At 70.9% G+C, this 97531-nt stretch carries 90 protein-coding genes and 1 pseudogene (1 of these 91 only partly in view); 42 read left to right on the top strand and 49 right to left on the bottom strand.

The features are described 5' to 3' along the window. Positions 1-36: 36 nt before the first annotated feature. The 8 genes and pseudogenes from ABH920_RS03600 to ABH920_RS03565 all read right to left on the bottom strand — a co-directional run bounded on the left by ABH920_RS03600 (position 37) and on the right by ABH920_RS03565 (position 8977). Entirely contained in the window at positions 37-747 is a 711-nt protein-coding gene (locus ABH920_RS03600) for an MBL fold metallo-hydrolase (RefSeq protein ID WP_370346687.1), read from the bottom strand. A gap of 42 nt (positions 748-789) precedes the next feature. Next, positions 790-1563, bottom strand: coding sequence for an SDR family NAD(P)-dependent oxidoreductase (locus ABH920_RS03595; protein WP_370346685.1), 774 nt, complete (start codon positions 1561-1563; stop codon positions 790-792). Further along, the gene (locus ABH920_RS03590) at positions 1560-2108 is read right to left on the bottom strand and encodes a cupin domain-containing protein (protein ID WP_370346739.1); all 549 of its coding nucleotides are present in this window, start codon (positions 2106-2108) and stop codon (positions 1560-1562) included. Before ABH920_RS03590 ends, ABH920_RS03595 begins: the two co-directional genes overlap by 4 nt. A 39-nt stretch (positions 2109-2147) precedes the next feature. Continuing rightward, positions 2148-4685, bottom strand: a pseudogene (gene rph, locus ABH920_RS03585) (rifamycin-inactivating phosphotransferase); the annotation flags it as partial. Then, positions 4686-5246 carry a carboxymuconolactone decarboxylase family protein gene (locus ABH920_RS03580; RefSeq protein ID WP_370346683.1) on the bottom strand — a complete coding sequence of 187 codons (561 nt, stop codon included), beginning with the start codon at positions 5244-5246 and terminating at the stop codon, positions 4686-4688. It lies immediately after the preceding pseudogene. 69 nt (positions 5247-5315) lie between these two features. Beyond that, on the bottom strand, positions 5316-5924 hold the full coding sequence (locus ABH920_RS03575; RefSeq protein ID WP_370346681.1) for a TetR/AcrR family transcriptional regulator: 609 nt from the start codon (positions 5922-5924) through the stop codon (positions 5316-5318). Beyond that, positions 5924-6772, bottom strand: a complete 849-nt coding sequence (locus ABH920_RS03570) for an oxidoreductase (protein ID WP_370346679.1) — start codon at positions 6770-6772, stop codon at positions 5924-5926. Before ABH920_RS03570 ends, ABH920_RS03575 begins: the two co-directional genes overlap by 1 nt. Positions 6773-6883: 111 nt before the next feature. Continuing rightward, on the bottom strand, positions 6884-8977 hold the full coding sequence (locus ABH920_RS03565; RefSeq protein WP_370346737.1) for a DEAD/DEAH box helicase: 2094 nt from the start codon (positions 8975-8977) through the stop codon (positions 6884-6886). Between the two features lie 340 nt (positions 8978-9317). Between ABH920_RS03565 and ABH920_RS03560 the strand changes: the two genes are divergently transcribed. Both ABH920_RS03560 and ABH920_RS03555 read left to right on the top strand, forming a co-directional pair. Continuing rightward, a complete protein-coding gene (locus ABH920_RS03560) occupies positions 9318-9815 on the top strand; it encodes a pyridoxamine 5'-phosphate oxidase family protein (protein ID WP_370346677.1) in 498 nt (165 codons plus the stop codon). A 161-nt stretch (positions 9816-9976) separates the two neighbouring features. Next, the gene (locus tag ABH920_RS03555; RefSeq protein WP_370346675.1) at positions 9977-11767 is read left to right on the top strand and encodes a putative Ig domain-containing protein; all 1791 of its coding nucleotides are present in this window, start codon (positions 9977-9979) and stop codon (positions 11765-11767) included. A gap of 65 nt (positions 11768-11832) precedes the next feature. On the opposite strand, the gene ABH920_RS03550 is transcribed toward ABH920_RS03555, so the two are convergent. Beyond that, positions 11833-12780, bottom strand: a complete 948-nt coding sequence (locus ABH920_RS03550; RefSeq protein ID WP_370346672.1) for a hypothetical protein — start codon at positions 12778-12780, stop codon at positions 11833-11835. Positions 12781-12941: 161 nt separating this feature from the next. Further along, entirely contained in the window at positions 12942-13874 is a 933-nt protein-coding gene (locus ABH920_RS03545; protein ID WP_370346670.1) for a helix-turn-helix domain-containing protein, read from the bottom strand. Between the two features lie 168 nt (positions 13875-14042). On the opposite strand from ABH920_RS03545, the gene ABH920_RS03540 reads away from it, so the two are divergent. After that, positions 14043-15497, top strand: coding sequence for an MFS transporter (locus ABH920_RS03540; RefSeq protein WP_370346668.1), 1455 nt, complete (start codon positions 14043-14045; stop codon positions 15495-15497). 96 nt (positions 15498-15593) lie between these two features. Here ABH920_RS03540 and ABH920_RS03535 read toward each other — a convergent pair whose 3' ends face one another. Further along, on the bottom strand, positions 15594-16379 hold the full coding sequence (locus ABH920_RS03535) for an adenylate cyclase (protein WP_370346666.1): 786 nt from the start codon (positions 16377-16379) through the stop codon (positions 15594-15596). 126 nt (positions 16380-16505) lie between these two features. Between ABH920_RS03535 and ABH920_RS03530 the strand changes: the two genes are divergently transcribed. Next, positions 16506-17282, top strand: coding sequence for an MgtC/SapB family protein (locus tag ABH920_RS03530; RefSeq protein ID WP_370346664.1), 777 nt, complete (start codon positions 16506-16508; stop codon positions 17280-17282). A 9-nt stretch (positions 17283-17291) separates the two neighbouring features. Then, the gene (locus ABH920_RS03525) at positions 17292-17720 is read left to right on the top strand and encodes a protein phosphatase (protein WP_370346661.1); all 429 of its coding nucleotides are present in this window, start codon (positions 17292-17294) and stop codon (positions 17718-17720) included. A 93-nt stretch (positions 17721-17813) separates the two neighbouring features. Here ABH920_RS03525 and ABH920_RS03520 read toward each other — a convergent pair whose 3' ends face one another. Beyond that, the gene (locus ABH920_RS03520) at positions 17814-18626 is read right to left on the bottom strand and encodes a G1 family glutamic endopeptidase (protein ID WP_370346659.1); all 813 of its coding nucleotides are present in this window, start codon (positions 18624-18626) and stop codon (positions 17814-17816) included. A 470-nt stretch (positions 18627-19096) separates the two neighbouring features. Here ABH920_RS03520 and ABH920_RS03515 point away from each other — a divergent pair, with 470 nt between their 5' ends. After that, entirely contained in the window at positions 19097-19897 is an 801-nt protein-coding gene (locus ABH920_RS03515; protein WP_370346657.1) for a glycoside hydrolase family 75 protein, read from the top strand. 138 nt (positions 19898-20035) lie between these two features. Here ABH920_RS03515 and ABH920_RS03510 read toward each other — a convergent pair whose 3' ends face one another. Beyond that, positions 20036-21556 carry an MFS transporter gene (locus tag ABH920_RS03510; protein WP_370346655.1) on the bottom strand — a complete coding sequence of 507 codons (1521 nt, stop codon included), beginning with the start codon at positions 21554-21556 and terminating at the stop codon, positions 20036-20038. Positions 21557-21720: 164 nt separating this feature from the next. On the opposite strand from ABH920_RS03510, the gene ABH920_RS03505 reads away from it, so the two are divergent. The 5 genes from ABH920_RS03505 (at position 21721) to ABH920_RS03485 (ending at position 25744) form a co-directional block, all read left to right on the top strand. Further along, the gene (locus ABH920_RS03505; RefSeq protein ID WP_370346653.1) at positions 21721-22461 is read left to right on the top strand and encodes a TetR/AcrR family transcriptional regulator; all 741 of its coding nucleotides are present in this window, start codon (positions 21721-21723) and stop codon (positions 22459-22461) included. A 135-nt stretch (positions 22462-22596) separates the two neighbouring features. Further along, positions 22597-23034, top strand: a complete 438-nt coding sequence (locus ABH920_RS03500; RefSeq protein ID WP_370346651.1) for a heme-binding protein — start codon at positions 22597-22599, stop codon at positions 23032-23034. A 121-nt stretch (positions 23035-23155) separates the two neighbouring features. Then, positions 23156-23824, top strand: coding sequence for a DUF4097 family beta strand repeat-containing protein (locus ABH920_RS03495; protein WP_370346649.1), 669 nt, complete (start codon positions 23156-23158; stop codon positions 23822-23824). 49 nt (positions 23825-23873) lie between these two features. Then, positions 23874-25202, top strand: coding sequence for a sigma-70 family RNA polymerase sigma factor (locus tag ABH920_RS03490; RefSeq protein WP_370346647.1), 1329 nt, complete (start codon positions 23874-23876; stop codon positions 25200-25202). A gap of 68 nt (positions 25203-25270) precedes the next feature. Beyond that, on the top strand, positions 25271-25744 hold the full coding sequence (locus ABH920_RS03485; protein ID WP_370346645.1) for an SRPBCC domain-containing protein: 474 nt from the start codon (positions 25271-25273) through the stop codon (positions 25742-25744). A gap of 28 nt (positions 25745-25772) precedes the next feature. On the opposite strand, the gene ABH920_RS03480 is transcribed toward ABH920_RS03485, so the two are convergent. Both ABH920_RS03480 and ABH920_RS03475 read right to left on the bottom strand, forming a co-directional pair. Then, positions 25773-27047 carry a hypothetical protein gene (locus tag ABH920_RS03480; protein ID WP_370346643.1) on the bottom strand — a complete coding sequence of 425 codons (1275 nt, stop codon included), beginning with the start codon at positions 27045-27047 and terminating at the stop codon, positions 25773-25775. After that, positions 27044-28165, bottom strand: a complete 1122-nt coding sequence (locus ABH920_RS03475; RefSeq protein WP_370346641.1) for a ThiF family adenylyltransferase — start codon at positions 28163-28165, stop codon at positions 27044-27046. The genes ABH920_RS03480 and ABH920_RS03475 overlap by 4 nt, the downstream gene beginning before the upstream one ends. Before the next feature lie 238 nt (positions 28166-28403). Between ABH920_RS03475 and ABH920_RS03470 the strand changes: the two genes are divergently transcribed. The 3 genes from ABH920_RS03470 to ABH920_RS03460 all read left to right on the top strand — a co-directional run bounded on the left by ABH920_RS03470 (position 28404) and on the right by ABH920_RS03460 (position 33320). Next, the gene (locus ABH920_RS03470; protein ID WP_370346639.1) at positions 28404-31256 is read left to right on the top strand and encodes a BTAD domain-containing putative transcriptional regulator; all 2853 of its coding nucleotides are present in this window, start codon (positions 28404-28406) and stop codon (positions 31254-31256) included. A 166-nt stretch (positions 31257-31422) separates the two neighbouring features. Continuing rightward, positions 31423-32829, top strand: a complete 1407-nt coding sequence (locus ABH920_RS03465) for a ferric reductase-like transmembrane domain-containing protein (protein WP_370346637.1) — start codon at positions 31423-31425, stop codon at positions 32827-32829. A gap of 65 nt (positions 32830-32894) precedes the next feature. Further along, a complete protein-coding gene (locus tag ABH920_RS03460; RefSeq protein WP_370346635.1) occupies positions 32895-33320 on the top strand; it encodes an FMN-binding protein in 426 nt (141 codons plus the stop codon). 80 nt (positions 33321-33400) lie between these two features. Here ABH920_RS03460 and ABH920_RS03455 read toward each other — a convergent pair whose 3' ends face one another. Continuing rightward, positions 33401-33847, bottom strand: coding sequence for an anthrone oxygenase family protein (locus ABH920_RS03455; RefSeq protein ID WP_370346633.1), 447 nt, complete (start codon positions 33845-33847; stop codon positions 33401-33403). Between the two features lie 92 nt (positions 33848-33939). On the opposite strand from ABH920_RS03455, the gene ABH920_RS03450 reads away from it, so the two are divergent. The 3 genes from ABH920_RS03450 (at position 33940) to ABH920_RS03440 (ending at position 35148) form a co-directional block, all read left to right on the top strand. Further along, the gene (locus ABH920_RS03450; RefSeq protein WP_370346629.1) at positions 33940-34533 is read left to right on the top strand and encodes a TetR/AcrR family transcriptional regulator; all 594 of its coding nucleotides are present in this window, start codon (positions 33940-33942) and stop codon (positions 34531-34533) included. Between the two features lie 15 nt (positions 34534-34548). Further along, on the top strand, positions 34549-34674 hold the full coding sequence (locus tag ABH920_RS03445; protein WP_370346627.1) for a hypothetical protein: 126 nt from the start codon (positions 34549-34551) through the stop codon (positions 34672-34674). A 210-nt stretch (positions 34675-34884) separates the two neighbouring features. Beyond that, the gene (locus ABH920_RS03440) at positions 34885-35148 is read left to right on the top strand and encodes a helix-turn-helix domain-containing protein (protein ID WP_370346625.1); all 264 of its coding nucleotides are present in this window, start codon (positions 34885-34887) and stop codon (positions 35146-35148) included. On the opposite strand, the gene ABH920_RS03435 is transcribed toward ABH920_RS03440, so the two are convergent. The 7 genes from ABH920_RS03435 to ABH920_RS03405 all read right to left on the bottom strand — a co-directional run bounded on the left by ABH920_RS03435 (position 35126) and on the right by ABH920_RS03405 (position 45559). After that, positions 35126-38551 carry a DUF4132 domain-containing protein gene (locus ABH920_RS03435; RefSeq protein WP_370346623.1) on the bottom strand — a complete coding sequence of 1142 codons (3426 nt, stop codon included), beginning with the start codon at positions 38549-38551 and terminating at the stop codon, positions 35126-35128. The genes ABH920_RS03440 and ABH920_RS03435 overlap by 23 nt on opposite strands. Before the next feature lie 98 nt (positions 38552-38649). Then, a complete protein-coding gene (locus ABH920_RS03430; protein ID WP_370346621.1) occupies positions 38650-39342 on the bottom strand; it encodes a response regulator in 693 nt (230 codons plus the stop codon). Positions 39343-39404: 62 nt separating this feature from the next. Then, entirely contained in the window at positions 39405-40709 is a 1305-nt protein-coding gene (locus ABH920_RS03425; protein WP_370346619.1) for a sensor histidine kinase, read from the bottom strand. A gap of 189 nt (positions 40710-40898) precedes the next feature. Next, positions 40899-41855 carry a chitinase gene (locus ABH920_RS03420; RefSeq protein WP_370346617.1) on the bottom strand — a complete coding sequence of 319 codons (957 nt, stop codon included), beginning with the start codon at positions 41853-41855 and terminating at the stop codon, positions 40899-40901. A 247-nt stretch (positions 41856-42102) separates the two neighbouring features. After that, entirely contained in the window at positions 42103-42852 is a 750-nt protein-coding gene (locus tag ABH920_RS03415; RefSeq protein ID WP_370346615.1) for a succinate dehydrogenase/fumarate reductase iron-sulfur subunit, read from the bottom strand. Further along, positions 42849-44762 carry a fumarate reductase/succinate dehydrogenase flavoprotein subunit gene (locus tag ABH920_RS03410; RefSeq protein WP_370346735.1) on the bottom strand — a complete coding sequence of 638 codons (1914 nt, stop codon included), beginning with the start codon at positions 44760-44762 and terminating at the stop codon, positions 42849-42851. The genes ABH920_RS03415 and ABH920_RS03410 overlap by 4 nt, the downstream gene beginning before the upstream one ends. Positions 44763-44854: 92 nt before the next feature. After that, positions 44855-45559: a succinate dehydrogenase gene (locus ABH920_RS03405; RefSeq protein WP_370346613.1), complete on the bottom strand. Its 705-nt coding sequence runs from the start codon at positions 45557-45559 to the stop codon at positions 44855-44857. 108 nt (positions 45560-45667) lie between these two features. Between ABH920_RS03405 and ABH920_RS03400 the strand changes: the two genes are divergently transcribed. Continuing rightward, positions 45668-46576: a LysR family transcriptional regulator gene (locus ABH920_RS03400; RefSeq protein ID WP_370346611.1), complete on the top strand. Its 909-nt coding sequence runs from the start codon at positions 45668-45670 to the stop codon at positions 46574-46576. Between the two features lie 119 nt (positions 46577-46695). On the opposite strand, the gene ABH920_RS03395 is transcribed toward ABH920_RS03400, so the two are convergent. Both ABH920_RS03395 and ABH920_RS03390 read right to left on the bottom strand, forming a co-directional pair. Then, the gene (locus tag ABH920_RS03395; protein ID WP_370346609.1) at positions 46696-47187 is read right to left on the bottom strand and encodes a nuclear transport factor 2 family protein; all 492 of its coding nucleotides are present in this window, start codon (positions 47185-47187) and stop codon (positions 46696-46698) included. 43 nt (positions 47188-47230) lie between these two features. Continuing rightward, positions 47231-48259, bottom strand: a complete 1029-nt coding sequence (locus ABH920_RS03390; RefSeq protein WP_370346607.1) for a medium chain dehydrogenase/reductase family protein — start codon at positions 48257-48259, stop codon at positions 47231-47233. A gap of 140 nt (positions 48260-48399) precedes the next feature. Here ABH920_RS03390 and ABH920_RS03385 point away from each other — a divergent pair, with 140 nt between their 5' ends. Beyond that, positions 48400-49056, top strand: coding sequence for a TetR/AcrR family transcriptional regulator (locus ABH920_RS03385; protein WP_370346605.1), 657 nt, complete (start codon positions 48400-48402; stop codon positions 49054-49056). Between the two features lie 98 nt (positions 49057-49154). Here ABH920_RS03385 and ABH920_RS03380 read toward each other — a convergent pair whose 3' ends face one another. After that, on the bottom strand, positions 49155-49799 hold the full coding sequence (locus ABH920_RS03380; protein ID WP_370346603.1) for an MBL fold metallo-hydrolase: 645 nt from the start codon (positions 49797-49799) through the stop codon (positions 49155-49157). 148 nt (positions 49800-49947) lie between these two features. Here ABH920_RS03380 and ABH920_RS03375 point away from each other — a divergent pair, with 148 nt between their 5' ends. From ABH920_RS03375 to ABH920_RS03355, 5 genes are all read left to right on the top strand, one after another. Next, positions 49948-50481, top strand: coding sequence for a GNAT family N-acetyltransferase (locus ABH920_RS03375; RefSeq protein ID WP_370346733.1), 534 nt, complete (start codon positions 49948-49950; stop codon positions 50479-50481). Between the two features lie 67 nt (positions 50482-50548). Then, positions 50549-51505, top strand: a complete 957-nt coding sequence (locus ABH920_RS03370) for a serine/threonine-protein kinase (RefSeq protein WP_370346601.1) — start codon at positions 50549-50551, stop codon at positions 51503-51505. A gap of 29 nt (positions 51506-51534) precedes the next feature. After that, on the top strand, positions 51535-51861 hold the full coding sequence (locus tag ABH920_RS03365; protein WP_370346599.1) for a hypothetical protein: 327 nt from the start codon (positions 51535-51537) through the stop codon (positions 51859-51861). A gap of 73 nt (positions 51862-51934) precedes the next feature. Beyond that, the gene (locus ABH920_RS03360) at positions 51935-52891 is read left to right on the top strand and encodes a helix-turn-helix domain-containing protein (RefSeq protein ID WP_370346597.1); all 957 of its coding nucleotides are present in this window, start codon (positions 51935-51937) and stop codon (positions 52889-52891) included. A 59-nt stretch (positions 52892-52950) separates the two neighbouring features. Further along, positions 52951-53430 carry a VOC family protein gene (locus ABH920_RS03355; RefSeq protein ID WP_370346595.1) on the top strand — a complete coding sequence of 160 codons (480 nt, stop codon included), beginning with the start codon at positions 52951-52953 and terminating at the stop codon, positions 53428-53430. Positions 53431-53458: 28 nt separating this feature from the next. On the opposite strand, the gene ABH920_RS03350 is transcribed toward ABH920_RS03355, so the two are convergent. Further along, entirely contained in the window at positions 53459-53872 is a 414-nt protein-coding gene (locus ABH920_RS03350) for a nuclear transport factor 2 family protein (protein WP_370346593.1), read from the bottom strand. 32 nt (positions 53873-53904) lie between these two features. After that, positions 53905-54834, bottom strand: coding sequence for a zinc-binding dehydrogenase (locus ABH920_RS03345; protein WP_370346591.1), 930 nt, complete (start codon positions 54832-54834; stop codon positions 53905-53907). Between the two features lie 132 nt (positions 54835-54966). Between ABH920_RS03345 and ABH920_RS03340 the strand changes: the two genes are divergently transcribed. Continuing rightward, complete coding sequence (locus tag ABH920_RS03340; protein WP_370346589.1) at positions 54967-55929, top strand: LysR family transcriptional regulator; 963 nt, start codon at positions 54967-54969, stop codon at positions 55927-55929. Between the two features lie 164 nt (positions 55930-56093). Beyond that, positions 56094-56594, top strand: a complete 501-nt coding sequence (locus tag ABH920_RS03335; protein ID WP_370346587.1) for a hypothetical protein — start codon at positions 56094-56096, stop codon at positions 56592-56594. 118 nt (positions 56595-56712) lie between these two features. On the opposite strand, the gene ABH920_RS03330 is transcribed toward ABH920_RS03335, so the two are convergent. Beyond that, positions 56713-57126, bottom strand: a complete 414-nt coding sequence (locus ABH920_RS03330) for a GNAT family N-acetyltransferase (protein WP_370346585.1) — start codon at positions 57124-57126, stop codon at positions 56713-56715. A gap of 72 nt (positions 57127-57198) precedes the next feature. Between ABH920_RS03330 and ABH920_RS03325 the strand changes: the two genes are divergently transcribed. Together ABH920_RS03325 and ABH920_RS03320 are read left to right on the top strand one after the other, a co-directional pair. Continuing rightward, entirely contained in the window at positions 57199-57915 is a 717-nt protein-coding gene (locus ABH920_RS03325) for an ArsR/SmtB family transcription factor (protein ID WP_370346583.1), read from the top strand. Between the two features lie 99 nt (positions 57916-58014). Continuing rightward, complete coding sequence (locus ABH920_RS03320) at positions 58015-58869, top strand: nuclear transport factor 2 family protein (RefSeq protein WP_370346581.1); 855 nt, start codon at positions 58015-58017, stop codon at positions 58867-58869. A 74-nt stretch (positions 58870-58943) separates the two neighbouring features. Here ABH920_RS03320 and ABH920_RS03315 read toward each other — a convergent pair whose 3' ends face one another. Next, a complete protein-coding gene (locus tag ABH920_RS03315) occupies positions 58944-61325 on the bottom strand; it encodes a discoidin domain-containing protein (RefSeq protein WP_370346578.1) in 2382 nt (793 codons plus the stop codon). Between the two features lie 151 nt (positions 61326-61476). On the opposite strand from ABH920_RS03315, the gene ABH920_RS03310 reads away from it, so the two are divergent. Beyond that, entirely contained in the window at positions 61477-62064 is a 588-nt protein-coding gene (locus ABH920_RS03310; protein WP_370346576.1) for a suppressor of fused domain protein, read from the top strand. Positions 62065-62152: 88 nt separating this feature from the next. Here ABH920_RS03310 and ABH920_RS03305 read toward each other — a convergent pair whose 3' ends face one another. After that, the gene (locus ABH920_RS03305; protein ID WP_370346574.1) at positions 62153-62752 is read right to left on the bottom strand and encodes a DUF4352 domain-containing protein; all 600 of its coding nucleotides are present in this window, start codon (positions 62750-62752) and stop codon (positions 62153-62155) included. A 134-nt stretch (positions 62753-62886) separates the two neighbouring features. On the opposite strand from ABH920_RS03305, the gene ABH920_RS03300 reads away from it, so the two are divergent. Genes ABH920_RS03300 through ABH920_RS03290 form a run of 3 tightly spaced genes read left to right on the top strand, consistent with a single transcriptional unit; the run spans position 62887 to position 67012 of the window. Beyond that, positions 62887-64812 carry an N-6 DNA methylase gene (locus tag ABH920_RS03300; protein WP_370346572.1) on the top strand — a complete coding sequence of 642 codons (1926 nt, stop codon included), beginning with the start codon at positions 62887-62889 and terminating at the stop codon, positions 64810-64812. A 59-nt stretch (positions 64813-64871) separates the two neighbouring features. Next, positions 64872-65477, top strand: coding sequence for a hypothetical protein (locus ABH920_RS03295; RefSeq protein ID WP_370346570.1), 606 nt, complete (start codon positions 64872-64874; stop codon positions 65475-65477). Next, positions 65474-67012, top strand: coding sequence for a protein kinase (locus ABH920_RS03290; RefSeq protein ID WP_370346568.1), 1539 nt, complete (start codon positions 65474-65476; stop codon positions 67010-67012). Before ABH920_RS03295 ends, ABH920_RS03290 begins: the two co-directional genes overlap by 4 nt. A 60-nt stretch (positions 67013-67072) precedes the next feature. Here the strand turns inward: ABH920_RS03290 and ABH920_RS03285 are convergent, their stop codons facing one another. Beyond that, positions 67073-68038 carry a LysR family transcriptional regulator gene (locus ABH920_RS03285; protein WP_370346565.1) on the bottom strand — a complete coding sequence of 322 codons (966 nt, stop codon included), beginning with the start codon at positions 68036-68038 and terminating at the stop codon, positions 67073-67075. Positions 68039-68252: 214 nt separating this feature from the next. Between ABH920_RS03285 and ABH920_RS03280 the strand changes: the two genes are divergently transcribed. After that, on the top strand, positions 68253-68885 hold the full coding sequence (locus tag ABH920_RS03280; protein ID WP_370346562.1) for a hypothetical protein: 633 nt from the start codon (positions 68253-68255) through the stop codon (positions 68883-68885). 11 nt (positions 68886-68896) lie between these two features. On the opposite strand, the gene ABH920_RS03275 is transcribed toward ABH920_RS03280, so the two are convergent. From ABH920_RS03275 to ABH920_RS03235, 9 genes are all read right to left on the bottom strand, one after another. Continuing rightward, a complete protein-coding gene (locus tag ABH920_RS03275; RefSeq protein ID WP_370346731.1) occupies positions 68897-70099 on the bottom strand; it encodes an acyl-CoA dehydrogenase family protein in 1203 nt (400 codons plus the stop codon). A 171-nt stretch (positions 70100-70270) separates the two neighbouring features. Then, positions 70271-71239, bottom strand: a complete 969-nt coding sequence (locus tag ABH920_RS03270) for a GAF domain-containing protein (protein ID WP_370346560.1) — start codon at positions 71237-71239, stop codon at positions 70271-70273. Next, the gene (locus ABH920_RS03265) at positions 71236-71856 is read right to left on the bottom strand and encodes an ATP/GTP-binding protein (protein WP_370346558.1); all 621 of its coding nucleotides are present in this window, start codon (positions 71854-71856) and stop codon (positions 71236-71238) included. Before ABH920_RS03265 ends, ABH920_RS03270 begins: the two co-directional genes overlap by 4 nt. After that, the gene (locus ABH920_RS03260; protein ID WP_370346556.1) at positions 71837-72208 is read right to left on the bottom strand and encodes a DUF742 domain-containing protein; all 372 of its coding nucleotides are present in this window, start codon (positions 72206-72208) and stop codon (positions 71837-71839) included. The genes ABH920_RS03265 and ABH920_RS03260 overlap by 20 nt, the downstream gene beginning before the upstream one ends. Beyond that, positions 72205-72639, bottom strand: a complete 435-nt coding sequence (locus ABH920_RS03255; RefSeq protein WP_370346554.1) for a roadblock/LC7 domain-containing protein — start codon at positions 72637-72639, stop codon at positions 72205-72207. Before ABH920_RS03255 ends, ABH920_RS03260 begins: the two co-directional genes overlap by 4 nt. Then, a complete protein-coding gene (locus tag ABH920_RS03250; protein ID WP_370346552.1) occupies positions 72636-75047 on the bottom strand; it encodes an ATP-binding protein in 2412 nt (803 codons plus the stop codon). Before ABH920_RS03250 ends, ABH920_RS03255 begins: the two co-directional genes overlap by 4 nt. Before the next feature lie 619 nt (positions 75048-75666). Next, positions 75667-76410 (bottom strand): dienelactone hydrolase family protein, encoded by a 744-nt coding sequence (locus ABH920_RS03245; protein WP_370346550.1) that lies wholly within the window; start codon positions 76408-76410, stop codon positions 75667-75669. Between the two features lie 4 nt (positions 76411-76414). Beyond that, complete coding sequence (locus tag ABH920_RS03240; RefSeq protein ID WP_370346729.1) at positions 76415-76495, bottom strand: hypothetical protein; 81 nt, start codon at positions 76493-76495, stop codon at positions 76415-76417. After that, positions 76492-77055 (bottom strand): TetR family transcriptional regulator, encoded by a 564-nt coding sequence (locus ABH920_RS03235; protein WP_370346548.1) that lies wholly within the window; start codon positions 77053-77055, stop codon positions 76492-76494. The genes ABH920_RS03240 and ABH920_RS03235 overlap by 4 nt, the downstream gene beginning before the upstream one ends. 41 nt (positions 77056-77096) lie before the next feature. Here ABH920_RS03235 and ABH920_RS03230 point away from each other — a divergent pair, with 41 nt between their 5' ends. The 4 genes from ABH920_RS03230 (at position 77097) to ABH920_RS03215 (ending at position 79682) form a co-directional block, all read left to right on the top strand. Beyond that, positions 77097-78023, top strand: coding sequence for an alpha/beta fold hydrolase (locus ABH920_RS03230; protein ID WP_370346546.1), 927 nt, complete (start codon positions 77097-77099; stop codon positions 78021-78023). A 3-nt stretch (positions 78024-78026) separates the two neighbouring features. Beyond that, positions 78027-78641, top strand: a complete 615-nt coding sequence (locus tag ABH920_RS03225) for a transglutaminase-like domain-containing protein (protein ID WP_370346543.1) — start codon at positions 78027-78029, stop codon at positions 78639-78641. Between the two features lie 109 nt (positions 78642-78750). Then, positions 78751-79023 carry a hypothetical protein gene (locus ABH920_RS03220; RefSeq protein ID WP_370346541.1) on the top strand — a complete coding sequence of 91 codons (273 nt, stop codon included), beginning with the start codon at positions 78751-78753 and terminating at the stop codon, positions 79021-79023. Between the two features lie 122 nt (positions 79024-79145). Continuing rightward, the gene (locus ABH920_RS03215; protein ID WP_370346539.1) at positions 79146-79682 is read left to right on the top strand and encodes a hypothetical protein; all 537 of its coding nucleotides are present in this window, start codon (positions 79146-79148) and stop codon (positions 79680-79682) included. A 109-nt stretch (positions 79683-79791) separates the two neighbouring features. On the opposite strand, the gene ABH920_RS03210 is transcribed toward ABH920_RS03215, so the two are convergent. Further along, positions 79792-80460: a hypothetical protein gene (locus ABH920_RS03210; protein WP_370346536.1), complete on the bottom strand. Its 669-nt coding sequence runs from the start codon at positions 80458-80460 to the stop codon at positions 79792-79794. Positions 80461-80809: 349 nt separating this feature from the next. Here ABH920_RS03210 and ABH920_RS03205 point away from each other — a divergent pair, with 349 nt between their 5' ends. Then, on the top strand, positions 80810-81475 hold the full coding sequence (locus ABH920_RS03205) for a hypothetical protein (protein ID WP_370346534.1): 666 nt from the start codon (positions 80810-80812) through the stop codon (positions 81473-81475). Positions 81476-81565: 90 nt separating this feature from the next. On the opposite strand, the gene ABH920_RS03200 is transcribed toward ABH920_RS03205, so the two are convergent. Next, positions 81566-82609, bottom strand: coding sequence for an Lrp/AsnC family transcriptional regulator (locus tag ABH920_RS03200; RefSeq protein ID WP_370346532.1), 1044 nt, complete (start codon positions 82607-82609; stop codon positions 81566-81568). A 130-nt stretch (positions 82610-82739) separates the two neighbouring features. On the opposite strand from ABH920_RS03200, the gene ABH920_RS03195 reads away from it, so the two are divergent. From ABH920_RS03195 to ABH920_RS03185, 3 genes are all read left to right on the top strand, one after another. Further along, positions 82740-84302, top strand: a complete 1563-nt coding sequence (locus tag ABH920_RS03195) for an MFS transporter (protein WP_370346530.1) — start codon at positions 82740-82742, stop codon at positions 84300-84302. 101 nt (positions 84303-84403) lie between these two features. Further along, positions 84404-87004, top strand: coding sequence for a protease pro-enzyme activation domain-containing protein (locus ABH920_RS03190; protein WP_370346528.1), 2601 nt, complete (start codon positions 84404-84406; stop codon positions 87002-87004). 128 nt (positions 87005-87132) lie between these two features. Further along, a complete protein-coding gene (locus tag ABH920_RS03185) occupies positions 87133-87381 on the top strand; it encodes a hypothetical protein (RefSeq protein WP_370346526.1) in 249 nt (82 codons plus the stop codon). A 486-nt stretch (positions 87382-87867) separates the two neighbouring features. Here ABH920_RS03185 and ABH920_RS03180 read toward each other — a convergent pair whose 3' ends face one another. The 6 genes from ABH920_RS03180 to ABH920_RS03155 form a co-directional block, all read right to left on the bottom strand. After that, a complete protein-coding gene (locus ABH920_RS03180; RefSeq protein WP_370346524.1) occupies positions 87868-88323 on the bottom strand; it encodes an Rrf2 family transcriptional regulator in 456 nt (151 codons plus the stop codon). 117 nt (positions 88324-88440) lie between these two features. Next, positions 88441-89259, bottom strand: a complete 819-nt coding sequence (locus tag ABH920_RS03175; protein WP_370346522.1) for a DUF1684 domain-containing protein — start codon at positions 89257-89259, stop codon at positions 88441-88443. Positions 89260-89441: 182 nt separating this feature from the next. Next, positions 89442-90365 carry a hypothetical protein gene (locus ABH920_RS03170; RefSeq protein WP_370346520.1) on the bottom strand — a complete coding sequence of 308 codons (924 nt, stop codon included), beginning with the start codon at positions 90363-90365 and terminating at the stop codon, positions 89442-89444. Between the two features lie 186 nt (positions 90366-90551). Continuing rightward, positions 90552-93080 carry a cell wall-binding repeat-containing protein gene (locus ABH920_RS03165; RefSeq protein ID WP_370346517.1) on the bottom strand — a complete coding sequence of 843 codons (2529 nt, stop codon included), beginning with the start codon at positions 93078-93080 and terminating at the stop codon, positions 90552-90554. 172 nt (positions 93081-93252) lie between these two features. Continuing rightward, positions 93253-94332 carry an inositol-3-phosphate synthase gene (locus ABH920_RS03160; protein WP_370346515.1) on the bottom strand — a complete coding sequence of 360 codons (1080 nt, stop codon included), beginning with the start codon at positions 94330-94332 and terminating at the stop codon, positions 93253-93255. 128 nt (positions 94333-94460) lie between these two features. Further along, positions 94461-95066, bottom strand: coding sequence for a PadR family transcriptional regulator (locus ABH920_RS03155; RefSeq protein WP_370346513.1), 606 nt, complete (start codon positions 95064-95066; stop codon positions 94461-94463). A 410-nt stretch (positions 95067-95476) separates the two neighbouring features. Between ABH920_RS03155 and ABH920_RS03150 the strand changes: the two genes are divergently transcribed. Then, positions 95477-97531: the 5' portion of a transglycosylase domain-containing protein gene (locus ABH920_RS03150; protein WP_370346511.1), read on the top strand. The gene runs 990 nt beyond the window's last position; the window shows 2055 of its 3045 coding nt (coding positions 1-2055); it begins with the start codon at positions 95477-95479; the stop codon falls past the right edge of the window.

The raw sequence follows: 97531 nt of genomic DNA, 5'->3' as shown, positions 1-97531 counted from the left end.
CAACCCGTCGCTGTCTCGAAGAACAGGAACACGCGCTCAACCTGGTTCCGAAACAGCATCAGAGCCTTGATAGCCTTCTGGGGTTAAACGGCAAGCTAAGCGCATGTCGCGAAAGTGAGCGGCGACAAGCAGGTCGTCTGTGTCGGCAGCCTCGTCGGCGATGCGGTTGCGGACCGCGGAGGCCGCGGCCGGATCCACGTCCCAGATCACCTGCCAGTCGCGCTCGCTGAACTGGACCAGCGAGTGCGCCACGTCCCCCAGCAGCACGCGACGGCCGGCGACGGAAACGACGTAGACCGTTGTGCCGGGAGTGTGCCCGGGAAGGTGCAGGGCATCGATGCCCGGAGCGAGGGTGAAGTCCCCGTCGAAGAGCTCCAGCCGGTCACCGTCAGCGAGCGGAGTGAGCTCGGCGACCGCGGCGGGGTCGGCGTGCTCGCCGCTGACGAAGTGCTCCCAGTCCGCGCGGTGCGCACGGCAGGTCGCGCGCGGGAACATCGGCTTGTCGTCGACGCTGGCCCAGCCGATGTGGTCGAAGTGCAGATGCGTGAACACCACATCGGTCACGTCGCCCGGACTGACACCGGCCTCAACAAGCGAGTCGAGCAGCCGTCCGCCGCGGTACTTGCCGTCGTCGAACGGCCCGACACTGAGGATGTCGACGGCGACCTCCGTGCCGACCCCGTCCCGAACAGCAAGAACCTCGATGTCACCGATCTTCACGGCAGCACGAACCGCCGACGGCGCCACGGAATTCCGCTCCACCGCGCCACGGCGCCGGCCCACCCGCGCTCACCACGTCGGACGCGCGCTCACCCCGCCGTCGACGACCAGGTCCTGCCCGGTGATCCAGGACGCCATCGGCGAGGCCAGGAACACGCAGGCGTCGCCGACGTCCCCGGGCCGGCCGAGGCGGTGCAACGGCGCGGCGGCGTGCCAGCGGGCCACGCCGGACGGCCAGGCCTGCTCGATGCCGGCGTTGTGGATCAGACCCGGGGAGACGGTGTTGACGCGGATCCCGCGCGGTCCGTATTCGAGGGCTGCGGAGCGCGCGAACATGATCAGCGCTGCCTTGGAGGCGCTGTAGTGCGCATGACCGGCGGCCGGCTGGCGGCCTTCGATCGAGGCGATGTGGGTGATCGAGGCGCCGGCCGCCATGCTGCGCGCGGCGGCCTGCGTGCAGCTCAGGGCGCTGGTGACGTTGGCGTCCATCACCTGACGCCAGTCGGCGGCCGTCATCTGCTCCAGCGGCAGGACCGGTTGGACACCGGCGTTGTTGACCAGGACGTCAAGCTGTCCGCGCCAGGCGGCGGCCCGCTCGACGAGGTCGTGACACGCGGTCTCTACGGTCAGGTCGGCGCCCAGGACCAGCACCTGCGCGCCGTCGGCGCGCAGGTGGTCGGCCAGGGCTTCGGCGGCGTCACGGTTGCGGCCGTGGTGCAGCACGACCGCGGCCCCGGCGGCGGCGAACCGGCTCGCGATGCCGGCGCCGATGCCGCCGCTGGCGCCGGTGACGAGCGCGGTGGTGCCGGTCAGATCCGGCAGGCCGGGGTCGGTGCGGGTCATCGGGTGGCCGCCGCGCTCTCGCCGGGCGACTCGCGCTCGTCGAGCGAATCAGGCATCGAATCAGGCACCGAATCAGGCATGCGACTCGGAGCATCGACCCGACACAGAGCCCTGATCATGCCCTCACGCTCGGGATAGCGCCGACACAACTCCTCGACATCGCCGCCCTCATAGTCGGCCGGGACGAAGCCGGGCGCCATCGTCGTCCCGATCAGCGACCACGCCCCGTCCCCCGCGACGCGAGCGCCCATCCAGCATCCCGCCGGCACGACCGTCTGCACCAGCTCACCGCCACCGAGCAGCCGCACCTCAGCCTGGCCATCGGGATGCAGCAGCAACAACTCCATCGGGTCGCCGCGGTAGAAGTGCCAGACCTCGTCGATAGGCAGCCGGTGCATCGCCGAGAACCCATCGGGGTCGTTGGACAGCAGCATCAGAATCGCCGTGCCGGCCGGACGTCCGCTCGCATCCACCGGACCCGACCACGTACTCCGGAACCGGCCGCCCTCGGCCGGCAACGGCACCAGGCCGAGCCGAGCGGCGATGTCGTCGGCCCGCTCTTCGGTCTGATCGCCGGCCTCATCCAGAATCTCGATGTACCCGTCCGTTCCATTCACACGGATCTGCTGTCCGTCCCTGATCAGCCGAGTAGCGTTCTCTACCCCGACGACCGCTGGCAGGCCGTACTCTCGCGCGACCACAGCGCCGTGCGTCATAAGGCCCCCGACTTCCGTGACCAAGCCCTTGATCGTCACGAAAAGCGGCGTCCAACTCGGATCGGTATACGCGGTGACGAGAATGTCGTCGGCCCCCAGATCGGCCTGCGCCATATCGACGACGACACGTGCCCGGCCCTCGACAGTGCCGCTCGAAACAGCCAAGCCGACCAGCGCACCATCCGGAAGCCCAGAACGCCGGTACGCCCCGGAGACCGCCTCCCCGTCCGACGTGAGCACCCGCGGCGGCGTCAGCGACTCGTACGATCTGAACGCCTCCCTGCGCTGCCCGATCAACTCCGCATCGGCCCGCTGCGTGCGCACGACCTCACCGAGCTCCTGGAACGTGAGATAGAAGACGTCCTCCCTCTCGCCGATCACGCCGGCGCCGACAAGCCGGTCGGCTTCTTCCAGCAGCGCCAGCTTGTAGACGAAATAGCGGCTGACCATCCCGTACTTCGGATACTCGCGGTACCCGATGAACGTCCGGACCCGATCGATCGTCCGCTTGGTCTCGTCGGCCTTCTGCTCGCCGTCGGGCAGCAGCCGCAAGCGCTCCAGCAGCTCCCGCTCCTTCGCGACAGCCTCCAGCCGCCCCTGCTCGAACCGCTGGTCTCCAGCGCCGGGCCCGAAGTTCTTGACGTTCCCGAGGATGATCGGCAGCAGCATGGCCGGCTGCTCGCTCCACCGCGGTCGGGTGATGTCGATCTCACCGGCGCAGCGCATTCCGTACTTGTCGAGGAAGCCGCGGATCGCTTGTTGTGCCTCGCGTCCTCCGACGACCGCCGGCAGCTCGTCCAGAAAGCCGTCGTCCTCAGCCTTCGCCAGGAACGCCACGGCGTCCGGGTACGGACGGATCACGTCCGCGACCTCCAGCAGCGCCAGCCCCATCTCCGACGTGACGTTGTCGGGCACGGACTGCGTGAGCGTGTCCGCCACGTTCGTCTCGTCGAGCCACGTCTGCACGTGCTCGTTGAGCCACGCGGTGGCGTCCATCGCGGTCATGAAGACCTGCGTGCTGCGCGGATCGAACAGGATGCGCTGCAACTCGCCGATGTCGGCCTGGATGAAGTCGAGCAGTTCCGGCCCGCGCTTCGTGGCGATGTCCTGCTTCAGCGTCGCGATCGAGGCCTGGCTGCGCTCGATCAGCTCGGCGACGACGGCCGGATTGGTCTCGATCGGCGCGCGGGCGGACGCCGCGGCCGGCCTCGGCGCCGAGGCGGAAGCGTCGTCGGGGGCCTCGTCAGGAACCGTCGGGATGAAGTCGCCGCGATCGATGACATTCTGCAACGCGTCCCCGGTCAGCGGATCGCCCTGCCCCATGACCTTCACGAGCGCCGCGCGCCGCGTCGGCGACGACAGCTCCCGGGTGACGTCGACGAACAACCTCCCCGCGGCTTCGAGCATCGGCCGGCGCGTCGTCAGCCGCCACATCGAGAGCCCGAGCGGCTTCATCGGGTCGGTCATCATCTGCGGGTGGCCGACGGACACGTAGACGTGGTTCTCGTCGTCGCCGACGTCGGGGACCGGGAACAACGTCGTGATCGGCCGGCTCTGGACGATCTGGAACCCGTCTTCGGACAGGCACCACTCGATGTCCTGAGGACGGCCGAAATGCGCCTCGATCCGTCGTCCCAGCTCGACCAGGCGCACGACCTGCGCGTCGGTCAGCGCCGGCTTCGCCACAATGGCCTTCTCCGCGATCGCACCGTCGCGCACCTTGTAGATGTCAGCGTTGACCAGCCCGGAGACCAGCGCTTCGCCGAGGCCGAACACGGCCTCCACCGAAGCGACCTTCCGGTTCCCGGTGATCGGGTCGGCCGTGAACAGAATGCCGGCCGCCTCCGGGAAGACCATGCGCTGTACGACCACAGCCATGTGAACCTTCTGCTGGTCGAAGCCGTTCTGCAGCCGGTAGGTCACGGCCCGCTCGGTGAACAGCGAGGCCCAGCACCGGCTGATGTGCCGAAGGATCTCCGGCAGCCCTACGACGTCGAGATACGAGTCCTGCTGACCGGCGAAAGAAGCCGTCGGCAGGTCCTCCGCGGTCGCACTCGACCGGACCGCATAGGCGGAGCCCGCACCGTGGGCAGCGAGCGCGTCGGCGATCGACGCCACCAGATCGTCGGGGAGCGCGATGCCCTCGATGATCCGGCGGACTTCCGCGCTCAGGGCGCCGATCGCCGTGCGGTCCTCGGGTTTCAGGCGTGCCAGCCGGTCGAGGCGGCCGTCGAGCGACGGCGCCGCGGCCAGGACCCGCCGGAAGGCGTCCGTGGTGACGCAGAAGCCGGCCGGGACGGGGACGCCGTCGACGCGCGACAGCTCCCCCAGCGCGGCGCCTTTGCCGCCGACGGCTGCGACCTGGGTGCGGTCGATCTGCTGGAAGTCCACCACGTCGCCGTTCATCTAACCCACTTTACGGACGTCGGCCAGCGGGATGTCGCAGGACTCGGAGTAGCCCTGCGACGTGATGCCGTGCGCGGTGTTCACCCGGCCGGCCATGTTGGCGAAGCCGATGTAGGCGGTCAGCTCGACCAGCCCGGCGGCGCCGAGTCGGTCGAGCAGGCGCGCCGCCAGCTCGTCGGTGACGGTGGTCGGGGTGGTGGTCATGGCCTCGGCGTACTCCAGGACATCGCGCTCCAGCGGGGAGAAGACGTCCGCCTCGCGCCAGCGCGGGACCTGGCTCGCCTTGGTGGCGTCCAGGTCCCGGCTGATGGCGAGGAAGTAGTTGATGTCCAGGCACCAGCTGCAGCCGATCTGCGCCGCGACGGCCATGTGCGCGAAGGTCTTCAGGCTGTCGTCGACGGCGTCCCAGGTGCCCAGCTTGGCGGCGAAGCCCTGGTTGGCCTCGGCCACGGCGGGGTTGTTGTGGATCACCGCCAGCGGCTCGGGCACCGAGCCGAGCTGCGCGATGAGGGCTTCCTGGAGCTCGGCCGGCAGGTCGGCTCGGGGAACGCGGATCGTCATGGGGTCCTCCAGTGGGTTGTTGACGGCAAGAGACGCCGGCCGGAGGTGATCTGTGACAGCTGAAGACGCCTAAATCAGCCCCGCGCTGATCAGCCAGATGTGCTCGCAGGTCGCGGACGCGTTCTGCAGGGCTTCCCGGGACTCCTGCGAAGCGTGGTAGAAGTTCCGCTCGATCATCCAGCACAGAGCGCGAGCCATCGCCGAAGCCTGCTCCGGTTCGCCGCCGGGTTGGACGCCGGCTCGCTCCAGCACCGCGGTGATCGCGCCGATGAACAAGTCCGCCGTGCGGTTCCACAGCGCGCCGATCTCCGGCACGGTCAACGACAGGTCGATCGCCGTCCTCATGACCAGGCCGTGCTCGTTCCACAGCTCGACGGTGCGCCGCATCGCCGAGGCGATGGCTTCGCGCGGCTCGGCGGCCTCGGCGGTGGCGCGGGACCGCTCCCACAGGTGCTCGACGGTCCGGGCCACGAGCCCCGTGACCACTTCCTGCTTGGAGCCGAAGTAGAAGTACAGCGCCCCGCGGGTGATGCCGGCGCCCTGGGCGATGTCGCCGACGGTCATGGCGTCGTAGCCCTTGTCCGCCAGCAGCGCCTCGCAGGTGTCCAGGATCGCGCGCTCCCGCAGGTCGCCCTTGCTCTCGGCGGCGCGGCGGCTCGGCGCGTGCTGGCCGGGCATCAGAGCTGCGCGCCTTGCACGAAGTCGGTCGTCCGCGAGAGCTCGTCCCAGGTGCGGATGTCCGCGTCCACAGCCGTGCGGGCGGCGTTGACGAGCCGCAGCGCGTCCGAGCCGAGCACGAGGTGGTGCGGCGGCTCGGCGAGCGACGCGATGTGGACGACGGCCTCGCCGGCCTTGGCCGGGTTCCCCAGCTGGTTGCCGCTGGCCTTCTGCCGCGCGTCGCGGATCGGGGCGAACAGCTCGTCGTAGTCCTCGATCGTCCGGTCCGCGCGGGTCATGGACCGGCCGGCCCAGTCGGTGCGGAACGAGCCGGGCTCGATCGCGGTCACGTGGATCCCGAACTGCGCGACCTCCTTGCCCAGCGCTTCCAGGACCCCTTCCAGGGCGAACTTGCTGCCGCAGTACGCGGACATGCCCGGCACGGCCATGAGCCCGCCCATCGACGTGACGGCCATCAGGTGCCCGCGGCGCCGCCGGCGCATGTGCGGGAGCGCGGCCTGCAACGTGGCCATCGCGCCGAAGACGTTGACCTCGAACTGCCGCCGCACCTCGGCCAGCGGCGTCTCCTCGAAGACGCCCTCCAGGCCGTACCCGGCGTTGGCGATCACCACGTCCAGCGGCCCGACGCTCCGCTCGACCTCGTCGATCACCCGCGGGACGGCGGCGTCGTCGGTGACGTCCAGGACGCGGGCGTGAGCGTGTCCGGGCTTCAGTGCTTCGAAGTCGCCCAGGTCCTTGGTGGAGCGGACGGTACCGACCACGGTGTGCCCGGCATCCAGCGCTGCCTGGGCGAACGCGCGCCCGAGACCGCTGCTGACCCCGGTGATCAGCCAATTCTGCTGTTGCATTGCTGCTCCTCACGATGAGGGCCGGCGCGCCCTCTCGCGAGAAAGTCTACACTGTGTCGATTTTTATCGTCGCCATGTCGATTTTGAGCGACAGCGTCGGCTGCGAGTCGGCTATTTCGCCTCCGTCAGCCCGAGCCGCTTCTGCTCGGCGTCGATGAGCCGTCCCCGCGTCGTGGCGTCGGACAGGTCCCGGGCCTCCGGCATCGTCTCGGCCGTCTCGCTGCGCCGCGCGTAGGCGTCGAAGAGCCCTGACTTGGCGTCCAGGATCTCCAGCATCCGCTGGTCGACACTGTCGGCGACCAGCAACCGGTGCACCTGGACCCGGCGGATCTGGCCCATGCGGTGCGCCCGGGCGATCGCCTGCGTCTCCAGCGTGGGCTTCACCTGCGGCTCGCACAGGATGACCACCGACGCGGCCTGCATGTTGAGCCCGACGCCGCCGGCCTGGATCTGGCTGACCAGCACCGCGTGCTTCTTGGCGGCGCTGAACTCGTCGACCAACTCCTGCCGCTGTTGCGGCTGCATGGAGCCGGTCAGCGGCCCGATGGCGCGGTCGCCGAGAGCCCGGCACACGGTGTCGAGGACGTCCCGGAAGTACGAGAAGACCACCACTTTCCGGCCGTTCGCCTCGGCTTCGTCGACGATCTCCACCAGGCGCCGCAGCTTCGCCGACGTGGCCGCGTCGCCCGAGGCGTAGGCGGCCCGGCGCATCGCCATGAAGTTCCGCGCGGCGACGGCCTCCCGGTATATCGCCTCCTCCTCGGCGCCGAACTCCTCCCACTCCTCGATCTGCACCATCTCGGGCAGCTCGGAGAGCACGTCCTCCTGGTTCCGGCGCAGGTAGGCCGGGGCGACGGCCTTGCGGAACGCCTCCGATCCGGCGACCGCGTCGATCTCGCCGACCGAGCCGACCAGCTCCGGTTGCAGGTAGCCGACCAGGTTGCGGAACTCCTCGACGCGGTTCTCCATCGGCGTGCCGGTCAGGAACAGGACCCGGTCCACGCGGTCCGTCCAGGCGCGCACGGCCTGCGAACGCAGCGTGCCGGGGTTCTTGACGTAGTGCGCCTCGTCGACGACGAGCATCGAGATCTTCGTCCGGGGCGGCAGATCCAGGTTGGGGAGGGCTTCGAAGGTGGTGACGCCGACGCCGCCGCCGGACAGCCAGGACCGTTTCGCAGCTTCCTGATCCGGTCCGTGCAGCCGGTACGGACGCAGCGCGCTGTGCGAGCGCACCTCCCGCAGCCAGTTGATCAGCACACTGGCGGGCACGACCACCAGGAAGTGCTTGGCGCCCTCGGCCCGCAGATGCGCCAGCGCGGCTATCGCCTCGACGGTCTTGCCGCAGCCCATCTCGTCGCCGATCACGACGCGCTCCTGGGCCAGCACGAACCGGGCCCCGAACGCCTGGTAGGCCCGCAGCGAGACGCGCAGATGCGTCTCGTCCAGCTTCTGCACGGCGATCCGGTCGGCCAGGCTGGTCGGCAGGAACCCGCGCGCCGCCTCGCCGTTCACCCGCGCGCCGGCGATGCGGCTCAGGGTGCTGAAGTAGTCGGCGGAGCGCTTCTCGAAGTCGGTGCGGACGGTGCTGCGCCGCGGCGGCTTCACCCCGCGCAGCTTCTCGTTCGCCGCCCTGATCCGGTCCAGGTCCTGGTTCGTCTGCGGATCGGCGAGCAGCCCGGCCAGCCGGTCGACGGCGTCCTGCGCCTGCTCCCGGCGCGTGCGGCCGGTCAGGGCCCGGCGCATCCGGCTGCTCAGCGGTTTGGCGGCGGTCGCCAGCGTCGACAGCGCCCCGCCGATCCGCTTGGCCGGCTCGCGGACCTTGACCAACACCCGGTCGGCGGTCTGCACGCGGTAGAGCGCGGCCAGCAGCGCGGCGGCGTCGTTGACCCGCAGGTCCATGTCGGCGGTGACGTGGGTGTTGGACATCGCGGCGTCGGAGACGCGGCGGGCGGCGTCCACGGTGCGCTCGGCGCCCTTGGTCCCGATGCCCGGCACCTGCTGCAGCTGCTCCGGCGTCGCTTCCAGCAGGTCCGCGATCGACTTGTAGCCGGCCTCCTCCAGCTTCGTCACCGGGAGGCGCGCGCCGGTGACGTCCCTGAGGCGCTCGATCGGTATGGCGCGGAGGCGGCCGAGGACGGCGACCGCGTGCGAGGCCTGATAGGCCTCGCGCACGTCTTGGTGGCGGCGTTCCTCGCCCGCGTGCATCTCGCCGATGACGGCTTCGGCCTCCGCGGCCGCGCCGAGGACGGCTTTCACACCGGAGGAGTTGGTGAACGCTTGTCGTCTGGGCGTGGGGACCTCCCCCTCTCGGCGGTCGCGGCAGCGGCGCCAGGCTACCGGGCCGGTCTGTCAGGCGTTCATGGAGTTCCTGGAGTTCATCGGCGGGGCGGCCGAAAAGATCTAGAAAACTTCTCGCCGTCTGTTGTCGTTTGTTGTCGAGACCGGCCTGTCGGCTCCGTCCCCGGGGTGCGAGCAGCCGACCGGCCGGCTCGACGACATCCGTACATCGGTACATCTGTACATCGGCACAGAGGAGCGCACGACCATGGAGCAGCACGAGATCACCGAGATCCTGAACCGCCCGCTCAGCCAGGAGCTGCTGGCGCGCGACCTGACCCGCCTGGCCTACGTCGCCAAGGACGGGACGCCTCGCAACGTGCCGATCGCGTTCACCTGGAACGGGTCGCAGATCGTGATGTGCACGACGAAGAACGCCCCGAAGCTGCCCTCGCTGCGCCGGAACCCGCAGGTGGCGCTGACCGTCGACACCGAGTCGCACCCGCCGAAGATCCTGCTGGTCCGCGGGACCGTCGAGCTGGACGTCGTCCACGGCATCCCCGAGGAGTACCTGCAGATGAACGGCAGCTACGAGATGACGCCCGAGCAGCGCGTCGAGTGGGAGGCCGAGGTGCGCTCGCTCTACGACGGGATGGTGCGCATCGTCGTGACCCCGACGTGGGTGAAGCTGATCGACTTCGAGACCACGCTGCCCAGCGCTGTCGAGGAGCTGGTGCAGGAGCGGGCCGCACGGCAGGCGTCGTGAGCGCGGTGCTCGTTTTCAATCTCAATTCAAGGAATTGAAACCGTCCGCCAGAGGCACTGTGAACCGGTCTATCAGCCGCCCCGACCCTTCTCCACACTCCCTCTCAACCCCCGGAATCAGGCTGCGAACAACGCGGCCGGCGGGGTGCGAGAGGAGAACACATGAGGCGGATACTCCTGGCCGGCGCCATGCTGTCGGCCGTGTCCACCGCCGTGGCCATGGCTTATGGGGCACCGGCCGAAGCGGCGTCGGCGCCGCAGATCGTTCCCGCCGCCTGTACCAGTGCTCCCGCCGGGCACGCGCACTGCAACGCGCTTCAGCTGGTGCGCGGCGGAGCGCGGTCGGCGGCGCGGCCGGCGGCTCCGACCGGCTTCGGGCCCAGTGACATCCAGTCGGCGTACAACCTGGGGAACAATCCGGGCAGCGGGCAGACGGTCGCCATCGTCGACGCCTACGACGACCCCAACGCCGAGAGCGACCTGGGGACGTACCGCTCGCAGTGGGGTCTGCCAGCGTGCACCACGGCGAACGGGTGCTTCACGAAGGTGGACCAGAGCGGCGGCAGCAACTACCCCACCGGGGACTCCGGCTGGGGTGTGGAGATCACGCTGGACCTGGACGCGGTCAGCGCCGCATGCCCCGGATGCCACGTGCTGCTGGTGGAGGCGAACTCCAACAACGACACCGATCTGGGGGCCGCCGTCGACGAGGCGGTGAAGCTCGGTGCGAAGTTCGTGTCCAACAGCTACTCCGACGCCGAGAGCAACTTCAGCACCGGCCTGGACACGCACTACAACCACCCCGGCGTGATGATCGCGGCGGCGACCGGCGACAACGGGACCCAGTCCGGGTCCAACGCCCAGTTCCCGGCGACCTTCCCGAGCGTGGTGGCGGTCGGCGGGACCTCGCTGAGCAAGGACTCGAGCTCACGCGGCTGGTCGGAGTCGGTGTGGAGCAGCGGGGGGTCGGGCTGCTCCTCGCTGTTCGCCAAGCCCGCGTACCAGCAGAACGTCACGACCGGCTGCGACAACCGGGCCAGCGCCGACGTCTCGGCCGACGCGAACCCGAACACCGGCCTGGCGGTCTACGACACGTACGGCCAGTCCGGCTGGCTGGAGTACGGCGGCACGTCGCTGGCCACGCCGCTGATCTCGGCGATGTGGGCGCAGGCCGGGGCTCCGGCCTCCGGCGACAACGGCGTGTCGTACGTGTACGCCAACGAGGCGAAGTTCAACGACGTCACGTCCGGCAGCAACGGCTCGTGCGGCACGGTCATCTGCAACGCGGGCACCGGCTGGGACGGCCCGACCGGCGTCGGCACGCCAAACGGTGTCGCCGGCTTCGCTTCGGGCAGCACCCCGCCACCCCCGAGCAACGACTTCTCGGTGTCGCTGAGCCCGACGTCGGGTTCGGTGAACCAGGGGTCCTCGGCCACGGCCACGGTCGGGACGAAGGTCACCGCCGGTTCGGCGGTGACGGTGCAGCTGTCCGCGTCGGGCCTGCCGTCGGGCGCCTCGGCGAGCTTCAGCCCGGCTTCGGTCAGCGCCGGGAACAGCTCGACGCTGACGATCAGCACCTCGGCCTCCACGCCCGGCGGGACGTACTCGGTGACCGTGACCGGGACCGCCGGGAGCACGACGCACTCGGCGACGTACTCGCTGACCGTCAAGGGCTCCGGGGGCGGCGGGACGGTCACGGTGTCGAATCCCGGCAACCAGTTCGGGTTCGTCGGATTCCAGTCCCCGGACCTGCAGATCCAGGCCTCGGACAGCAAGAGCCTGCCGCTGACGTTCAGCGCCAAGGGCCTGCCGCCGGGGCTGCGCATCAGCTCGTCCGGCGACATCTCCGGCACCCCCACGACGGCGGGCACCTACCAGGTGACCGTCACCGCCACCGATTCCGGCGGCGGTTCGGGCACCACGACGTTTGGAGACACCGTGTACGGATTCTGATGTGCCCTGACGGTACCTGTCTCAGGGCACTGCGGAGCCGCCCTGCTGCGGGATAGGACCGGAGGTCACTGACCAGGCGGGTCTGCACGACGTATCGACGGTGCGTCGTTCAGGCCCGCTCCCCAGTCCCAGCGCAGGCCGACGACGCCCGGCGGGACGTCGGTCGCCATGACGTGAGCCTGCCCGGTCGCACCCACCCACACCTCGCGGACGCCCTGGTCGGGCGCGGCTTCCGTGCGCCGCTCGTACCGCACACAGCGCGCCGGCACGGTCGCCGGGTCGAACTGGACGCGCAGCACGTACATCGCGGTGGCGTAGGGGAAGAAGCGCTGGTAGAAGTCAGTTTCGGTCGGCGGCGTCGGGGACAGGCCGGTCAGCTCGTAGTCCACGACGGCGGTGTCGCCCCGGCGCAGCACCCGGTCGAAAAGCAGCTCGGCGGCGACGAAACCGCTGTCGGCGGCGATGCGGACGCGCCCGACGCGACAACCGTGCAGCGCGGTCAGGACCGGCGACGGCGAAGGCGGGTCGTAGGTGCGGTAGAGCACTGTCATCCGGCTCAGGTCATCGACCTCGGCGCGCAGGACCTGGCACGTCGACAACGAAAGCTCCCGCCGATCCGACCCGAGGCTGTAGCGGTCGAGCGTGGACAGCCGCGTGAGCTCCAGCCGCCCGGCGGGATCGAGACCGCGCAGCAGGTCGTCGTACTCCCGGTGCGCACCCCACGCGTCGACGACATCGAGCCCTGATTCCCGCTGCACCGCCGACCGCCCCCGAGGCCGCCGCGGCCCCAACTGCCCGCTCAGAGCGCCGGCCGAAAGCCCCAGAACCTCCTCCAGCAACCGCACAGCGTTCAACGACTCCGGCCGCTCCGGCCGACTCAGCCCCCGCCGCCAATAACTCAAAGTCGCCATCGACACGAAAGCTCCCCGCGAGGCGAGCTCCGCACGCACCTGATCGAGCGTCAGCCCACTGGCCTCGATGGCCAGGTGCAACGTCGCGGAGAAGGGTCCCATGCGCACCGCATGGGCCAGGTCACGGTGTAGCGGTCCCAAGCGAGCGGGCTCCATGGATAGCAGTATCCCGCCGAGGTCAAGCGTGGTGGAACGGCAGCATGTTGACGCGCGGTCGGCACGGTGGGAACCGCTTGTTCCAGTTCAGGAAAACGGTCCGGCCGTCACAGGCTCCGGCCGTGCTCGACATCAGCATCCTGCTCCGCGTCGACGGTCAAAACCCGCGCGCCGCAGGAGCCCTCAAGCAGGCCGGCGCCCTCCATGTCCAGCAGCACCATCGCGTCGTAGTCGGCGGTGCCCGGCTCGGCGCTGTACACCACGATGCGGCCGCCTTCCATGCGGTTGATCTCCATCACCTCGTGGCTCAGCGTCATGGTGCCGACCGTGGGATGCAGGAAGGTCTTCTGGCCGTTGCCGACGCGGCGCACGTCGTAGCGCTCCCACATGCGGCTGAACTCCGGGCTCTTGACCGCGAGTTCGCCGACGATGGCGGCCAGCTCGGGGTCGTCGGGGTCGCTGCCCGCCACGGCGCGCAGGTGCGCGACGCAGCTTCGGGCCTTGACCTCCCAATCCGGCCAGAGGGAGCGGGCCTGGGGGTGGAGGAAGGTGTAGCGGATGGTGTTGCGCTGCTTCTCGGGGTAGTCGATCATGCCGGGGGTCAGGGCCAGACCGCTCGGGTTCGCCGCGAGCATGTCGTTCGTGCGGCTCAGGACGTAGGCCGGGCAGGGACGGACCGTTTCGAGCAGCCGGCGCAGGGTCGGGCGGACCGTGCGCGAGGTCGACGCCGCAGGACGGGGGTGCGCGCCGCCGCGTGCGGCTTGGGCCGCCAGCTCGCGCAGGAATGCCAGCTCCTCGGCGTCCAGACGCAGGGCGCGCCCCAGCGCGTCGACGACGGCGGGGCTCGGCCGGGTCTCCTTGCCGCGCTCTAGGCGGATGTAGTAGTCGATGCTGACGCCTGCGAGCGCCGCGAGCTCCTCGCGGCGCAGGCCGGGGGTGCGGCGGGTGCCCGCGCCGAGCGGCAGGCCGAGGTCGGCCGGGGCGACGCCGGCCCTTCGGGCGCGCAGGAATCTGCCGAGTTCGGGGGGCTGCTCGGTCATGATCCCGAGTGTGCCGAAGGCCGCCGCACGAAGGGAAGGCGCGAGAGGGGCCCTGTCGCACCCCCCGCTGTCACACCCCGGAACAGCGCGGTCTGCCTGCCGCGCACGGGTCCTGCGACGGTGATTCCGCGGCGGTCAGACCGGCCGGCCGCGAGGGAGGGGCCACCAATGCCTATCGCCGACACCACGCAGGACGTGCAGCGTGCGCAGCGCGCGCAGGACACGGACCGCCCGCACGATCGGAGCCAGACGGACAACGCCACACCCCGCACCACCTCACCCCGCACCACCTCACCGAAACTCACCCTCTTCGCCGCGCTCCTCGGCTTCGTCATGATCGCCGTCGACACCTCCGCGGTGAACGTCGGCCTGCCGGCCGTCGGCCGCGGCCTCGGCGGCTCGACGGCCGGACTCCAGTGGATCGTCGACGCCTACACGCTGATGTTCGCCGCGCTCCTGCTGTCCGCCGGCGCCTTCTCCGACCGGCTCGGCGCCAGCCGCCTGTACGCCGGCGGCGCGGCGGCCTTCACCCTGGCCTCCGCGGCCTGCGGCCTGGCCCCGGATCTCGGCTTCCTGATCGCCGCCCGCCTCGTACAGGGCAGCGCCGCGGCGCTGATGCTGCCGTCCTCGCTGGCGCTGGTGCGCCAGGCGTTCCCGGACGCGAAGGCCCGCGCCACCGCCATCGCGCAGTGGACGATGGCCGGCGCCGCCGCCACCGCGGTCGGCCCGGTCCTGGGCGGTGCCCTGACCAGCTCGGTGAGCTGGCGCTCGATCTTCTTCCTGAACCTGCCGGTGGGTCTGGTGATCCTGGCCGCGATGCGCCGCACGGAGCGCTCCGTGCGGCGTCCGGCCCCGCTCGACCTGCCGGGCCAGGTCACCGCGATCCTGGGCCTGGCCACCCTGACCTACGGCGTCATCTCCGGGGGCGCCTCCGGATTCGGCCGGCCGCAGTCCTGGGGGAGTCTGCTGGTGGCGCTGGTGTCCATGAGCGCGTTCGTGGCGGTCGAGCGCCGGACGAAGGAGCCGATGCTGCCGCTGGGGCTGCTGCGCGACCGGGTCGTCGCGGTCTGCCTGGCAGTCGGCTTCGTCATCAACGCCGCGTACCAGGGCCTGATCTTCGTCTTCGGGCTGTTCGCGCAGGACGTTCTGGGACGCTCCGCGGTCGGCGCCGGGCTGGTCTTCGTGCCGACCGCCGTCCTGTGCACGGTCACCAACCTGCTCTCCGCCCGGGCCGCCGCCCGCTGGGGCGCGCGCACGCCGGTCCTCGTCGGACAGCTCGCCTGCGCGGCCGGACTGCTGATGCTGCTGGTGGTGAACGGCCACACGAGCGCCACGGCCCTCGCGCTGTTGCTGCTGCCGCTGGCCGGCGGCCTCGGCTTCGCGGTGCCCTCGCTGACCGCGATGATGCTCGGCGGGATCGCGCCGGAGCGGGCCGGCCTGGCCGGCGGCGTGCTCAACTCGTTCCGGCAGACCGGCGGGGCGCTCGCGGTGGCCGGCTTCGGCGCGCTGGTCGCGCAGCACGGCGGCTTCGTGACCGGGATGCACCTCAGCCTGCTGATCGCGGTGGCGCTGCTGGCGGCCACAACGCTGGCGACGCTGGCGCTGCCGAAGGTGCACCGGTGAGGGTGGCGAGGCCGGCGATCGCGGTGCTGGCGCCGGTTCGGGTGCCAGCGCCGGTTCCGCGGCAAGCGCTGCCATTCCGGCGCCGCACCAAGCGCCTCACTGCCGCGTGAAGTAGTCCAACGTCGTGTCGGCCTTGGTCGGGCACGGCCCCGACTGCGTGATCCGGTGCAGGTCCAGCAGCGCCTTCGCGTCCAGCGCGGTCTGCAGCAGGTCCGTCGACGTGCAACGCGTCGACACCTCGAGCAGCCGCGAATCGTCCGGGTACATCCACTCCTGAAGCTCCAGACCGTCACCCGGTTCGCCGTCGCGCGGCCGGGTGCGGTGCACCTCGACCGGGCCCAGCGCGTCCAGCTCGTCGATGGTGACGCGGCCGGCCAGCCGGCTGTCCATCAGCGCGATCTGGTCGTCGGAGAACAGCGTCCGCAGCCGGCTGCGGTCCTCCACGGCGCGTTCGACGGAGTTCCGGCCCAGGCGCAGCTTGAGCGCCCCGGAGCAGACGAAGCTGTCCGGCGTCACGTCCACCTCGACGCTGAAGTCCTCGCAGCGCCGCATTGCGGTCGGGACCCGGTCGGGGTCTATCGGCCGCAGCTTGACCACGGAGTCGTTGGGCCGCTCGCCGCCGCGTACACGCGCCAGCACTCCGTGCCGGCGCAGCGTCAGGTCGGGCGTGTCGAGGTAGTACACGTTCCGTACACGCTCGACTCCGATACCGAGCAATGCGCGCACGGCGTCATGCGACTCCTCGGCCACGGTGAACTTCAGCTCCACCTGCCCGACCTCGCGCACCAGCGTGAACATCCGGTCCAGATCGCTGCCGGGCAGCCTCCAGGCCTGCCGGGCCGCATGGCGCTCCGGTTTCTTCAGCGCTTTCAGGGCGGCCACACCTCCCCGTACATCGGCCGCCGAGAGCCCGACGGCACACAAAGAATCCACCATACGTGAACCTTGTTCATTATTCGAGGCCTGACGCTCACATGTGAGCACCGGCACACCGGGCATGATGGCGGAATGAGCACATCGATCTTGTGGGAGGAACCGACGGGCCAGGGCTGGACGCAGGTCGGAGAGCTGGTGGTGGCGCTGGTGCTGTCCTCGGCGATCGGACTGGAGCGCGAGATCCGCCAGAAGGCCGCAGGACTGCGCACGTATACGATCATCGGCCTGGGAGCCGCGCTGTTCGTGCTGGTGAGCAAATACGGCTTCACCGACGTCATCCAACCAGGACGGGTCATGCTGGACCCCTCGCGGGTCGCCGCGCAGATCGTCTCCGGCCTGGGCTTCATCGGCGGCGGCGTGATCTTCATGCGGCGCGACGCCGTCCGCGGGCTGACCACGGCGGCCGGGATGTGGCTGACGGCCGGCGTCGGCGCCGCGGCGGGAGCCGGCCTGGGCCTGCTCGCGCTGCTCACGACCGTCGCCTACTTCGTGGTGTGCTACGGCTTGCGCCCGCTGACGCACTGGATGCCAGCGCTCCGTACACCACCGGTGACCTACCGTATCGAGTACCTCGACGGCAGAGGCTTGCTGCGCACGGTGCTCGACGTGTGCACCGGCGCCGGCTTCTTCGTCGCGTCGTTCAGCGGCGCGGGGCGTGACGGCCGTACGGACCGGGACGACCGGAACGACCGGGACGGCACGCGTGACCAAGCCGGGCGTCCGCACACCGTGGAGGTCGTGCTCACGCTGCACGGACGCGGGAACGCCAACGCGCTGACCGAGCAACTGGTCAGCACACCGGGAATCGTGACGGTCGCCTACACCAATACCGACGACGAGTTCTCCTAACATCGCACTATGGCAGAACCCTGGGATCCGACAGCCGACGGCGTACTCCGCCTGCCATCCGGCCGACTGCTCCGCGGACGCGGCCTGAGCCACCCGATACCCGAAGGCCCGGAGCCGACTCTCGCGTTGTATCTGCTGGGCAAAAGCCCGCCGGAGGTCGCGTGGGAGAGCCGGTGGATCCGCTGGCCCGATTTCCGTCTCCCGGCAGATCGGACAGCGGCGCGCGAGGGATTCGTGGAAGCCTGGCAACGCTGCGAGACCGAACGCGTCGAGGTTGCGTGTGCCGGCGGACGCGGACGCACCGGGACCGCACTGGCGTGTATCGCAGTGCTCAATGGCATACCGCCGGAATCGGCCGTCGCCTACGTGCGCGAACACTATGACCGGCACGCCGTCGAGACGCCGTGGCAGCGCCGCTACGTAGCCGGCTTCCGTTAGAACCGCAGCGCATCCGCATAAGAACGCTGCGGGTGGCGGACCTCCCGAAGGTCCGCCACCCGCAGTCCCTGCTGGGCGAGAATGATTCAGCCACTAGCCGCCGTACGTGACGGTGAAGTCCCCGTTGCCGTCGTCCGGACCGGTCGTGGCGATCACGTTTCCGCTGCTGTCCGTCATGTCGATGCCCTGCGCGCCGGCGCCGGACATGGACCCGTTGTTGAACGTCGAGCCGGTGAAGTTCACCGAGGAGAAGTTCGGGAGCGGCGTGACGTCGCTGCCGGAGGTCACCGCTTCGGCGATGACCTCGGCGCTGGCGTCGGAGCCGGAGGCGCCGACGGTCTGGTTCTCGGTCCAGCCCTGGCTGTTGTCGGTCAGCACCATCTGGTACTGCCCGCCCCCGGTGTCGGCCACCGTCGAGGTGAGCGAGTCGCCGGCGGCCACCGGGTCGCCGTACTCCTGGATGCTGTTCGCGGGGTACGTCTCCCACCAGGCGAACTGCTGCGGCGAGCCGCTGGAGCAGTCCACGCCGGTGCCGTCCTGCTCGACCGAGTCGCTGCCCCAGCCGTCCAGGCCGATCCAGAACGCGACGATGCCGCCGGACGTGCACGAGACGTCGGGCTCGACCCAGCTGGAGGTGACGGTGGTGAACGTCCCGTTGTCGGCGGCGTAGCCGGCCCAGTTGGTGCTGGTCTGGTTGTCCGGGTGGACGCCCTTTGCAGGCTTCTGCGAATGCAGCAGATGCGAGAAGTGCTGGAGCTGCTTGGCCGGCAGGCTGACCGCGCTGACGGGGTGGGCCCGGCCGGTGTGGCGGATGTGCGCTGGCGTCGCGGCCTGCGCGCTCCCGATGCCGGTCGTGACGGCGAGCGCGACCACCGCGAGGAAACCGAAGAGCCTTGATGAACGCATGGATGCCTCCCTAACTGTGGATGAGCTGGGGGTTCTTGTGCGTTTCGCCCTGGCCGGGGATGACGGCCAAAGGAGGTATAGACCTGTTGGTCTATACCTCCCGGAGTGTGGCACCCGGCTTTCGGACACGTCGGCAAAGTCGGGGTAAAACCTCTGATTCGCTTGGCCGATACCGGTCATGCGCGCCGGCGGCCAACTGGGCCGCGAGGTCAGCTCAGAACACTGAGAACCACTTCGACAGTGGTCCGCGTGATCAGCGCGGGCCGCGAGACGTCGACGGCCCCCCGGGCCGAGGCTTGACCGACGTTCAGTGAAGATCGTCTTCCCGGCAAGATCAAGAAATGCCCGCCTACACCAAATAAAAGTAAATTAAAGATGATCAAGTGGCGGATGATTGCGCAACGGGGTGCGACGGTGCTTCGATTCTCGTTAGGAAACTTTACTGACGAGAAGCGGAGGGCCACCACCCCATGTCGTCGACCCGAATGCGCATAGCTCTGGCATCCGCCGGAGCTCTCGCGCTCGCCACCCAGTTCGCTGTCGCGAACGCACACGCCGCGGTCCCCCACGCCGCCGCGACCACCCACAGTGTCGTGGCGCCGGCCGCCGCGGCGAGCACCAACTACACGGCCGCCCAGGTCCTGGCCGGTGTCAAGACCCACTCGACGACCTCGACGAAGGTCAACACCAAGCCCCACATCAACACGATGACGCGGGCCATGAACGTGAACGTGTACCAGGTCGCGACCGGCGTCTACGCCTACTCCTCGAGCATGGCCATCGACGACGACGGCAGCGACCCGGACCCGGATCCGGACCACCAGGGCGACACGACGTTCCAGGACAGCAACGGCAAGCAGCTCGCTGCGCACCACGTGCCGTTCTACGTTCTGGGCGACGACTGCTGGGACAAGAAGTCCCCGTGCCCGCACTTCTTCTACAAGGAGCACGGCATCTCGGGCCGCCAGTTCGCGCTGGTCTTCTACAAGAGCAAGGTCATCGGCGCGATCTTCGGTGACACCCAGACCGGGAACGACCAGACCACCTCGAGCAACGACTCGCGCGAGCTCGGCGAGGCGTCGGTGAAGGCGGCCTCGCTGCTCGGCATCCCGAGCAGCGGCACGACCGGCGGCGTGGACAACGGCGTGACCGTCGTGATCTTCTCCGGTTCGTCGTGGGTCGTGAACGGCACCAACGCCAACCTGAGCAACAACGCGCAGGCTCTGGTGCAGAAGGCGCTGAACACCCTCGGCCCGAAGGTCGCCGGCTAGGCGGGTAGCAAGCCGGGCACAGCAAGGAACTCCCCCACGCACAGCAGAAGGCGCGGTCAGGCGGTGAACACCGCCTGACCGCGCCTTGCGTTCGCGTACTGCTGTACTGCTACACGTCCCGAACCACGTCCCGAACCACTAAGCGTGGATCGCCGGAGCCGCGTCCGGGTCCGCCGGGTCGGGCTTGCCGGACTTCAGGATCAGGCCGCAGATGAAGGCGCCGACGCCGAAGATCGCAGCGGCCCACCAGAACGCGACCACGTAGCTGTGGATCGCGGCGTTCGCCTGCACCACCGGGCTACCGGCGTTCTTGCCGACCAGGTAGTTGGTCAGCGCGGTGGCGGCCAGCGAGTTGAGCAGCGCGGTGCCGATCGAGCCGCCGATCTGCTGCGCGGTGTTCACCATCGCCGAGGCGACGCCCGCGTCGCGGGCCTCGACGCCGGAGGTGGCGGCGTTCATCGCCGGGGCGAAGATGGCGCCCATGCCGATGCCGATGACCACGATCGGGCCGAGGATGTTCGAGACGTAGCTGGAGCTCAGGCTGATACCGGTGAGCCAGACCATGCCGCCGCCGGCCATCAGCATGCCGACGAAGACCAGGATCTTCGCGCCGATCCGCGGGTAGAGCTGGGTGGTGCTGATCGTCGCGGTGATCATCAGGGCGGCGACCATCGGCAGGAAGGCGACGCCGGTCATCACCGGGGAGTACTTCAGGATCTCCTGCAGGTAGTAGTTCAGGAACAGGAAGACGCCGAACATGCCGATGCCGGTCAGGAACATCGCCAGGTAGGAGCCGCCGCGGTTGCGCTCCAGGATGACGCGCAGCGGGAGCAGCGGGTGCTTGGTGCGGGTCTGCCAGACGGTGAACGCGACCAGCAGGATCACGCCGGCGGCCAGGAAGCCCCACGTGCCCGGGGCGCTCCACGGGTGGGACTCGGCGTTGGCGAAGCCGTAGACGATGCCGAACAGGCCGGCCGAGACCAGGACCGTGCCGGGGATGTCAAGCGAGGGCCGGTCGGCGCTGCGCGCGTGCCGCGGGATCAGGACGGCGGCGCCGGCGATCGCGATCACGCTGATGCCGACGTTGACGAACAGCGTCCAGCGCCAGTTCAGGAACTCGGTCAGCACCCCGCCGAGCAGCATGCCGATCGCGGCGCCGGACCCGGCGATGCCGCCGAACACGGCGAACGCGGTGGCGCGCTCCTTGGCCTCGGTGAAGGTCGTGGACAGCAGCGACAGCGCGGCCGGGGCGAGCATGGCTCCTGCGACACCCTGCAGCGCCCGCGCGAGCACCAGGATCTCGAAGTTCGGTGCGGCGCCGCCCAGCGCGGAGGCCGCGGCGAAGCCGACCAGGCCGATCAGGAACATGGCGCGCCGGCCGATGACGTCGGACACGCGGCCGAACAGCAGCAGGAGGCTGCCGAAGGCCAGGGAGTAGGCGGTGACGATCCACTGCCGGTCGCCGTTGGAGAAGCCCAGCGCCTTCTGCGCGTCCGGCAGCGCGATGTTCACGATGGTCACGTCGAGCACGATCATCAGCTGGGCCAGACCGATGATCCCCAGAATGAACCAGCGCCTGGCGTGGTGGGGGTCGGTGGAGACGGAAGGTGGGGCGTCGGCTGTCTGCGCACCCGCTCCCGTCGTCGTGACATCTGCCATGGTTCTCGTCCCCTGCATCCGGAGGTGCCTCTTCCACTTACCGGATCGACTGTACCAGCAATGTGGAGGACTTGCCTCCACATGGAGAGGGGTGTTCCATTTAACTGCGTCTAAGATTCACCTGGCCCTCCGTCCGGAGGTGCCGCCATGGGCAGGAGCAAGCCGTGACGAACGCGAAGACCGAGGTGGCGACACCCGCCGGGGTGCCGGGCCCGCCCGCGAGCCGTCCGCTGCGCAGGGACGCCGAACGTAACCGGCAGCTCATCCTGGACACCGCGAAGACCGTCTTCGCCCACCGCGGCCTGGAGGCGTCACTCGATGAGGTGGCGCACGAGGCGGGCCTGGGCGTCGGCACCGTCTACCGCCGCTTCCCGAACCGCGACGCCCTGATCGACGCCCTGTTCGCCGACATGCTCACCTCCATCGAGCGCATCGTCGCCGAATCGATGTCCCTGCCCCGCGCCTGGGACGGCCTGGTCCACTTCATGACGGCGATGCTGGAGTCCCAGGGCCGCGACAAGGCCCTGCGCGACCTGATGCTGTCGCGGCAGAAGTACCTCGAAGAGTGCGAGTTGGACAAGGAGGAGGTCGTCCGGGAGACCGTGGAGCCCGCGCTCTACGAGATGATCGACCGCGCCAAGATCGAGGGCGACCTCCGTCCGGACGTGGTCGCGACCGATGTCGGCGTGCTGCTGATCTCGGCCGTCGGCGTGGTCGACTTCACCGCCCCGGCCGACCCGGAGGTCTGGCGCCGGCACCTGGCGGTGATGCTGGACGGGCTGCGCGCACGGGCCGCCGGGGACACGTTCTCACTCGCCCCCGAGCCGCTGGACGACGAGCAGCTTGAGGTGTGTATGACCGGCTGGAAGTACGGGACGCGCGATACGCCTCGGCGGCGTTCTTAGGAACCGCGTCCGATCCTGGTGGCGCTGACACCAGGTCAAGCACGCTCTCCCCACGTCCTCACCGCTCGCGCCACGCTGAAGTCACCACGCGGACCGCCACCGGGCATGCCGCGACTCAGCAGGGGGACCCTCTCCGTGAACGTCACCGCGAACATCAGCCTCACCCAGGCCGAAGCCCTCACCGCCGCTGCCCGCGGCCTGGCCGACGAGCGCGGCGTCGCCGCCGCCTTCGCCGTCGTGGACACCGGCGGCAACCTGGTCGCCTTCGCCCGCACCGACGGCGCGAACCTGATCACCATCGACACCGCGATCGGCAAGGCCTTCACCGCCGTCAGCATCGGCGGGGACACCACCAACCTCACCCCGGCCATCCAGCCCGGCGGTCCGCTGTTCGGCACCGGCCTCGTCCTGGCCGGATCGCGCTCGCTGGTGCCCTACGGCGGTGGCGTCCTCATCCACGCCGACGGCCGGGTGATCGGCGCGCTCGGCGTCTCCGGCGCACCGTCCTCCGACGTCGACCACGAGATCGCCATCGCGGCGTCCGCGCAGGTTCCGACGTCGCCGGCACGCTGATCCCGCGCTGTCAGCGCCCCTGTCAGGACGACGTCAGGTCCGTGTCAGCACAGCCCTCGAAAGTCGAAGACGTGACAGCGGGCCACCCGGACTCGCAGACACCACGACCTAGGAGAGCATGATGCAGACGTTCCAGACCCCGAGCCCGGTCACCGTCGTCCTGGACATCCCGGCGGGGCAGATCCGGCTGGTGGCGACCGAGCGCGCCGACGCCACCGTCGAGGTGCTGCCGTCGGAGGCTTCGAAGCGGCGCGACGTGAAGGCCGCGGAGCAGACGACGGTCGAGTTCGCCGACGGCGTGCTGCGCATAGCGACCGCCGACCCGAACAAGGTCCTCGGCAGCTCCGGTTCGCTGGACGTGACCATCGCGCTGCCGGCCGGCTCTCGGATCGAGGGCAAGGCCGGCGCCGCGGAGCTCTCCAGCAGCGGGCGGCTCGGCACGGTGAGCTTCGACGGCGCCTACCGCACCGTCGAGCTCGACGAGATCGCCGGCGGCACCATCCGGATGCACATGGGTGACCTCTCGATCGCGAAGCTGACCGGTTCGGCGCACCTCCGCAACGGCAAGGGCGACATCAGCGTCGCCGAGGCCGTCGCGGGCTCGGTCGAGCTGCGCACCGACGCCGGCAACCTGACGATCGCCGCCGCTCACGGCGTCTCCGGCACCCTGGACGCCGGCACCGCCTACGGCCGCGTCACCAACGCGATGCGGAACTCCGAGGGCGCCGGCGCCGGCCTGGCCGTCAAGGCGACCACATCGCACGGCGACATCACCGCGACCAGCCTCTAGAGTCGGTTTTCGTCACGCCGAATGTCGGTGACGAAAAGCTGGGGCCACCATGAAGACGCAAAGCTGCCGGATCTGCGGAGCCGCGCTCCCGGAACACGGCCGGGGCCGAACCTCGGTGTACTGCTCGGCGGCGTGTAGGCAACGCGCCTACCGCCGCCGGCACACCAAGGCGGACCAGACCGCCGCCGACGTCCTCGCGGACATCGAGCGCCAGGTCAGGACACTGGCTTTGGGCCCTCCGCAGGTGTTCCGAGCCGATGCCGAGGCGTTGGCGGCAGCAGCGCGAGTCCTCCGGCGCATGGCCCAAAACGTCACGCCGGAACCTGTGACGAAAACAGCGGAAACAGCGGAGTACCCGCCGCGCCTGGACGACGAAGCAGACTTCGCAGCACTCGTAGAACCCCACCGCAAATGGCTCCACCTGCACTGCTACCGCATGGTCGGCTCCTACGACGACGCCGACGACCTGGTGCAGGAAACCCTTCTCAAAGCCTGGCGCGACCGATCCGGCTTCGAGGGCCGGGCAGCAGCGCGGACCTGGCTCTACCGCATCGCCACCAACGCCTGCATCGACCACCTCCGCCGCACCGGCCGCCGACCGCAGCGCTACGAACCGGTCCCCGGCATCGATGCCGGCGGCGCCGAGCCGCCGGAGCGTCAGCCCTGGTTGCAGCCCTACCCGGACCGCCTGCTCGACGAGGTCTGCGCCGACGACGAACAGCCCGAGACCGCCGCGGTCTCGCGGGAGACCATGGAACTGGTCTTCCTGGCCGCACTGCAACACCTGCCGCCCCGGCAGCGCGCGGTCCTGATCTTCCGGGACGTCCTGGGCCGCCCGGTGGAGGAAACCGCGACGCTGATGGACATGAGCGTCGCCGCCGCCAACAGCGCGTTGCAGCGGGCCCGCCAGACGCTGCGGGAACGCCTGCCGCAGCGGCGCGTCGACTGGACCGTCGGCACCCGTAGCCAGCAGGAACGCGACATCGTGCGGCGCTACATGGTCGCCGCCGAGCGCGCCGACGTGTCGATGATGGCCGACCTGCTCAGCGCGGACGTGCTGGTCACGATGCCGCCGAACCCGGTCTGGTTCGCCGGCCGGGACGCTTTGCTCAAACAGCTCGGAACCATCTTCGACAGCAGGTCCGCGGGGTACTTCGGGCGCTGGCGGCACGTGCCGGTGGGGGCCAACCGGCAGCCGGCGGTCGCCGGATACGTGCAGCGTCCGGGGACTTCGGTGTTCCGCGCGCAGATGGTCGACGTGCTGCGGATCGAGAGCGGCCGGATCGTGGAGATCACCACGTTCGAGGCGCATCTCGTGGCCGCCTTCGGCCTGCCGCTCACGCTGCCCGCCGACAGGCCCGTCGGCGGTGACCGATGACAGATCGCAGCGGCCGGCGTCCAACTCTTTGACAGCACGGCAGACCGAGAAAACGGAGCGCCACCATCATGACCACGCAGAAGATCCAGATCGAGCGCACCTACGCCGCCGCCCCCGAGAAGATCTGGGAGCTGTGGACCACCGCCGCCGGCATCGAGGCCTGGTGGGCGCCGGACGGGTTCACCGTCCACGTCGACGCGCTGGACCTGCGCCCCGGCGGCACGCTGGCCTACACGATGACCGCCACCGGCGCCGAGCAGGTCGCGTTCATGGAGGGCGCCGGGCTGCCGCTGAGCACGGCCTCGACCAAGACCTTCACCGAGGTCGAGCCCACCCGGCGCCTGGCCTACAGCACCGTCGCCGACTTCATCCCGGGCGTGGCGCCGTACGAGTTCCTGACGGAGGTCGAACTGCGGCCCGCCGCCGACGGCGGCACGCAGGTGACCATGACCGCCGACGCCATGCACGACGAGGAGTGGACCGGCCGCCTGTCCGCCGGCCGCGCGAACGAGATGGACAACCTGGCGAAGCTGGCCGGGTAGCGCGTGCGGGGCGCAACCGGGGGCGTGATCAGCCCGCCTGCGCCCCGAGCCTGCGTTGGTGAACCAGAGTCCTGACGAACAGCACTTGAGCACCGACCACTACGGCGAACACCAGCGTGCCGTCGGCCGCCTGCGGAAGCGAACCCGCGGACAGGCTGGCGGCGAGCTCCTTCGCGCTGCGGTAGACGGTCATGGCGACGATCGGCAGCTGGAGCACCGCGAACTGGGCCAGCGTCAGCACCGTGCCGATGACGACGGCGACCGTGTAGACGCGCACCGTGCGCTGCTCGCGCCGCGGTATGGCGAGCACCGGATCCGGTCCGACCCCGACCCCGACCCCGACCCCCAACCCGGCCCCGGCCGACTGGTCGCCGCCACGGCGGGCGCGGATTCTCGTGACGTACCAACGGATGCGCGCCATGGCGTCGCCATAGAGGTTCTTGCAGCGCGTCAGCTCCTGGACCACCAGGTAGACGTCGGTCCGCATGTAGATGGCGAACTGCGCGAGGAACGAGAACAGGACCGACAGCGTGAGCAGTTCGGCCAGCCGGTGCGGCAGGCTGCTCGCGGCGGTCGAGGACGCGACGAGCAGGCAGCCCGCCACGACCGTCAGGTCCGAGGCCATACCGGCGAGGTGGAAACGCATCCGGGCCCGCCGTTCGGCCGCCCACAGGCCGGGCGCGCTGGTCTGGGCCACCAGGAACGTCAGCCGGGTCCCGAAGCCGATCCGGGCGTCGACGCCGGCGGCGCGGGCCGCGGCCAGGTGCCAGAACTCGTGCAGGGCCACGTTGCTCCACACCAGCACCACGGCGATCAGGGCATTGAGCCCGGGGTGCGAGAGGGCGAAGAACGAGTGGTACGTCGGTAGTACCTCATGCCTGACACCCTGTACGAGCCCTGCGATGATGAAGGCGGTGACCGCGAGCCCGACCCGGGGTGTGAACACCCAGCGAACATGCCCCGGACGCAGCCACGCCAGGCTTGCCTGCCGCGGTGCGGTCGCCGGGCCGGGACCGCCCCCGTGACGGTCCCGGTCTCGGCCTCCCACCGCCGCCACGAACCCGAGCTCCACCAGGTCCGCGACGAAATCGACGACGTCGAGGTCGTCCTCGTGCCGCCGATCGGCCTCGCGCTTGGCCTCGGCCACGGTCCGGCCCTCGGCCAGCAGGTCGATGATCGTCTTGGCTTCCTCCGGCAGCTCCACGAACTCGCCGGTGGCGGCGCGGCCGACGATCCACTCGCCGTCCTCGCGACGCGTCACCAACTCGTGAAACGTGACCACCGAGTCCGGCCCCGCGGTCATGCCAGAACCGCCTCGGCCATCAGCGCCCCGCAGCCGACCGCGCAGTCCGGACGCGCCGCACCCTCCATGTAGTGCTGCTGGTCGTAGTCGATCAGGTAACGCTGAAGCGACCGTCCCGCCGTCTGGACCCGCATGCCGAGCAGCAGATGGATGGTCTCCAGCGCGACGTGGTGGCCGGCGATGGCCGCCGAGGCCGCTATCACCGGGTGGAAGTCGTCGGTCCCGTCCGGCGGCTGCGACGGCAGGCCCTGCGCGGCCACCTGGTCGGTGAACGTCGCCGACAGGCAGTCCATGCAGATCGTGCGACCGGGGACGAACGCGACCAGCGAGGTCTCCGGGCCGATGTAGGCGGCGTTGAGCCACGGCATCCGCAGGCCGAACGCGGCCTCGTTCGCCCAGCGCCGGATCAGGCCCGGCGGATGGTCGGCGCACAGCACGAAGGCGTCGGAGCCGGCCACCGCCGCGGCGACCGAATCGGCGCTGTCCAGCCGCCGCTCCTCGCCGCTGACCACGATGTCGCTGTTCAGCTCGCGCAGCCGGCGCACCGTCGCGGCGACCTTGCTCCGGCCGAGGTCGGCCTCGGTGAACAGCAGCTGCCGGCTGAGATTCGACAGCTCCACGACGTCGTGGTCCACGCAGTGCACGTGCCCGACGCCGGAGGCGGCCAGGCTCGCCGCGACCGCGGAACCCACGCCGCCGACGCCCAGCACCGTCACCCGGCTCGCCTTGAGCCGGGCCAGCAGCCGGTGGCCGTCGGTGTCCGGACGCAGGTCGACGGTGTCGAAGTACTCGATGGTGCGGCGGTGCCGCTCCAGGTCGCGCGCGGTCAGCTCGGGCGGCGGCGGCGCGGCCGCGTCCTGCACCCAGCCGGAGCCGATCAGGAAGTCCAGCACCTCCCCGACCTCGGACGCGTCGGCCTCATCCGGGAACAGCGCGGCCACCTCGGCCAGGAGCTCGGCGCGGGTCCGGCTGCCGTCGAGGCGCTCGCACAGCGCCTGCAGCACGCCGCTCTCGTCCTCCAGCTCGGTGGCCATGCCGTGGACCCAGGGGCCGAACCAGACCGTGCCGTTGGCGCGGACCTGCGGCTTGTGGCCGGCTTTGAGACGGGGACGCAGCACGTCGGCTCCTTTCGCACGACGGTGGGGGGCGGGGCCTCGTCGGGCTCGAGACCCCGCCCGACGGATCAGCCCAGCGGCGGGTACGTGATCGGGTGGACTGTCGCCTCGACCTTGTCGAGCTTGCGGACCTTGATCTTCTTCATACGGGAACACCCCCCTTCGCGGCGGTAGTGGCGTTAGCATCGAACCCCTGCGTTGCATCTGCGTTGAACGCGCTCACCTGGGGGGGTCTTCACCAGTGACGGCACAAGCACCGACGAGCGAGGACCCCCACCCACCGGTCTGGTTCGGGCTTCTGGGGCCGCTGGACGTCCGGATCGACGCGGAGCCGATCACGATCCCGGCGGCCAAGACCCGGGTCCTGTTGGCCGCGTTGCTGTGCCGCCCGAACCGCGCGATCAGCGCCGACGAACTCATCGACACACTGTGGGACTCCAAGCCGCCGGACGGCGCGGTGATCACGTTGCGCAGCCACGTCCTGCGGCTGCGGCGCTGCCTGGGAGCGGCCGCCGACCGGATCCAGACCGCCGCCCCCGGATACCGCGTCCGGCTCGACCCGAACACCGAGCTGGACTCGGCGATCTTCACAGAGCTCTGTCACAGTGCCCGGGCCGCCGCGCGGCTGGCCGACTGGCCGACGGTAGCGCACAAGGCCGCCGCGGCGCTGGCGCTGTGGCGCGGGACGCCGCTGGCCGACGTGGCGTCGGAGCGGCTGCTGCGGGACGAGTCGGCGGGCTGGACGCAGGCGCGGGCCGAGATCGTCGAGCTCGGTGCGCGCGCCGATCTGGCGCTGGGCCGCAGTGCGGAGGCGGCCTCGGCACTGCGAGAGCTGGCGACCGAGTACCCGCATCGGGAGACGGCGCACGCGCTGTTGATGGCGGCGCTGAGCGCGGCGGGGCGGCGTACCGAGGCGCTGGAGGTGTTTCGGGGGTTGTCCGCCGCGTTGTCGTCCGACTTGGGGGTCGAGCCCGGGCCCGAGATCAGGGCCCTGCATCAGACGATTCTGGATGCCGACGGGGCCGGGGCCGAGCCGGGCGCTCGGGTCGATGTGTTCGCGCTGTGGCCGCGACCGCAGGCGCTGCCTCGGGACACGGCCGATTTCACGGGCCGGGACGAGGCCGTGCAGCTGCTGGTCGCGGAGCTGATCGGCGATCCGGTCGGCGATGTCCCGGCTGAAACTGTCGGAGCCGCCGGAGCCATCGAAGCCACCGACTACCCCGACGACCCCGACGTCCGCCCCGCACCGATCGCCGCGATCGACGGCATGGGCGGCGTCGGCAAGACCGCACTGGCCCTGCGCGCCGCGCACCGGGCCCGCCCCCGCTTCCCCGACGGCCAGCTCTACGCCGACCTGCGCGGCACCGGCGCCGTCCCGGCGGATCCGGGCGAGGTCCTGGGCTCCTTCCTGCGCCAGCTCGGCATGGCCGCGGACGCGGTTCCCGGCGGCACCGCCGACCGCGCCGCGCTCTTCCGCACGTTGCTCGCCGAACGCAGGGTCCTGATCGTGCTCGACGACGCCCGCGACGCCGACCAGCTCGCGCCGCTGCTGCCGGGCACCGCGGCCGGCGCCGCGCTGGTGACCGCCCGGAACCGGCTGATCGGCCTGCCCGGGGCGGTCCGGCTGGGCCTGGACGGCCTGGTCCGCGCCGAATCGCGGGAGCTGCTGGCGAAGATCGTCGGCGCGCGGCGGATCGCGGCCGAGCCGGACGCCGCCGAGGCCGTCGTCACGGCGTGCGCGGACCTGCCGCTGGCGATCCGCGTGGCGGGCGGCCGGCTGGCGTCCCGGCCGGCCTGGCGTGTCGCCGACCTCGCCGAGCGTCTGACGGCCGCGCGCCACCGGCTCGACGAGCTCAGCTACGGCGGCCAGGACGTCCGGGCCAGCTTCGAGATCGGCTACACCGGTCTGGCCGCGGCCGAGGGCGCCCCGGAAGGCGCGGCGCGGGCGTTCCGCCTGCTCGGCCTGTGGCCCGGCGGCGACCTCGGACTGCCTGCCGCGGCCTCGCTACTCGGCCTCCCATTGGCCGACGCCGAGCGCGTCCTGGAGCACCTTGTCGACGTCCACATGCTCCGCTCGCCGCGCGCCGGCCGCTACGGGCTGCACGACCTGCTCCGCGAGTTCGCGGCCGAACGTGCCGCACAGGAGGAGGACGCGGAATCCGCGCACACGGCGGTGGCCCGGCTGGCCGGCTGGGCCGTGCACAGCATGACCGCCTCGGAACGCTTCCTGGCCCCGGACCACGTCTTCGCGATCGACGAACCGCTGCCCGGCGTCACCGGGGTCTTCGCCCCGGAGAGCGCGTCGGAGGCGGTCGAGTGGGGCGAGACCGAGATCGTGAACCTGCTGGACGTCCAGCGGCTGGCGGCCGAGCATGACCTGACCGGGCCGGTGTGGCAGCTGCCGACCGCGATGTGGGGCCTGTTCCGCCACCTGCGGCTGCACGAGGCGTGGGTCCAGGCCAACGAGATCGCGCTCGCCAAGGTGGCCGGACGCCGCGACGACGCCGAGGCGGCGGTGCGCAACAACCTGGCGACCGCGTTGTCCTCGGCCAGCCGCGAAGCCGAGGCGGTCGGGCATCTGGAGGTGTGCGTCGCGATCCGGGAGGCCGCCGGGCAGTTCGCGGGCGCCGCGAAGGCGTTGAACAACCTGGGCATCGTGGCGATGCAGAACGGCGATCCCGAGGCCGCGATCGGCTACCTGCGCCGAGGCCTGGAGCTGACCGAGGGAGACATCAACCGCGCGCGGATCCACATCAATCTCGGCTATCTGCACCTGCTGCTCGACCAGTTCGACGCCTCGATCGCCGAGGGCGAGGCCGCCGAGGCCATCCACCGGGCGGCCGGCAACCGCGACGCCGGGTTCGGCTCGGTGCTGGAGAACCTGGCCGAGGCGCACGACAAGGCGGGCCGGACCGATCGAGCCCTGATGTACGCGCGCGAGGGCGTGGAGGTGCGGCGGGAGACCGCGGACCGGCACGGACTCGTCGAGAGCCTGCGCGGTCTGGCCGCGATCGCCGCTCGGCACGGCGCCGACGGCGAGGCTCGGGCCGCGTCCCAGGAGGCGGACTCGCTGGCCGGCGAAGCCGGGAACTGACCGGCGGCCGGGAACTGACTGGTCAGCGAGGACTTCGCAGGCCAGGCCCGGGGCGTCGGCGATTACCGTAAAGCTTCAGAAAAGGGTTGAGAAAAGCTAGAACAAACGTGTCCGGCGAACGGCCGCCGAGGTGGATTCTGAGTGCCCCGAAGTGAGGAGCATTCACGTGGTCCAGGGTTGGTCAGCGGGGGTGGAGGTGCCGTCCGACCCGGACTGGGTCGTACCCCGTCGGGACTGGCGTCACAGCCTGCCCCTTCTTCCGCGCCGGCCGCTGTCGGCCGTGCTGTTGGGCGTGCTCGCGGCGGGGGTCGCGGGCCTGTTGGCGCTGTGGTGGCGGCAGACGCCGACCGACCGGCTCCAGTCGGAGGCGGACTACCTCGTCATGCTGGCGCAGATCACCGGGCTGGTCGGCGCGTATCTGCTGCTGGTCGAGATCGCGCTGATGGCCCGGGTGCCGTGGCTGGAGCACCGGCTGGGTTCGTGGCTCGCGTCCGCGCACCGCAGCCTGGGCGGCTATCTGGTGTTGCTGTTGTCTGCGCACGCGGGGTTCGTGATCGCGGCGTACTCGGTCAGCGTGCACGCGCCGCCGTCGACCGTCCTGGTCAGCATCCTGCGAACCTATCCGGGGGTCCTCGCCGCGACCATCGGGTTCCTGGTGATGCTGCTGGCGGGCTTCACCTCGGCCCGGAGCATCCGGCGGCGGCTGGGTTACGAGGGCTGGCACTCGATCCACCTGCTGATGTACCCGGCCGCGGCGGCCGCGTTCTGGCACCAGATCAGCCTCGGCGCGCAGTTCACGCGGAACCCGTGGGCGGCGGACGTCTGGGTGGGACTGCACGCGATCGTCGCGGCGGCGATCGTGTGCAACCGCATCGTGATCCCGCTCCTGAACAACCGGCACCACCGGTTCCGGGTGACGCGGGTGGAGGAGGTCGGGCCCGACGCGATGAGCGTGTACATCACGGGACGCCGGGTCGCCGACCTCGGGGCCGAGGCCGGGCAGTACTTCCGGTGGCGGTTCATGAGCCGGAGCCTGTGGTACCAGGCGCATCCGTTCTCGCTGTCGGCGGCGCCGCACGCCGACACGCTGCGGCTGACGTTCAAGTGCGTCGGCGGGTACACCCGGCGGCTGAAGCGGCGGCTGCGGCCGGGCGTCCGGGTGTTCCTGGACGGGCCGTACGGCGCCTTCACCGGGGTGCTGCGCCGTCAGCACGGCGTGGTGATGATCGGCGGCGGGATCGGGGTGACGCCGCTGCGCGCGATCGTCGAGACCATGCACGGCCGCCGGCACGACATCGTCTTCATCCAGCGGGCCTCGACGGTCGGGGACCTGATCCTGACCCGCGAGCTCGAAGCCCTCAACGCGGCCGGGCGGATCATCTACATCCCGGCCATCGGCAGCCGCCGGAACGATCCGCTGTCCGTCGAACGACTGCTGGACCTGATCCCGGACCTGGAGGACCGGGAGGTGTTCATCTGCGGGTCGGTCGGCATGGCTTCCGCCGCGGTGCGGAACCTGCGGCGGGCCGGGGTGCGCCGGGGGCGGATCCACACCGAGATCTTCGACTTCTGAGTTCAGCTTCGCTCGGGCCCTCTCCCGGGGCACCTTCGTCGATTCAGTCGAATCAGGGGACGCCAATGCGTATTCCTCACATCAGAACTCTGTTTTCCGTCATCGGCACGGTCGGAGCGATGGGCGGCCTGCTCGCCGCCAAGACCTCGGCGCACGGCCTCGCGCCGAAGGAGCCGCCGGCCACGAAGAGCACGTACGAGGTGGGGTCGAGCGCGGTCGTGACCGTGACCGGGCCGCCGATCGCGATCACGCACGGGATCGTGCAGGTGCGGATCACTGTGGCGAACGGGCGGATCGTGTTCGTGGCCGCGACCAACCTTCCGCACGACAACGACGATTCTTGGGCGCGCTCGGTGATCGCGGCGGGGATTCTGGGGCGCGAGGCGGTCGCGACGCAGTCGGCGCATGTTGATGGGGTGAGCGGGGCTACGTATACGTCGAAGGCGTATATGGCGTCGTTGCAGGCGGCGATCGACGCTGCCAAGAGCTGACCTGTCCGCTGGCACACACGATCGGGGTCCGCATCAGATGGCTGATGCGGACCTGCTTGCGGATACGCGGGTGCCATCCGTCAGACGAGCGCGGCGACCAGCAGGGCGAAGGCGGCGATGATGTCGGCGACGCGGACGTAGTGGAAGCGGTCCCAGCGGTTCATCTGCGCCTTCCAGTCCGCCGGCCGGTTCTCCGGGGTCCAGGTCTTGTTCTGGTTGTTGATCGGGACGAGCAGCAGGAGCGACATGATCACGCTCACGATCAGCAGCGCGCCGCCGGCGACGACGAGGCCGGTGCCGTGGTGGTGCCAGCGGGCGGCGGCCCAGATCGCGACGAGGACGACCGAGCCGATGTACCAGAACGGCATCACGGCGCCGAGCATGCGGCCGCCGTGCGCGCGGCCGAGTTGGTCGCTGTCGTCGGGGAGCGCGTCGAGGATCCGGTTGAGGACGAAGGCGACGGCGAACTCCACCCCCACCATCACGCCGACGGCCACGGTGGTGAATACCTCGAGTGTGCTGATCATGGTGTCCCCTCCTGAATTTCTAGCGTTGCTAGCTGATGTTGCGACGCTAGCACTGCTGTCGCTCGATTGTCTAGCAGTGCTAGAATCGAGCCATGTCGGTACAGGAACGCAAGCACCGGGAACGGGCGCAGCGCGAGCGCCTGATCGTGGCGACGGCCCGCGAACTCGCCGAGGACCAGGGCTGGGACGCGGTCACCACCCGCCGGCTCGCCGAGAGCATCGAGTACAGCCAGCCCGTCCTCTACAGCCACTTCCGCGGCAAACGCGAGATCATCGGCGCCGTCGCCCTCGAAGGCGCCGCCGAGCTGGCCGCGGCACTCCGGGCGGCGACCGCTGCGGCCGTTGCGGCCTCCCCAGCGGACGCCCGCGCCCGCGTCACCGCCCTGGCCCGCACCTGGCTCGACTACGCCGAGCACAACCCGGCGGTCTACGACGCCTTGTTCAACCTCGACGGCGGCCTGGCGTTCGCGCAGGAGGACACCCCCGCACCGCTGAAGGACGCCTTCGCCGCGTTGCTGGAGACCCTTGGAGAGGTCGCCGGCGACGGCGTCCATCCAGGAGTGTTCACCGAGCTGTTCTGGGCGGCACTCCACGGGCTGGCCACCCTGACCCGAGCCGGACGGCTGCCGCCGGAGCTCACCGAAGTGCGGCTGGAGCTGTTGGTGGACCGGCTCGCCGTGCTCTGACACACGATCCGGGCGGTGCACATCGCCGTGCCGCTGCCCCGGCCCGAAGAAGCGGCCTGGCTCCGGGTGAACACCGTGACCGCCAGCGCGTTCTTGCCGGGCATGTTGCTGGAGCCGAGGATCACGAACCACATCGCCTGACCGGCGGAGCGAGACGGCCCAGGACGCCGATCTGGCTCGCGGGCCGTCCCCGGCACGCGCCGTCACACCTGGCACGCCCCGTCATACCTGGGATGCCCAACCCGCCGACGGATACCGCACAAGTTGACGGCCGATCGGTCGCCAGGAGGATGAATCGGCACGTCGTCCCGCAATACCGTCGCCTCATCCGAGAAGCAGACGGGGGTTGCCATGACGGCAAGTACGGGGGCTCAGGAGCGGATGCTGTCGGAACTGGAACGACTGAAGGTGCGCGCGGGCATGAGCTTCGCCCAGCTCCAGTCGGCCGTTCCGTACAGCAGGTCGGCGCTGCACCGGTATTTCACCGGGCAGTCGCCGATCCCGCGCGACGCCGTGGTCGCGGTGGTGCATGCGTGCGGCGGCGACGAGGCCGCGATGGTGCGGATGTGGGAGGCGGCTTCGCCGTATCAGCTCATTGAGTCATCGCCTCGGTGAGGTCCCGCAGCAGTTCGGAGGCCGTGAGCGCGTCGAGGCGGCCGAACGCCGGGTAGCTCCGCCCCGAGTAGTAGTCCTCGCCGTCTTCGTGGCGGCTGAGGAAGACCGCGCGGAACCGCTGCACCTCGCCCCACTCGCTGACGTAGCCGATGGTCATGCCGGGGTCCAGGTCCACGGTGAGCGAGCCGCCGTCGGGGAGCGGACGCGAGATCCAGCCCTGGATCCCGGCGTCCTGCGGCGCGCCCCGCCGCCACCCCCGTCGCTCCAGGCCCAGCACCTTGCCGACCGGCGTCGCCATCCCGTCGAACCGGGTGAGCGTGCCCGACGCCTTCTCCGCGTCGGTGAGTGCGTACACGGTCCGTCCCAGCTGCTCGAAGGGCTGCAGGATCTCGTAGTCGGCGAACACGTCGGACCACGCCTTCACGCCCGCCCCGAGGTGCAGGGGATGCGCGATGCCGATCGCCGCGTCGTCCGCGACGAGGTATTCGTCATCTGCGACATCGGCGAACGTCAGGTCCTCCGCGACGCGGAACGTGCTCTCGACACCGTCTTCGCTGAAGGTGGCCCACACCAGGCGCCGGACGATGTGGCGCAGCAGCGGATGCGCGACGAAGTACTCACGGAACTCCTGCGACGTCCAGCGCCGCTGCGCCACCATGGCGAGCTCGAAGCGCGCGATCTGGCTCGTGGCGAGCGTCCGCGCGTCCTTCTTCAGCGCCGAGAAACGCTGGTAGGCAGCCGGGGCGAGCTCGGCGTCGTCCTTCGCCCCGGGCTTCGGCAGGGCCTTGAGACGCTTGCCGCCCTGGTCCGCGACGAACGGCTTGAGCTGCTCGTCGAACCCGACGGTGAAGTGCCGCGGCCCGTAGTCCAGGGACAGCGTCCCGGACGGCGCCAGCCCGAGGTCCGGGACGAGACGGTCGCCCAGCTGGTCCGGCGTGAGCCCGAGCTCGTCGGCGATCTCCGTGACGCGCTGCGCGGCGCGCTCCTTGAGCGCCTTGAACTTGACCTTCTGCGAGATGTCGTAGAGGTGCATCAGGGCCGTGTCACCGCCGATGTCGGCCAGGACGTCGAGCCCGGCGACGGCCCGCTGGTGCCCGTTCTCGCCAGGCCACGTCCGGATCATCGGGGACAGGCGCCGCACGACGTCGTCGCCGCCGAACCAGCGCGAAGCGTCGAAAGCCCAGCTCTCCTTGGCCGGATAGTCGACGCCGCGCCAGTTCTCGAACAGCGCCGCCACGAAGGCGGCCAACGATGCCGGGTCGCAGATCTCCCTCGCCGTTTCCAGGCCGGCGTAGGGCTCGGAAGGCTTCGACACCGCGAACATGAGCAGCAGGTAGTGCACCGACAGCTCGGGGAGCGCGGCCTGTCGTCCCTTGAGGAGAATCTGCGGCAGCGATCGCGGATGGGCCCAGTCCGGAACGACCGGCATCACCTTGGGCAGGGTGAGGGTGCCGTCGTCGGCGACGATCGCGGCCACCGCCTGCGCCACGGCGTCGCCGTAAGCCGCGGCGGCCTCGGTGATCTCGGCGGTGAACCCGCGAGCGGCCAACGTGCGGATGGCCAGCTCGGCGGCGTTGCGCGCCTTGCCGGCCTTGCCGACAGCTACCGGTATCAGGGTTCTGGCCGCGACGGCCGGGTGCCGCGTCAGCCACTCCAGCGCGAACGGCCGGGCGGTCTTGAGCCGGCTGAGCCAGTCGCAGGCGAGCAGCGCGGCCTCGGACGCCGCGAACGGCGCGAGATAGAAGATCCCCGACGCCGGTTCGCTGCGCGCCAGGTGCAGGATCGGCGGCAGGGCGTCGGCGCCGAAGCGGTCGACGAGCCGCGGGATCCAGGTCTCGGCCTGCCACGAGTCGGGCTCCCAGACCGGGAGGACCGAGCGCACCAGGTCCTCGGGGGCTTCGACCGCGAAGTGGCTGTTGGCGTACCAGCCCGCTGATTTGGTGGCGCTGATGCGGGCGGCGATGTCCTCCCAGCTTCCGAGCGTCCAGTGCGGGTTGGTCACGATCGGCTGGGGCGCTCGGCGTTCGCGCTCCCCGTCCTGCCAGACCAGGGCCGACTCGCTCGGCGCGACCAGGCCGGTGATGACGACGGGCTTGGCCGGCTTGGCGTCGGTCAGCCACGGCGGGCTGACGAGGAGCGTCGGCAGCGTGGCCGGGTCGGCTTCCGGGACGCGGACGTTGGCGGCGCGCAGCTTCTCGACGAGTTCGCGTGCGGCCGGAGGGAGGGTCGGCAGCTCGGCCTCGGCGAGCTCGTTGTTGGCGAGGACGTGCAGGCGCAGCAGGTTGGCGGCGGCCAGACCGCGCGGCGTGTCGCGGAGTGCGGCTTCGGCGAGCACGCGCAGAGCACGCCGGGGGAAGTTCTCGGCGGCGGTCCGGATCGCGTCCGTGTAGTACTTCTTGTCGACGTTGTCGAGGAGGTGGTGGAAGGCGTCGGTCGATGCCGTGCAGGCGATGACGAAGAGCAGCCGCTGGAGGGTGTCCGGGTTGCTCTCGCGCCACGCGACGAGGATCGGGAGAAGATCCGCGCCGAGGGTGTCGAGGGCGGTCCACAGGACGGCGGGCTCCTGGTTGAGGGCCCACGCGCTGACGCTCCGCGCCGGGAAGGCGGCTACTTGGCGCTCGGTCGTGATCGAGCTGACCGCCAGCCACAGGCCGAGGTGGGCCCGCTCCAGGAGCGCGAAGTCGTCCTCGACCCAGTCGACGTGCTCCGGCATCAGGAAGGACGTGAGGATGCGGGACCAGGCTCTGCCGGTGGTCGTCGGGTTCGCGAGCGCGATTCGTTGTCCGGCAAGGGTTTCAGCGGCCTGCGCGTAGTCCTCCTCTCCCGCCGACGCCAGCCGTCGCCGCAGGTGGATGGCGAGGTCGAAGTACTTGGCCGATTCGGCCATGTCCTCGTACGCGGCGTGCTTCCGGTAGAGCCACGCCGACGTCCGCGACCCCTGGTGATAGTCGCCCGCGGCCTTCACGCCGAACAGTTCGACGGCGGCCGCGGCGGCGAAAGCATGGCCGCGTACGGCGATCCAGGCGTCGATGATGCCGTCCGGGTCGGCGTAGTCCGGGGTGTCCGGGGAGATCATGATGGCCGCCGCAATGCCTGCCGCGAGCGGGGTCGCGGTGGCCAGGTCGCCGTTGGAGGCGCGGTACTTCCTGGTGAGATCGGGGTCGGTCGGCCGGTTGTCGAGGACCACGGCGACGGCGGCGCTGTTCTCTTCCAGCCATGCGGCGTAGTACGCGGCGGCTTCCGGGCCGGCGTTCGTGGCGGCGGTGGGGTCCTTGCTCACAGCGACGCCACGGCGGGGAATCACCAGGCGGCGCATCGCCTCGGGGATCGCGTTGGTGTCTTCGTCCCTCGGCGACGCGTCGGTCGTGGTGGACGCTTCGGTCGTGGTGGTGGCGCCACTCATCGATCACTCCCGGGGGTGGGTGCTGGTGCCCGGGACTGTAGCGAAGGGGCCTGACACGGTGATGCCCGGTCGGAGGATCGCTTGTTGCCCGGTACCGGCTACCGCGCCGCCGACCCCGCGCCGTCGCCGGGTACCACCAGCCCGGCCTCGTACGCGACCACGACCGCCTGCGCGCGGGTGGACAGGCTGAGCTTGGTCATCGTGCGGTTCAGGTGCGTCTTCACCGTGGTCTCGCCGACCACCAGGTGCTCGGCGATCTCAGGGTTCGTCATCCCCTTGCCGACCAGCCGCAGCACCTCGATCTCGCGGGCGGTGAGCACCGCCAGGTCGGCCGGCGGGCCGCCGGGCGCCTCGCCGCGCAGCGTGTAGGCCTCGATCAGGCGCTGGGAGATCGGCGGGGAGAACAACATGTCGCCGTTGGCGACCACGGTGATGGCGGCCAGGAGGCGTTCGGGGGACGTGTCCTTCAGGACGAAGCCGCTGGCGCCTGCTTTGAGGGCGGCGTAGACGTAGTCGTCGAGGTCGAAGGTGGTCAGGATCAAGACCCGGGGGGTCTCGCGGCCGTCCGCCTCACGCGCCGCGACCAGCTGCTCGGTGGCCGCGATGCCGCCCATGCCGGGCATGCGGACGTCCATCAGGACCACGTCGGCCTCCTGCTCGGCGGCGATGGCCAGCGCCTGCTCGCCGTCCTCGGCCTCGCCGACCACGTCCAGGCCGGGCGCCGCGCGCAGCAGGGCGGCCAGACCCGCGCGGACGAGTATCTGGTCGTCCGCGACTATCACCTTGATCACGCGCTACCCCCCGGGTCCACCGATCCGCCGGCGGCGATCTTACGGCCGGCGCGGCGCCGGGCCTAGGTCCCCTGCTCGCCCGGAAGGACCAGGACCACTTCGAAGCCGCCCGCCGCGCGCGGCCCCGCATGCAGCGTCCCGCCGTAGATCCGCGCTCGTTCCCGCATGCCGACCAGGCCGTTCCCGGAGCCCGCCACCGCGGGTCCCAGGGAGGTCGGGACGACGCCGCCACCTTCAGTGAGCGAGCGTACACGCCCGCCGTCGTCGACGATGCGGACGATGACGTCACGATCCTGATATACGAGCTCCACCAGCGCGCCGGCTCCGGGCGCGTGCTTCATGACGTTGGTCAGCGACTCCTGGACGACGCGGTAGCAGCACAGGTCATGGCCCGGGTGCAGGGCGAAGGGCGTGCCGGCGACGGTGAGCTCGACCTCGAGCCCGGCCGCCCGCACCCGCTCCAGCAGCTTCGGGAGCCGCGCCAGCCCGGGGGACGGCTCGACCGAGGGACGGTAGGCGGCTTCGGCAGCGCCGTCCTCCGGGACCGGGCGCAGGACGGCGAGCATGCGGCGCATCTCGCGCATGGCTTCGTGGGTGGCGTCGCCGATGGTGCCCAGCGACTGGCCAGCGGTCGCGGGATCGCTGTGCAGGACATAGCGGGCCAGGCCGGTCTGCACGGATATCACCGACATGTGGTGCGCGACGACGTCGTGGAGCTCGCGCGCGATGCGGACACGCTCGCCCGCCACGGCTTCCCGAGCGCGCGCCGCCTGATCCCTGCGCACCTGCTCGGTGAGCAGCGCCAGGCGCTCGTTGCGCTCGGCGAGGCGCCGCGTCTGGTTGCCGAAGACCCAGGTGACGCCGATGACGAGCACCGTCTGCAGCACCGCGAGCAGCACTCCGAGCACCACCAGCTTCAGGCTGTACTGAAGCCAGACCACGAACACCATGAGCGCACCCGGCAGGACACGCGGCGGCGGCTCGCGCGTGGCGAGCGTGTAGAAGACGAGGAGCGGCCCCCACGCGATGGTGGTCGGCGGGTAGTCGAGGCCGGCGTAGAGGACGACCATCGCGCAGCTCGCCCACAGCACCGGCGTGGGGCGCCGGCGGCGGAACGCGAGGGCGGCGCTGGAGCCGACGGTCAGGGCGTAGCCGAGCGCGGTGATGGGGTGGAAGGGGGTGCGCTGGCTGTCCTGCTCGCTGTAGACGAAGCGATGGCCGGACTCGTAGGGGTAGCGGCTGAGCCAGAGCAGGCTGACGGCCAGCATCGCCGCCGCCACGATGCCGTCCACAGCCTGGGGATGGGCACGCAGCAGGCGGACCGCGGACCACGCCGCGGCTTTGAGCCTGATCACGGCTGTCTGCATCGCCGCAGCGTAGCGCCGGGGCGGGGGCGGGTCACCGTGCTGAGGGTGGAGGGGCGGGGTACGTCGTGGGGTGGAAGGTAAGGGGTTCGTCGGTCTGTGGTTGACGGGGCGGTGGGTCCTTCTCGACCGGTCCCCGCCCGGCCGGCGCTCTTCAAGCCGGCCGGACGAGGGCCACGAGGATCAGTCGCTCTAACCCGTGATCTTGTTGAAGATCTTCGAGTACGCGTACCCGGTCCCCTTGTCGTACCCGTCGACCTCCCAGAACGCGAGTTCCTGCACGCCGTGCGAGGCGGCGAAGCTCTCCAGGGTGGAGGCGTTGGACTGGGTGAAGTTCTCGTTGTCGTCGTTGTGGCCGGCGATGGGGGTCAGGCCGAGCATGGCCCAGGACTGGGCGCTGGAGCCGCCGAAGATCGACTGGAGCTGCGGGGCGGTGGCCTTGGCCGCGGACTCCGCGTCGTTCAGGGCGTTCTCGCCGTCGCCGAAGTCCATCGTCATGATGTTGACGACCTTCACCGCGACGCCCTTGCTCTTGGCGTCCTTCAGCAGCGTCGTGGCGTTGGACTCCAGGCCGGTGGGGTCGACGGGGAGGGTGTAGTCGACCTGCACGCTCGGGTTCGCCTTCTGGAGTGCGGCGAGGGCCTGGTCGCGGCGGGAGTTGGCGGTCTTGTTGTTCAGGTCGTTGCCCTCGATGTCGAAGTCGAGGCGCGTGACGTGGTACGTGCTCACGACCTTGGCGTACGCCGCTTCCAGGCTGGAGACCGAGGTGCACTTCTCCGCGAGTTCGCCGCCGGAGGCTCCGCCGAAGGAGATGATGACGTTGCCGCCGGCGTTCTGCAGGGCCGTGATCTGGGAGGTGAACGCGCCGACCGAGTCGCCGCCGTCCTCCCACTCCGGGGTGCAGCCGGACTTCGGCGTGAGGAACGCCAGCGTGTAGAACTTGTCGCCGCTGGCGGCCATGTCCTTGGCCATGTCGCCGGCGTCCGACGAGGAGATCTGCAGATACGGCGCCGAGTAGTGCGCGGGGAAGCTGGCCCCGGCGGCGTGGGCCGCGGGGGCCGCGTTCGCGGTCGCGGCGAAGCCGATCGCGGCGGCGGGCAGCAGTGCCGCGGTGCCACATATCAGCGTCCTGCGAAGGTTTTTGGGCATGCGGATCCTCCAGGCGTGTGGGGGTGGTACCTGTGCTCCGGCCGGATGGAGTGTTAGTAAACTTTACTTACTCCATGCGGGAGATTAGGCAGCACCGGGCAGCACGTCAAGAGGCGGACGCCGCGCCGGGGTTCGGGAGGATGGCGAACCCCGGCTGTTGAGCCCTTACCGCGAGGCTTTCCGCTGCGGTCGCGGGCGCTGAGCCCTCACCGCAAGGCTCTCCGCTACGCCCGCAGCCGTTGAGCCCCTACCGAGAAGCCTTCCGCTGCGCGCGCAGCCACTCCTTGTTCATCGCAGCGATCGAAGCCAGCGGAATCCCCTTCGGGCACGCGGTCGCGCACTCCCCGGTCAGCGTGCAGCCGCCGAACCCCTCGGCGTCCATCTGCGCGAGCATCCCGACGACGCGGGTCTCCCGCTCCGGCGCCCCCTGCGGCAGGGTGTTGAGATGGTTCACCTTCGCCGCGGTGAACAGGCTCGCGGAGCCGTTCGGGCAGGCCGCGACGCAGGCGCCGCAGCCGATGCACTCGGCGTTCTCGAAGGCCAGGTCCGCCGCGGGCTTCGGGATCGGGGTGGCGTGCGCCTCGGGGGCCGCCCCGGTCGGGGCGGTGATGTAGCCGCCGGCCTGGATCACCCGGTCCATCGCCGAGCGGTCCACGACCAGGTCCTTGACCACCGGGAAGGCCGCCGCACGCCACGGTTCGACGTCGATGGTGGCGCCGTCGCGGAAGCTGCGCATGTGCAGCTGGCAGGTGGTGGTCTTCTTCTCCGGGCCGTGCGCCTCGCCGTCGATCATCAGCGAGCACGCGCCGCAGATGCCCTCGCGGCAGTCGTGGTCGAAGGCGACCGGGTCCTCGCCGTCCAGGATCAGCCGCTCGTTGAGGACGTCGAGCATCTCCAGGAACGACATGTCGCGGCTGATGCCGTCGACCTCGTACGGCTGCATCCGGCCCGGCCGGGACGCGTTCTCCTGCCGCCAGACGCGCAGTGTGACCTTCATGCGTAACTCCGTTGTGCCGGGTGGACGTACTCGAAGTCGAGCTCTTCCTTGTGCAGCACCGGCGCCTGTCCCAGGCCCGTGTACTCCCAGGCCGCCACGTACGAGAACTCCTCGTCCTTGCGCGCGGCCTCGCCGTCAGGGGTCTGCGACTCGACGCGGAAGTGGCCGCCGCAGGACTCGCCGCGGTGCAGCGCGTCCAGACACATCAGCTCGGCGAGCTCGAAGTAGTCGACGAGCCGGTTGGCCTTCTCCAGCGACTGGTTGAACTCCTCGCCGGTCCCGGGCACCTTGATCCGGCGCCAGAACTCCTCGCGGATGGCGGGAATCCGGTCCAGGGCCTTGCGCAGGCCGGCCTCGTCGCGCGCCATCCCGCACAGCTCCCACATCAGCTCGCCGAGCTCGCGGTGGAAGGAGTCCGGGGTCCGGTCGCCGTCGACGGCCAGGATCGCGGCCAGCCGCTCCTGCGTCTCGCGCACCGCCTCGACGGCGGCCGGGTGGTCGGCGGTCACGGTCGGCTCGTTGGCGTTCCGGGCGAGGTAGTCGCTGATCGTCGCGGGCAGCACGAAGTAGCCGTCGGCCAGGCCCTGCATCAGCGCCGACGCGCCGAGGCGGTTGGCCCCGTGGTCGGAGAAGTTGGCCTCGCCGATCGCGAACAGGCCGGGGATCGTGGTCTGCAGGTCGTAGTCGACCCACAAACCGCCCATCGTGTAGTGCACGGCCGGGTAGATGCGCATCGGGACGCGGTACGGATCCTCGTCGGTGATCCGCTCGTACATCTCGAAGAGGTTCCCGTACTTCTCCTCGACCGCCTTGCGCCCGAGCCGCTTGATCGCGTCCGCGAAGTCCAGGTAGACGCCCTGCCCGCCGGGCCCCACGCCGCGACCCTCGTCGCAGACGTTCTTCGCGGCGCGCGAGGCGATGTCGCGCGGCACCAGATTCCCGAACGAGGGGTACTGGCGCTCCAGGTAGTAGTCGCGCTCGTCCTCGGGGATCTTCTCCGGCGAACGCTCGTCGCCCTTGGCCTTCGGCACCCAGATCCGGCCGTCGTTGCGCAGCGACTCGGACATCAGCGTCAGCTTCGACTGGTGGTCGCCGGTGCGCGGGATGCAGGTCGGGTGGATCTGCGTGAAGCACGGGTTGCCGAAGTAGGCGCCCTTGCGGTGCGCGCGCCAGATGGCGGTCGCGTTGGAGTTCATGGCGTTGGTCGACAGGTAGTAGACGTTGCCGTAGCCGCCCGAGGCCAGGACCACCGCGTCGGCGAAGTACGTCTCGATCTCGCCGGTCAGCAGGTCACGGGCGACGATGCCGCGGGCCCGGCCGTCCACGATGATCAGGTCGAGCATCTCGGTGCGCGCGTGCAGCTCGATGCCGCCGGAGGCGACCTGCCGCATCATCGCCTGGTACGCGCCGAGCAACAACTGCTGCCCGGTCTGCCCGCGTGCGTAGAAGGTCCGGGAGACCTGCACGCCGCCGAACGAGCGTGTGTCGAGCAGCCCGCCGTACTCGCGGGCGAACGGCACGCCCTGCGCGACGCACTGGTCGATGATCTCCACCGAGATCTGCGCCAGCCGGTGCACGTTCGACTCGCGGGACCGGAAGTCGCCGCCCTTGACGGTGTCGTAGAACAGCCGGTGCACGGAGTCGCCGTCGTTGCGGTAGTTCTTCGCGGCGTTGATCCCGCCCTGCGCGGCGATGGAGTGCGCACGCCGCGGCGAGTCCTGGAAGCAGAACTGCACGACGTGGTACCCGGCCTCGGCCAGCGTCGCGCCGGCCGAGCCGCCGGCCAGGCCGGTGCCGACGACGATGACCGTGCGCTTGCGGCGGTTGGCCGGGTTGACCAGCTTCGACTCGAAGCGATGGGTGTCCCAGCGTTCGTTGATCGGGCCGCCCGGGGCCTTGGTGTCGGCGATCGGGTCGCCGACGGTGTAGGAGGCCGGGTCGAAACCGGGCCCGCTGCCGGCGTTGGTATCGGTACTGGTATCGGTGCTGGTATCGAGGTCGGTCACTTCACCACTCCGCTCATCACGCCCACCGGCACCGCCACGAAGGCGAGCGTGAGCAGCACGGCGACCACGTTGCCGGTGGTCCGGATCAGGCGGTCGCGCTTCACGCTGCCCACGCCGAGCGTCTGGGCGGCGGACCAGAAGCCGTGCTGGATGTGCAGGCCGAGCGCGCAGACCGCGACGATGTAGATGACGTCGCCGTACCAGTTGTCGAAGGTCGAGACGACGTTGGCGTAAGGGTGGCCCGGCTGGAACCCCGAGTGCACGGTGCCCGTGGTCAGGTCGAGGATGTGCCAGATCAGGAACAGCAGCAGGATGACCCCGCCCCAGCGCATGGTGCGGGTCGCGTGGCTGCTGCCGGCCTTGCGGTGCTCGTAGCGCACCGGCCGGGCCCTGAGGTCGCGCCGGCTGAGCTGGTAGGCGGACACGACGTGGGCGACCACGGCCACCACCATCACGACCCGGATGACCCACAGCGTCCAGCTGTAGTGCATGACCGGCTCGCCCATGGTGCGCAGCCAGTGCGCGTAGCTGTCGAACTGCCCGGGTCCGAAGAAGACCTTGAGGTTCCCGAACGCGTGGGCCAGCAGGTAGAACACCATGAGCAGGCCGCTGACCGCCATGACGGCTTTCTTGCCGACGGAGCTGTCCCAAGCCGCGCGCAGGGAAGGCGGACGCCGGTCCGTCCACGTTGCGGTAACCATGGGACCGACGCTAAGAGCTGGTCGTCGATTGGTCCAAGACATGGATCAGCTGGTGACGATAGAGACAGCCTATGATGGTGCGGGGGACCCGGAAAAGGATCACGCGCCATGCAGTTCCACCAGCTCCGTTACTTCGTCACGGTCGCCGAGACCCGGCACTTCACCCGCGCCGCCGAGGCCCTGCATGTGACGCAGCCCTCACTGTCACAACAGATCAGAGCCCTGGAACACGAACTCGGCGCGGACCTGTTCCTGCGCGCTCGCGGGAACATCACGCTGACCGACGCCGGCGAGGCGCTGCTGCCGATGGCCCGCCGGATCCTGGCCGACGCCGACGCGGCGCGGCGGGAGGTGCAGGAGCTGGCCGAGCTGCGGCGCGGGCACGTGCGGCTCGGGGCGACGCCGTCGCTGTGCACGGGACTGCTTCCCGACGTCCTGCGGACCTACCACCAGCGGTATCCCGGGATCCAGCTGCTGGTCCAGGAGAGCGGGTCGCACGACCTGGTCCGGGACCTGGCGCGCGGCGCTCTGGACCTGGCGTTGGTGGTGCTGCCGCTGCCGTCCCCCTCGCCGGCGCTGACCACGGAGGAACTGCTGCGGGAAGACCTGGTCGTGGTCTCGGCCCCGAACGTGCCGCCGCCGGGCGACGGTCGGCAGGTGCGGATCGCGGACCTGGAACACGAGCAGCTGATCATGTTCCGGCACGGCTACGACCTGCGCGACCTGACCGTGGCGGCGTGCCGGGCGGAGGGCTTCGAGCCGGTGTTCGCGGTCGAGGGCGGGGAGATGGACGCGGTGCTGGGGTTCGCCCGGGCCGGTCTCGGCGTGGCGATCGTGCCGAGCATGGTGGCGCAGAACGCGGAGCCGAATCTGCGGGTGACGCCGATCGCGCCGCCGGCGCTGCATCGGACGATCGCGGTGGCGCACCGCACGGATGTGGTGCTGCCGCACGCGGCGCAGGAGTTCCGGCGGACGTTGCTCGGGCTGACCACCTCGGCGAGAGTCACAGAGGGCTGACGCCGCGAAGCACGCCGGGGCCCGGGGGCTTCGGCGTGCTTGGTGCGGTGGTCGGTGCTGGGTGCTCGGTGCCGGGCGCCGGATGCCGGGTGGTGCTCGGCGGCGCGGCGGCGCGGCGATCAGGAACCCGGCTTCCAGTCGGCCGGCAGGCCGGACTGCGACAGGACCGAGCCCAGGTTGTAGAAGTCCTGGTCGGCGGTGAGGCGGTGGCCCTGGACGTCCAGCAGGGTGGCCATGTCGACGGCGAACGGCTTGGGCGCGCCCTTGATGTGGCCGGCGTAGACCGCCTCGATCGTGATGTGGCTGCCGGAGCGGTAGGCGTGGTTGACGGTGACGTGCACGTTCTCGATCAGCGCGTCGGTGCGCTCCTTCCAGCCGGAGATCTGCTGCTGGCCGGTCATGGTGACGCCGATCGCGTGGTCGGTGTAGGTGGCGTCGGCGGTGAACAGCGCGCCGAGCGCCTTCGGGTCCGAGCCGTTCCAGGCGGCGGCCCAGCTGTTGACGATCTTGGAGTGGTGCGCGTCTCCGTTGTCGCTGGCCATCGCGGCGGTGGCGCCCAGAGCGGTGACGACGGCGGTGGCGATCAGGGTGGTCTTGAGGCGGAAGTTCATGATGCTGCCTTTCGGTTTCGGGTTCGGAAATCAGGGGCTTGATTCAGGGGGTCAGGACGATCTTCCCGGAGACCGTCCCCGACTCGGCCAGCCGCAGCGCCTCGCCGGCCTGCGCCAGCGGCAACGTGGCCGCGACCGAGGTGGTGATGTCGCCGCGCCGCAGCGCCCCGAAGACCTCGGTGAGGTCGGCGCGCAGCCGGGCCCGGAAGCGGTCCTGGTTCAGCTTCTTGCCGGCCCAGATGTTGAAGAAGGAGGCGCTGCGGCCGTTGGGCAGCAGGGTCCACAGCGTGGTGCGGGCCAGGATCTTCAGCACCGGCAGCTGCTTGGAGCCGGTGTCGTCGCGGGTCGCGGCGGTGCCGTAGGAGACGAGCGTGCCGCCGCGCCGGAGCAGCGGCCAGCACTCGGCGACGCTGCGCAGGCCGACGTGGTCGAAGATGGCGTCCACGCCGTCCGGAGCCAGTTCGCGGACCTTCTCGGGCACGTTCGCGGTGCGGTCGACCGGCAGCGCCCCGGCGGCGCGCAGGGCGTCGTGGTTCCGGACCGAGGCGGTGCCGATCACCGTGACCCCGGCGGCCAGCGCGAGCTGGGTCAGGACCTGGCCGACGCCGCCGCTGGCGCCGTGCACCAGGATGGTCTGGCCGGCCTTCACGTGCGCCTTGCGGTGCAGCATCTGCCAGGCGGTGATGCCGTTGACCACCACGGTCTCGGCCTGCTCGGCGGTCAGGCCCTCGGGGACCTCGACCGCGTCCCGGGCGTCGGCCAGCACGTGGCTGGCCCAGCCGCCGACCTTGGTCAGCACCGCGACCCGCCGGCCGAGCAGCGCCGGGTCCACCCCGGCGCCGACCGCGTAGACCCGGCCGACCACGTCGTAGCCGGGGACGAAGGGGAACGGCGGCTGGTCGTAGTAGCGCCCGCGGCGCATCTGCTGCTCGGCGAAGGAGACCCCGGTCGCCTCCATGGCGATGGTGATCTGGCCGGCGCCGGGCTCCGGCCGGGCCGTCCGCCGGACCCGCAGGTCCTCCGGCTCCACGATGCCCGGCAGAACCACCTGGACGAGAGTCTGATCGGTCATGGCCTCGGCCCTTCTCTAGAAGCTCTTGCGTTCGTTACAAGTTATAACAGCTTCTTCGCGTGAGTGTCAATCGCGCCAGTGATAGCCTCTAACTAGAGCGAGGCAACACCGACGTCGGACCGACTCGAAGGGAGAAGATCGTGGCGACGGCTCAGAAAGAGACCGAGACACCCCGCCAGCGCTATCGCGCGCAGGTGCAGGAGGAGATCAAGCAGCACGCGTGGGAGCAGATCGCGAGCGCCGGCGCCTCCGCGCTGTCGCTGAACGCCATCGCCAAGCAGATGGGGATGAGCGGGCCGGCGCTGTACCGGTACTACGCCAATCGCGACGAGCTGATCACGGCGCTCATCCGGGACGCGTACCAGAGCATGGCCGACGCGATCCACGCGGCCGCCGCGTCCGGCTCCGGTCTCAGGGGTCTGGGACAGGCGCTGCGCGCGTGGGCGCTGGAGGATCCTCAGCGCTATCTACTGATTTACGGGACCCCGGTGCCGGGCTACGAGGCTCCCGAGGACACCACACGGCTCGCGAACGAGGTGATGGCGGAGCTGCTCGAGGCCGCCGGCGCCGACGACCTCGGCGCGATGCCGGCGTCACCGGTGCAGGCGCATCTGGCCGAGCACAGCGCGTGGGCGGGGGTGCACTCCGCCGATCCGCCGCGGCTGCACCGGGCCGTCATCATGTGGACGCGGCTGCACGGGGTTCTGTCGCTGGAGTTGGCCGGGCACTTCGCGGGGATGGGGTTCGACCCGGCGCAGGTGTTCGCGGCGGAGTTGGACGCCGTCGCAGGCAACTGAGGTGCCTGCGACAGCGTGGCGCGATCAGGTGGTGATGGAGGTTGTTGCGGCTGTTGCGGCGGTCGCGGTTGCTGCGGCAGTCGCGGTTTCCGCTTCCATCACACGGTGACGGTGTCGCCGACCGGGATGATCGCCAGCGGGACCTCGGTCAGTCCGCCCGGGCCGAGCATGCGGACCGCGTACTGCTGCCCGAGCTCGCTGAGCAGCAGTTCGTGGATCTGGAAGGCCTGCTTCGGCGCGACCTCGCGGACGTAGTCCACGGCCTCGCCGACCTTGGTCCACGGCCCGCTGGTCGGCAGCAGCAGCGTCTCCACCGACGCGTCCGGGACGTGGTAGGCGTCGCCGGGGTGGTAGACGCGGCCGTCGAGGAAGTAGCCGACGTTCGTCACGCGCGGCATGTCGCGGTGGATCAGGGCGTGCAGATCGCCGAACACCGCGACCTGGAAGCCGCCGACGGTGAACTCGTCGCCGGCCACGACCGCGGTGACCTGGCCGCGCCGGGCCTGCGTCCAGCGGCCGACCACGCTCTCCGGACCGTAGACCCGCAGTTCGGGACGGGCTTCCAGGGCCTTGGCGATCAGCTCCTCGTCGAAGTGGTCGAAGTGCTCGTGGGTGATCAGGACGGCCTCGGCGGCGGCCACCGCGGCGTCCGCGTCGGGGGTGAGCGCCCCCGGGTCGATGACGATGCGGCCCCGGTCGCCGACCAGCGAGACGCAGGCGTGGGCGTGTTTGGTCAGCTGCATGGTGAGCTCCTGGTGGCTTTCGTTGGACAGGGAAATCCTCTCCGAAGGCATGGCGGCCGCGCATCTGCGGGGGTCGGTCGGCGCTCTGGGCCGTTGAGCTCTGGGCCGTCAAGCTCTGGGCCGTTAACCGGATGACAGCGGCGTGATGATGGTCGTCGTGACGACGACAGGTGTGTGGACGGTGCGGCGCGCCGGTGTTGAGCAGCCCGACGCGGCCGAGCTGTTGTACGCGTACTACGACGAGTTGGTGAGCCGGTACCAGGGACGGCCGAGCCTGCCCGGCGAGGTGGACGGCGTGATGCTCGACGAGCCCAACGACGATCTGGCGGTGTTCTTCGTGGCGAGCCTCGACGGCGAGCCGGCGGGGTGCGTCGGGATCCGGATGCTCGCGCCGGATCTGGCGGAGCTGACCCGGATGTACGTCCGGCCGCGGTTCCGCCGGGCCGGGGGCGGGCGGCTGCTGCTCGGTGCGGCCGACGGGGCCGCGGTGGAGCTGGGTGCGAGCGTCATCCGGCTGGACACGCGGCACGACTTGGTGGAGGCGCGGGCGATGTACGCGCGGTACGGCTATCGCGAGATCGCGGCGTACAACGACAGCCGGTATGCGGATCACTGGTTCGAGAAGAGCCTGACCGCGGGTGCGGGCCCTGGATCCGTTAGCAGCGCTTCACAGACTGATTAGCGGTCCTGCGCGGTGGTCGGAACGCCGTTGTGCGAACGTGGCGGCCATCGACGCGGGAGGCCGGCAGATGGAAGCACTCGAACCGCAGGATCCGCGGCGGGTCGGCGCCTACCGCTTGGTGGCGCGGCTCGGCGGCGGGGGGATGGGCCAGGTCTTTCTGGGGCGTACCGCCGGCGGGCGCACGGTCGCCGTCAAGCTGGTCCGCCGCGAGTACGCCGCCGATGAGGACTTCCGGCGGCGGTTCCGGCAGGAGGTCGCGGCCGCGCGGCGGGTCGGCGGGCGGGGATCGGTGCCGGTGCTCGACGCCGACACCGAGGGGCCGGTGCCGTGGGTCGCGACGGGCTACGTCGCGGGGCCCGATCTGCGCAGCGCGGTTCGCGCCTTCGGGCCGCTGCCCGGGGTCACGATCCGCGCGCTGGGCACGGGCCTGGCCGAAGCGCTGTCGACGGTGCACGGTCTGGGCCTGGTCCACCGCGACGTGAAGCCGCCGAACGTGCTGCTGGCGCTGGACGGACCGCGGCTGATCGACTTCGGCATCGCGCGGGCGCTCGACGGCGAGACCAGCGCGCTGACCCGCACCGGGATGCTGATCGGGTCGCCGGGATACGTGTCCCCGGAGCAGGCGGCGGGACGCCCGGCGGGACCGGCGAGCGACGTCTTCGCCCTCGGCGCGGTGCTGGCGTTCGCCGCGACCGGCCGCGCGCCGTTCGGCGAGGAGGTCGGAGCGCCGGTGCTGCTGTATCGGGTGCTGCACGAGGAACCGGATCTGGCGGGACTGCCGGAGGCGTTCCGCGAGGTGGTCCTGGCGTGTCTGGCGAAGGATCCGGCTCGGCGGCCGGGGCTCGGGGAGGTCGGCGAGCGCCTGCGGGCCGTCGGGGCGTTCGGGGCGGGCGAGCAGGGCGGGTGGCTGCCGCCGAGTATCGCTGAGGCTGTGGGGCGGCTGGCTACGCAGGTTCTTGATTTCGAGAGTCCGGAGACCGGGTCGCAGGGCACGTTCACGGCCACGATGCCGGGGCTGCCCTGAGCGGCTTCATCGGCAGCTGGTCCGGCATCGTGTCCTTCGCCGGGCAGCAGACCGCGCCCGTCACCCTGCGCCTGACCATCCACCAGCCCCGGGCGGGCAGCGCCGTTGTCGCCGAGGGCTCGCTCAGCTCGGACCAGACCTGTTCCTTCGCCGACGATCTCGACGCGGCCGCCTCCGGTCGGCTCACCCTGATATCAGGGTCGTTCAGCGGCGATGCGGACTGCTCCCGCTTCGCGGCGGTCCGGCAGGTCATCACGGCGTCGTCGGCGTCGTCGGCCACCGTCACCGTCGTGGTGCCCGCCGTGGACCAGGCCGACAGCGCCTCGACCCTGACCGGGACGCTGGTCCGCGGCTGAGGTCGGGGTCGGGATCGGGGCCGGGCGGGGCGCCGCTGGTGCCGATCGCGTTCCGGCCGGTCAGAATGGTGGCGTGGGTCCGGAGACCGCCGCCGGCGGTGCGGGTGTCGTCGACGAATCGGTGCGCGCGGCGCCCGGGGACGCGGTGCGCCCTTTGGTCGGCTGGTATTCGGGGTATCGGCAGGCGGGGGTTCCGCCGATGCGGCACCGGGGGCTGCCGTCGCCGTTCATGACCCTCATCCTCACCATCGACGATCCGCTGACCGTGCTCGCGCATCCGGATCCGGGGCAGGCGCCGGGCGACTTCCGACTGCTGCTCGGCGGGTTGCACACGGCTCCCGCGCTGATCACGCACGGCGGACGGCAGTCCGGTGTGCAGATCGCGCTGAGTCCGTTGGCTGCGCGCACGGTGTTGGGCATGCCGGCCGGGGAGTTGGCCGAGATCGACGTGGCGGCGGACGCCGTGCTCGGGCACGACATCGTGGACGCCCACGACCGGCTCAGGGCTGCCGAGGATTGGCCGGCGCGGTTCGCGGCGGTGGACGACTGGCTCGGCGCGGTGGCCGCGAAGAACGCCGAGCGAGCGGAGACGGCGATCCCCGCCGAGCTGACGCACGCGTGGCGCCTGCTTCTCCGCTCGGGCGGCACGCTGCCGATCGCCGAGCTGGCCGAGGAGCTGGGCTGGAGCGCGCGCCGCCTGTCCGGACGCTTCACCGCCGAGTTCGGGCTCACGCCCAAGGCCGCGGCCCGGGTGATCCGGTTCGACCGGGTGCGGCGGCGGCTGACGGACCGGGCTCGCAGCGGGCCGATCGATGTGTGGCCGGACGCCGACCACCGACGCGGTCCCAAACCAGGCCTGGGATCGGGATCGGCACGCGGCCTCGGTCTGGCGGATCTCGCGGTCGAGTCCGGCTACTACGACCAGGCCCACCTGGACCGCGAGTTCAACGCCCTGGCCGGATGCCCGCCGGTCCGCTGGCTGGCCGAGGAGTTCCGAAATATCCAATCGGGCGCCGCACTCGGCGAGTGACCCTGGAGGCGCCGGCGCGAACGACGACCCGGGGGACGACCGCAAAGGAGCCGACCGCCATGACCACCGAATCCACCACCGCGCAGCCCACGAACACCACAAACACCGCGGCCACGCCCACCACGGCCTCCGAGACAACACCGCCGCCGCAGGTCTGGCCCACCCTCCGGGCGACCGACGCCCCCGCCCTGATCCGCTTCCTCACCGAGGCCTTCGGCTTCGAGGCGACCGTCGTCTACCAGGACGGCGACCAGGTCCACCACGCCGAGCTGGCCTGGCCCGAGGGCGGCGGCGTGATGCTCGGCTCGGCCAGGGCCTCGGACGGCGACGCCTGGCCGCTGGCCCCCGGCACGTTCGGCGCCTACGTCGTGACCGACCACCCGGACGAGGTGTTCGCCCGCGCCGAGGCCGCCGGTGCCGAGATCCTGCAGGAGCTGTACGAGACCGACTACGGCTCCCGCGACTTCCGGGCCCGGGACCCGGAGGGGAACCGCTGGTCGTTCGGGACGTATCGCGGCCATCCGCGCGCGGGCGCGTAGTCAGGCGCCAGGCCTCAGACCTCAGACCTCAGACCGACGGGAAGAGCACGTCGGCGACGTGGTGCGTGTCCGCGTACTCCTTCACCGACGTGATCTTCCCGTCCCGGACCGTGAACACCGCCGCGCAGCGGTTGTCGTACACCGCGCCGCTGGCCGCGGTCGCCTTCGACGTCCACTCCGCCAGCACCTGCTCGCCGTCGGCGAAGGCGTTGACGAGCTCGATCACCACCGGTGCCGAGGTGTCCAGGTAGCGGCCCATACCGCCGAGGAAGTCGGTGATGATCGCGTCCCGGCCCTCCCACAGGCCGGAGATCGGCAGGCTGCCCGGGTACAGCCAGGTGGCGTCCTCGGCGAAGCTGTCGACGATGGTCGGGCCGTCGCCGTCGCGAACGGCCTCCACGTAGCGGACGACGACGGACTTCGGGTCGGTAATGGTGCTCATGAGGATTCTCCTTCAGGCGATGGTGAGAACTGTCAGGCGATGGTGAGAACCGCATTGCCGCGCACGCCCCGGTCCCGCAAGCGGGTCAGGACGTCGGCGGTCCCGCTCCAGTCGGCGACCAGGCCGATCTCGGGGTGCAGGCGGCCGGCGGCGACGAGGCGTACCAACGTCCGCAGGTCCTGTCCGTAGGTCGTGTCCGAGTCGGCGTAGTGGAAGTGCCGGATGGCGGCCGATTCGGGACCGGCGAAGAAGTCGAAGAAGTCGAGCGTCACGGGCTGCCGGCTGGCCTGGCCGAACCAGATCAGCGTTCCGCGCCGAGCCACCTTCGCCAGCGCCACCGGCAGGTTCGGGCCGCCGGTGGACTCCAGCACCACGTCGAAGGGCCCCTCGGCATCGTCGATCGTGCGCACGACCCGGACCGCGCCGAGCTCCAGCAGCCGGGCACCGCGTTCGGGCGAAGAGCTGACCGCGGTGATCTCCAGACCTGCCGCAGCGGCGAGCTCCACGAAGTAGTGGCCGACGCCGCCGGACGCGCCCGTGATCAGGACCCTGCGACCGCCGGCCGACGCCGTGACGCGCAGCAGGCGCAGCGCGGTGAGACCGGCCAGCGGAAGCGCGGCGGCGGTGACCGCCGACACCTCGTCGGTCAGTTCGGCCAGGGAATCGGTCGGGACCGCGACGTATTCGGCCCAGCCGCCCTGCGGCGGATGCCCGACGACGCGGGTGCCGACCGCCGGGCCGGAGCCGTCGGCGGCGGCCTGGACCACGAGGCCCGCGACGTCCTTGCCGGGGCGCCAGTCCGGGCGCGGCGCCTCCAGTTGGAAGGTCTCGCCGCGGTTGACGGAGTACGCCTCGACCTTGACCAGCGCCTCGTTCGGACGCGGCTGCGGCTGGTCCACCGCGGCGAGTTCGACGGACGGCTCGGACCGGCCGGTCCGGCCGGTGGCTGTCATGGCCTTCATCGCGTTTCCCTTCTGACGTCTGGCGACCGCGTTCGGCGGCTGCGAGATCAAGAAGACCACCGGCCCGAAAGGGCGGTCCAACAACCGGCTGCCGGTTTCGACAACCACCGGTGGTAGGCCAAGGTGGAAGGCATGGATCTTGACCTGGCGCAGGTGCGGGCCTTCGTCGCGGCGGCCGACCTGCTGCATTTCGGGCAGGCCGCCGAGCAACTCGCGGTGAGCCAGCAGGCGCTGTCCAAGCGGATCGCCCGGTTGGAAGGCGAGCTGGGAGTGCAGCTGTTCCTGCGCGGCGGGCACGCGGTCGAGCTGACGGAGGCCGGGCGCCGTTTCCTGGAGCCCGCGCGCCAGACGCTGGCACACGGCGACCGCGCGGTGGCGGCGGCCCGGCACGTCGACCGGCCGCTGCGGATCGACTACTGGGGCCACCTGTTCGCGCCGATGCGGACGCTGGCGCCGGTGATCGACCAGGTGGGGCCGGTGCTCGCGGTCGAGACCGGGCCGGGGCGCGACCTGCCCGGCGTCCTGGACGGCCTGGCACGGAGCGCCACCGACGTCGGATTCGGGCGGGTGCACGGGGTCGGCGGGGCGCGGGAGGCCGGGTACACGCACCGCCTGGTGCGGTTGGAGCCGGTGGACGTCGTGGTCGGTGTGGACCATCGGCTCGCGGACCGTTCCGAGGTCCGGCCGGACGAGCTGCGTGACAGCATCCTGTTTTGCCCGGCAGCACTGGAACGACTGGACTTCTACCAACGGTTCGCAGAGCACTTCGACATCCGCTCCGAGTCCGGCACGGCGAACCTCGGCATCGACCACTTCCTGGAGCAGGTAGCGGCCGATCCGGCGCGGTTCGCGCTGGTGCCGGCGGATCTGGAGCTACCGGAACGCACCCGGGTCCGGTCCGTGCCGCTGGTCGGGCCGACTCCGCTCTACGCGTGGTCGCTGGTGTGGCGGGCGGCGGACCCGCATCCGGGCGTCGAGCCGCTGCTGCGCGCGTTCGCCGACGTCGGCGGCCGGAGCCGGTGGCTGGAGTACCGGCCGGGGCGCGACTGGCTGCCGGCCGGCGATGTCTCAGAGGTCGAAGACAGCAACGGCTAAGCGTTCACCGGCACCCACATAGAGGGCAGCAACAGCGGAAATGGCGCCTCCCGGCGCGGGACCATTCGGGGGACCGCCCGCAGCGGCGCCGGGTGCGGACCGGCGCGCAGCGTGTTTCGCTGCTCAAGGGCCGTTCGGCTCCCAGACGGGAAGGAGGCATGATCATGCCCAACTACGACCCGAACCAGATCGCGAACCTCGTCGGACAGCTCGGCGGCGACCACCAGCAGGCGGCTCAGCAGCTGCAGCAGATGGGCGGTCAGATCGACCCCCAGCAGCACGCGGACACCCTGCAGCAGATGGGGATCGACCCGCAGAAGCTGCAGAACGGCGACTACCAGCAGCACCTCGACGCCCAGGACCAGCCCGGTTTCCAGGGCTACCAGAGCGGCGACATGTCCGGTCAGGCGCCGCAGTTCGATCAGAGCGGCATGGGCCAGGGCGGCATGGGTCAGAACCAGAGCAGCATGGGTCAGAACCAGAGCGGCATGGGCGACATGGGCGGCCAGGACCAGAACAGCCAGAACTTCCAGCAGTTCGACCAGGGCCAGGGCGGCATGCGCGGCATGGAGCCCGACCAGGACCAGCAGCTGGACGACGGCCGGCAGATGTCCGGGCAGCAGCAGGGGTCGCAGCAGGACTACTCCGACCAGCAGAACCAGTGAGAAACCCGGCGTGAGCCGGTGAATCGATAGTCACGGCAATGGCCGGCCGTCGCGCTCGTCGCGGCGGCCGGCCATCCCTGTGCGGGCCGAGCGCGAGGAAAGCGCCAGGAGAACGCCGTCAGCCGAGCTCCTTCGTCATGAAGACCCGGCTGGTCCCCGGCGGATCGCACGGCACCTCGCCGAACACCGTCCAGCCCTGCTTCCGGTAGAACTCCGGAGCCTGGAAGCTGATCGTGTACAGCACGGCGGCGCAGCAGCCGCGAGCCCGGGCCTCGTCCTCGGCCCGGCGCAGGATCTCGGCGCCGAGGCCGTTCCCGCGCAAGTCCTTCGGCACGAAGAAGAGATCCACGAAGAACAGCCCGAGCGACGTGCGCCCCGACAGGCCGCCGACCACGTCGCCGGTCCCGGGATCGCGCAGCAGGACGGCCAGCGGCCTGCGGTCGTCGACGCCGGTCGCTTCGACGTTGAAACGGTCCAGGGCGTCGGAGATCGCCGCCAGGTCGGCGGAGGTGGGACTGTCGGTGAGGATCATGCCGACACGGTAGGTCGGGAACGCTTTGACGACCGTCGAAGCGTTGTCAGCACCATCGGTGACAATCGGGACATGGACGACCAGCGCGCGGCCCGGGACGTCGGGGTGGACCTGGCGGCGGTGGCGCGGCTGCTCGCCGACGGGACGCGCGCCGCCTTCTGCCTGGCGCTGCTCGACGGCCGCGCCTGGACCGCGACCGAGCTCGCACGCTACGGCGGCGTCACGCAGTCGACCGCGACGTCGCACCTGAACCTGCTCGTCGACGGCGGACTCCTGGTCGAGGAGCGGCACGGCCGTCACCGCTACCTGCGGATGGCCGACCGGCGCGTCTTCGAGCTGATCGAGGGCTTGGCCGAGTTGGCGCCGCGGCGGCCGGTCCGGCCGCGGTCGCTGACGGTCGCGAGCCGGCAGGAGGCGCTGCTCACCGCGCGCCTGTGTTACGACCATCTCGCCGGAACGGTCGCGCTGGCGGTGAAGGACGCGTTGGTGGAGCGCGGGCTGCTCGACTGGGATCCCGAACCAGGGCTGACCGACGCGGGGAAAGCGTGGCTCGCCGAGGTCGGGATCGCAGTGCCGGCCTCGCGTCGTCCGTCGGTGCGCGCGTGCCTGGACTGGACCGAGCGGCGCACGCATCTGTCCGGCGCGGTCGGCGGCGCTCTGTGCAGCCACATGCTCGCCGCCGGCTGGGTGCGGCGGGTGGGCACGACGCGCGCGCTCGCCGTGACCCCCGACGGCAGGCGGGCGCTGCACGCGCACCTTGGTCTGACGCTGGACGAGCCCATCCGTTAGCAGCGCTACACAGGGTAGGTAGAAAATCCCCACATTCTCCCGGGCGCGGCTGTGCGAGCCTGATCGAACAGGTACGCGCTGGTCGGAAGGGATCGCGTCATGCAGCTGAGTCCTGCGCAGATGTTCCACCATCGGTGGTGTGCGGCGCTGGCCGCCGGGGACGCGGCGACGATCCGGGACATGTTCCACCCCGACGCCGTGCAGGTCTCGACGGCGACCGGCCAGGTGCTGACCGGCGTGGAACAGATCGGCGGCACGCTGGAGCAGCTGTTCGCCGTGGCCGGGCCGATCGCGACGTCCGGGGTCGAGAGCTTCGTCGATCTCGGCGACGCCTTCTGCGTGGAATCGGTGCAGTCGACGGCCTACGCGCAGGTTTTCAGCTACGACGTCTTCGTGATCGACGCCGGCCGGATCCGCTTCCACGCGACCGGAAGCATCGCACCGCGTTCCCTGTCGCCGCTTCCCCAGCCCACGGGCCCCACGCCGGGACAGGACGTGTACCGGCGCTACTGGGCCGCGACCAGCGCGCAGGATCCGAACGGCCTGGCCGGCGTGTTCGCCCCGGACCTGAGGTTCTCCAACGCGGGCAGCGTGGTCTACGGCCGGGACGCTTCGATCGGCGGGATCCAGCGTTTCTGGGCCAGCGGCTTGGGGTCGGTGCTGAAGACGGTGTCGCGGTTCGTCGAGGCGCCTGGGGCGTTGTGCGTGGAGGCGACTGCCAGCGTCGGCGGCCAGGGCGGGAGGCTGGACATCACGTACTACGAGGTCTGGATGCTCCGGCAAGGGCCGACTTCAAATCAGGGACAAATAAGCCATCTCATCAGGGGGCTGATCAACCCGCGGCCCGACGAGCTGAAGCAGATCATGCAGAAGGTGGCCGACGCCAACTCTCGAGCCGTGCAGGACTTCGCGCAGTCGGTGATGATGCGCAACGCCATGCAGGTCCGCTGGTAGGAAGAGGGAAGTAGCGAGAGCGGCGGGGCCGGAAGTCACGCACTCCCTGCCCCGCCCCGTCGCCGCGCACCACCTCAGCTCGCGTAGACCTCGAACTCCGATATCTGACCGGCCGGCCACCCGGTGTTCGCGGTGAACGTCAGCCGCACATAGCGCACGCTGCTCGCCGGGAACGTGATCGTGACCGTGTTGCCGGTCGCCGGGTCGAAGAGATACCCCGCCGAGCCGACCAGCGTCGACGACGCGCTGCTGTCCGCGCCGCCGGTGACCGTCAGCGTCTGGGTCCGGGCGGCCCACGCCGTGGCCGGCGGCAGCTTCAGCACGATCCGGGACACCGACGTCACCGCTCCCAGATCGACCATCAGCCACTGCGGGAAGGCGTTGTCCACGCTCTCCCAGTACGTGTTCGCGTTGCCGTCGACGGTGTTCGACGACGCGTAGCTCTGCGTGTGGCCGCTCTCGGAGGTCGCCTTGCCGAGCGCCAGGTTCGAGTTCGAGGCCGCGTCCGTCGTCGCCGACACCGAGGCCGAGGGCTGGGAAAGGTTTCCGGCCGCATCCGTGGCTACGACGGTGAACGTGTACGTCGTGGACGGGGACAGCCCGCCGACGGTCGTCGACGTACCGGTCGTCGTCACCGACGTCGTGCCGTTCACCCGCACCTGGTAGCCGGTGACCCCGACGTTGTCGGTGGACGCGGTCCAGCTCAGCGACACGCTGGTCGAGTTGTGGCCGGTGACCGCGAGGTTGGTCGGGGCGGTGGGCGGTGTGGTGTCGCCGCCGCCGGTGGGCGCGAAGACCTGGAACTCCGAGAGCTGCCCGGCGGGCCAGCCGGTGTTCGCCGTGAACGTGGCCCGCAGGTAGCGGGCTGAGGCGGTGCCGACGTTGACCGTGACCGTGTTGCCCGTGGACGGATCGAAGGTGTAGCCGGCGGGTCCGGCCAGCGTGGTGAACGTCGAGCCGTCGGTGCTGCCGGCCAGCGTCAGGGTCTGCGTGCGGGCACCCCACGAGGCCGGCAGCTTCATCACCACCGAACCGACCGACGCCGCCGAGCCCAGATCGACCTGGAACCACTGCGGGAACGCGTTGTTGACGCTCTCCCAATAGGTGTTCGGATCCCCGTCCACGGCATTCGCCGGCACGAAGTTCTGCGAGGTGCCGCTGGCCGAGGTCGCCTTGCCCAGGGCCAGGTTCCCGGATCCGCCGCCGGAGCTGACCACCGGCTGCGTAGGCCGGGTGGCGGTCACGGCTATCTGCCCCTTCAGCATCCGGCCGCCGTCGGCGGTGAGCCGCAGGTAGTAGTCCGACGAGCAGGCGGTCCCGTCCTCGTCCAGGGCCAGCAGGCCGGAGCCGGTCGGGGACATCGACTGGTTCTCCGCGGTCTTGGCGATCTGGTTGCCCTCGCCGAACTCGTCGAACATCGAGATGTAAATGCTCTGCGTTCCGGCGCGCGCCATGTTGTAGAACTGCCGCCACATGAAGTCGCCGTGCACGCGCTGGCGTCCGGAGACGTCGCCGGGTAGGACGCACGGCTGGTAGTCGACGTTGTTCGCGGTGCAGTCGGCCAGGTCCGGCACGGTGTAGGTGGTGTAGGCGTTGTCGGAGTCGGCCGCGGTGCCGATCGCGCCGACCATCCACGGCGAGAGCATGTTGAAGGCGTGGTAGACGCCGCTGTAGCCGGCGCGCGAGCCGCCGGTGCCGGTGCGCCACTCGCGCGGCACACCGCCCATCACGTAACAGCCCTGATTCTTGAACCAGGTGACCACGTCCAGACAGGTCGGGGCGTCCCACGGGTGGTTGTTGTCGTTGAAGCCGAAGCCCCAGATGCCCACGACCGGCTGGCCGCTCTGGCGCGCGTAGGCCGAAGAGGCGGTGAGCGCCGCCATTTTGTTGGTCCAGTCGGCCTTGATCTCCGACTGCATGTTCGTCCAGCCGGTGACATCGTACATGATGTAGAACTTGCGGCCGTGGGTCTCCGCCGACGAGCGCACCTTCGTCGCCATCGCGTCCCGGGTCGGGCCCTCGGAGCTGTTCGGGTTGAAGCGCTGCAAGGCAGCGGTGTCGCAGCCGTTCTGCTGCATCCACAGGAAGTGGGTGTCGACGGTCTGCTGGTCGTACGACGAGAACAGGGTCGCGGGCTGGCCGTTGCCGAGGTTCGAGTACGCGGTCTGGTACGCGTGCGTGTACTCGCGCATGTCCGGCCACGCCTTGATGACGTTGTTGCTCGGCGACGGCGTCTGCGCCCAGTTCTGCGACCAGTGCCACCAGCCGTTGATCGGCGCCCCGTCGCCGGCGCAGGCGAACCACCCCTGGTAGCCCACCGTGATCTTGCCGACGACGTCGCCGGCCGGGCTCGCCGCGCTCGCCGCCGGCGCGGCCAGCAGCTCCGGTCCGGCGAACAGGGCCGCGGCCGAGCCGGCCGCGGCGGTGGTGAGGAATCTTCGGCGTGTGACCGTCATGTGCGTATCTCCTCGGGACTGGCTTGACGCTCTTCCGACAGGGAGGTGCAACTTTCGTACGGGTCATAGTTACAAGAGAGTGAGACTCTTGCAATATCTCGATAACTTATGAGTAAGAGTTCGAAGAAAGACCCGGGTGTAGGTTCGCTGCATGTCTGCTCCCCCGGTCCTGCGCGACGTTTACAGAACCCTGATGGAACTCCGCGGGGACGCGGCCGCCTCGATCACCTTCGAAGACGGTCCGGGCCCGATCGCCCGGCTCGACGTCTTCATCTACCGGCCCGCCGAACCCGCAGGTCTGACCACGTTCGTGACGGTCGGGATGGCCACCGCGCCGATGCCCGCGCCGGAGGGTCAGGAGGGCGGCCGGGCCGAGTTGTGGCTGTCGCGCTCGGGGGCGCTGGCGCCGGAGGACGAGCAGCAGATCGCGATGCAGCTGGCGAATCTGGCCGTGTACCCGTGGAAGACCGGACGGTCGGTGACCTGGGCCCAGATCGTCGGCTTCGAGCACGACTTCCCGACCTTCCCGGGATGCGCCGCGGTGTTCCTGGCCGGGCCGCTGTTGAAGGACACGCCCAACTGGCTCGACACCTGCGAGGGCCAGGTGCAGGTGATAACCGTGGTGCCGATCACCGAGCAGGAGCGGGCCACGGCCGCGACCGTGCCGCCGATGACCTTCGCCGGCAATCTGATCGGCGCCCGGGACGTGTTCACAGCGCCGTCCACGGCGGGCGCCTGAACGCCTCTGGACCGCCCCGAACCCCTGACGGCCCCGACTCGGTGAGACCGAGTCGGGGCCGTCGCGATGCAGGCCTTCGCCCGACGGGCTACTTGCCGAGGTCTATGTAGATCTTGTCGTTGCTGAGGCCGGGCCGGAAGCTGAACTGCAGGCCCTTGTCCCCGGACGGGACCTCGAAGGCCACCGGGCCGCGCAGCGCCTTGCCGGCCGCGATGCTCCCCTCCGGGGGGTTGCCGTTGGCGCCCACGACGAAGGTCTCGTCATAAGTGGTGTTGCTGGAGTCCGCCAGGCCGAACTGCACCATGCTCGACAAGTCCTGCGAGTCGCTGCTGGTGTTCGTGACTTCGACGTCGAGCAGGACATAGGCCTTGCCCGCGTCGGGTTGGTCCATGTCACTCGTGTACGGGTAGGTGACCTTGTGGACCACCACCGTGAACGCCCCGACCTTCACCTGCTGGCCGACCTTGAAGGTGCCGCCGGCGGCCGAGGAGCTCGTCGCCGCCGCGCCGCCGGTCTTGGGCGCCCCGACCGCGGCGGCCGACGACGTCGTCTGGTCCTGGCCCACCACCGAGGCCTTCGAAGAGCTCTGGCACGCCGACGTCGCCATGGCCAGCGCCGCTGCCAGGGCGATCGCGCCGAGGCCGGTCCGCACCGCGCCGCGAGCCGGGCTGAGGTGTTCACGCTTCATCTGTGTACTCCTGAATTCGATGGCTTCGTTCGTGTGCAGAGCGAGCGAACCACATTGCTGTGAACACTGTCAACAGACAACTCCTTGGATCAGATGGCTGGCTTTTGTGAACACCGGCCGGTTAGGCTGCGACCATGACGGAGCAGACCGAAGTCACCGCCGCCCAGATCGCCCGCCTCGCCGGCGTCGGCCGCGCCGCCGTGAGCAACTGGCGGCGGCGGCACTCCGGATTCCCCGCCCCGGTCGGCGGCAGCGACACCAGCCCGACGTTCGCGCTGGCCGAGGTCGAGCAGTGGCTGCGGGCCGAGGGCAAGCTGGCCGAGATCCCGGCCGGCGAGCGCCTGTGGCGCGCGGTCGACGGCGCCGGCGGCGGCAACGAGGCCGGGACCGCCGGGGTGCTCGCGATGCTGGGCACGGCTTTGGCGGCGAGCCGGAAGCAGGCGGCGGGCATCGATGCCGAGCTCCTGGATCAGGCCGCTGAGATCGCCGGTACGACCAGCGCCGGCGCGGTCTTCGAAGACCTTCTGGGGCGCTATCTGGACGTCTACGCCCGCGATCGCGACACCGGCTCGGCGACGCCGGCCCTCGCCGGTCTGATGGCCGCCGTGGCGATGCCCCGGGACGGCGCCGACAGGACCGTCGTCCACGACCCTTGCTGCGGCATCGGAACGCTTCTGCTCGCGGCCGAGTCTGCGGGCGCGGGCACCGGCACCGGCACCGGCACCGGCACCAGCACCAGCACCAGCACCAGCACCAGCACCAGCTCGATCATCGGCCAGACCGACGACGCCGCCCTCGCCGCGCTGGCCGCGGCCCGGCTCGCGATCGCGGCCGCCGGCAGCCGCCGCGTCGTCGCGGTCTCCCCCGGCGACGCGCTGCTCGCCGACGCCCACCCCGGCCTCGAAGCCGACGCGGTGTTGTGCCAGCCGCCCTCCGCGCAACGGGACTGGGGCTATGACGAGCTCGCCTACGATCCGCGCTGGGAGTTCGGCATGCCGCCGCGCGCCGAAGCCGAGCTCGCGTGGGTGCAGCACACGGTGGCCCGGCTCCGGGTCGGCGGGACCGCCGCAGTCCTGCTGCCGCCCGCGGTGGCCGCGCGCCGGCCGGGCCGCCGGGTCCGGGCGGAGCTGCTGCGGCGCGGGGTGCTGCGCGCCGTCGTCGGGCTGCCGGCGGGAAGCGCGGCGCCGTATGGGCTTTCGCTGCATCTCTGGGTCCTGAGACGCCCCACTCTCGCGGATCCCTCGCCGAGCCGGGTGCTGTTCGTCGACCAGAGCGACGCCGAGCGCTCGGAGCGGGTGCCGTCCGTGGCGGCCGCCGAGCGGATTCTGGCCGCCTGGCGGGCTTTCGACCGGGACCCGGACGCGTTCGAGGGTGAATCAGGGCTCAGTGTCGCGCTGCCGATCATCGATCTGCTCGACGACGCCGTGGACCTCAGCCCCGGACGCCACGTGCCGCGTCCCGACACCGGTCTGGGCTACGGCCGCCTCCTGGAGTACCGCACAGCCGCACAGGACGTGCTGGAGCGCCTGACCGGCCTCCTGCCGCCGCTGGGCACCGAAACGGCGCCGGCCGCCACCTGGCCGCTGACCACGCTCGGCGATCTGGCCCGGGCCGGGGCGTTGAGCATCGGCGGCGACACCGAGATCGCGGTCGGCGACGTCGTGGTGCCGGTCCTGGGCGGGGCGCTCGGCCAGGCGCGGGTGGTCGGCGCGGGCGACGCGGCCGTCGGCACGCTGCCGGGGCGCGGGACGGCCGTGGTCCGAACCGATCCGGCGCGCCTGGACCCGTGGTTCGTCGCGGGATACCTGCGCAGCGACGCCGTGGCCCGGCAGGCGGTGAGCCACGCGTCCACCAGCAGCCGCATGGACCTGCGCAAGGCGCCGCTGCCGCGGCTTCCGTTGGAGCGGCAGCGCGGGTACGCCGAGGCGTTCCGGCGGATCGCGGAGTTCAGCGACGTCCTGCGGCAGGCCGCCGAGGCGGGGGAACGGCTGGTTCAGGGCATCACCGACGCGCTCGCCGAGGGCACCGTGGTCCCTTCGGCCGGCGAGGGACAGCCCTGACCCGAGGGGTGTTCACGCGGCTGGTTCGGCGCTGCCAACCTCAGTAATCTGAGCGCATTATGAGCGCTCCCCTGCCGCCTTCGGCACCGTTTCCGCCGCCTTCCCGGGGCACGCGGACGCGGGGACTGGCCGCCCGGATCCTGTGGGCGGCGGTCCCGTTCTGGACGGTCGGGATCGCCGGGTGGGCGCCGGCGGTGCACATCGCGCGCCGCCGGCGGACTCGGGAGGCGTGGTGGTGGGTGGCGGCGCTGGCGGCCTCGACGGTCGCCGAATTCGTGGTCGTTGAGCTGATTCCGAAGAAGGCCAACGTCGAGGAGAGCTTCATCGGCGACACTGTCGTCCTCGGCTACCTGATCACGGCGACTGTCTACGCGTGGCGAGGCTGTGGCGCGGACCTCCCGGCACTGCGGCCGGTCTCGCCGCCGGTCCCGCCGCAGCCCTGGTACGGCGCCGCTCCGACGATCGCTCCCATGCCCTTTCCAGCGCCTGCTCCCATGTCGGCTCCGGCGCCCACTCCGGCACCCGCTGCGACGGTCGCTCCAACGCCCACGGCGGCGATCCTGGCCGCCCCGACCGGATCCGGGGCCGCGCAGGATATGGCCGCGGAGATCCAGGCCGATCTCAGGGAACTGCGAGGCCTCCTCGGCGGCGAGGACGCCCGGTGACCCGGGGCCGGGTGATCGCCGGCCGCTACCGCCTGGACGTCCCGCTGGGCCGCGGCGGCATGGGCGAGGTGTGGCGGGCCTACGACGAGCGCCTGGACCGGCACGTCGCGGTCAAGCTGATCGCGGCCGGCGCCGCGCGCCGGCCGGACCGGCCGGTGCTCGCCAAGCGCTTCTCCCGGGAGTGCCGGGCCCTGGCCCGGATCGACCATCCGGGCGTGGTCGCCATCCACGACGCCGGGGTCGACGGCGATCCGGACAGCGGCGAGCTGTACCTGGTGATGCAGCGGATCGACGGCATGAGCCTGGCCGACTTCGTCGCCGAGCGCGAGGACGTGCCGTGGCCGCAGGCGGCGGCGCTGGGAGCGCAGATCGCCACCGTACTGGCGGCGGTGCACGCGATCCCGGTGGTGCACCGGGATCTGAAGCCGGGCAACGTGATGCTGCGCCCCGACGGGACCGCGGTCCTGCTGGATCTGGGCATCGCCGCGGTCTTCGACCCGGATCTCAGCAAGCTGACACGGACCGGCGAATCCCTCGGCAGCCCCGGCTACATGGCGCCGGAGCAGGCGGCCTCCGGGGTCGCCGGGCCGGCGAGCGACCTGTACGCGCTGGGCTGCGTGCTGCACGAAGTCCTCACCGGCCGGCCGGTCTTCGAGGCCCCGACGCCCTATGCGCTGTTCGCCAAGCACGCGACCGAACCGCCGACTCCGGTCCGTACGCTGCGTCCCGACGTCCCACCGGTGGTGGAGCAGCTGATCCTGGAACTGTTGGCCAAGCAGGCGCAGTCACGGCCGGCGTCGGCGCACGAGGTGTACGGCCGCCTCGCGGCGGTGCTGCCGAAGGGACCGGCCGATCACGGCGACCTCCCCTTCGACCCCTTCCGGCCGTTCCACTCGCCGATGGCCCCGCCGCCGGGCCCGGGCCCCGCGGCGAACCGTGCGGCGCGGGCCGCCGAGCGCAGCGGTCCGGAGGTCGACCTCGCGACGGCGCTGGCCGAGGCGGAGCGGCTGGTCGGCGAGGGCAGCTACGCCCCGGCCGTGCAGATCCTCGGCTCGGCGCTGGCCTTCGCACAACGCGAGCACGACCCGCACGGCCCGGTCGTGCGCGCCCTGCGCAAGCAGTACGCCAAGATCCTGATGCTCGACGGCCAACCCGGCGCGGCGCTCACCGAGTTCGACCGGCTAGCCCGCACGGCCGCCGCCGATCACGGACCGGGCAGCGAGGAGGCACTCGGCTTCCGGTACCAGGCCGCGCAATGCCGGGAGCAGACCGGGGATCTGGCCGGTGCGCTGGCCGAGTACCAGGCGATCCTGCCGGCGTACACGGCGCTGCCGGACCACGACGCCCGCAAGGCGCTGGCGATGCGCGACCGGATCGGGCGGCTGCTGGTCGCGACCGGGCAGCCGCGGCACGCGTGGCCGGTGCTGATCGGGGTGCTGCAGGACGAGGAGCGGATGCTGGGTCCGCAGCATCCTGACACGCTCGCGATGCGGGGAGTGGTGCAGCAGATCGGCGGCCTGCCGCAGAGCCGGTGAGGCGCTGCCGTCCGGTGCCGCGTCACCAGCTCGGCCCCGCGCTACCGGCTCAGCGCGGGATCACCGGCTCGACGCCGACGGCATCCCCGGATCGTGCAACCGCCGGATGATGATGTCGCGCTTGTGGATCCCCGTCTCCACCAGCTCCTCGGCGCGCATGAGCGAGCACTCCGCGACCGCGATGGCGACCGCCTCGGCACCCGGGGTGGCCCGGTGGATGGCGCGGGCGATGAGCGAGCCGGGCACCGGCAGGTCGAGCACGGTGCAGTTCTGCAACCAGTCGGCGTGGAACCGGGGCGCGATGACCGCGCCGAGGCCCGCGGCGGCCATGATCTCCAAGGCGGCCGGGGTGAAGGCCAGGTGCTCGCGGGACGGCACGATGCCGTGGAGCTCGGCCAGGCGGCGGAAGCACCGGCCGCGGGCCGTGCCCGGCAGGGCGGTGATCCAGGGCTTGTCCGACAGGTCCGCGGGACTGGCCGGGAGGTCCCAGGAGACCGGGACGGCGATCCGGTACTCGTCCTCGATGAGCACCCGGGACACGTAGCCGGGAGGCAGCGGGAAGGCGGTGTCCCGGTCGTCCGCGACGAGCATGACGTCCACGCTCCCGGCGCGCAGCATCCGCAGCCCCTCGGCTTCTTCGACCTCGACGATCGTCGGCCGCAGCTCGGGGTGGCGCCTGGCCAGGACGGACACCGCGCCGGCGGCCACCAGCACCGTCCCGCCCGGCGCGACGGCCATCGTGACCGGCCCGGCGACCGTGCCGGTCAGGGTGGTCAGCTCGCGCTCGGCGTCGGCCAGCGATTCGCCGATCCGGCTCCCGGCGCGGGCCAGGATCCGGCCCGCCTCGGTCAGTTCCAGCCGTCCCGCGCCCCGGTCCACCAGCGCCAGGCCGGCTTCGCGCTCCAGCTTCGCCAGTTGCTGGGACACCGCCGAGGGCGTGTGCCCGAGCCGGCGGGCGGCCTGCGCGAGGCTGTCCGTCTCCGATATCGCCTGCAGCAGGAGCAGGCGCCGCGGGTCCAGATCCATGCGTCCATTAGCGCCGCTACATGCGCCGCTTAGCAAATCTCGGGGCCGGTTTCTGAGACGCTGTGCGAGTCTGGCGGCCATGACGCGGATACATTTTATCCCGTTCGTCGGGATCATAGGCATAAGTGCCGTCGCGCTCGCGGGGTGCGGCGGTGCATCGGGGACCACCGGCACGACCGGCTCCGCTCCGGTGTCGAGCCAGAGCGTCGCGGCGGTGGGGAACAGCGATCAGAGCACTGCGGGCCGGCCGCCGGCGACCGGAACGGCCCCGGCCGGCGGCGTCAATCCGGGCGGCGTCAATCCGGGCGGCGCCGATCCGGGCGGCAGCGGATGGGTGCTGTCGGCGCCGAAGTCCGTCTTCGGCTTCGCCCAGATCCAGCCCCAGGCCGCCACGCTCGGCACGATCCAGTCCGAACTCGCCAAGGGCGCCGCCCCGCTCGGGGTCACCGGATCCCAGGTCATAGCGGTCTACGACGACCCGACCCACGACGTCTACGTCATCTTCGCCGGCTACAACGGCAGCGGCTTCGTACCGGACAAGATGAAGCCGGTCTTCGACGTCGCCCCGCTCTACACCACCGACGGCACGGGCGACCACCTCGTGGAGAACCACGTGATGATCGGCGCGGGACCGCACGGCGGCCAGGCCGGCTGCGTCTCCAGCGCGGTCCAGTCCGGCGGCCTGGCCGCGGAGAGCACCGTCTGCATGTGGATGACGGCCACCACGATGGGCACCGTCACGTACTACCCCAAGCCGGACCACCAGCAGATGGTCTTCGGCACCGGCCCGGAGGTCATGGGCAAGGTCATGGTGGATCTGCGGAACCTGGTCGAGCACCAGTCCTGAGCCGGATCCCGTTACACCAGCCCGGAATCCCGGACCCGCACTTCCTTGGAGAACCGCGCCGACCACTGCCCGCGGTCGACGTTCAGCGCCGCCTCGGCCAGGCGCAGCCGCTGGATGTCGGCCGTGCCGGCGGGCGCGAGCACGTGATAGGCGTCGCGCAGATACCGCTCGATCCGGTACCGGGTCTGCAGGCCGCGGGCGCCGACGATGTCCATCGCCGCGCGTGCGGAGTCGATGGCGAACTCGACGTTGACCAGCTTGGCGTTCATCAGCTCCGTGTCGCAGGGCAGGCCCTGGTCCAGCAGGTAGACGGCGTGGTACGCGGCCAGACGCGCCGTCATCAGCCGGGACTGCATGTCGCCGAGCCGGACCTTGATCGAGGAGATCTCGTGGATCGGGGCGTCGTAGAGCCGGCGCTGCTGGCAGTAGGCGACCGTGTCCTCGACGATCGCCTGGTGGATGCCCAGGGCCACCGCGGTGAGGTTCGGGCGCCCGTAAAGCGTGCTGGACGAGTAGGCCACGTCCAGCCCCTCGCCCTCCTGTCCGAGTCGGTTCTCCACCGGTATTCGGCAGTTCTCCATGACGATCTCGCCGAAGCTGAAGCCGTGCAGGCCCATGGTCGGGTCCAGCGGTTCCAGGCGGACGCCGGGGCGGTCGTACTCGACCAGGAAGGCGCTCAGGCCCTTGGAGCCGGGACCGGTGCGGACCACGACGCCGTGGACGTGCCCAACGTGCGAGTTGCCCACGAATACCTTGCGGGCGTTCAGGACGTAGTGGTCACCCTCGCGCACCGCGTTGCCGGACATGCCCAGCACGTGCCCGCCGGATTCCGGCTCGGTCACCGCGATGGTGGGCAGGCAGTTCCCGGTGGCGATCGGCGGGAGCCATCTTCGGCGCTGCGCCTCGGTGCCGAAGTGCAGGATCTTGGCCACACCGAGCTGCGAGGCCTGCGCCATGGCGCCCATCGCCGCCGAGACCCGGGACAGCTCCTCGATGATGATGGTCTTGCCGAGGTGCCCGAGTTCCATCCCGCCGTACTCGACCGGGATGGTCGCGCCGATCCAGCCGCGCCGGGCGATCGCCGCGGAGAGCTCGTGGTCGACCTCGCGGGAGTCCTCCATCTGCGCCACCCGCGGCCGCACGTGCTGCTCGGCGAAAGCCCGGACCTCCTCCCGCACCGCCTCATGCCGGTCGTTGGTGAAGACCTGGTTCATGAGTGCTGACACCGACTCTCTCCTCACCGCTGTACGGCGTTCCCGCGCGGGCTCGCTAGTGATCGCCAGAGCACGCGCGCACTCATACCTATCACGTGATCATCGCCGGGCAATACAGTGTCCTGGCTCGTATATGCCGTTTCCCTCTGGGGTACGTGTTACTCCTGCGAATCAGATTGTGTCCGCAAGGTCCCCGATGTCCGAGGCGAGTGCTCTGGCCCGGCTCAGGACGGTTGCGCCGTCGCTGTCCCGCAGCCCCAGAGTCAGCACCGCGGCGTCGTGGCCGGGGACCCGGACCGGGACCGCGGCGAAGATCACCGAGCCGGTCGCGGGCTCGTTCAACGGGATCGGCGCGGTGGCCGTCGGCTCGCCGCCGCGGTCCAGGTGCTCGATCACCGCCAGGATGCCGACCGGCGCGAGGTGCGGGAACGCCTCGGGGGCCGGCGTGCCGAGCATCTCCACGACGCCGAAGAGCTGATCGTGCAGGGTGTTCGCGTACAGCACCTCCAGGCCCGGGCGCGCGGCGATCATGGCCGTGCCGCCGGCGCCCTCCAACACCCCGGCGATTTTCTGCCGACCGCTGATTTCCGCCAGCACCTCGTCGCGCGCCGCCTTGAGCACCTGGAGGCCCTGATTGCCCCAGGAATTCCCCTCCGCTTCGCTTCGGGGCGCCGGGTCGATCGCGCACACCGTGCCGATCACCGTCCCGTCGTCGTCGATCAGCGGCACGCCGATGTAGCTGCGCACGCCGAGCTCGTCCACCACCGGGTTGCCGCGGAAGCGGGAGAACTCGAAGACGTCGTCCAGGGTGAGCGCGGCCTTGCGGCCCACGACGTGCACGCAGAAACCCTGGTCCATGTCCATGAACCGGCCCGGGTCGCCCAGGAACGCCGGGTCGCCGCTGGCCGGCTCCTTGCCGTACAGGCCCACGAAGTACTGCCCGGACTCGCCGACCAGGTTCACCATCGCCGCGGTTGCGCCGGTGGCCTCGGCCGCCCTGCGCGCGACCTCGTCGAACACCGAGTCCGGCGTGCTGGCCAGGCCCAGCTCGCGCTGGCGGGCCGCGCGCGCGGCGGCGTCGGAGGGCGCCGGCCGGCCCAGCCGCAGGGCCGGGGTCTGGAAGTCGTCGCGCTCTGTCATATGTAGCTTCCTTCATGCGCGGCCAGCTCGGGGGCGGATGGCCGGACGGTCCGGTAGTCGGTGCTCTGCAGGTGCTTCACCAACGCGATGAGGACGTTCACGGCCGAGGTGCGCGAGCGGGCGTCGCACATCACCACCGGGACCTCGGCGCGCAGCTGGAGCGCTTCACGCACCTCGACGGCGGTGTAGGCGAACTGCGCGCCCTCGAACTCGTTGACCGCGACCAGGAACGGGATCCCGGTGCGCTCGAAGTAGTCCACGGCCTCGAAGGAGTCCTCGATGCGGCGGGTGTCGACCAGCACGATGACGCCGAGCGCGCCGATGCACAGCTGGTCCCACATGAACCAGAACCGCTCCTGGCCGGGCATCCCGAACAGGAACAGCACGTACTCGTTGGCGATGCTGATCCGGCCGAAGTCCAGGGCCACCGTGGTGGTGGTCTTGCCGCCGGTGAGCGCGATGTCGTCGTAGCCGACGCTGGCCTCGGTGATCGTCGCCTCGGTCTTCAGCGGCGCGATCTCGGAGACCGCCCCGACCAGCGTGGTCTTGCCGACGCCGAAGCCGCCGGCTATCAGGAGCTTGAGACCGCCGGGCAGCTCAGAGCTTGTAGAGGGCATCCAGCACCTTCTCCAGAAGGTCTGTGCTCGGCCGGGCCCGTTCGAAGACGGGCACGGGCGCGCGGGTGTCTATCGCGCGCCAGCCGAGCAGGTCGGACAGCAGGATCTTGGTGACGGCCAGCGGGAGCCCGGACAGCGCGGAGACCTCGGCGACCGAGATCGGCCGGTCGCACAGGCTCAGGATGTCGTCGTGGTCCGGGCCCAGGTCTCCCAGGGCCCGGCCGGTGGCCACCACGTAGGTCACCAGGTGGAAGTCGGCGTTCGGCGCCGTCCGGCCGCCGGCGACCGCGTACGGCCGGATGAGCCGGCCGGCCGCGGAGTCGACGAAGGCATCGGGATCGCCCCGGCTCACGACCGGGCCCGCGCTGCTGCCACCGCCCCGTCCGCGGCGCCGCGCGGGGCCGTGGACAGTTCCCGCTCGACGGCGGTGACGCAGCGCTGCATCTCGAACCCGATCTGCCGGGGGTCGGCGCCGCGGTCGGCGAGCACCCCGATGCAGGTGCCGGGGCCGGCCGCGCCGACGCACAGGAACGCGCCGTCGAGCTCCACCACGACCTGGCGCACGCTTCCGGCGTGCACGGTCCTGCCGATGGCCGTGACGATGCCCCACATGCCGCTCTCGGCGGCGGCCAGGGTGTCGGCCTCGTCCTTGCTCAGACCGGTGGTGTAGGCGCGGACCAAACCGTCCGTCGACATCAGCAGCACGCTGCGGGCGGCCGGGATGCTCTGCAGCATCCGGTTGATCAGCCAGCTGAGATTCTCTTCGGTCTGGTTGCTGCTCACTGGTTCCACTCCTGACGGTTCGCGGTGGTGCGATCGTGCTGCGAAGGGTCCGGTCCGGCCGCCGGGGGGTCGGCCGGCGCGGTACCCGAGGACAGGCCCTGCCAGAAGTCCGACATCATCGTCGGCGACAGGGCACCGCCGTCGTGCGGCCGGCTCTCCTGTCCTTCAGCCTGGATCAGGCGCGCGGAGATGTGGCCCTGAGGGGTGCGGCGGCGCAGCTGCGGGCGGCCGTCGGGCAGCAGGCCCGGCGCGGAGCCCGGCTGCGGCTGCGGGCCCGGCTGGGAAGCCTGCGGGGAGCCCGGCTGGCCGGCCTGCTGCGGCGCACCGGCCTGGGACCACGGCGGCGCGCCGGCACCCGGGCCCTGGCCCGGGTACTGGCCGGCCGACGGCTGCGGGTACGCGGCGGAGCCGGTGGGGCGCGGCACCGGCGCGGCCTGGACCGGCGCGGGGCCGCCGGTCGCCGTCGGCGGGGTGGTGGACGGCCACTGCGGCTCGGCCGGGGCCGGCTGCGGCCGGATCGGCAGGCCCTGGGCCGACTGGGAGTAGCTCGGCTGCGACCCGGACGAGGTTGCCGGGGACGCCGGGGACGCCGGCGTCGCAGAGGCCGACTGGGAGTGCTGGGGTTGCCGCGGCTCAGCGGGCCAGACCGAGGTGGCCGGGGCCGGGCGCGACGACTGGTCCGCGGTGCCCGACAGGCTCGAAGTGGTCGACGGGCTCGACAGCGCGTCCCAGCCGGAACCCGAGCTCGACGCCTCGTCGGCAGCGTTGGTCGACGTCGACAGCGCGTCCCAGGAGAAGCCCGAGCTCGACGTCTCGGACCCGCCGGCCAGTGCGGTCGGCAGCGGCGGCGCGGCGGCCCATGACGGACCCGACGAGCCCGACGAGACCGACGAGCCCGCCTGCGCAGTGTCCTGCGACGCCGCCCGCACGGAGTTCTGCTGCCCCAGGCGGTACGTGTCGTCGGCGGTCGGCAGCGGCGGCACCTGCGACGTGGCCGGCGCGGGCAGCGGCAGCGTGGAGGCGGCCACCGGGGACAGCGAGGCGGCCGAACTCGGGGCGGCTGCCGGGGCCGGCGTGACCGCGTCCGGCAGCGAGACCAGCGCGGGGCGGGCCGGCAGCTGCGTGGTGTCGATGCCGCGGCGCGGCTGGCGGTTCCGGTCGGCCGGCAGCTCCTCGGTCGCCAGCAGCGCGTCCGGGATCACCACCAGGGCCATGGTGCCGCCGGTGACGTTCGGCGCCAGCTCGACGGCGATCCCGTGCCGCTGGGCCATCTTCGCGACCACGGACAGGCCGATGCGGCCCTGCGAGAGCAGGTCCCTGACGTTGGCGCCGGAGGGGTCGCGCAGCAGGGTGTTGAGCCGCCGGAACTGGTCCGGCTCCATACCGATGCCGTGGTCGTTGATCTCGATCGCCAGACCCGCGGACACCCGGTGCGCGCCGACCGTGACCTTGGTGGTCGGGTTCGAGTAGTTGGTGGCGTTCTCGACCAGTTCGGACAGGATGTGGATGACATCGGAGACGGCGTGGCCGTGGATGCGGCCCGGGGCCCGGGGGATGACCTGCACGCGCGGGTAGTCGGGGGTCTCGGAGACCGCGGAGCGCTGCGCGACGGTGACCGGCACCGGGTGCGTCCACTGCCGCTGCGGGAGCGCTCCCACCAGGACGCCGATGTTCTCGCCGTACCGGCGGACCTGGGTGGCCTGGTGGTCGATGCCGAACAAGGACTTGAGGAGCTTGGGGTCCTCGACCTCGTTCTCCAGCTCGTCGAGCCGGTTGATCTGCTGCAGCACCAGGGTGAGCAGCCGGCGCACCAGCTGCGCGAAGATGACCTGCAGGTCCACGCCCTCGTCGGAGACGGACGCCGGACCGGCCGCGGCCCGGGTCGCCGCGGCCAGCGTCGCGGCCGCCTCGGTCGCGTTGGCGACGACCTGCGGGGACACCGGGGGCGGCGGCGGAGCCTGCGGCGGGACCCGCTGCGGCAGCGGGGCCGGGGCCTGCTGCGGCATCGGCGGCTGCTGCTGGTGCGGTTGGTGCGGTTGGTGCGACTGGTGCGGTGCCTGCGGCGGCTGGCGGCGCTCGGCTTCGGGGTAGGACACGAATTCGGCCGTGCGGCCCGGACGCCCCGCGAGGGCGAGCGTGGCCACGACGACCGCGAGTATCAGGGCGCCGAGCACGTAGACGGTCGTCATCGTGCCGCCGCTGATGCGGTACCCCGCCGAGTGCGCGCCGTTCACCACGATGAAGATCGCCGCGGCCGCCAGCACCGCCGAGAACACCGAGGGGGCCACGATCCAGGCGGTCGGCCGCCGGCCGGCGGCCCGGCGCTCGGAGGCGGCGCCGAAGGCCGAGTGCCGGCCGGGTGCGCCGTGGGGACGCGGTGCCTCCTGGACGCGGTCCGCCGCGGTCACCGGACGTCACCACCGGTGTGGCTGCGACTGCGAGCAGATACGGAAGCCATATGCCAACCCTACGTTCTGAGTCGATTACGAAGTGGATACCGGCTCGAATTCGAAGAACATATCAGAAACCTGACAAAGATGTGCCATGATCGACCCTGAGCCCATTACATCAGGAGACGCCCGCGAGGCGATATCTGAGGGCGTGGATAAGGGTTTCACGCCGCGCGCGCAGGTACCCGCGCGAGGACGGACCGCCGGGTCCGCGGGGGTTCGTCAGCGCCGGATCATACGCCGCCGGGCGGATCGCGAGGAGCCGCCGGGGCGGCGTGCCGGTGAACGACACACCGGCGCAGCCCGCGCTCCGCACACAAGTTCCCACCCACGCCCTTACCAACGCGCGAGCCCGCGATCGGTTACGCGGGCGGCTTCAGCCTTGCGGGGTTCGGCGGGTTCGAACAGGTTCGGGGCGTAAAGACTTCGGAAAACCGGCTACGCCGCCGGACAAACCTTTGGGACGGCTATATACAGACCTCTGATTTGCGACAAGTGGCAGATTGGTCTGGACCACAGGGGAAGATCGAGGTGGGGCGGCGGAGGTGACAAGGTTTCATCTTCGCCGCCGCCGAAATCACGCCTTGGTGAAGGATTCCAGCCGCTGCCACGCGTCCTCGGCCGCTTCGGTGTGACCTGTCTCACCAAGATGGTGGTACTCGTAGAAACCGTGCGGCTGGTGGGGATAGACCGCGATCTCATGGGGCCGGCCGGCGGCGGTCAGCTGAGCTTCGAAGGACTCCGGGACGGCGACCGGGACCTCCTTGTCGCTCCCGCCGAACAGCCCGAGCACCGGCACACGCAGGGCACTGATAAAGTCGTCCGGCAGCGCCTCGGCGTGGCCGTAGGCACCGGTCCACGGGCAGAAGGCGACGACGCCGGCCAGCTCGGCGCCGAGCACCTCCGGCGCGGCCGTACCGGAGTAGAGCGCGTGGGCGCCGCCGACGCAGAAGCCCAGGGTGTAGGTCGGGCCGGAACCAAAGGTGTCGAGATAGGCGATGGCAGCGGCGATGTCGGCGAGGACGTTCTCGCGGCGCGCCTCGGCCATGTGCGGCTTGTAGTCGAAGTCCTCAGCGTGCGGACCCACGCCCGCGGTGCGGCCGTAGTAGTCGATGGCGACGACGTCGCAGCCGGTCCCGGTGAAATGCCGCGCGAGGCTGACGTAGTCCCCGCGCAGACCGCCCATGTCGGGCAGCAGGATGATGCGGCCGCTGGACGGGTTCTCGGCCCGGGCGTGGAAGGCGCCGAAGGTCGTGCCGTCGCCGGCCGTGAGGGTGAGCAGTTCCTCCGCGGGGAAGTCGCGGTGCGTCTCGATACACATGTCTTCACGATCTCCGACACGTCAACGCGTTTTCGCCGGTCGCGGTCGGTGCGACCGCGACGCCGCCAACAGCGTGAAGACTCAGGAAGCGTCGTCGAGAAGGATGGTCCGGATCGCCCGCTCCACATGCCCGACCAGCTCTTCGCGGGGCATCTCGGCGAGCGGGCCCACACCGCTGACCCGCCGATGGAAGGCGATGCCGGTGAGGTGTGCGTGCAGCAGCTCTATGCGGGTGTCGGCATCGGGCACCTGAACGATCTGCCGGTACGCGGCGCGGCTGCGCGCCTGCATCTGCTCATGGAGGCGCAGAGCCGACTCCTCCCCCGAAGCAACGCTGCGGATCAGCGCTATCAACGGCGCCTCGCCCGAGTCCAGCTCGTCGACGAACGCCTCGGCCAGCCGGCGCGCGAGCGTGGCACGGTCGCCGGCGACGAGCGCGTCGAGATCGGCCGGGCCCGGCATCGCGGCGACGAAGAGCTCTTCTTTGCTGGAGAAATGGCGCATCACCAAACCGTGCGTGACCCCGGCCCGGGCGGCGACTTCGCGGATCGTGGTGCGCGCGTAGCCGCGTTCGGTGAAACTGGCGCGGGCGGCTTCCAGGATGGCGGCGCGGTGGGCTCGGGGGTCACGTATCCGGTGCGGCACAGCCCTAGTGTACAAGCGGTCATTAGCGGTACCGTGGACTGGTGAACAAGCGGTCATTAGTGGTCGGCGGACTCCGGATGAACGTGGTCGAGGCCGGAACCGGCCCCGATGTCGTGCTGCTGCACGGGTTCCTGAACCACTCGTACTCCTGGCGGCACCAGGTCCGCGACCTCGCCGCCGCGGGCTACCACGTGCTCGCGCCGGACCTGCGCGGCTACGGGGAGACCGGCCGTCCGGAGGACGCCGGGCAGTACTCGGTGCTGCACCTGGTCGGCGACGTCGTCGGACTGCTGGACGCGTTCCGGATCGAGCGGGCGACCGTGGTCGGGCACGACTGGGGCTCGATGCTGGCGTGGAACACCGCGCTGATGCGGCCGGACCGGGTGCGGGGCGTGGTCGGGATGAGCGTGCCGTATGTCCCGCGCGGGGAAATCAGCCTGCTGACGGCGATGCGGGAGCGGTTCGGCGACTCCTTCTACATGCAGTACTTCCAGGAGCACGGCCCGGCCGACCGGGAGTTGGCCCGGGACGTCCCGGCGACGTTCCGCGGGGTCCTGGGATCCGGGTCGGAGCCGTGGGATCCGGTCGTCCCGGAAGGCGGCGGCTGGCTGGATTGCCTGCCGGACAAGGGGATCCCGGACTGGCTGTCCCCGGCCGATCTCGACGCGCACGCGACCACGTTCGAGCGGACCGGGTTCACCGGGGCGCTCAACTGGTACCGGAACATGGACCGGAACTGGGAGCTGACCGCCCCATGGCAGCACGCGCCGATCCAGGCGCCGGCCCTGTTCGTCTACGGGACGCGGGACGCGTTCAGCCGCTACGCCTCGGCGCTGATCGACGATCTGCCGAGCCACGCGCCGGATCTGCGGGGCGTCGTGCGGCTGGACGCAGGGCACTGGGTTCAGCAGGAGCGGCCCGACGAGGTGACGGCGGCGTTGGTTGACTTCCTGGACCGCGATCGCTGAGCGGTGGACCCCGCGCCGCTGAGCGAGCAGCGCGAGGCCGGCCTGCGGGTGGTCGGGACGTGCCGGCACTTCGCCGTTCTGGCCTGCGCGCTGCTGCGGAACGCGGGCTACGCGGCGCGGGTGCGCTGCGGCTTCGCCACGTACTTCCAGCCCGGCCAGGCGCTCGACCACTGGGTGATCGAGTACCGGGGCGCCGAGGACGACCGCTGGATCCGCCTGGACCCCGAACACCTCGGCGGCGGCGCGTTCCCGCTCCCCGCCGGCCTCAAGCCCGGCGACCTCAAGCCCGGCGACTTCCTCACCGGCGCCGAGGCGTGGGCCGCCTACCGCCGCGGCGAGGTGGACGGCGCCACGTTCGGCGTCTACGGCACGGAGAACTTCGGCCCGGCGGAGATCCGCGGCAACGCCGTGAAGGACCTCGCGGCCCTGAACAAGGTCGAGAGCCTGCCGTGGGACGAGTGGGGCCGCATGACCGACGCCTTCGCGGGCCGCACCGGCGCGGACTACGACGCGCTGCTGGACGAGTTGGCGGCGGTGTGCGAGGCGGACGAGCCCGCGGCGTTGAGCGAGTTGTACCGGAACCCGGCGTTCGAAGTGCCGGCGGAGATGCTGCGCTGAGGGGCTCCCGCAGGGTGCTGAGATTTGGCGGCAGGGGGCGATAGCCTTCCCTCTTCCACCCGTCCGCGCCAGGGCCCGCCCTTGGCGCCGCTACCTCAGGAGCCGTGCAATGGCCCAGGTCAGGCTGCCGCGTCAGCGTTCGTCGGAGACCGTCAGCGTTCTGGTCGGCGGGTACGCCGGCCGGGTCACGGTGGTGCGGCCCGACGACCGGCCGCCGCAGGTGTCGCTGATGGCCGGGAGCCACGGGTCGACCGTCGCAGGGCTCGCCGACGCCATCGGCACCGCGATCAGCCTGGGGCTGGCGAACGGCGCCGGGTTCGACGACTACCGCGTCGCGCTGGAGCTGCTGGGGCTCAGCGCCGAACAGCTCGGGCGGGAGTAGGGCTCCACTCCACCCACCTGCGTTCCACCCGCCTTCCACCCCCGGATGGAAGCGGCTCCAACCGGCCGGCTGCGAATCTTGCACTGTCAGCAAGAACGGGCAGGTCAAGAGGGGAAAAGATCATGGACGCCAGCGTGTGGATCGTCAACATCGCGGTTCTGGCCTCGGTGCTCGGCACCGACCTGGGCCGCCGCAAGGTGGGGACGGGGCGGCTGCTGCGGCCGGCGATCGTGGCCGCGGTGATCATCCCGCTGTATGTGAAGCACCCGGCCACCTCCGGGAGCGGCCTGGTGCTGGAGCTGGCCGCGGCGGCCCTCGGGCTGCTGCTCGGGCTCGGCGCCGCGGCGCTGCTGAAGGTGCACCACGACCCGAAGGACGGCGCCGTCTACACCAAGGCCGGGGCCCCGTACGCGGCGCTGTGGACCGCGGTCATCGGCGCGCGGCTGCTGTTCGTCTACGGCTCGAACCACTGGTTCAACGCCCAGCTCGGCCGGTGGATGTTCCAGCACCAGATCTCGGTGAACGCGCTGACCGACGCGCTGGTCGTGATGGCCATCACGATGCTGCTGGGCCGGACCGGGACGCTGGCCGCCAAGCGGCGGGCCGCGCTCATCGGGCACGCCGGGGCCGCGGCGCGCAGCGCGCAGACCGTGCGGTAGCGCCGGGTGTGACAGCTCGACCGAACATCTCCCCTCCGAGGCCGCCGGGCATCTTCGCCCGGCGGCCTCGGGGTGTGTGGGCGCCGAGCCTTCGGGCTTCTGGCACCCCTCACCCGGGCTCCGGCTCCCGACGCGCACGCCAGGCGTAGACGCCCAGGCCGCCGACGACCGCCGGCACCCCGAGGATCAGCACCATCGCCTCGATGCCGCGGCGGGTGTCGTCGTCGGTCTTCACCAGCAGCTGCCGGGACAGGCCGCAGACCGGGACGTCGTCCGGGCCGCGCTGCGCGCAGGCCGAGAGCGAGTACCAGGCCATGGCGGCGGAACCGCCGGGACCGGAGCCGGAGCCGGAGCCGTCGATCACGTCGCTGGGGCCGGTCAGCGGCTCGGGGGCGGCGGCCAGGTCCTGGACCGTGCCGGCGGCGATCTGGGCCCGGATGTCCACGGACTGGCCGGGGGCGAGGTCCGTGGTCCAGGTCGGCATTGAGGCGGTGGCAGACGTGGACGCGGGGGCGGACGTGGACGCCGGGGCCTTGGCAGCCGCCGGGCTGGCCCGCAGGACGTGGAAGCCGGGCGGGAGCACCGCCGTGACGGCGAGGTGCCGGTAGGGCACGCTCGCGGCGTCGTGCAGCTCGATCGTGTAGTCGATCGCCGCGTGCTCGTCGGCCGGGGTGCTGCCGCCGAGGACCGCGACGGTCACGCCGGCGGCCGGCGTCGGAATGACGGCCGGGGTGGCGTCCGCCGCTGCGGAAGCAGCCGCGGGCCCGAGAAGCGTCATCGCCGCGGCCGCACCCACCCGGAGCAGCCTCGGCCCGCTTATGCCGGTCACCGGATCGGGCCGTCATGTCGGAACCAGCGTTCGAGCGCCTGGTCGCGTGGATCGCGGGGCAGGACCGGGGGGACCGGCGGGACCGGGGAGGGCGGCACGGGCATGCGCGGCACCATCCTTTCGCATCGCTCTGATGTGCGACCGCCGGGCGGCGGCCGTCCGTGACGAGCCTGCAAGCCCCGATGGCGGACCGCATCCGCAGCGAGGCCGCACGAGGGAACGGGATAGGCGAAGACGTGTTCGCCTTTGTAGACTCGAAAGCTGCCATAACACCTTCAGCGCACGGGGGAACCACAGGATGTCCACGGCCGCCGACACGGCGAACAGCAAGCCCATCACCTACCGTCTCGACCTGGGCGAGGGGTGGACCCGGATCCGCCTGGACGAGCACGCCGAGGCCGACGTCAGCGCGTTCCTCGACCTGGCCTTCGCCGCGGTGCCGGCCGACGCCGCCGAGGCCGGCCGCGGCCTGATCGCCGGCCGGCTGAACACCCAGATCGTCGCCGGACGCGCCAAGGGCGGCATCGACTTCTACATCCCGACGCCCGGCGCGGGGCCGGCGCCGGCGCTGACCGTGATGGCCTCCGAGGTGAAGATCCCGAGCGCGGCGGTCCCGGAGCCGGCGGACGTGGTGGCCCGGGTCGCGGCCTCCAACCCGACCGCGCGGACCGGCGTGATCGCCGGGATGCCGGCCGTGCGCATCGACCGCAGCGCCGGGCTCGACCCCGAGGCCGAGGCCGCCGAGCAGGACGCGGACGACGACGACCCGCAGCCGCCCCGCCCCCGGCACATCGAGTACGTCGTCCCGGTGGCCGGCGACCCGGACCACCGCTGGCTCTCGATCGCGCTGACCGGCCAGGCCGGCCCGGGCGCCGACGAGGCGAAGGTGGACGCCGCGGTCTCGCGGTTCGACCAGGCGGTCGCGGAGTTGGCCTGGACCGAGGCTGAGGGTCCGGCTTCCTGAGAACGCTGTACTTTCCGGACCGGGCCGCAGAGGCGAGAATCTGCGGCCCGCTCTGCTTTCCGGAAGCAGCGTGTCATCTCAGTACCCGACTCAGTACACGACCTCGGGCGGGTCGTAGAGCCGCAGCCCGTCGGTGAGCAGCCCCGCGCGCTTCACCGTCCGCAGCACCGTCACCACCTCCAGCTGCGCGACCTCCTTGATCGCCCCGAGCCGGCCGGTCATGTACTGGTACAGGTCCTCGATCTCGCGGCAGACCACCACGGTCGTCAGGTTGGTGGCCCCGGTGGTCGCCGCGACGAACGGCACCTCGGGGTGCGTGCCGATGGCGCGGCCCACGGCGTCCAGGGCCGAGGGCGCGACCGAGGCCGACATCATGGCCTCGACGTGGTAGCCCAGGTGCACCGGCAGCACGTCGACGTCGAAGTAGAGCACGCCGTTCTCGGTCAGCTGCTCCATCCGGCGCCGGACGGTCGACTCGGACTTCCCGACGGCGGCGGCCAGCTCCGGATACGGCGTGCGGCCGTCCCGGGCCAGGACGGCGAGCAGCGCGCGGTCAGCGTCGTCGAGCTCGTACTCCCCCCACACCGTGGGGAAGTCCTGGCGCAGCGCGGCGACCTGGTCCGGGGCCAGGCCAGCGGCCAGGCCGGGCCAGCCGCCCGGGCCGCCGACGAAGGCGTGCAGGATCGACTTCACCGACACCCCGGTCACCTGCCGGGTCCGGGGCAGCTTGTCCAGCAGCAGTGAGTCGCGCTCGCGGCGGCTGCGGGAGCGGGTCATGCAGGACACCTCGGTGCCGCTGGCGTTGATCGTCACCCAGGCGATGTCCGGGCGGCGCGCCAGCGCGTCGGCGATCGCGCCGGACGCCCCGGGCACGCACTGCACCCGGACGTTGGACTCGTAGTGGCCGACCCGGTTGCTCATCGGCAGGCCGATCACCCGCAGCAGACCGTCGCCCCGCAGCCGGCGGTAGCGGCGGGTCACGGTCTGGTCGGTGACGCCCAGCACCTCGGCCAGCCGGCTGAAGGACGCGCGGCCGTCGAGCATCAGGGCCTGGGCCAGCTGCCGGTCGAGCGCGTCGAACTCCTCCACCGCCGCGCGGGGTGGGGCGGTGTCGCTGCGTTGCATCGTCGACATGGAAATCCATCATGTCAGGCGCAGTGATTATTGAAAACCGCCGTGATCTGCGATCTGAATAAGCAGATACCGCCAGCAGCTGGGACTGTCGGCATGACCGATCATCCCCACACGTCCTCGAGGAGGACTCATGCGCAAGTGGCTGCCGCTGGTCGCGGTCTGCTTGGGGACGTTCATGCTGTTGGTGGACGTCACCATCGTCACCGTCGCCCTGCCCGACATGGCACGGAACCTGCACACCACGTTCGCCGACCTGCAGTGGGTCATGGACGTCTACGCGCTGGTGCTGGCCGCGCTGCTGCTGGCCGCCGGGTCGCTCGGCGACCGGTCCGGGCACCGCAGGCTCTACGTCGCCGGGCTCGTCGTCTTCGCCGGCGCCTCGCTCGCCTGCGGGCTGGCCACCAGCCCCGGCGTGCTGATCGCGTTCCGCGCGGTGCAGGGTGTCGGCGGCGCGGCGATGCTCGCGACCACGGTCGCGCTGATCAGCCATCTGTACTCCGGGCGCGACCTCGGGACCGCCTTCGGCGTCTGGGGCGCGGTCAGCGGGGCCGCGGCGGCCGCCGGGCCGATCATGGGCGGGCTGCTGACCCAGCACCTGGACTGGCGGTGGATCTTCTTCGTCAACCTGCCGATCAGCGTGGTGGCGGTGGCCATGACGCTGCGGTACGTCGGCGAGTCGCGGAGCGAGCGGCGTCCGGGGGCGGACCTGCCGGGCCTGGTGACGTTCACCGCCGCGGCCGGGCTGGCGACGTACGCGCTGATCAAGGGCAACGACTACGGCTGGGGCTCGACGCGGACCATCGGGGTCTTCGCCGGGGCGGCGGTGGCGCTGATCGCCTTCATCGTGGCGGAGCTGCGCGGGAAGACGCCGATGCTGGACCTGGGGCTGTTCCGGAAGGGGACGTTCACCGGTGTGATGATCGGCGCGCTGCTGCTGTCCGGGGCGGCGTTCTCGTACTTCGCCTACGAGTCGCTGTGGCTCCAGTCGGCGCGGGGGATGGGACCGGTGACGGCCGGGCTGTGTTTCCTGCCGATGAGCTTCATGTCGTTCCTCACCGCGGGACTCGGCGGACGGCTGCTGCAGGACCGGATCTCGCCGCGGGTGATGATCGGCGGCGGGCTGCTGCTGATCGCGGCGGGGTCGGCGGCGCAGATGGCGGTCGGCGCCGGATCGAGCTGGACGGTGCTGGTCCCGGGGCTGGCGATCAGCGGGGTCGGGGTCGGGATGGCCACGCCGAGCCTGGTCTCGACGGCGGTCGCGGCGGTCGGGTATCAGCGCGCGGGGATGGCCAGCGGCGCGGTGAACACCGCGCGGCAGCTGGGGAACGCACTGGGCATCGCGGTGCTCGGGGTGGTGTTCCACGCGGGGCTGGCGTCGTCGGTGCACGGTTCGGGCGTCGCGCGGCCGGCGGCGGTGACCGACGCGCTGGCGGCCGGGCAGGCGCAGGGCGTGCTGGCGGCCGGCGGCGCGGACCGGCGGGCCGGGCTGGAGCACGTGGTGCACGCGGCGTTCGCCTCGGGGCTGCGGTCGGCGTTCCTGGCGGCGGCCGTGATGGGCTTGGTCGGCGGGCTCGCGGTGCTGGCGCTGGTGCGGCGGCCTGGCGGCGGGCACGGTGGCAGCCACGGTGGGGGACAGGAGCGGCCGGCGGAGTGGTCGGGGGCTGAGGTCGTGACCATCGCGGCGGAGGTCTAAACAGACCGACACGCTAGCTATCAAAATCCGGTGATTCGCCCTCCTCCATGGCTAATGTCCTACCCGGTCTTCCGGGTAGGACGAGCAGAGGGCGAGTCTCCATGGTTGGGCGGTTCAAGCACCTGACGGCCACGTTGGTGGCCACGGCGCTGGTGACGGGGCCGAGCTCGCTGTCGGTCACGGCCACGGCGGCGACGGTTGTGGATGGTCCTACTACTGCGCGGATCGGGTTGGCCGGCGCTGACCCGGACGGGTTACAGCGCTTCGCGGCGGCGGTGTCGGATCCGCACAGCGCGGAGTACCGCCACTTCCTCACGCCGGAGGAGGCCCAGGCTCAGTTCGGGCCGACGGCGGCGCAGCTGAAGAAGGTGCACACGTGGCTGGCCGACGGCGGGCTGACCGTCGCCGGGGAGAACAGCCACTGGATCGATGTGGCCGGGACGTCGGCGAAGATCCGGAAGGCGTTCGGACAGCTGCCGCGGCTGCGGAGCAACCCGGGCGAGGGGCTGGCGGCGCGGGCGGCCGCGGAGGTACCGCCGGCGCTGGTCGGGGCGGTGTCGAGCGTGGCCGGGCTGGTGCCGGAGACGCATGGGGTGCGGCAGTTCTCTTATCGGGTCGCGGCGGGGGCGCGGCGGCGGGTGTTGAGTGGGGGCGGGGTTGATCCGGGCGGGCCGATGCGGCCTGCCGGGCCCGGCAGCGTCGGCGGTCCCGATGAGCCGAGCGTTCCGACGGCCGGCGTGAACCCGGGCGGGCCGATGCAGCCTGCCGGGCCTCAGGCCCCGACCACGCAGGTCAATCCTGGCGGCCCTATGCAGCCGTCGGGGCCGGTCGGATCGGCGGGGCCTATCGGATCGGGCTTTCCCATCGTCGTCGGCGGGCCGATCAAGCGCAGCCTGCCGCTGGATCCCGGCGACCCGACGCTGCCGTCGACCACGTCCACGGCGTGCTCGTCCGACTGGGGCGGCTCCCCGGCGACCGGCGTCCCCCAGGGCTACAACAAGCCCGATCCGCTCGTCGTCTGCGGCTACTCGCCGAAGCAGTTGCGCGCCGCGTACGGGATCACCGCGTCCGGCTTCACCGGCAAGGGCGTCATCATCGGCGTCGTCGACGCCTACGGCTCGCCGACGATGCGGGCCGACGCGAACCAGTTCGCGACGTCGGTCGGGGACAAGGCGTTCGGGGCGGGGCAGTACACGGAGTCCGTGGACCGCGGGGCGTGGAAGCACCTGGGCGACGGCGTGTGCGAGACCCCCGCGGCGTGGGGCGGGGAGGAGGCGCTGGACGTGGAGATGGCGCACGGGCTCGCGCCGGACGCGGTCGTGCACTACTTCGGCGCGGCCTCGTGCCAGGACCAGGACATCGCCGCGACGCTGGCCTCGATCGTGGACAAGCACCTGGCCGACACCGTCACCGGGTCCTTCGGCGAGCTCATGCACTCCTCGGACCAGGGCGTCGATCCGGCGGTGGTCGACCAGGAGAACAAGATCTTCACGACCGGCGCGGCCGAGGGCATCGGGTTCGCGTTCGCCACCGGGGACTGCGGCGACCAGGCGCCAGGTCTGATCGGGCCGGGATGCGACGCGGGATCGGCGGGCACGCAGGTGGAGTGGCCGGCGGCGTCGCCGTGGGTGACCGCGGTCGGCGGCACGGCGCTGGCGCTCGGGCCGACCGGCACGCGGCACTGGGAGGTGCCGATGGGCGACCTGCGCTCGGACCTGTCGGCCGACGGGAGCACGTGGACGCCGATGCCCGGCCGGTTCTTCTTCGGCGGAGGCGGGGGCGCCAGTGCGGACTTCGCGCAGCCGGCGTATCAGAAGGGTGTGGTACCGAAGGATCTGGCGCAGGTCGCGGTCGCGGCCGGTGGTGGCTCGACCGGTGGCTCGACCGGCACGAAGGGGATGACCGGTTTGTCCGACGCGGGTGGGCCGACGGGATCGGGCGGCGCGGCCAGCACGCCTGGTCCGGTGGGCCCGGCCGGTCCGGTTGGCCCGGTCGGCCCGGCTGCTCCGGTCGGCCCGACCGCTCCGCCCGCCACGCCGACCCCGCCCGCCGCGACCACTCCGACGCCGACGCCAGCTCCGAACCCGACGCCAACTCCGACGCCAACCCCAACCCCAACCCCAACTCCAACCCCGACCCCGACCCCGACCCCAACGCCAGCTCCGAACCCGACGCCGACTCCAACGCCAACGCCAACTCCGACTCCGACTCCGACGCCGCCCGCCAGCCCCGCGAAGCGCACCGTCCCCGACATCGCGATGGACGGAGACCTGCTGACCGCCGTGCTCACCGGCCACACCGACCCGACCCTCGGCGGCTACGGCCAGGACGTGGTCGGCGGCACGTCGGTCGCGGCCCCGATGTTCGCCGCGGTGCAGGCCGACGCCGAGCAGGCGGCCGGCGGGGCGCTGGGCTTCGCCAACCCCGCGCTGTACAAGCGGGCCGGCACGAAGCAGTTCACCGACATCGTCGCCCACCCGAAGGGCGCACCGAACCCGATCTCGGCCGTCGTGGACCACGGAATGTTCGGCGACGTGCACGAGGCACGGCTGTTCAAGCTCGGCTCCGACCACGGCCTGAGCGCCCGCAAGGGCTACGACACGGCGACCGGGCTCGGCTCGCCGACGGCGGCGTACATCACCTCCTTCAAGCCGGCCCCGAGCAAAGGCGGCAGCGGAAAGAAGAAAAGACCGGCCGCCTGACTATTCGCCCGATGGGGTCAAGGCCCGTGACCACCCGAGCGCACGCGAGGTTGGGCGACGTGATCGGCCGCGATGAAGCGGCCGATCACCACGAACCAGCACCGAACTGCCATTGATAGGAGTCGGCCGTGCGCAAGCTCGCCACCCTCGCCGTCCTGACGCTGAGCGCCGGAACCGTCCTCGCCGGCGGCGCCACCTCCGCCAACGCCGCCATCAACCTCGGCAACCCGGTCCCGGACGACACCACCACCGCCCCGGCCCCGGTCAGCACGGACTTCGCGAACAACTGGTGCGGCGCGCCCTGGCAGTGGACCACCGGGCAGGCCTGCGACAACCACCAGGCGCCGACGGCCGAGTCGGGGACACCGGCGCAGTAGGCAGATCGCGGAGCGGTTCGAGCCCTCGCCGAGCGCGTGGGCTCAGAAGCTCAACGCGAATGCGAATGCGAATCTCTGGGGCTGCGGCCCGCGCGCAGGCCGACTAAGAAAGTCTGCGCCAGGCCGGGCCGCGGCTCGCGATGCTCGGCCGCAGCGGGCGCCGCAAGCCGAACACGAACGCCGGCTCGGCAACTGACCGGCCCGGCAGCCCAGCGGCTCGGCAGCTCGGCAGCTCGGCAGCTCGGCAGCTCGGCAGCTCGGCAGCTCGGCAGCTCGGCAGCTCGGCAGCGAGTAAGTGTGCCAGCCGCTTGGCAGCGAGCAAGTGTGCCAGCGGCTCGGCGGCTCGGCGGCTCGGCGGCTCGGCGGCTCGGCGGCTCGGCGGCTCGGCGGCTCGGCGGCTCGGCGGCTCGGCGGCGAGCAAGTGTGCCAGCAGTCCGGCCGCGAGCAAGCGCGCCGAAACCGGCGCCCCACCTCACCGCACCCGCCTTACCGCGGCAGCCAAGCCTCCGGCGACTCCGCCATCCGGCGCACGTGCGCCGGCAGCTTCCCGCTCAGTACGTGCGCGAGGCTGGTCTCGTCGAGCACTTTGCGGAGGGCGGCGCGGGCGGCGACCCAGACGTCCGAGAGGTGCTCGGCGGCGTTGCTGTATTCGGTCTCGTGGGGGCGGAGGCCTCGGACTTCGGCCAGGGGGCCGTCGACGGCGCGGATCACCTGGCCGATGGAGATGGCGCTGGCCGGGCGGGCGAGGCTGTAGCCGCCCTCGGCGCCGCGGTGGCTGCGGATCAGGTCGGCGCGGCGGAGTTCGACCAGGATCGACTCGACGAACTTGCGGGGCAGGCCCTGGTGGTCGATCAGGACCGTGGACTTCACCAGCTCCGGACCGTGGGCCGCGAGCTCGAGCATCACCCGGACCGCGTAGTCGGCTTTTGCTGAGATCTGCACGGTGCCGATGCTAACAGCCGGTATACCCACCGGTTCCCTGGGAATTGGGACGTCCGGGGCTCGCGGGGGCTCGCGGCCGCCGCCGAGCGCCGCCGCGCGCCGCCGTCCGCCGCGGCGTCAGGGCCGTGCCGCGCGCCGCTTCTCCCCCGCGGCCACCGCCAGCTCCAGCCGGTTGCCGACCGGCGGCACCGGGCAGATGAAGTGGTCGCTGAAGGCACACGGCGGCAGCTGCGCGCGGTTGAAGTCCAAACGCGTCGTCCCGCTTCCGGACTCCGGCGCGGCGACGGCGAGCTGGCGGAAGCCGAACGTGTCGGGCCCGTTGGTGCCGTCGCCGAAGGTGACGTCGAACCCGTCGCTCCCCTCCGTCACCGCGAGCCGATACTCCGCGCCGTCGTGCTCGAAGACGAGGTCGCCGTCCAGCGCCAGCCCGCGCTCCTTGCCGTCGGCGTTCAGCACGCGCTCGACGTGGCCGTGGACGTAGGGCTCGTATCGTGCCTCGAAGACCAGCGCCGGGTCGTAGGGGAAGCGCTCGATCCCGGCGAAGCCGCGGCGGTTCGCGGCCTCCGGGTCGTACACCCGGACCGCGAGGGCGCCCTCGCGCACGATCGGCACCAGCTTGCGCCCGTGGTGGAACAGCACGGTCGGATCCGCCGCGAGGTCGGGGTTCAGCAGCCGCACGCCGTCGACCGGAACGTCCTCGACCAGCAACGCGTCACCCGACGTGGCGGTGACGGTGACGCTCGCCCGCGCCTCGTCGGCGGCCCACACGCCCGGCAGCCCGTCGATCCGCGTCGCGGCGCCGTCCTCCAGCCAGTGCGTGGCGACCAGCGCGAGGACCCCGAACTCGGCGGAGACGGACGCGTCGCGCTTCTCAGCCCACTGATTCCACTCCGCCGGCGCGGGGCGGGTCTTCGTGGTCGGCTCCGTCTCGGGCATGCTGGACTCTCCCTAGCTTTCCTATGGGCATTGCCTTGGTGGGGGCAACGCCCCGGAAAGCTAGTGGTATTCCGACGCCGGAGTCACGACCTGCCCATGGTTCGGCCGCGGCGCGTCTCCCCAGATGGTCGCACGCCGCGGCCGAACAGGCTTGGATCAGCTCAGCTCAGCTCAGCACAGGTTCAGCCGTGCGTCACGCAGGCGTTCGCCTTGTTGGACCACAGCCCCTGCACGTCGAACTTGCCGGTGGTCAGCGTCTCGTACGCGTCCAGGTTCACACACTCGTCGCCGATCTCCCCGTTGGCGGTGTTGTTCCAGCCGTCGGTGGGCCAGAAGTCGGTGACCGTCTCGGCGTACTCGTGGGTCTCGGTGGACTCGATGCCGGAGAGCAGACGCCCGTCGGTGAGCGTGGTGCACGCTCCGGCGCCCAGGTCCGGCACGTACGGCATGTTGGTGTACGCGAGCTTGCCGTAGCTGGTGCTGGTGAAGTCGTGCCACGCGCAGAAGCCGCTGTTCGGGAAGCCGTCCGGGTGGGTGCCGGTGGCCGACAGCACGACGTACTGCGCGTTGAGGTTCGGCGCCTGGGTCTTGTTGCCGAAGTGCCCGGCGGCCTTGCTCGCCTCCGAGGCGATCTGCGCCTGCGTGGCGTTCGCCGGCGCGGCCGCGCCGTTGTCGAACCAGACGCCGCCGAGGATCGAGGCGCTGGGGTGCTTCACGAACGTCGCGCTCGACGGGCACGTCGTGGTCCCGACCGGCGCGTTCTCGCAGTACTGCGTGAGGATCGTGCCCCAGGTGTCCTTCGCGCCGTACAGGCCCTTGAACAGGTTCTGCATGTCGGGCGCGACCTTCGCCGGGTCCTTGGACCACTGCGAACCCCAGAAGACGAGGTACACCTTGGGCGTCGGCGACACCACGCCGGACTTGCCGTTGGTCTGCAGCGACAGGGTGTCGGGGCCGGTGGCCTGAGGGGTCGCCCTGGCGACCGCGCCCTTGGCGATGGGCTTCGCTCCGAAGTGGCTCACCCCGACGGCCGACGAGGTCGATATCGACATCGTGAAAGCCGTGGCGGCGGCAGCGGTGAGCGCGGCCAGACGGATCGTGCGCATGGGTCTCCTTCGTGGGGTGGCGAGAACGGCCTGATGGGCCTCACGAAGGAATGTGCTGGAATATCAGACTTCTGTAAATGGAGACTTGAGTAAAGCTCAAGTCAACGGAAAACGCCCGCCGGCTAAGGGGATTCCTCAGTCGGCGGGCGCCGCCTTGCCTAACGTGAGCGAGGCGGTGAAAGGCGCTTAGCGCTCCACACCACCGACCGCGTGCGCGATCTGGTCCATCACCGCCTTGTTGAGGGCCACCGGGCCGCCGAACAGCGTGATGGTCGAGATCTGGCTCTGCATCGTGTGCAGCAGATTGGCGTCCGCCGGGGCCAGGCCCGTCGGGGGCGTCAGGATCAGCGGCTCGCCGGCGTTGGCCATGTAGCCGCCGCCGGTGAGGGCGTCCGCGAACTGCATGCCGGTGGCCACACCGAACTGTGTCACCGGCATGTCGGCCGCGAAGCGCTGCGCCACAGCCACCGCCGTCGCGTACCGGTCCGCGCCCATCAGGGTGTGCGCCGCGCCGCCCAGGTAGCTGGTCGCCGCAACCGCCGCACCGCCCACCGCGTTGAGGTGGAAGGCCGGGTCGGCGGCGCCGTCCTTGCGCTCGGCGGCGGCGATGTAGGCCTTGGTGTTCGGGTCCAGCGTCTTGCCGTCGGACAGCAGGATCGCGTTGCCCTCGTCGGCGGCCAGCGGGCCGGCGGACAGGGCGTCGGCGAAGTCCTGGCCGGTGGCCACCACGACCTGGTGCGGGGAACCCATACCCTGCTCCGCGATCTGCAGCGCGGTGCCGTAGCGGTCCGCACCGCCGAAGCGCTGGACGTTGTAGCCCATGCCCTGCAGCTGCTGCTGCACCTTCGGCGAGACCGCCTGGTTGCCGCCGAGGATGTAGACCGTCTTGCCCTTGGGCAGGACCCGGCGGATCTCCGCCGCGGTGGCCCCGTTCAGCGCCCCGGGCTCGGTCAGCAGCAGCGGACCGCGGTCCCGCTTGGCCAGCGGCACACCGGCCAGCGCGTCCGGGAAGTTGTCGCCGCGCGCCAGCACGACCGCGTCGGCGATCGCCCGCGGCGTGTTGTCGCCCCCGGCGTTGGACCACTGGCTCTGCGACACCGCGACGCCGGTCGCGTAGCGGTCGCTGCCGGCCAGCCGGGAGACGGCGGTCGGCTGCGCCGGCGGGACGTTCGGCGGGGTCGGGGTGCCGGAGTTGTCGAAGCACGCGGTGTGCGAGTGGTTCAGCCACAGCGCCATGTAGGCCTGCGCGGCGATCTGGCCGACGCGCTGCTCGGCACCGACGTAGGAGTTCTCGGCCTGGTCGCCGGGCGTGGTCGCCGGGTTCCACGGCTTGTAAGTCTGGCCGGTGTGGAACCGGCCCTGCAGCTGGAGCTCCATGGCGTTGTGCGCCGCGGAGTAGTGCCCGGCGCTCGGCGCCAGGTTGTAGGCGCTGACCAGAGCGTCGAAGGACCCGTAGTAGGCCGGGAACTGGGTGCCCCAGTCGTTGCCCTGCGGGTAGTTGATCTGCGCGTTCTGGGCCGTGTTGCCGCCGCTCCACGGGTTGTAGATCGGCGCGTTGTTCGGGTTGGCGAGGGTGACGTCCTGGCTGAGGTTGTTCGGGTCCGGTGCGTACTTGAACGTCGTCACACTTGTCAGCGCGTTGTAGACCAGCCCGACGTTGTCCGTCACCGCCTGCGGCGCGCACTTCCCGGCCAGCGCGAAGGTCCCGACCTGCTGCAGCGACTGGTCCAGCGCCGTCATGTACACCGGGTGCAGGATGTTGTGGTTCTGCACGGTGCCGTCGGGCTGCACGTTCCAGCCCTGGAGCCACTGGTTCAGCTGGCGGCCGTTGACCACCTTGGTGCTGGACAGGTCGGCCTGGGTCGCGGTGTCCGCGATCAGCAGGTCCTCGTTGCGGCGCTGCCACTTGGCGGCGTTCGGGTGGTTGGGCATCATCGCCACGGCCAGCCCGAGCAGCTGCGCCTCGTAGTTGTCCTCTTCGGCCTTGGTGTCGCCGGGGGTGACGTCCGTGCCGGACTTGTTGTACTGGTACAGCTGCTGGCTGCCCTGGTCCGAGGTCAGGAAGACGTCGTTGCCGGTGATCAGCCGGTTCGCCTCGTCGGCCATCATCCGGGCCACGGCGTCCCGGTCCCACGGCGAGAGCTTGTCCCAGACCAGCCAGGCGGCCTGACCGGTGTAGAACGCCCACAGCGGGGACTGCCAGCTGTTGCCCCACGTGGACACGCCGGCCAGCGAGTTGTTGGCGTAGTAACGGTGCGCGAGCGCGCGCACCATGGTCGCCGCGCGGTTCTCGGCCTCGTCCGGGGTGATGCCGGAGTCGTACTGGTCCCAGTCGCCCAGCTTCACGGCGGTCGCGATGGACAGCGCCGCCATGCCCGGGAGCCGGAAGCTCTGCTCGGGGACGGCGCCGGCGATGTCCAGGTTCAGATAACCGTCGGACGCCACGTTGTTGCCGTTGTTGTAGGTGGTGTTGTACCAGGTGGTCGCGAGGTAGCGCGCAGAGTTGCTCAGGACCTGCGCGGTCTGGGTGCTGACCAGATCTGTCGGGGCGCCGCCGGAGAAGACCGACGGATTGATCGCCACCACGTCCGAACCGGACGCGGAGACCGTGATGCTCGCGGCTGAGGCGCTGGGTGCCGAGACCATGGTCCCGCCGAAGGCCGCGCCTGCCACCGCGAGACTCGATATGACCGAAATTTCGCGCTTGCGGCCCATGTAAGACTCCTTGCGTTTTTAAATACCTCGCGGGAGCTTACGCGAACTGCCCCGGGCCTTTGCAGGCTCGGGGCAGTATTTTGAGGCGTAATTTCGTCTACGGACTATGTCGTAGACGGCTGGTCCGGTAAGGGCGATCGACGTGTCAACGCCCTACCCGACCAGGGGCTCATCAGCGCTCGACGTCGCCGCGGATGAAGGCCTCGACCGCGTCGCGGGCCTCGTCGTCGAAGTACTGGACCGGCGGCGACTTCATGAAGTAGGAGGACGCCGACAGGATCGGGCCGCCGATGCCGCGGTCCAGCGCGATCTTCGCGCAGCGCACCGCGTCGATGATGACGCCGGCCGAGTTCGGGGAGTCCCAGACCTCGAGCTTGTACTCCAGGTTCAGCGGGACGTCGCCGAAGGCGCGGCCCTCGAGGCGCACGTACGCCCACTTGCGGTCGTCGAGCCACGCGACGTAGTCCGACGGGCCGATGTGCACGTTGCCGGCGCCGAGGTCGTGGGACAGCTGCGAGGTCACGGCCTGGGTCTTGGAGATCTTCTTGGACTCCAGGCGCTCGCGCTCGAGCATGTTCATGAAGTCCATGTTGCCGCCGACGTTCAGCTGCATGGTGCGGTCCAGCACGACGCCGCGGTCCTCGAACAGCTTGGCCAGCACGCGGTGCGTGATGGTCGCGCCGACCTGGGACTTGATGTCGTCGCCGACGATCGGGACACCGGCGGCCTCGAACTTGTCGGCCCACTCCTTGGTGCCGGCGATGAAGACCGGCAGCGCGTTCACGAACGCCACCTTGGCGTCGATCGCGACCTGCGCGTAGTACTCGACGGCGGACTGCGAGCCCACCGGCAGGTAGCAGACCACGACGTCGGCCTTGGCGGCCTTCAGCGCGGCGACCATGTCGACCGGCTCGGCGTCGGACTCCACGATGGTCTGGCGGTAGTACTTGCCCAGGCCGTCGTTGGTGTGGCCGCGCTGCACGACCACGCCGGTCGGCGGGACGTCGGCGATCTTGATGGTGTTGTTCTCGCTGGCGCCGATGGCGTCGGCCAGGTCCAGGCCCACCTTCTTGGCGTCGACGTCGAACGCCGCGACGAACTCCAGGTCGCTGACGTGGTACTCGCCGAACTGGACGTGCATCAGGCCGGGGACCTTGGCGTTGGGGTCTGCGTCCTTGTAGTACTCGACGCCCTGCACCAGCGAGGCGGCGCAGTTACCGACGCCGATGATCGCTACTCGAACCGAACCCATGGACGGTTTCTCCTTCATGTTCCGCGCCCGGGGGAAACGGGCACGTTCTCCTGCATATTTATGGAATGGGGACAGTGGCCGGCCGGCTGTGACCGGGCCTCGGGTGTGACCTCTCGGCGCCGGGAGCGCTAGGAGGCCCGGGGCTCCGGGGAGCCTTGCTGGGGTTGCTGCTGCGGTGGAGTCGGGAACGCCTGCTCGTGCTCGGTCCTGATGAGCTCGTTGAGCCATCTGACCTCGCGCTCGGTGCTCTCCAGACCGTGCCGTTGGAGCTCCAGCGTGTAGGAGTCCAACCGGTCACGGCTGCGGGCCAGCGAGCCCCGCACCGCTTCCATCCGCTCCTCCAGACGGCTGCGCCGCCCCTCGAGGATGCGGATCCGGACGCCGGCGTTGGTCCGCCCGAAGAACGCGAAGTGGACGCCGAAGTTGTCGTCCTCCCAGGCCGCCGAGCCGGAGGTGGTCATGAGCTCCTGGAACCGCTCCTTGCCCTCCGCGGTCAGCTTGTAGCTGATCTTGGCCCGGCGTGAGGAGGCGATGTTGGCGGTCTGGGTGTCGTCCTCGGCGATCCAGCCGCGGGCGACCAGGTCCTTCAGACAGGGGTACAGGGTCCCGTAGGACAGCGCACGGAAGGCGCCGAGCTGCACGTTGAGCTGACGGCGCAGCTCGTAGCCGTGCATCGGGTGCTCGTGGAGCAGGCCGAGGACGGCCAGTTCCAGGATCTGGGACCGCTTCGCCATCGCTGCTCCTTCCTCGACCCTGCGCGCCGTACGGTTCCGTACGCCGCCGCCTGCATGGGAAACAAACACTGCCGATACATCGGGCGGATACACCAACTCGATACAGCCACTCGATGTATCGCTCCGATACATCGAGACGTTAGCGGGTGTCGGCCGCACCGCACAAGTCCCCAGGTGACCGGGGCGAAACGGACACTTCGGCGCCAGTCGCGCTCTGTGCACGGGTCCGTGGCGTACCCTGTGCCGGTAGCGCGTCCGGGGCGGGGCGGGATCGCAACCGACTGACCGGTTTCGGGCGTCTCCGCGAGCAAGCCGGTTCATGGCGGTTCGGCATCCGCCGGATTCCGGCAGGCAGGGGGGCGTGCGGCAAGCGTGGCTCCACAGAGGACTCAGGTGAGGCGGACCGAGGTATGAGCGAGCACGGCAGTCGGCGCGCCGGAGGTGGCGGCGGATCACGGGGGCGCCGGTCGGCCAACGGCGGCGGCTTCTCCGACAAGCTCGACGGGCTCACCAACCAACTGTCCGGGATGTTCGGCAAGCGCGGCGGCGGCCGCCGTGGCGGCGACGGCTACGACGACCAGTACGACGAGTACGGGTCCTACGACGACCGCGGCTACGAGAACGCCGGCTACGGCGACTCGTACGGCGACGGCTACGGCGACGAGGCCGAGGTCGCCTCCGGCGGCGGTCGGCGGGGCTCCGGACGCCGCTCCTCGGCCCGCTCCGGCGCGACTGGCGCGGTCGGCGGCACCGGTGGCACCGGTGGCACCGGCCGCGGCGGGCGCTCCCGCGGCCGCGGCCAGGACGAGCTGCCGCCCAAAGACTGGTGGATGCGGTTCATCAACTACCCGCGCTACGGCAAGCGCGGGTGGCGGCACTGGATGCCGTCGATCAAGCAGTTGCTGTCGGTCTTCCTGGGCTTCCTGTTCACCGTCATAGGCGTGGTGGCCTACGCGTACGCGAACACGCAGATCCCGCAGGTCAAGAACAGCATCGCGGCGGGCAACCCGACCATCTACACGTATGACAACGGCAAAGACATCTTCGCCAACATCGGCGTCAACTACTACCAGGTCAACGACATAAACCAGATCCCGCAGGTCTTCCAGAACGCGTTCGTCGCGGCGGAGAACTACTCGTTCTGGTCGGACCCGGGCGTGTCCTTCACCGGTGTGGCGCGTTCGGCGCTGAACGACCTGTTCGGCAGCGGCGGCACCCAGGGCGGTTCGACGATCACCCAGCAGTACGTGAAGAACGCGTACCTGTCGCAGGACCAGACGCTGGGCCGCAAGATCAACGAGATCATGATCTCCATAAAGCTCAACCACACGGAGAGCAAGCAGCAGATCCTGCTCGGGTACCTGAACCAGATCTCGTTCGGCCGCGGCGCCTACGGCATCGACGCCGCCGCGCGCGCCTACTTCGGCAGGCCGATCAGCAGCTTCACCAACAACGACGTCGGCGAGGCGGCCTTCCTGGCCGCGCTGGTCAACGACCCCAGCAACTTCTCCACGGCGCTGGCCAACGCCAAGGCCCGCACGGACAACCCCAAGACGTTCGACCGCTTCGAGAAGCGGTACAACGCGATCCTGGCGAACATGTCGCAGTACAAGTTCGTGGACAAGTCGATCACCGACAAGTTCCAGGGCAAGCTGCCACAGGTGAAGGACTACAAGGCGGCGAACCTCACCGGGTACGTCGGCTACATGAAGGACGCCGCCACGGCTTACCTCGCGGCGCAGATGCAGGAGTACCCGGACGACAAGCAGACGCAGCTGTACGCGAACATCGACAACCTGTCCAAGGGCGGGTACAAGATCGTCACCACGTACAACCAGGTGATGATGAACGACTCGGTCCAGGCGGCGGACGCGTTGTGGAAGGACCCGAGCTACAACGGCGACGGCAAGTTCGATCAGTCCAAACACCTGTCCGACCATGACGTGCACTTGGCGTTCGCCTCGGTGGACCCGCACTCCGGCGAGCTGAAGTCCTTCTACACCGGGACGGACGGCGCCGAGGAGTACACGAAGAACGCCTTCAACTACGCGTTGCAGGGTGGTGTCCAGGTCGGTTCGACGTTCAAGCCGATCACCCTGGCGACCGCGCTCCAGTCCGGCAAGTTCTCGCTGGACAGCACGGAGCCCGGCAGCAACAGCAAGCCACTGTTCTACCCGGTCGGCGCCTCGCAGCCGCTGACGTTCTACGACACCACCAAGCACGCGACCGCCTTCTGGCCCCCCAACGAGGACGACGAGAGCGCCGGCGGCGTCAACGGCAACGCGACCCTCAAGGAGGGCCTGGCGAAGTCGCTGAACTCGGTGTTCGCCGCCCTGGAGCTGGACCCCTCGGTGGGCGTGCCCGCCGTCTACAACATGGCCCAGTCGCTCGGCATCAAGGCCGGCACCCCCGACTTCGGCCTGGTCGCCTCGCTGACCCTGGGCACCGCGGAAATCACGCCGATG

It is taken from the genome of Catenulispora sp. EB89 (assembly GCF_041261445.1).
GTDB lineage: Bacteria > Actinomycetota > Actinomycetes > Streptomycetales > Catenulisporaceae > Catenulispora.
This window is presented reverse-complemented; position numbering and strand designations above follow the sequence as displayed.

What these genes read in the sequence shown, in the direction of transcription:
- ABH920_RS03595 (WP_370346685.1), bottom strand. Translation starts at nt 1,563, where the DNA reads ATGACCCGCACCGACCCCGGCCTGCCGGATCTGACCGGCACCACCGCG.
- ABH920_RS03580 (WP_370346683.1), bottom strand. Translation starts at nt 5,246, where the DNA reads ATGACGATCCGCGTTCCCCGAGCCGACCTGCCGGCCGAGCTCCAGGAA.
- ABH920_RS03575 (WP_370346681.1), bottom strand. Translation starts at nt 5,924, where the DNA reads ATGCCCGGCCAGCACGCGCCGAGCCGCCGCGCCGCCGAGAGCAAGGGC.
- ABH920_RS03570 (WP_370346679.1), bottom strand. Translation starts at nt 6,772, where the DNA reads ATGCAACAGCAGAATTGGCTGATCACCGGGGTCAGCAGCGGTCTCGGG.
- ABH920_RS03565 (WP_370346737.1), bottom strand. Translation starts at nt 8,977, where the DNA reads ATGCACGCGGGCGAGGAACGCCGCCACCAAGACGTGCGCGAGGCCTAT.
- ABH920_RS03560 (WP_370346677.1), top strand. Translation starts at nt 9,318, where the DNA reads ATGGAGCAGCACGAGATCACCGAGATCCTGAACCGCCCGCTCAGCCAG.
- ABH920_RS03555 (WP_370346675.1), top strand. Translation starts at nt 9,977, where the DNA reads ATGAGGCGGATACTCCTGGCCGGCGCCATGCTGTCGGCCGTGTCCACC.
- ABH920_RS03550 (WP_370346672.1), bottom strand. Translation starts at nt 12,780, where the DNA reads ATGGGACCCTTCTCCGCGACGTTGCACCTGGCCATCGAGGCCAGTGGG.
- ABH920_RS03545 (WP_370346670.1), bottom strand. Translation starts at nt 13,874, where the DNA reads ATGACCGAGCAGCCCCCCGAACTCGGCAGATTCCTGCGCGCCCGAAGG.
- ABH920_RS03540 (WP_370346668.1), top strand. Translation starts at nt 14,043, where the DNA reads ATGCCTATCGCCGACACCACGCAGGACGTGCAGCGTGCGCAGCGCGCG.
- ABH920_RS03530 (WP_370346664.1), top strand. Translation starts at nt 16,506, where the DNA reads ATGAGCACATCGATCTTGTGGGAGGAACCGACGGGCCAGGGCTGGACG.
- ABH920_RS03525 (WP_370346661.1), top strand. Translation starts at nt 17,292, where the DNA reads ATGGCAGAACCCTGGGATCCGACAGCCGACGGCGTACTCCGCCTGCCA.
- ABH920_RS03520 (WP_370346659.1), bottom strand. Translation starts at nt 18,626, where the DNA reads ATGCGTTCATCAAGGCTCTTCGGTTTCCTCGCGGTGGTCGCGCTCGCC.
- ABH920_RS03515 (WP_370346657.1), top strand. Translation starts at nt 19,097, where the DNA reads ATGTCGTCGACCCGAATGCGCATAGCTCTGGCATCCGCCGGAGCTCTC.
- ABH920_RS03510 (WP_370346655.1), bottom strand. Translation starts at nt 21,556, where the DNA reads ATGGCAGATGTCACGACGACGGGAGCGGGTGCGCAGACAGCCGACGCC.
- ABH920_RS03495 (WP_370346649.1), top strand. Translation starts at nt 23,156, where the DNA reads ATGCAGACGTTCCAGACCCCGAGCCCGGTCACCGTCGTCCTGGACATC.
- ABH920_RS03490 (WP_370346647.1), top strand. Translation starts at nt 23,874, where the DNA reads ATGAAGACGCAAAGCTGCCGGATCTGCGGAGCCGCGCTCCCGGAACAC.
- ABH920_RS03485 (WP_370346645.1), top strand. Translation starts at nt 25,271, where the DNA reads ATGACCACGCAGAAGATCCAGATCGAGCGCACCTACGCCGCCGCCCCC.
- ABH920_RS03480 (WP_370346643.1), bottom strand. Translation starts at nt 27,047, where the DNA reads ATGACCGCGGGGCCGGACTCGGTGGTCACGTTTCACGAGTTGGTGACG.
- ABH920_RS03460 (WP_370346635.1), top strand. Translation starts at nt 32,895, where the DNA reads ATGCGTATTCCTCACATCAGAACTCTGTTTTCCGTCATCGGCACGGTC.
- ABH920_RS03455 (WP_370346633.1), bottom strand. Translation starts at nt 33,847, where the DNA reads ATGATCAGCACACTCGAGGTATTCACCACCGTGGCCGTCGGCGTGATG.
- ABH920_RS03450 (WP_370346629.1), top strand. Translation starts at nt 33,940, where the DNA reads ATGTCGGTACAGGAACGCAAGCACCGGGAACGGGCGCAGCGCGAGCGC.
- ABH920_RS03440 (WP_370346625.1), top strand. Translation starts at nt 34,885, where the DNA reads ATGACGGCAAGTACGGGGGCTCAGGAGCGGATGCTGTCGGAACTGGAA.
- ABH920_RS03435 (WP_370346623.1), bottom strand. Translation starts at nt 38,551, where the DNA reads ATGAGTGGCGCCACCACCACGACCGAAGCGTCCACCACGACCGACGCG.
- ABH920_RS03425 (WP_370346619.1), bottom strand. Translation starts at nt 40,709, where the DNA reads ATGCAGACAGCCGTGATCAGGCTCAAAGCCGCGGCGTGGTCCGCGGTC.
- ABH920_RS03420 (WP_370346617.1), bottom strand. Translation starts at nt 41,855, where the DNA reads ATGCCCAAAAACCTTCGCAGGACGCTGATATGTGGCACCGCGGCACTG.
- ABH920_RS03415 (WP_370346615.1), bottom strand. Translation starts at nt 42,852, where the DNA reads ATGAAGGTCACACTGCGCGTCTGGCGGCAGGAGAACGCGTCCCGGCCG.
- ABH920_RS03405 (WP_370346613.1), bottom strand. Translation starts at nt 45,559, where the DNA reads ATGGTTACCGCAACGTGGACGGACCGGCGTCCGCCTTCCCTGCGCGCG.
- ABH920_RS03400 (WP_370346611.1), top strand. Translation starts at nt 45,668, where the DNA reads ATGCAGTTCCACCAGCTCCGTTACTTCGTCACGGTCGCCGAGACCCGG.
- ABH920_RS03395 (WP_370346609.1), bottom strand. Translation starts at nt 47,187, where the DNA reads ATGAACTTCCGCCTCAAGACCACCCTGATCGCCACCGCCGTCGTCACC.
- ABH920_RS03390 (WP_370346607.1), bottom strand. Translation starts at nt 48,259, where the DNA reads ATGACCGATCAGACTCTCGTCCAGGTGGTTCTGCCGGGCATCGTGGAG.
- ABH920_RS03380 (WP_370346603.1), bottom strand. Translation starts at nt 49,799, where the DNA reads ATGCAGCTGACCAAACACGCCCACGCCTGCGTCTCGCTGGTCGGCGAC.
- ABH920_RS03375 (WP_370346733.1), top strand. Translation starts at nt 49,948, where the DNA reads ATGGTCGTCGTGACGACGACAGGTGTGTGGACGGTGCGGCGCGCCGGT.
- ABH920_RS03370 (WP_370346601.1), top strand. Translation starts at nt 50,549, where the DNA reads ATGGAAGCACTCGAACCGCAGGATCCGCGGCGGGTCGGCGCCTACCGC.
- ABH920_RS03355 (WP_370346595.1), top strand. Translation starts at nt 52,951, where the DNA reads ATGACCACCGAATCCACCACCGCGCAGCCCACGAACACCACAAACACC.
- ABH920_RS03350 (WP_370346593.1), bottom strand. Translation starts at nt 53,872, where the DNA reads ATGAGCACCATTACCGACCCGAAGTCCGTCGTCGTCCGCTACGTGGAG.
- ABH920_RS03345 (WP_370346591.1), bottom strand. Translation starts at nt 54,834, where the DNA reads ATGAAGGCCATGACAGCCACCGGCCGGACCGGCCGGTCCGAGCCGTCC.
- ABH920_RS03340 (WP_370346589.1), top strand. Translation starts at nt 54,967, where the DNA reads ATGGATCTTGACCTGGCGCAGGTGCGGGCCTTCGTCGCGGCGGCCGAC.
- ABH920_RS03335 (WP_370346587.1), top strand. Translation starts at nt 56,094, where the DNA reads ATGCCCAACTACGACCCGAACCAGATCGCGAACCTCGTCGGACAGCTC.
- ABH920_RS03330 (WP_370346585.1), bottom strand. Translation starts at nt 57,126, where the DNA reads ATGATCCTCACCGACAGTCCCACCTCCGCCGACCTGGCGGCGATCTCC.
- ABH920_RS03325 (WP_370346583.1), top strand. Translation starts at nt 57,199, where the DNA reads ATGGACGACCAGCGCGCGGCCCGGGACGTCGGGGTGGACCTGGCGGCG.
- ABH920_RS03320 (WP_370346581.1), top strand. Translation starts at nt 58,015, where the DNA reads ATGCAGCTGAGTCCTGCGCAGATGTTCCACCATCGGTGGTGTGCGGCG.
- ABH920_RS03315 (WP_370346578.1), bottom strand. Translation starts at nt 61,325, where the DNA reads ATGACGGTCACACGCCGAAGATTCCTCACCACCGCCGCGGCCGGCTCG.
- ABH920_RS03310 (WP_370346576.1), top strand. Translation starts at nt 61,477, where the DNA reads ATGTCTGCTCCCCCGGTCCTGCGCGACGTTTACAGAACCCTGATGGAA.
- ABH920_RS03305 (WP_370346574.1), bottom strand. Translation starts at nt 62,752, where the DNA reads ATGAAGCGTGAACACCTCAGCCCGGCTCGCGGCGCGGTGCGGACCGGC.
- ABH920_RS03300 (WP_370346572.1), top strand. Translation starts at nt 62,887, where the DNA reads ATGACGGAGCAGACCGAAGTCACCGCCGCCCAGATCGCCCGCCTCGCC.
- ABH920_RS03295 (WP_370346570.1), top strand. Translation starts at nt 64,872, where the DNA reads ATGAGCGCTCCCCTGCCGCCTTCGGCACCGTTTCCGCCGCCTTCCCGG.
- ABH920_RS03285 (WP_370346565.1), bottom strand. Translation starts at nt 68,038, where the DNA reads ATGGATCTGGACCCGCGGCGCCTGCTCCTGCTGCAGGCGATATCGGAG.
- ABH920_RS03275 (WP_370346731.1), bottom strand. Translation starts at nt 70,099, where the DNA reads ATGAACCAGGTCTTCACCAACGACCGGCATGAGGCGGTGCGGGAGGAG.
- ABH920_RS03270 (WP_370346560.1), bottom strand. Translation starts at nt 71,239, where the DNA reads ATGACAGAGCGCGACGACTTCCAGACCCCGGCCCTGCGGCTGGGCCGG.
- ABH920_RS03265 (WP_370346558.1), bottom strand. Translation starts at nt 71,856, where the DNA reads ATGCCCTCTACAAGCTCTGAGCTGCCCGGCGGTCTCAAGCTCCTGATA.
- ABH920_RS03245 (WP_370346550.1), bottom strand. Translation starts at nt 76,410, where the DNA reads ATGTGTATCGAGACGCACCGCGACTTCCCCGCGGAGGAACTGCTCACC.
- ABH920_RS03220 (WP_370346541.1), top strand. Translation starts at nt 78,751, where the DNA reads ATGGCCCAGGTCAGGCTGCCGCGTCAGCGTTCGTCGGAGACCGTCAGC.
- ABH920_RS03215 (WP_370346539.1), top strand. Translation starts at nt 79,146, where the DNA reads ATGGACGCCAGCGTGTGGATCGTCAACATCGCGGTTCTGGCCTCGGTG.
- ABH920_RS03210 (WP_370346536.1), bottom strand. Translation starts at nt 80,460, where the DNA reads ATGACGCTTCTCGGGCCCGCGGCTGCTTCCGCAGCGGCGGACGCCACC.
- ABH920_RS03205 (WP_370346534.1), top strand. Translation starts at nt 80,810, where the DNA reads ATGTCCACGGCCGCCGACACGGCGAACAGCAAGCCCATCACCTACCGT.
- ABH920_RS03200 (WP_370346532.1), bottom strand. Translation starts at nt 82,609, where the DNA reads ATGTCGACGATGCAACGCAGCGACACCGCCCCACCCCGCGCGGCGGTG.
- ABH920_RS03195 (WP_370346530.1), top strand. Translation starts at nt 82,740, where the DNA reads ATGCGCAAGTGGCTGCCGCTGGTCGCGGTCTGCTTGGGGACGTTCATG.
- ABH920_RS03190 (WP_370346528.1), top strand. Translation starts at nt 84,404, where the DNA reads ATGGTTGGGCGGTTCAAGCACCTGACGGCCACGTTGGTGGCCACGGCG.
- ABH920_RS03175 (WP_370346522.1), bottom strand. Translation starts at nt 89,259, where the DNA reads ATGCCCGAGACGGAGCCGACCACGAAGACCCGCCCCGCGCCGGCGGAG.
- ABH920_RS03170 (WP_370346520.1), bottom strand. Translation starts at nt 90,365, where the DNA reads ATGCGCACGATCCGTCTGGCCGCGCTCACCGCTGCCGCCGCCACGGCT.
- ABH920_RS03165 (WP_370346517.1), bottom strand. Translation starts at nt 93,080, where the DNA reads ATGGGCCGCAAGCGCGAAATTTCGGTCATATCGAGTCTCGCGGTGGCA.
- ABH920_RS03160 (WP_370346515.1), bottom strand. Translation starts at nt 94,332, where the DNA reads ATGGGTTCGGTTCGAGTAGCGATCATCGGCGTCGGTAACTGCGCCGCC.
- ABH920_RS03155 (WP_370346513.1), bottom strand. Translation starts at nt 95,066, where the DNA reads ATGGCGAAGCGGTCCCAGATCCTGGAACTGGCCGTCCTCGGCCTGCTC.